Source organism: uncultured Xanthomonas sp. (genome assembly GCF_964278005.1).
Taxonomy (GTDB): Bacteria; Pseudomonadota; Gammaproteobacteria; order Xanthomonadales; family Xanthomonadaceae; genus Xanthomonas_A; species Xanthomonas_A sontii.
Genome location: NZ_CAXYKF010000023.1, coordinates 799342 through 914684 on the forward strand (window position 1 = coordinate 799342; position 115343 = coordinate 914684).

The following is a 115343-nucleotide window of genomic DNA, read 5'->3' on the forward strand; positions in this document are numbered from 1 at the left end:
CGCATACGCTGCCGCTGTCCGGCATCCAGACCCGCTTCGCCGACTATCGCGATCCCGGTGCCTTCGCCGGACTGATCGACGAGCGCACCAAGGCCATCTTCGTCGAGTCGATCGGCAATCCGCGTGGCAACGTCACCGACCTGGAAGCGGTGGCCGCCATCGCCCACGCCCACGGCGTACCGCTGATCGTCGACAACACCGTGCCCACGCCGTACCTGCTGCGGCCGTTCGAGTTCGGCGCCGACATCGTGGTGCATTCGCTGACCAAGTACCTGGGCGGCCACGGCACCAGCCTGGGCGGGGCGATCGTCGATTCCGGGCGCTTCCCGTGGGCGGCGCACGCGCAGCGCTTCCGCCGCCTCAACGAGCCGGACGTGAGCTACCACGGCGTGGTCTACACCCAGGCGCTGGGCGAGGCGGCCTACATCGGCCGCGCGCGGGTGGTGCCGCTGCGCAACACCGGCGCGGCGCTGTCGCCGTTCAACGCCTTCCAGATCCTGCAGGGCATCGAGACGCTGCCGTTGCGCATGGACCGGATCAACCAGAACGCGCTGGCGCTGGCGCGGCACCTGCAGGGCGAGGCCAAGGTGGAGTGGGTCAACTACGCCGTCCTACCGGACCATCCCGAGCACGCGCTGGCGCAAAAGTACCTGCGCGGCCACGGCTCGGGCGTGCTGACCTTCGGCCTGCGCGGCGGCCGCGCCGCCGGCGCGCGCTTCCTCGATGCGCTGCAACTGTTCACCCGCCTGGTCAACATCGGCGACGCCAAGTCGCTGGCCACGCATCCGGCGTCCACCACGCATCGCCAGCTCTCGCCCGAGGAATTGCAGCGCAGCGGGGTCAGCGAGGATACGGTGCGGCTGTCGGTGGGCATCGAGCACATCGACGACCTGCTCGCCGACCTGCGGCAGGCGCTGGCGCAGGCCTGAGCCACGTCGCGGGCTGCACGCGTGCTCAGCGGAAGAACTGGCTCGGCGGCTGCCCGAACTGGCGCTTGAACATGGCGGTGAACGCGCTGGGGCTGTCGTAGCCCAGTTCCACCGCCACGTCGATGATGCGGTCGCCGGCGGCCAGCCGTTCGAGCCCGCGCAGCAGGCGCAGTTGCTGGCGCCACTGGCCGAAGCGCATCTGCAGTTCGCGTTGGCACAGGCGCTGGATGGTCTTGACGTCCACACCCAGCGCCGCGGCCCAGGCGTGCAGGGTGGTGGCATCGGCCGGGTCGGCGTCGAGCGCGGCGGCGATGCGCAGCAGGCGCGGATCGCGCGGCTGCGGCAGGTACAGCGGCAGCGCCGGCAGGGCATGCAGTTCGTCCAGGATCAGCCGCATCAGCCGCCCGTCGCGCGAGTCGGCGGCGTGGTCCCAGGGGATCTCCGCGGCGCTGCGGATCAGTGCTTCCAGCAGCGGCTCCACCGCCATCACCGTCGGCGTGTCTGGCATGCCGGCGATGGCGGCGGGGCGGATGTACAGGCTGCGCATGCGCAGGACGCCGATCCAGCGCACGCTGTGCTCGGTGCCGGCGGGGATCCACAGCGCGCGCGTGCTCGGCACCACCCAGTGGCCCTGGCCTGACCGCACCACCATCAGGCCGGACACCGCGTAGATCAACTGATGACGCGCATGCCGGTGCGGGGCGATGGCGCTGTCGGGCGGGTAGTCGACGGCCTTGCACACCACGTCGGCGGGCGCGTCGTCCGCATTGCGGCCGGCGCGCGGCACCAGCATGTCCTTTTTGCGATGGTTACTGGGCATGTCGCGCAAGAAGGTCGGGGCAGGGCAGCCTACCATGCACGCACTCCCGGCAATTCCCGTCCCGCCATGTCCACGCTGCGCCCTGCCGCGCCCGTCGCTGCCGCTCCCGCCGCTCCCGTCGCCCCGCGCAAGGTCGCGTCCGGCGTTCTGGCTGCGATCACCTCCTCGCACCTGATCAACGACATGATGCAGTCGCTGATCCTGGCGCTGTATCCGGTGCTGAAGGGCCAGTTCCAGCTCAGCTTCGCCCAGGTCGGCCTGATCACCCTCACGTACCAGATCACCGCCTCGCTGTTCCAGCCGCTGATCGGGCTGCGCACCGATCGCCGGCCGGCGCCGTATTCGCTGCCGATAGGCATGAGTTCCACGCTGTGCGGGCTGTTGCTGCTGGCCTATGCGCCCAGCTTCGGCATGGTGTTGCTGGCGGCGGCCTTGGTCGGGATCGGCTCGGCGATCTTCCATCCCGAATCCTCGCGCATCGCGCGGCTGGCCTCGGGCGGCCGCCATGGTCTGGCCCAGTCGGTGTTCCAGGTCGGCGGCAATACCGGCACCGCGCTGGGGCCGCTGATCGCCGCGGCGGTGATCGTGCCCAACGGCCGCCACAGCGTGGCCTGGTTCGGCGCCGCGGCGTTGCTCGGCATCGCCCTGTTGTCCTACGTCGGGCGCTGGTACGCGCTGCACCTGCAGGCCGCGCGCGCGACGCCGCGGCCGGTCGCCGCGGTGCCGGCGCTGCCGCGCGCCACGGTGGTGCGCATCGTCGGCATCCTGCTGCTGCTGATCTTCTCCAAGTATTTCTACATCGCCGGCCTGAGCAGCTACTACACGTTCTACCTGATCCAGCGCTTCGGCATCTCGGTGCAGAGTGCGCAGCTGCACCTGTTCGCGTTCCTGTTGGCCTCGGCGCTGGGCACGCTGATCGGCGGCCCGGTCGGCGACCGCATCGGCCGCAAGCCGGTGATCTGGGTGTCGATCCTGGGCGTGGCGCCGTTCGCGCTGGCGCTGCCGCATGTGGGCCTGCATGCGGCCACCGCGTTGACCGTGCTGATCGGCTTCGTGTTGTCCTCGGCGTTCTCGGCGATCCTGGTGTATGCGCAGGAAATGATGCCCGGACGCATCGGCACCATCTCCGGGCTGTTCTTCGGCTTCGCCTTCGGCATGGGCGGGCTGGGCGCGGCGGTGCTGGGGCTGCTCGCCGACCACCGCGGCATCGTCTTCGTGTACCAGGTGATGTCGTTCCTGCCGCTGCTGGGCATCGTCGCCGCGCTGCTGCCGAGCCGGCGACCCGACGCCGTCGCGACGCACTAGCGCGACCGCGCGTGGCCGGCATCGGCCGGCGTGGACAGCTTGGCGAAAGCAAGCGGCCGCATGCTGTCGCGCCGGCCGTCGCGCCCCCATCGCCGTCTTCGCATGCCTGTCATCGCCCTGGTCTCGTCCGTTGCCCACGCCTGGTCCACGCTGGTCGACCTGGTCGCCAGCCACGCGGTAGCACCGCTGCTGGCGGCGCTGCATCTGACCGGACTCAGCGACGATCCGCACGACATCGCCGCCTCGTTGCTGGTGGCGGCATTGCAACTGTCCATCATCGGCGTGCTGTTCCGGCCGCTGGAGAGCCTGTGGCCGGCCGAGCGCTGGGAACATCGGCGGCTGGCGCGGATCGACTTCCACTACACCTGGCTGATGTTGATCGGGGTGTTCCCGCTGTTCTCGTTCCTGATCCTGACCCCGGTGGTCAACGCGCTGGGCGGCGCCGACCCCAACGCCGCGGCGGCGCCGGAGACCGGCCTGCGCCATCTGTGGCCGTGGCTGGACCGGCATCCGCTGGTGCTGTTCGCGCTGTACTACCTGGCCTACGACTTCACCTACTACTGGATGCACCGGGTGCAGCACTGGATGCCGTGGTGGTGGGCGATGCACAGCATGCACCACAGCCAGCGCCAGCTCAGCTGCTGGGCCAACGACCGCAGCAACTACCTGGACGGCATGCTGCAGTCGTTCGTGCTGGCCGCGGTGGGCATCGCATTCGGCATCGAGGCCGACGAGTTCGCCTGGCTGATGCTGCTCGGCGAGCTGGTGCAGAACCTGTCGCATGCCAACACCCGGTTCGGCTTCGGTCCGGTGCTCGACAAGATCCTGGTCGATCCGCCGTTCCACCGCCTGCACCACATGCGCGTGGACCCGGAGCGGCCGGGGCTGCACAACTGCAACTTCGGCCAGGTGTTCGCGTTCTGGGACGTGCTGTTCGGCACCGCGCTGTATGGCGAGCCGGTGCGGCCGACCGGGGTGGGCGATCCGATGGTGGACCGCGACAACGAGCTGGGCCTGGTGGCGCTGCAGGTGGAAGGGCTCAAGCGCTTCTGGGGCGCGGTGCGGCGCCGCTCAGGATGGACGCCGGGCGAGGTCGCGTTCGGCGAGGACTATGCGCCGATCCCGGTGGATCATGCGGGCTTGCCGTTGAGTGGCGGGGATTCGGGAGTGGGGAGTCGGGATTCGTAGGAGCCGTGGCGGTTGGCAATGCGGTTGTTGCCGGTCTCGCTGGCTGTCGTACCCTCACCCCAACCCCTCTCCCGGGGGGAGAGGGGCTAGTCGGCTCACTGCTTCTTCAGACAACCGCTCATGAAGGTCTTGCGGGCGTCGCCCTGTAGCTTCTGCGTCGCGGCTTGGGCGTTGCAGTCCTTCATCCGTTGCTGCGAGGCGTTGCCCGCCGCCGGGGCGGTGCCGCCGCTGAGGCAGGCCTTTTGCGCGCTCTTGTACTCATCGCCTTTCTTGCCCTTGTTCTGGGCCGAGCACTTGGCCATCAGGGTCTGTTGTGCGGTCTGCGGCTTGGTCGCGGCGGTGGCCAGCAGTGGGGCGGCGGTGAAGCTCAGCAGCAGACAGGTGGCGGCGAAGCGGGCGGAACGGGTCATGGCGGCAGCTCCGGTTGGATGTGCCGGCAGGGTGCGCCGGCACGGGTGACCGGATCATGACGCCGCGGTGGCCGGGTCGGCAATGCGGCGCTGCGGCAAGGCGTCGGCGGCCTGCGCCGGGCCGTCGAGGAACAGCATCTGCGGCGGTGGATGCATCAGGAACTGCTGGTGCGAGATGTTCCAGGCGTAGGCGCCGGCCAGCGGGAACGCCAGGCAGTCGCCAGGTGCCAGTGCGGCCACCGGCTGGTCGCGGGCCAGCACGTCCTTGGGCGTGCACAGTTGCCCGACCAGGGTCACCCGCGCATCGCGCAGCACCGGCGGCTGCGTGCCGCGCAGCACCAGGAACGGATGGTCGTGGCCCTGCGCGGCAGGCGTGCGGAAATGATGGGTGCCGCCGCGGCCGATCGCGAACTGCGCGCCATGGCTGCGCTTGATGTCCAGCACTTCCATCAGGTACCAGCCGCAGGCGGCGCTGACGTAGCGACCCGGCTCCAGGCGAAGGCGCAGGCCTTGGCCGTGCGTGCGCAGCAGCGCCGGCAACCCGGCGCAGAACGCGGCCCAGTCGAACGAGTCCGCAGGATCGGCGTAGTCCACGCCGAAGCCGCCACCGGCATTCACCGTCAGCGGGCCCAGCGCGTAGGCCTGGCGCCAGCCCTGCACGGTCTGCAGATAGTGCGCGATCAGCAGCAACTGCAACTGCGCATCGCGCTGGTGCGACAGCAGGTGGAAGTGGAAGCCGTCCAGGCGCAGCCCGCTCGCGCCGCGCAGCACCTGCATCGCGGCATCCAGGTCGTCCACGTCCAGGCCGAACGGCGAGGGCCGCCCGCCCATCACCAGGCGCGTGTCCTGCATGCCCGGCACCACGATGTTCAGGCGCAGGAACACCGACAGCGGCCGCTGCCGCGACGCGGCGATGCGCGCCAGTCGCTGCAATTCGCCCAGGCTTTCCACATGCACGCTGCAGTCGGGCAGGCTGGCGGCCAACTGCAGTTCGGTATCGAGCTTGCCGGGGCCGCCGAACAGCAGCCGGCGGCCCGGCTGGTGCGTGTGCAGCCATTGCAGTTCGCCGCCGGAGGCCGCCTCGAAACCGTCCACCCACGGTGCCAGCGTGCGCAGCACCGGCTGCTCGGCATTGGCCTTGGCCGCATAGAACAGCTCGCACTCGGCCGGCAGGTGTGCGCGCAGCATCGCCGCGTGCGTCTGCAGCGCGGCCAGGTCGTAGACGTAGGCGCAGACCGGGCCGTCGGCCTGCGTGCGCAACTGCGCCAGCGCCGCGTGCAGTGGGGCAGGATCGATGCGCAGGCTCATGCCGCCGCCTGCCGCAGCGCGGCGCTGCCGATCGGGTTGGGCAGGAAGCTGTAGTCGGCATGGCGGTCGGCGCGCTGCAACAGGCGCAGGCGCAGGTTGTTCTTGGCCGGCAGCGGCGCGCCGTCGAGCAGGGCCTGCAGTGCCGGTTGCGTGCCGTGGCGCTGCTGCCAGCTGCGCGCGATGTCGCGGACGATCTGCCACAGCTGGCGTTCGCGGCGGTCGTGGCCGTCGGCGAGGTGGAAGATCGCTTCGGCCAGGTTGTTGACCAGCGCGCAGTAGGCGATGCGGTTCCAGCCGCGTTCGGCGCTGTAATACAGCGACTGTCGCGCGGTCTCGGACATGCCGGGCAGGCGTGCGGCCGGCCAGCGCGACGGCAGCAGCTTGGTGCCCTCCAGGTCGCGGATCCACACCTGTGTCGGCAGGCCGTCCTCGCAGCCGATCACGGTGTTCTGCAGGTGTGGCTCCAGCACGATGCCGTAGCCGAACCAGGCGCTCCACACGCCATCCAGCAGCAGTCGCGCATAGGCGCGGAACCAGGCCGCGGTGGCCGCCTCCAGGTTGCTGCCGCTGCGCTGCGCCAGTGTCTGCAGTGCGGCGGCGCAAGCCGGCTCGCCGCGTGCGTCGTTGGTGAACAGCGCACCGGCCACCTGTGGGCGATAGCGCGCGCGCTGCGCCGCGGGGATCGCCTGCCGGTACAGCACGCCGAAGCTCTCGCCCAGTTCGCGGCAGGCCTGCGCATCGGCGTCCAGCGCGGAGAAGTCCAGATCGGTGGCGGCCGGCTCCAGCAGCACGTGGAAGCCAGGCACGCGCTGCGCCAGCGCCTGCCAGTCCGGCGCCAGCAGGCGGGTCAGCGCCACCGCGCTTTCCAGTTCGTACCAGGCGTTCTTGCGCACGCAGTTGGTCAGGCGCACGTGCACCGACAGCTTGAGGAAATGATCGAGCTCGGCGTGGTAGAGCGTGCGCACCGACGAGGTCGGGCGCAGCGCCAGGCCGCGTTCGCCCAGCGGCTCGATCCAGCCGCGCGCCTGCGCCTGGCGCAGCAGCGGATGCGCCAGCACGCGCTCGGCCTCCCACGGATGGCACGGATACAGGTCGGCGCCGCCGCCGGCCTGCGCCAGCGTGGCGCGTACGTCATCGCCCTGTGCGCGGTACAGGCGAGGGTCGATGCGGAACCAGAACAGCGGGAAGGCGCTGCGCGCTTCCGGCGCGCAGGCCAGCACCTGCGCCAGCGGCACGCCTTCGCGGCTCTTGGGCGTGGGATGGAAGGCGTGGCCCCACAGCATCGACTGCTCGGCATCGATCAGCGCCTCGCCGGTGGGCTGGGCGGCGTCGGCCTGGCGCAGCAACTGCGCGGTGATGGCGATGCTGTTGGCGCTCTGCGCCAGCAGTTCCAGGTTGGGCGCGTGCTCGCCTTCGCTGAGTTCCTGCAGCAGCAGCCGCACCAGCGCCTCTGCGTCCAGGCAGTGCCACGGACGGCCATCGGCCTTCAGGTAGGGCGCCGAGGCGAAGCGGCAGCGGCCCAGGCGGTCGGCATGCGCCAGGCGCACGCACAGCGTGGCGCCGGAGGGCAGGCGCAGGCGCAGCCAGCGCTCGCCGGCGGCGGCGATGCCGGGCCGGTCCAGGCCGCGATAGTCGAAGTCGGCCAGGCCGCGATCGAGCGCGACTTCGCGCAGGTAGCAGTTGAGCCAGCAGGTGATCGCCTGCGCTTGCGCCAGGCTGTCGTACCACGGGTCATGCATCGGCAACGGGGACATGGACGGTTCTCCGAACGGACGTGAGCATCAGGGCCGGCAGCAGCGCCAGCAGGGCGGCCGCGGCGGCGGCGAGGAAGGGAACGGCCAGGCCATGGCCTTGCACCAGGGCACCGGCGAGGGCGCCGCCGGCGACGCCGGCGTACTTGCCGGCGGCATCGAAGCGGCCGAACAACTGGCCCGCGCCGCGCCCGCCGGCAACCTCGGCCAGGCTGCGGTTGAGGCCTCGCAGCGCCATCCACATGCCCAGGCCGAACAGCAGCCGCGCGGCGATCAACCAGCCGGGCGCCGGCGGCGCCATCTGCAGCAGGCAGGCCAGTGCGAACAGCGCCAGCCCCGCCGGCAGCGGCGACATGCGGTGGTCGCGACCGCGCCAGCACGGCATCAGCACCAGGTAGACCAGGTGCGGCAGGCTGTACAGCAGGCCGGCGACCGCGCTGCTGCCGATGCCGTGCGCCTGCGCATACGGCAGGAAGTAGGGAAAGGTCACCACCATCGCGAAACAGAACAGGAATTGCGTGGTCCACAGCGCCCAGCGCTGGCGGCGCTGCGCCGCATCCGCCTGCGGCATCGCGGGTGTGGATGCGACTGCCGCCGGCACGCGCGGCGGATCGGCCGGCAACCGCCAGCTCAGCGCGAAGGCCAGCAGCGGCAGCAGCGCCAGGTAGCGGTACAGCGACTGCGCCGGCCCCAGCGCGGTGGCCAGGCCGAGCAGCGCCGGTGCGGTGACCATCGCCAGCCGTGCCGAGAACTGGGTCCAGTCCAGCGCCCGCGCCAGCGAGCCACGCTGCGCCTGGCTGCTGAGATAGGCGTTGGTCGCGGCCAGCGAGCCGCCGCAGGCGCCTTGCACGACCAAGCCGGCGACCAGCCAGCCCAGGTTCGGCGCGAAGCCGGCCATGAGGAAGCCAAGCGCCAGGCCGAGTTGCGCGCGCAGCAGCGAGCGCTTGCGTCCATAGCGGTCGGCCAGCCGGCCCCAGGTGCTGGCGGTGAGCGCAGTGCACAGCGTCGGCAGCACGTACAGCACGCCGCTCCAGCCGATCGCCGCACCCGGCGCGAGCTGCTGCAGCACCTGCGGCAGGAACAGCGGCATGCCCAGCGCGGTGAAGGCGGCCAGATAATGCGCGGCCAGCACCGGGCCGAGGAGGCGCTTCATCGCGCCGCCCCGGCCGCGACCGCGCGCGCCGCCAGCGCAGCCTCGCGCAGCAGGTTGGGCGCGCTGTCGCCGTAGAACTTGTTGATGTCCGCCGCGCCGGTGATCTGCTTGCCGAGCAGGCTGCCGGCGCTGAGCAGGTACTTCACCGGCAGCGTGGGCGCGTCCAGCAGCGCCTGCGCCGGGGCGGTGTCGATGCCGTCCTCACGCAGCGCGCGCAGGGTGCCGTGCAGGCGCGCGCGCAGCAGTGCGTACAGCGGGGCGCGCAGTCCCGGCTGCCATTCCGCCAGCCCTTCCAGCACCGCCTGCAGATCCAGTTGCAGGATGATGGTGCAGAACATCCGCGCCAGCGCGGCGTCGTCCTGCACCACGATACGCGCATCGCGCGGGGTGCCCAGCGCGGCCAGCGCCGGCCGTTGCGCGTGCAGCCGCGGCAGCAGCACCCGCGCCGCGTCGTTGTCCTTCATCAGCAGCCGCGGCGCGCGGCCGGCGGCGTAGATCAGCACACTGTTCTGCTGGTTGGCCTCCAGCGCGATGCCGTAGCGCAGCCACAGCCGCAGGTGCACCTGGCACATCAGCGCCAGGTAGCTGTCCCACCAGGCGGTGAGGTCGTCGCCATGGAAGCGGTCGGCCAGGTGCGCGGCCAGCGGCCGGCCATCGGGCAGCGTCGCGCACAGGCCGGCCACCGGCACCAGGGTCGCCTCCGGCAACGCCGGATGGCGGCGCAGCAGATAGGACAGGTGCCGGGTCTCGCCGACATGGCCGGCATGCGCCTCGTCCACGTGCAGGTAGCGTTCGCCCAGCGCCGGATCGTGCGCGGCCAGGTCGCACAGCACGCGTTCGAACCAGTGCCCGTCGTACAGCGTGGACGGTTTGATCAGGCGCAGGTTGAGCGCGCCGAGCGTGCGCATCGGCACCGGCAGCTTCAGATGATGATCGGGAAACGCCAGCGGAATCACCGTGCGCAGCGACAGCGACGGGCGCACCTGCAGCCACGGCTGCGGCGCGGCGATCGCGCCGTCCGGCAGGGCGAAGCCGTCCTCGCCCAGCCGCGCGAAGATCAGCGGGTGCAGCGGCCAGGCGACGTGGTCGGCGTCCAGCGTCGAATCCAGGCCGAGCATGCTCGGGCGCGGCCAGAACGCCGGCGGCGGCGTGGTCTGGGTGACCTGCGCGATTGGCAGCGCCAGCCAGCGCAGCGCGAAGCTGGGGCCGAACTCCGGTGCGTAGCGCGGCAGGTCGGCATCGTCCAGGCCGAGCTTGGCGCGTGCGCTGGGATAGAACGGATGGTCGCGGTGGCTGGCCAGTTGTTCGCAGCGGTAGGCGCGCTCGTGCGCGTCGGCGGCGTCCAGCGCGGTGGCCAGCAGCGGCCGTTGCTGCGCGTAGGCCTGCCGCGCCAGCGCGCGCTGGCGTACCGCGCACTCGGCTTCCTCGACATAGGCGCGGTGCAGCGCCTGGGTCTCCGCATCGAGCCCGGCGCCCAGTCGCGCCAGCCACTGCGCCGCGCCGGATTCGCAGACACTGTGCTGCCCGGTGTGCAGGACCCAGCTGTCGCTGCAGGCGCTCACGGTCTGCAGGTAGCCGGCGCGACGCAGCGGCAGCCACAGTTCGCCGTCGGGCAGGTGCGCGATGCGCCACCAGATGGCGTCTGTGGGCAGCGGCGCCTGCGCCCAGGCGGCGAGCACCGCCGGCGGCGGCGTGGCCGCGGCGCCGCGGCTGACGATGCCGCGCAGGTCTTCGCGCAGGCAGGCGTCGATCACGCGCAGGTCGATGTAGCGGCGGTCGGCGTCCTGGCTCATGCCGCCACTCCGGTGGTGGTGTCGATGCGCCAGTTCAGCGACGCCTCGGTGCTGGCCAGCGCCTGCTGCAGGTCCGACGCGGTGTCGGCGAGCACGTCCAGCACGCCCAGGTAATCCTTGTTGGAGTGGCTCAGCCGGATCGCGTCGCCGGGTTGCCGCAGGCGCCGGTAGCGCGCTTCCCAGTGCGCGTCGCTGCTGGCGTGGTCGGCACTGGCCACCGCCAGCCTGCCGTCGTGCTCGGCCACGTAGTAGCGCACCAGCGCCTGCGCGCGGCGCGCCTGCAGCGCAGGCAGCGGCCGGCCCAGGTGCAGGCCGAGCACACTGTCGAACCAGTGTCCGCCGAACAGGCGATCGAGCAGGAATTCGCGGCCGTCGCCGATGCTGCGGTAGTTGATCTCCACCAGCACCGGGCCGTCGGCGGTGAGGATGAACTCGCTGTGGCATACGCCGAAGCCGATGCCGAACGCCTGCAGTTGCGCCAGTGCCTGCTGCAGCACCGGGGTGTCGATGGCGCTGCGCCAGCGCGCCTCGCATTCGACGAAATGCGGTGGCGCCGACAGTTGCACGTCGAAGCCGCCGATCGGCTGCAGGGTGCGCCCGTCGCCGAGCGTTTCCAGGGTGAACAGCGGACCCTCCAGCACGCTCTCCAGCAGCACGCTGCGCTGCGGGTGGCGCTGCCAGAAATCATCGAGGTAGGCCTGCAGCGCCGCCGCGCCGGCGCAGTGGCGCACGTCCAGGCTGGCCACGCCTTCGCGCGGCTTGGCGATCAGCGGCCAGGGTGCCTGCGCCGGCGGCATCGCGCCCGGCGCCAGGCTGCAGAACCACGGCGCCGGCAGGCCGAGCGCGCGCAGCCGCTGGCGCATCGCCGCCTTGTTCTTGGCCGCGTAGCAGACCTGCCAATCCTTGCCCGGCACGCCGAGCGCGGCGGCGACCACGGCGGCGCTGGTCTGCAGGTGATCGCTGTTGCTGAATACCGCGCGCGGCGGCTGCGGCAGGCTGCCGAGCAGGTCGAGCACGCCCAGCGGATTGAACACGTCGCACTCCAGCACCTGCACCGGTGCGGCCGGCGGATGGCGGCGGAAGTGGTCGAGGTGCGCGTGGCGGTGGTCGGTCAGCAGCAGCACCGGCACGCCCAGGCGCTGCGCGGCGGGGAGGAAGCCATCGGTCACCGCCGGGTGGCAGACGTGGCTGAGGAGCAGCAGGGGAGCGTCGTGCGAGGTCATGTGCGGGTCTCGTCGGGCGCAGGCGCACGCACGCCGCCGGCGCGGCCGCGCGGAGGCGGACACGGGAGGCATGCGCCGCGGCTGCGGCAGGGTCGCGTGGTTGCCTGGCGCATCGCATCGGGCGCGCGCTGGGTAGGGGAAGGACGCGGCTGCGTCCGCTGCAGGTGCCCGCGTCTCCCGCGGGCGGCGGCGCGCCGTGCTGGCGCGCGGTGGTGCGACTGCCGGCGTCGTCGTCCGACGCCGGCGTGGATCAGAACGTGTACTCGAGGCCGACGGTGACGCTGCGGCCCGGCGCCGGCTGCCGGCCCCAGGGACTGGTGTCGATGCCGCGGTACCAGTACTTGCGATCGAACAGGTTGTTGACCGCCAGCGACGCGCTGAGCTTGCCGCTGGCGCCTTCGCTGAGCACCTGGCTCAGCTGCGCGTTCCACACCCAGTAGGCCGGCAGCTCGCCGACCGAGCCGATCGCGTTTTCCTGCACGGTGTTGGCCGCATCGCTGAAGGCGCGGCTGAAGTAATAGCTGGAAACGGCGACGGTGGTATGACCGGAGTCGGGCCGGTACGACGCGCCGAGGGTGAGCTGGTTGCGCGAGGTGTAGGGCACGCGCAGGCCGTCGTACACGCCCGATTTCTGCCGTGCGTCCAGATAGGCGTAGCCGGCATTGAGGGTCAGCGCGCGCAGTTGCGCCGGGCTCCACTGCAGTTCCACTTCGCCGCCCTGGTGGCGGGTCTTGCCGAGGTTGCGGTAGGTGCGCGTGGTGTTGTCGAGCTGGATCTGCTGGTCGAAGTCGATCAGGTAGCCGCCGAACTGCACGCGGGTGCGCTCATTGGGCTGGTAGCGTGCGCCCGCTTCGTAGTTCCAGGCCAGTTCGGCGTCGAGGTTGTCGCCGAAGATGATCTGGGTGACCTGCGGCGCGCGCAGCGAGCGCTGTCCGTCGGCGTACAGGTACCACTGCGGGCTGGCCTGGAATCCCAGGGTCAGGCCGGGCAGCACGTCGTCGGTCTTGTTGCGCGTGCGCGCGCCGCTGGCCAGGTTGTAGTAGCGCGAATCGACCTGCTCGTAGCGCAGGCCGGGGGTGACGGTGACGCGGCCGTCGGCGAAGGCGATCGCGTCGCTGACGTAGGCGGCGGCGCCGCGGTCCTTGAAGCGCCAGTCGCGCACCAGGGTGTACAGGCCGTCCCTGAGGCGGGTGTTGCCGACCAGGAAGTCGATGTCCTCGTTGATCGCGCGCGCGCCCAGCGTCCACTGCTGGCGCACCGCGCCGTCGCCCATCGTCCAGCTCAGCCGCGGCTCGCTGCCGTAGACGCGGAAATCGCGCGGGGCACTCTGCCGCAGTTGCGGCGGCAGGTCGGGGCGCCAGGTCTCGCTGGCCGCCGAGCGCATGCCGACGATGAAGTTGCGGCTGCTGCGCGCGCTGAAATTGCTCCAGTCCAGGCGCAGGTCCTGGAACGGCCCCACATCGCCGAAGTCCTGCTGGTAGACCAGCGAGGCGCGCGTGGTGCGGCCGTTGAATGCGTCCAGCGGCCGCGTCGACTGGCGTGGATCGCGCAGGTAGTCGGCGGTGGACAAGGCGCCGGCCATGTCCATGTCGGCGACGTAGCGCTGCACGCTGGCCTTGAGCAGCGTGTCCGGTGCCAGCCACCATTCCGCGCGCAGGCGCAGGTTCTTGATGTCGGTGGCGCTGTGCTCGCGCCAGTAGTCGCCCTTGGTCCAGTTGGCGTCCAGTTGCAGGCCGAAGGTATCGCCGGCGTAGCCGCCGGTGCTGATCGCGGTGTCGCCCAGGTAATGCCCGGCGCCACCGGCGGTGACCTTCTGGCCCAGCGTGGTGGTCCAGGTGGTGGGAATGTCCGGGCTGATCAGGTTGATCACGCCGCCGACGTTGTTGGGGCCGTACTGCACCGCCGCGCCGCCGCGCACGATGTCGATGCGGTCGACCTGGTTCAGGCCGACCGGGAACAACGACAGGCTGGTCTGCCCGTACGGCGCCAGCGCCAGCGGAATGCCGTCCTCGAGCACCTGCACGCGGCCGCTACGGCTCTCGTACAGGCCGCGCAGCATGATCTGCGGCAGCGCGCCGGTGCCGGTCTCGTCGAACACCTTGATGCCCGGCACCTTCTGCAGCGCGTCGTCCAGCGAGCGGTTGGCGCCGGTGCGCAGTTGCGTGTTGTCGATCACCTGGCGGCTGCCGGCGTAGTGCTGCACGTCCTCGACGGTGGAGCGGCCGAGCAGGCTGCCCTGCACCTGCACCGCGTCGAGCTGGCGGATCCGCGCCTGCGCGTCGGCGTCGGGCGGAGTGTCCTCGGCGCGCGCGCTGGAGGGGGCGAGCATGACGGCGGCGAGGGCGACGGCCAGCAGCGAAGGGGAAAGCGAAGCGATCAAGACGACGACTCCAGAGGCACGAAAACGGTCAGGGGCTGCGCAGGTCGGCCGCGCGCTGGCGCAACGCGGCCTGCAGCAACGCGCGGTCTTCGCCGGCGAACAGCCACTGCAGATCCGCCTGCGCCAGCCAGTGCGCGCGTTGCGCGGCGTCGCGGGGATTGGGGCAGAAGGGAACGCCGGCGGCGCGGCAGGCCGCGTCGATCGCCAGCAGCTGTTCCCAGACCTGCGGATGGGTGGGCTGCGGGCCAACGCCCAGGTCCAGCGCCAGGTCCAGCGCGCCTTCCATCACCAGCGACACGCCGGGCACCTGCAGGATCTGCGGCAGGGCGCGCACGCCGGCGGCGCTCTCGATCATCGGGATCACGCGCAGGCGCGCGCGGCTGCCGGCGATGTAGTCGGCCAGGGCCACGCTGCCGAAGCCGGTGACGCGGCCGCCGGTGATGCCGCGGCGGCCGTGCGGCGGGAAGTGCGCGGCGGCGACCGCGCGCTCGGCTTGCTCGGCGCTGTCCAGCCCGGCCAGGACCACGCCGCGGGCGCCGGCATCGAGCACCCGGCCGATCAGCTTGGCATCGACCTCGGGCACGCGCACCCACGGTTCGCAGCCGCCCAGCTCGCAGGCGCGGATGGCATGTTCCAGCTCGGCGGGCGAGCGCAGCACGTGTTCCAGATCGAGTACCGCGAAGTCGTAGCCGACATGCCCGAACATCTCGCACAGCAGGGCACTGGGCACGGAGTTGAGTAACCCGATCTTGCAGGCCATGGGGGAGGGCGCGCGGAACTGGGGAAGGGAGCGCAATCCTGCCGTAAACGAGAATGCTTATCAAGAAGATTCGCTGCAGGTCCTCACGGCCGCCGTAGACGCTTTCTGTGCGCTACCGCGCTTTTCGTTCTGCGACTCACCGTCCGAAGAGGAGCCGCTTTTGCGAATCCCCAATCCCGAATCCCCAATCCCTCATTCCTGCGGTCAAGGCCTCAGCGCGCCGCGGCGCGCATCCCCCGATACGGCGGCGTCGCCATCACCATTTCCGCCAGCGAATAGGCCAGCTCGCGCTCGGCCATCACCGTGCCGTCGGCGCCGTGGTCGAGCAGGTGCTTGACCTCGGCATCGCTGTGCGCCCGCGCCAGCAGGGTCAGCGCCGGGTTCAGCGCGCGCAGCTTGGCCAGGGCCTCGCCGGCCTCCAGCGGCTGCGGGATCGCCAGGATCGCGATCTTGGCCTTCTCCGGATGCGCCTCGGCCAGCACGCGGTCGGCGGCGGCACTGCCGCGGATGCCGGGGATGCCGTCGGCGTGGGCGCGTTCGACGTGGTCGCGATTGTCGTCGATCACCAGCACCGGTACGCCGCGCTCGCGCAGCACCGCCGCCAGCGCGCTGCCGACCCGGCCGTAGCCGATCACGATGGCGTGGTCGACCAGGTCCAGCGACGGGCCCGGCGGCAACTCCGGCTCCACCGTCACCGGCGCCTCCACCGCCTGCCGCGCCTGCCAGCGGTCCAGCCAGGTGAACAGCAGCGGGTTGGCGATGATCGACAGCAGCGCGCCGGCCAGGATCAGGTCGCGGCCGGTCTCGGGCAGGATCGCCAGGCTCACGCCCAGGCCGGCCAGGATGAAGGAGAACTCGCCGATCTGCGCCAGGCTGGTGGAGATGGTCAGGGCGATGCCGGTGGGATGGCCGAACGCCCGCACGATCACGAAGGCGGCCAGCGACTTGCCGACGGTGATGGTCAGGAACGTGGCCAGCACCTGCCAGGGATGCTCGACCAGGATGTGCGGATCGAACAGCATGCCCACCGAGACGAAGAACAGCACCGCGAAGGCGTCGCGCAGCGGCAGCGAGTCGTTGGCGGCCTTGTGGCTGAGCTCGGATTCCTTCAGCAGCATGCCGGCGAAGAAGGCGCCCAGCGCGAACGACACGCCGAACAGGGTGGCCGAGCCGAACGCCACGCCCAGCGCGATCGCCAGCACCGAGAGGGTGAACAGTTCGCGCGAGCCGGTCGCGGCGACCTTCTCCAGCGCCCACGGGATGGCGCGGCGGCCGACCACCAGCATCACCGCCACGAACGCGGCCATCTTCAGCAGGGTGACGCCGAGCGCGCCGAGGATCGCCCCGGTGTCGGCGCCCTTGCCGCCGAGCGCGTCGGCCAGTGCCGGCAGCAGCACCAGCGCCAGCACCATCACCAGGTCCTCCACGATCAGCCAGCCGACCGCGATGCGCCCGCGCAGGGTTTCCAGCAGGCGCCGTTCCTCCATCGCCCGCAGCAGCACCACGGTACTGGCCACCGACAGTGCCAGGCCGAACACCAGGCCGTGCAGGGTCGGCCAGCCCATGCTCCAGGCCAGTCCCCAGCCAAGCAGGGTGGCGACCGTGATCTGCGCCAGCGCGCCGGGGATCGCGATCCACTTCACTTCCATCAGGTCTTCGAGGGAGAAGTGCAGCCCCACGCCGAACATCAGCAGCATCACCCCCAGTTCCGACAACTGGGTGGCCAGGGCCTGGTCGGCGACGAAGCCCGGCGTGAACGGGCCCACGCAGATGCCCGCCACCAGATAGCCGACCAGCGGCGAGAGTTTGAGGCGGTGGGCGAGCGTGCCGAGGATGAAGGCGAGCGCGAGCCCGACCGCGATGATGTCGATGAGACTGGTGTCGTGATGCATTCAGGATCGCAGAACAAGTAGGCCCCGAGTGTCGCCGATCGGGGCTTTTGTCGGCAAATCGATGGGGGGCGCCAAATGGCTGGCGCACCCCGGGCATCGTGATTGGGCCACAGGCCCATTACGTGGCGGGCTGCGCGTGTGGCGACAGGACGGGACGATCTCGGGCGGCGGCTGGGCGGCCGGCATCGGGAGCAGGCGGCCGCGAGACGCATGCCCTCGGCAATCGCGCAGGTGGGGCACGGATGCGCTTGCCAGGGCCGCGAGCCGCGCAACCGGCGCCCCGTGCGGTGCCGCATCCCGGCCCCGGCTCCCGCTCCCCGACACCCTGAGTGGGATGGAAGTCGCAGCGATCGGGTCCCCCACGCAACTCCCTGTCAGGAAAGGCATTACACCGGATGATGGACGTTATCTGTCTACTGTTTAGGCCCATGCCGTGGTGTATGTTTGCGCCAATTAGGTGTCCTGCCAGGACCAGGGTGGCATGGCTAGACTGAAGACATTCGCGAAGGGACTGCTCCTGAGCTCCGTGTACTGCGCCGGATACCTGATGGCGTGGCAGTTGTCTCTGGACCAATGGTTCCTGCCCGCCGGCCTGCGCGCGGCCGTGTTGCTGTTCATGCCCTTGCGGCTGTGGCCGTACTTGCTGATTGGCGATGCCGCTGCGCTGCTGGTGCTGCGTGTGCCGCTGATCGACGAGGGGCAGAGCGCGGCCTGGGCCTATCTCAGCCCGTTGCTGCTGATGCCGCTGTCGGCGCTGGTGCCGTTGTGGTTCCGCCGCCGCGTCCCCGACATGATGGTCTGGCAGCAGCGGTTGCTGCCGGTGGTGCTGGGCATGGCGCTGTGGGGCGTGTTGATCAACAAGGCGCTGAATTGGGTGCTGGATGGGCCGACCACCGACATCAACGTCGAGAACGCGCTGAAGTTCTGGATCGGTAACTATCTCGGCATCCTGGTGTTCGTGCTGCCGGCCTTGCTGTGGGTGCGCCGCGAAGGCACCGCGCTGATGTCGCGTGGGCTGATGCACGACAGCCTGCGCGCGGCGCTGATGGTGGCGGTCCTGTTCGTGGCGGCGATGAACGTGCCGGACGGAGTCGCACGCCAGTTCCTGCTGGTGATGATGATCGTGCCGGGTTTCTGGCTGACCCTGGGCCACGAGTGGCGCGGTGCTGCGGTCGGCATCGTCATGGCCGACATCGCGGTGGCGATGGCGCTGGCCAAGTCGCATCACGCCGGTGCGTTCGACCTGGAAACCTTCTACGTGCAGATGCTGGTGTCGTTCGCCGCCACCACGCTGTTCGTGCTCGGTACTCGCATCGCCGGGGTGATGGACCAGGCCCGGCGCCTGGGCTTCGCCGAACAGGAGGCGCTGCAGGTGGCCCAGGCCAGCTACATGTCGGCCGAGCGCACCCTGCGTAACCGCGTGATCGAGTACACCGACATCCACGTGCACATCAACAAGCTGCGCCGCGACATCGCCAGCACGCTGAAAGAGCACGGCCACTACGCCGCGGCGATGGAAATGAACCGTACCGGGGTGATCCAGGCGCAGTTGCTGGACGATTACGTCGCGGCGCTGTATCCGCTGGATATCGAAACCCATGGCTTGTACGGCGCGCTGAACTCCATCGCCTTCGCCAACGCCTGCGATACCGAGGTCGAGGCGCGCCTGCACGGGGATTCGCGGCGGCTGTCGATCGGGTTGCAGCTGGCGGCGTATCGCTGCGTGCTCAACGCCATGGAAATCCTGCCCGATGCGGGCCGGCACACGATCACCGCACGGGTCTGGTCGGCACGCGGCAAACGCGGCGTGGTGGTGACCGTGGAAGCCGATGCGGCGATGCCGGGCGGCGGCCGCAAGCATCACAGCGCCAACGAGATGGACTGGGAACTGGCCAGCCGCTTGAAGGCTCATGACGGCACCTGCCGGCGCCGTCATGAGCAAAAGATCAGCTTCCTGATCTCCGAGCCGCTGGAAAAGACCGTTACTTCTTGATGGTCACGGTCCAGACGTCGCCATTGGCGCTGCTGGCCAGCTGCACGGTGAAGTAGCGCGCATCGTAGACCACGGTGCCGCGGCTGCTGTCGAAGGTGTCGACGGTGCTCACCCGATCCACGTCCTTGCCCATCGGCGTCACCCAGGCGGTGTCGCCGACGCGGCCGATCGCGCCACGCACCTGGCCGGTGGAGTCGTTGATCTGCAGGTAGGTCACGCCGTTGCGCTCGAACTGGTAGATGCGCGCCGACGCGTTGGTGGACAGATTGGTCGCCGCCGGCGCGCTTTCACCCAGGCCACGAATGGAGATCGGGCTGCCGTTGCCGCCGCTCGGGCAACAGCTTTGCGCATAGGCGCTGGACGCCAGCGCCGAGCACGCGACGATGCCTGATAGCACCGCTATTTTTGAAGTTTTCCACATGACACGGTCCTTCCCCGGATGGGGCTTTTTTGCCTGCCGTTCAGGCGATTCCACATTACGCGAATCGCAACAGGCCACTGTTGACAAATAATCAATCGATTCATACTTGTGATGTGGCTCACGCTTATTTTTGCGGAGGAATTCCCGCAAAGACGCCGCATCGGCTTGCTCAGGTATGGCCCCAGATCACGCGCGATTCGCGTCGACCATCCGGCATCGCCGGGGTGTCGGGCGTGGACCTTATTGCAGTTTCCATGCCACACATTGCGGGTATGTCCTCGCGGTGCCGCAGGGCATTTTATTGCTGGCGCTTCCGCGTTCGGCACAGCCAAGTGATGCCGAATGCCGCTGTCGATGGCGAGCGCGTTGCATCGTGGGGAAATCCATCGCGCCGTTGCCCGGCGTGTGTCGAATGCGATCACGAGTCGTGCCGTGTCTGAGATGGCCATCACCGACGTGACCGGATCGGTGCAGTTGCTCGGCGCGATGCGCCCGGATCGCGCGGCGAATGTTTGACGCCTCTGCGTCGCTATCGGCCGCGATCAGGCGGCGCGTCGTTGCAAACGCATGGTTCGAACGAGTGAACGGCGCGAGTGCGATGCGTTGCCGAACGGGACGAGGCTTATGGGCGCGCGCTTTGCCGACGCTTCGTCACCGCCGCGTTGATGCCCATCAGATTCCTGCGTCAGCGGTGTAGCGCCGCACGCCATCCAGACCGACCTGGCGGACATGCGGTCGCGGCGTTGTCTGCGATGAACGCGGCGGCGGCGGTGCCGGGACACCGCCGCTGCAATGCATCACCAGCTGTAGTTGACGTTGGCGTAGGCGAAGGCGCCGTTGAAGCCGAACGGCGAGGACGTGCTGTACGGCAGATAGGTGCGAGTGCCTGCGCCGGCGCGCGAGCGGTCGGGATACTCGTTGAGCACGTTGTCGCCGCCGACGGTCACGCGCCAGCGGCCCAGCGTGTACGCGGCCGACAGGTCCAGGGTCCATTTGGCCGCATAGGTCTGGTCGGCGGCCGGCGTGGTGCCGAAGTCGGTGAATTCGCCCCAGCGCGTGGCCGTGGCGGTGAAGGCCCAGGCGCCGGGCGACCATACGCTGCTCAGGAAGAACTTGTCGCGCGGCGAACCGCGGGTGATGCGCCCGATCTCGGCACGACCGATGCGTACCGCGGTCGGGTCGATCGCTTCCAGCACCGCCGGGTTGCCGGCGATCTTCTCGATGTCGGTCTTGTTGTAGTTGTAGCCGGCGGTGAGATCGAGGCTGCTCGCGGGCAGCGTGAGCTTGTAGGTGCCGATCGCATCCACGCCCTGGGTCTTGGTGTCGATGGCGTTGGTGAAGTAGCGGCCGCCGCCGATGCCGGCGTAGCCGTTGCCCTGCAGGTAGTTGCGTACTGCCGTGGAGGTGAGATTCTCCGAGAGCACGATGCGGTCGTCGATGTCGATGCGGTAGGCATCGAGGGTGATGTACAGCGCGTCCACCGGCTGCAGCACCAGGCCCAGGCCGTAGTTCTTGGACTTCTCGGCCTTAAGCGGCTCGGCGCCGAGCGCGATCGCCGCCGGGTTGTCGGTGCGGAAGGTGCCGATCTCGAACGGCGTGGCGGCGATGCTGCCGTCGGGCTGGGCGACGTTGATGAAGTTGGTGGCGACCGACTGGAAATACTGCTGCTGCAGCGACGGTGCGCGGAAGCCGGTGGAGACGGTGGCGCGCAGCGCGACCTTCGGGCTGAAGGCGTAGCGCAGCGACAGCTTGCCGGTGGCGGTGTCGCCGAAGTCGCTGTAGTTCTCGTAGCGCCCGGCCAGGCCGGCGGAGAACTTGTCGGTGATGTCGCCTTCCAGGTCCAGATAGGCCGAGTAGCTGTTGCGGTAGTAATGGCCGGAATCGCTGGGCTTGAAGCCGGCGAACACTTGCGCGCCCGGCAACAGCGTGCCGTTGGCCGAGGGAATGCCGCCGTTGACGTAGGACGCCGGCGCGCCTGGCGATTCGTTGAACTTCTCGCCGCGCCACTCGGCGCCGAAGGCCAGGGTCACCGGGTAGGCCAGGCCGACCTCCAGCGATTTGCTGAAGTCGGCGTTGAGCACGTTCTGGGTGACCTGCAGCGCGCCCGCATAGAACTCGGTGGGACTGGCCAGGCCGAGGCTGTTGTTGAGGCTATGGCGCACGTCGAAGCTCAGATCGTTGCGGCCGTAGTTGTAGCTGAGGTCGATGGCCAGGCCGCCGGCGGTGCTGGACTTGACCCCGCCGACCCAGGACACGTCCTTGCTGACGTTGTAGATCTGCGGCAGGAAGCCGTCGGGGTAGATCTCCGGGCGGTTGCGGTTGTCGCCGGACCAGCGGAAGTAACCGTTGGACAGCACCTCGCGGCGGCTGAGCATCGCGTAGGAATAGAAGGTGATGTAGTCGGCCGGGCTGTACTGACCGTTGTAGGAGACTGCGCCCTGGTCCACGTCGGGGTCGCCGTAGCGCTGCTGCACCTGGCCCTGGTACGGCGTGGCGCGGTCGGTCTGGTCCTGGTGTCCGGCCTGCGCGGCGAAGTGCACTGTGCCGGTCTCGGCGAAGGTGAGCCCGGCATCGCCGGAGAGCTGGTACTGCTCGCCGTCGCCGGCGCTGTACTTGCCGTAGCGCCCGGCCAGGCTGCCGCCCGTGCCGCTGCCCTTGAGCACGATGTTGATGACGCCGGCGATGGCGTCGGAACCGTATTGCGCGGAGGCACCGTCGCGGAGCACTTCGATGCGTTCGACCGCGGCGATGGGAATGGTGTTGAGATCGGCCGGCGAGGAGCCGCGGCCCTGCGCGCCGTTGAGGTTGACCAGCGCGGTGGTGTGGTAGCGCTTGCCGTTGACCAGCACCAGCACCTGGTCCGGCGAGAGCCCGCGCAACTGCGCCGGGCGCACCGCATCGGAGCCATCGGTGATCGCCGGGCGCGGGAAGTTCAGCGACGGCACCGCGCGCGACAGCGCGGTGGCCAGTTCGGTGGTGCCGGTGGACTGCAGCGTCTCCGGCGAGATGATGTCGATCGGCGAGGCCGATTCGGCGACGGTGCGATCGGCCACACGCGTACCGGTGACGATGACGGTGTCCAGCGTTTGCGCGTTGCCGGTGTTCTGCGCGTGGACCGAAACGGCGGACGTCGCCAGACACAGGGCGACGGCGTGGGCGAGCGGAGTGAGCGTGCGCGTCATGGGGGAGGCGGCTCCAGAAGTGGGGGGAGGCGCCGCTGCATGCGCACTCCCCTGTCCCCTGGCGGATGCGACGACGCGACCTAGGGATTACCGGTTGATGTCAGTGGAGTCAATATTCCGTTAAGCCTGATGCCGAGGTTGCAATTGCAACCACCGCTGCAGGCGTTGCGGCAGCGCCAATCCCGGGATTTTCCGAGCGTGTAGACAAAATGCCGGCCATGCGCACGGACGTGGTGCACGCGGCGGTGCCTGCGCGCAGGTGCTGCGGCGTTTTTCGCAGTGCGATGTGAGGGATGCTGGCTGCGCGGCACGAGGCGGAGCACGGTGTTGGGCGCGTCGCGGTTGCACGCGGGCAGCATCTCGCGAGCAATGCGTATGGCGCTTGTGGGAGCGGCTTCAGCCGCGACGAGTGAAGCCCAACGCCAGCTGGCACCTTCATGCGTCGGGACTGAAGTCCCTCCCACAAGGACGCCCGATCCATGCGCCGGAGGAGCGGCTTCAGCCGTGCCCCATGGACAGCATCGTGCCGCGGCCGGAGCCGCTCCTGCAAGAAAGTTCAGGCCGGCGAAAACGTCGCAGGCTGGCGAATCTCCAATTCCCAATCCCCGCCCCAACAACAACGGCCCGGAAACCCGGGCCGTCGTCATGCCGTTCAACGCAGGCGCAATCGATGCCCGCGCGTGCGATCACCAGCGGTAATTGATCCGCCCGTACACGTAGGCGCCGTTGAAACCGTACGGCGAGTAGTTGCTGTACGGGAGCATGCCGTAGGTGGAGTTGATCAGGTTGGCGGTCTTGTCCGGGTACTGGTCGAACACGTTGTCCGCGCCCAGCGTCAGCGTCCAGTTGGTGCTCGGCTTGAAGCTGGCCGAGGCGTCGACCACCCAGTCCGCGCCGTAGGTCTGGTCGCGGGCGGCGGTGGCCGAGTTGCGCACGGTGAACTCGCCGTAGCGGGTGGCGGCCAGGCTCAGATCCCACTTCGGCAGCTTCCAGGTGCCGCTGAGGATCAGCTTGTCCTTCGGGTAGCTGTCCTCCAGGCGGCCGATCTCGTCGCGGCCCAGCGTGGTCTGGGTCGAGCCGATCGCGGCCAGCGCCTGCGGCTGGGTCACCGCATGGGTGATGTCGGTCTTGCTGTAGCCGTAGCTGGCGGTGAGGTCCAGCGTGCTTGCCGCGAACGGGATGCTGTAGGTGCCGACCACGTCGACGCCGCGCGTGCGGGTGTCGGCGGCGTTGCTGAAGTAGCGCACGCTGGTGACGTTGCTGTAGCCGAGCTGGCGCAGTTTGCCCAGCACCGCCGCATCGTTGAGGTTGGACGAGAGCAGGATGCGGTCGTCGATCTCGATCTGGTACGCGTCCACGGTCAGGTACAGGCGCTCGACCGGCTGCAGCACCAGGCCCAGGCTGTAGGACAGCGAGGTCTCGGCCTTCAGCGGCGCGGCGCCCAGCGCCTGGGCCACGGCGCTGTTCACCGGGAAGGTGCCGGATTCGAAGAAGCTGCCGTTGATGTAGCTGCTGGTCACCGCCTGGTACTGCTGCTGCGCCAGCGACGGCGCGCGGAAGCCGCTGGCGACGGTGCCGCGCAGCGCCACCTTGTCGGTGAACGCGTAGCGCGCCGACAGCTTGCCGGAGGTCTTGCTGCCGAAATCCGAGTAGTCCTCGTAGCGGCCGGTGAGGCCGGCGGAGAACTTGTCGGTGAGGTCGGCTTCCAGCCCCGCGTACACCGCGTAGTTGTGGCGGTCCGAATGCACGGCGTTGAGCGGCGCGAAGCCGGCGAAGCCCTGCGCGCCGCCGGTGGTGCCGGTGTACGAGGCCGGCTCGCCGGGCGACTGGTTCCACTTCTCCTGGCGGTACTCGGCGCCGAAGGACAGCGTCACCGGATAGGCCAGGCCCCATTCCAGCGGCTGGGTGAAGTCGGCATTGACCGCGTTCTGGGTGTACTCCAGCGCGCCGTCGTAGAAGCGACTCGGGCTGTCGACGCCGAGGCTGTAGTTGATGCTGTTGGCGGTGTGGAAGTCGACCTTGTTGTAGCCGTAGTTGTAGCTGACGTCCCAGGCGAAGCCGCCGGCGGTGCTGCCCTTCAGGCCGGCGACCAGCGAGCGGTCCTTGGAGTACTGCTCGATCTGCGGCACGTAGCCGTCGGGATAGACCTGCGCCAGCAGCGCGGTCTGGCCGTTGTGGTTGCGCGAGCGGTAGAACGCGAACGAGGTGATGTCGCGGTTGCTGGCGATCGCGGTGGCGTAGCCGGTGAGGTTGTCGCTGAAGCGGAACTCGCCGTTGGCCGAGACCGCGGTGGCGTCGACCTTGGGGTCGCCGTAGACGAAGGTGGTCTGGCCGATGCCGGGATAGTTGCCGGTGTTCGGCGCGGTGCCCTGGTAGGGGCCGGCGCGGTTGGTGGCGTCCTGCTGGCTGATCTGCCCGGCCACATGCAGGCTGCCGCGGCCGTCGCCGAAGCCGACCCCGGTATCGCCGGAGAGCTGCGACTTGGCGCCGTCGCCGGCCGAGTACTTGCCGTGCTCCACGGCCAGGCTGCCGCCTTCGCCGGCGCCCTTGAGCACGATGTTGACCACGCCGGCGATGGCGTCGGAGCCGTACTGCGCCGAGGCGCCGTCGCGCAGCACTTCCACCCGCTCGATCGCGGCGATCGGGATCGCGTTGAGATCCACCGCCGAGGCGCCGCGGCCGATGGTGCCGTTGACGTTGATCATCGCCGAGGTGTGGCGACGCTTGCCGTTGACCAGCACCAGCACCTGGTCGGGCGAGAGCCCGCGCAACTGCGCCGGGCGGATGCCGCTGGTGCCGTCGGTCAGCGCCGGGCGCGGGAAGTTCAGCGAGGGTAGGGCGCGCGACAGCGCGGTGGCCAGTTCCGAGGTGCCGGTGGCCTGCAGTGCCTCGGGGGTGATGATGTCGATCGGCGATTGCGACTCGGCGACGGTGCGGTCGCTGACGCGGGTGCCGGTGACGATCACCGTGTCCAGCGTGCTGGGCGTGCTCGGTGCGTCGGACGCGGTCTGGGCGAAGGAGGGGGCGGCGAGCACGGCGCTCGCCAGCAGCGACAACGGACGGTTCATGAAAACTCCAGCAGGTGCCGAAACGGCAGGCGGGGCATGCGGCGACCGGCAGGGCCGGCAGGCCGCGTCCTCAGGGATGTCTAATTATTTTTTAACATGCGTGCTGCGTCGCAGGATGCAAGCGCATGTTCTTATTCCATTGCGTTCTAAGGGGCGGCAGAACGCCGCGCGCCGCCGTCCGCAATGGGGAGGCACGCACAACGTCCTGGTAGCGTCCGCGCCCACCGGGACAGCGGCGGCATAGGCTGTCGGCCGCGCGAATCGCGCGTGGCGGACGTCGTCGCCCATTGCGGCGACGCCCGCCAGGGTCGCTCAGAAGCGGTAGCTCACCCGCCCGTACCAGTAGCGCCCGTTGAAGCCGAACGGCGACAGCGGCGAGTACTGCAGGCCGTTGGGGCGGTCGTCGTAGATGTTGTTCAGCGCGGTCCGGGTCGGGTACTGGTTGGTGACGTTGTCGGCGCCGACGGTGAAGGTCAGGTCGTGCCAGGCGTAGCTGGTGGACAGGTTGAGCAGCCAGCGCGCGGCGAAGCCTTGGTCCTGGCTGCCGTCGGCCTCGTCGCCGCGGCGGGTGATCGCGCCATAGCGGGTGGCGTCGCCATGCAGGGTCCAACCGGCCAGGCTCCAGTCGCCGCTGAGCACGTACTTGGTGCGCGGCGTGGCATCGGTCAGCAGGCCCTGGCTGGCGCGGCCGAAGTTCGGATCGGAGATCTCCAGGATCTCGATCTTGTTGTAGTTGGCGCTGAAACTGAGGTTGAGCGTGCCGGCGCGGTCGAGGTCGAGCAGGTAGTTGCTCACCCAGTCCACGCCGCGGGTGCGGGTGGTGGCGCCGTTGACGAAGAACTGCGCGGCGCTGACCTGGCCGATCGGCACGGCCAGCGAGATCTGGTCCGAGTACAGGATCTGGTCCCAGATGCGGATCTGGTACAGGTCCAGGGTGGAATTGAAGCCGCCGCCGGGCTGCCAGACCGCGCCGACGCTGTAGTTGGTGGATTTCTCCGGCGACAGCGGCTTGGCGCCGAGCGCGATCGCCACCGGATCGGAGGTGCGGTAGGTGCCGATCTGGCTAAGGACGCCGTCCACCGGCAGGGTCACCACCGAGGCGTAGTTCTGTTGCGCCAGCGAGGGCGCGCGGAAGCCGTTGGAGATCGTGCCGCGGACGGCGAAGGCGTCGTTGAGCTGGTAGCGCGCCGACAGCTTGCCCGAGCGGGTGGTGCCGGCATCGCTGTAGTCCTCGTAGCGTGCGGCCACGCCGCCGGACAGGCGCTCGCTCAGGTCCGCTTCCAGGTCGGCGTACACCGCCTTGCTGTGGCGCTGGAACTGCCCGGCCACGGTCGGCGACAGGCCGGGGAACACTTGCGAACCGCCCGGATACGGTGCGCCGGTGTCCGGGTTGATGGCGTTCGGGTCGAAGTAGATCGAGGTGGGCGAGCCGGCCACCACGGCGTACTTGTCCTGCCGGTACTCGGCGCCGAAAGCGAGGTTGACCGGATAGGCCAGGCCCCAGTCCAGGGACTTGCTGAAATCGGCGTTGAGCGCGTTCTGCTCGTTGCGGAAGCCGCCGGCGTTGAAGCGCGTCGGCGAGGCGCCGGTGCTCCAGTACAGGTTGGTGTTGATGGTGTTGCGCAGGTCGAAGGTGACGTCGTTCTTGCCGTAGTCGGCGGAGACGTCCCAGGTCCAGCCGCTGTCGGTGCTGCCCTTGACGCCGAGCACCGCGGCGCGGTCGTTGGACGGGTTGTAGATCTGCGGCAGGAAGCCGTTGGGGTAGACCGCCGGCACGTTGCGGTCGCTGTTGTCCCAGGCGCGGTAGTAGCCGTTGGACAGCACCTCGCGGCGGCTGACGTTGGCGTAGCCGTACAGGTCGACGTGCGGGGTGAGCGCGTAGCCGAAATTGACCAGTCCCTGATAGGTCTTCAGCGCCGGGTCGCCGTAGCGCTCGTAGGGCACCCCGCTGGGGTTGGATGCACCGGCGAGGGTAGTGGCCTTGTCGGTGTTCTCGGCGCGGTTGGTGTTCATCGCGTTGAGGTAGTTCCACGACACCCGCACCCAGCCCGGTGCCTCGCCGCCCGGCGCACCGCCGAAGGCCAGGCCGTAGGAGCCGTCGATGCCGTTCTGCGCGCCGTCGCCCTTGTCCATGATGCCGCCGCTGACCGCGACGCTGTTGCTGCCGGCCTTGGCACCGTGCTTGAGCACGATGTTGATGACGCCAGCGATGGCGTCGGAACCGTATTGCGCGGAGGCGCCGTCGCGCAGCACCTCGATGCGCGCGATCGCCGACATCGGGATCGAATTGAGGTCGGCCGGGGCCGAGCCGCGCCCGACCGACGGGTTGTAGTTGACCAGCGAGGTGGTGTGGTAGCGCTTGCCGTCCAGCAGCACCAGCACCGCATCCGGCGACAGGCCGCGCAGGGTCGCCGGGCGCAACGCGTCGTTGCCGTCGTTGATCGCCGGGCGCGGGAAGTTCAGCGACGGCAGCAGCTTGCCGAGCGCGCTGGCGAGGTCGCTGGCGCCGGTGGCCTGCAGCGCCTCGGGCGCGATGATGTCGATCGGCGATTGCGATTCGGCCACCGTGCGGTCGGCGATGCGGGTGCCGGTGACGATGATGTTGTCCAGCGTCGTCGGCGCCTGCTGGGACTGGGCGAGGCTGTTGCCGGAGGCGAGCACGAGCAGGACGGCACGGACGAGGGGGAGGCGGCGTTGCGTCATCGGGCGGAGACTCCTGGCTGGGGGATTGGCGCGGGTCTGGCGATTTCCGGTGGGGCGGGGTGGATGCTGCGGTGCAGCGTGTGCCATCGGATTGAAATCCGTTTTTCACATTGGCGCGTATACAAAAACGGACCTGGGTCGGGTTTTCGCGGCGGCCCGCGCGCCGCCCCGGACCGTGCCGCATTGCCGTCCCGGGTGGGCCGGGGCGGGCGAAGCGGCTACACTTCCGCCTCGCTAGCCGAGTGCCCTGCCTTGATTTCCCTACGTAATTTCGCCTTGCGCCGCGGCGAGCGGCTGTTGCTGTCCAATGTCGACCTCACCCTGCATGCCGGTTACCGGGTGGGCGTGGTCGGCCGCAACGGGGCCGGCAAGTCCAGCCTGTTCGCGGCGGTGAAGGGCGAACTGGAGGCCGACAAGGGCGACGTCGACCTGCCCGGCAAGGTGCGCATCGCCAGCGTCGCCCAGGAAACCCCGTCGCTGCCGGACCCCGCGCTGAGCTTCGTGCTCGGCGGCGATACCGCGGTGGCCGCGGTGCTGGCCGAAGAGGCCGAGGCGACCGCGCGCGAGGACTGGGAGGCGGTGGCCGCCGCGCACACCAAGATGGCCGAGATGGGCGCCTACGACGCCGATGCGCGTGCCGGCAAGCTGCTGCACGGCCTCGGCTTCCCCGCCGAGACCCATCACCGCGCGGTGTCCTCGTTCTCCGGCGGCTGGCGCGTGCGCCTGAACCTGGCGCGCGCGCTGATGATGCCCAGCGACCTGCTGCTGCTCGACGAACCGACCAACCACCTCGACCTGGACGCGGTGTACTGGCTGGAGCAGTGGCTGCTGAAGTACCCAGGCACGCTGCTGCTGATCTCGCACGACCGCGAGTTCCTCGACAACGTCGCCACCCACACCCTGCACCTGCACAACGGCGGCGCCAAGCTGTACACCGGCGGCTACACCGATTTCGAGCGCCAGCGCGCCGAGCAGTTGCGCCAGCAGCAGATCGCGCACGAGAAGGAACAGGCCGAGCGCGCCCACCTGCAGAGCTTCATCGACCGCTTCAAGGCCAAGGCCTCCAAGGCGGCGCAGGCGCAGAGCCGGATGAAGCGCCTGGAGAAGCTGGCCGGCACCGAGGCGGTGCGCGCCGAGCGCGAGTTCCGCATCGAACTGGCGCCGCCAGCCAAGCTGCCGTTCTCGCTGATCCGGCTCAATCACGCCGAGGCCGGTTACGGCGCCGACGCGGTGATCCTGCACAACGTCGGCTTCGGCCTGGAGGCCGGTCAGCGCATCGGCCTGCTCGGCCCCAACGGCGCCGGCAAGACCACCCTGGTCAAGACCCTGGTCGGCGAACTGCCGCCGATCGCCGGCGAGCGCATGGCGCATCCGGACCTGCGTATCGGCTACTTCGCCCAGCACACGGTGGAGTCGCTGCACGAAGGCCAGTCGCCGATGGACCACATGCGCGAGATCGACAAGGACGCCAGCAACCAGGCGTTCCGCGATTTCCTCGGCAAGTGGAATTTCCCCGGCGACCGTGCGTTCGAGCCGGTCGACGGGTTCTCCGGTGGCGAGCGCGCGCGCCTGGCGCTGGCGCTGATCGCCTGGCAACAGCCCAATGTGCTGCTGCTCGACGAACCGACCAACCACCTCGACCTGGAGATGCGCGAGGCGCTGGCCGAGGCCTTGAGCGATTTCGAGGGCGCGATCGTGATGGTCTCGCACGACCGCCACCTGATCGGCCTGGTCTGCGACACCTTCTGGCGCGTGGCCGACGGCGTGGTCGAGCCGTTCGACGGCGACCTCGACGCCTACGCCGCGTGGCTGCGCACGCGGCCGGCTGCGCAGGGCACCAAGCAGAAGCTGGCCGAGGCCGCGCCGACCCCGCCGCCGCCGGTCAAGCCGCTGCCGGCGAAGAAGCCGCCGAACCCGCACAAGCTGGCCGCCGCCGAGAAGCGCGTGGGCGAACTGGAAGCAACCCTGGCCGAGCTCGACCGCCAGCTCGCCGATCCCAAGCACTACGCCGATGCGGAGAAGATGGCGGTGCTGGGCCGCGAGCGCGAGGCCGCCGCGCGCGACCTGGCCCAGGCCGAGCAGGCGTGGATGGAGTTGATCGACGGCGCCTGAGGCGTTGCGCTGCGGCGGCCAGGCGCGCCCCACGTCCGGCTGTCCGTCGCGTATTCCCGGCCCGCGTTGGTCACGCCCTCAGGGAGAGACGACGATGATCAGCGGCAACATCCGCCTGGACGATTACCGCGCCGCGCAGCGCCTGCATTATCGATATCGCTTGCGCCGCGCGCTGATCGTGGCGGGTGTTGCGTTCGTGCTCGGCGTGGGGCTGCTGTTGTTTACCGCGCCCGGGTCCTTGGCGAGCATGCTGGGCACGCTGCTGCTCGGGGTTGGCTGCGGTGGTCCGATCTGGCTGGGGCTGTGGTACGGCTGGGTGTTGCCGAGCAGGCTGTTGTTCCTCTATGCGCAGCAGGAGCAGCTGCAGCATCGCTACACCTATGCATGGGACGAGGCGGGCATGCGCATGACCTGGCCGAACGGCGAGGTGCGCCGCCGCTGGCGCGATTACGTCCGGTATCGCGAGAGTCCGCAGGTGCTGCTGCTGTACCACGATGCGTCCGCGTTCGACGTGGTGCCGACCTCCTGGTTCGCCGATGCTGCCCAGCGTGATGCGTTCCGGCAGTTGGTGGCGGCGCAGGTGTGCACCGAGGGCGGCAAGCGCACCGTGTAGCAGGTGCCGCGGCCAAGGCGTGCGCTGGAGATACCTGAGATGTGGATGTCCGGGCCGGGTCTGTTCCCGCGGATGCGGCTCGGCGATGGTGTCGCCGGCGAGCACGGATGAATCACGTCGAGCCAGCGTTTCCTTCTCCCTGCGGGACCATGGCCCCCTTTTCGGGGGAAGGTGCCCCGAAGGGGCGGATGAGGGTGCGGGTGCCTGGGGAGTCGGAGCAGCCGGCCGTGCGTGCCGGCCTACCCTCACCCAACCCCTCTCCCGGTGGGAGAGGGGCTTCAATCACTTCTCGACGCCGCTCCAAACGAGGCCGGAGCGCGAGCCGGCGCACCTGTGTGGGAGGGGCTTTAGCCCCGACGCCGCATCGCCTCAGCCAACGGCAATCCGCCTGCGTTGCATGCGCCAGCGCCCCAAGGCTGAGCGCGCGCTTGGCCCGCGAGACGTTACTGGCGGCAGCGGCACGCCGTGTCCGGCGCAATCGCTCGCGCCGGACGTGCCGTGCAGAAGGAAGACGATCGCAGCGGCCGGCGCGCGCGGCGCCGGCCCGTGCCGCTCAGGCGGCAGCGCTGGCCACGACCAGCAGGCCGCCGGCGATCGCCGCCCAGTCCAGCGGCGTGCGCGAGCGCAGGCTCTGCAGCGAGGGGCGGGCGGTCGGCGTCGGCCGCAGGCTGGCCTTGAGCGCCATCAGCGCCAGGCCAGCGGCGCTGAGCGCCCAATGCCATTCGCTGGCGCCGCCGCGCAGGAAGTAGGCCAGATGCAGCACACACAGGCAGCCCAGGACGGCTGCCAGCACGACGTCACGCGAGACCAGGCCCGGACGGGCGGTCAGGACAGCACGGTTCATCAGCATGTTTCCCCCGAAACGGTCAGCGCCATCCCCGGCGCACAGTGCGACTGCGACCAGGATCATATTTCGGGCCTGCCCGGCCGCCAAGCGGCAGTGCACAAATTCTTCACATTACTGTCAGGCCTTGCTGGTAGGCGAAGCAAGGTGCGTGCCGGCGTGTGCCCAAGCCCTCCCGGCGCCCAATGCGGCGGCAGCGGTGTCGCTCAGTCGGCCAGTGCGGCCTGCTCGGCCAGCAACCACTCGCGCAAGCGCCGGGCGGCGTCGCTTTCCGCACGCGAGCGCAGCCGGGTCAGCCAGTAGCGGCCCAGGTCGATGCGGGTGCTGAACGGACAGACCAGCCGCCCGGCATCCAGGTCCTGGGCGAACAGCCGCAGCGGCAGCAAGGCCACGCCGTGGCCGGCCGCTGCGATGCTGGCCAGGGTCAGCGAGGCATCGCAGATCGGGCCGCCCGCCTGCACCTCGGGCGCGCCGGCGGCCTGCAGCCAGCGCGGCCATTCGTCCAGCCGATAGGAACGCAGCAGGGTAGTCCTGGCGAGGTCGGCGGGCCTGCGCAACAGAGGCGCCAGCGCCGGCGCACACACCGGCGCGAACGGCGCGTCCAGGATCGGCGTGGCATGCTGCCCCTGCCAGTCGCCATCGCCGAAGCGGATCGCCAGGTCCAGGCCTTCGCCGGCCAGGTCGACGCGGTTGTTGTGGGTGTACACGCGCAGTTCGATGTCCGGGTGTGCGGCGTGGAAGGCGTCCAGCCGCGGCAGCAGCCAGCCCACCGCGAAGGTGCCGACCACGCCCACGCTCAGCGTCTCGCGATAGCGACCGCCGGCGAAGCGCTGCAGCGTCCCGGCGATGCGGTCGAAGGCCTCGGTCAGCACCGGATGCAGGCGCAGGCCTTCGTCGGTCAGGGCCACGCCGCGCGGCAGGCGCTGGAACAGCACCACGCCCAGGCGCGCCTCCAACTGTTTGATCTGATGGCTGAGCGCGGCCTGGGTCACGCACAGCTCGGCGGCGGCACGGGTCAAATTCTGGTGCCGCGCCGCGGCCTCGAAGGCACGCAGGGCGTTCAGCGGCAGATGCGGACGAATCATCGCCAGGTATCAATTCGGCTCATGGGTACGATTGAATAACCTCGCTGGTGGGGGTGGGTCAATGCGGCCATCATCCTGGCTCCCGACGGAGGTGGACGATGCTGACGAGACGACGGTTCCTGCAGGGCGTGGGCATGGGCGCGAGCCTGCTGGTCGTGGCTGGTGCACAGGCAAAAAATGCGAAAAACCCGTCGCCGACGCTACCGCAGCGGCTGGCCGAGATCGAGCGTCGCAGCGGCGGCCGACTCGGCGTGAGCCTGCTCGACGGCGGCGGCGCAACGCTCGGCGGACAGCGCCAGGACGAGCGCTTCCCGCTTTGCAGTACCTTCAAATTTCTATTGGCGGGGGCGGTGCTGCAGCGGGTCGACCGCGGCGAACTGGCCCTGGAGCGGCGCGTGCCGGTGCGCAAGGCGGATCTGCTGGCGAATGCGCCGGTGTCCGAGCGTCATGTCGGCGGCACGCTCAGCGTGGCCGAGCTGTGCCGCGCGGCGATGATCTACAGCGACAACACCGCGGCCAACCTGCTGCTGCCGCTGGTCGGCGACCCGCCCGGGGTGACCCGCTTCCTGCGTGCGCTGGGCGATGCGTCCACCCAACTGGACCGCAACGAACCGGGCATGAACGAGTTCGTCGCCGGCGATCCGCGCGACACCACCACGCCGGCCGCGATGGCGGCGACGATGCGCGCCTTGTTGCTCGGCGAGGTGCTGCAGCCGGTGTCGCGGCAGCGCCTGATTGCTTGGATGCGCGACAACCGTACCGGCAACGACTGCCTGCGCGCCGGCCTGCCGGCGGGCTGGCAGATCGGCGACAAGACCGGCAGCAACGGCACCGATACCCGCAACGACATCGCCATCGTCTGGGCGCCGGGGCGGGCCACGCCGCTGCTGCTCACCGCCTATCTCAACGGCGCCACGGTCGACAGCGCCGCGCGCGATGCGACGCTGAAAGCGGTGGCGCAGGCGGTCGTGGCTTCGCTGCCTGCGCAGACGCGGCGTACCGGTTAGGCGGCGTTGCGCGCGTTGCATCGACTGCGTTCGCCGCAATCGCGCCGGATGCAGGTCGATCTCCCGTAGGCGCGGCTTCGGCCGCGACAGGTTTTATCGCGAAGGTCCGTCGCGGCTGATCCCACGAGCGGGAGCCGCAGCCATGCGTACGAGACGCTGCTCGCGATCATCGGCGACGCCACGTGTCGATGCCGCGCGCGATCGCCCGCGTTGTACCAACGGCCACGGCCACCGCGGCCGTGCTCACTGATCGTGCGGTCCCTTTCATTCCCCACCCTGTTCGGAGCGTCCCATGCGTCGATTCGTGTGCTGTTCGTTGGCCATCGCCCTCGGTCTGTCTGCCCACGCCGCGCAGGCGCGGGTCTGGGAACCCGCACCGGGCCACGTGCAGGTGCCGATCTGGCCTGGCGCGGTGCCGGATGCCTTGCCGCATCCGAAGCCGGAAACGGCTGGGCCCGGGGCCAGGATCGACAACGTCAGCCGGCCGACCATGACGGTGTACCCGGCGCAGGGCCACAACACCGGCGCCGCGGTGGTGGTGTTTCCCGGCGGCGGCTACCAGATGCTGGCGATGGACCTGGAGGGCACGGAGATCTGCGACTGGCTGGTCTCGCGCGGCATCACCTGCGTGCTGTTGAAGTACCGCGTGCCGAACTCCGGGCCGACCTGGGTCAACGACCGGCGCTACTACCCCAAGGTGCAGACCGCGCTGCAGGACGCGCAGCGCACGCTGGGCCTGGTGCGCCAGCAGGCCGCCACCTGGGGCGTGGACCCGCACAAGATCGGGGTGATGGGCTTTTCCGCCGGCGGCCACCTGGTCGCCGCGACCAGTACGCATTTCGCCAAGCGCACCTATCCGCTGGTGGATGCCGCCGACCGCGTGAGCTGCCGCCCGGACTTCGCCATCGCCGTGTATCCCGGCCATCTGTGGGTGCACGAGGACGAGGATGACGACACCCGCAATCCCACCGATCTGGCCTTGCGTCCGGACATCCGCGTCGTCGCCGACACCCCGCCGACCTTCCTGCTGCAGGCGCAGGACGACTATGTCGACGGCATCTCGCAGGTGCTGGCGTACTACGTCGCACTCAACCATGCCGACGTGCCGACGGAAATGCACATCTATGCCCAGGGCGGCCACGCCTTCGGCCTGCGCGCCAAGCACCTGCCGATCGCACAGTGGCCGCAGCTCGTGGAGACCTGGTTGCGGACGATCGGGGTGCTTGAGAGCCGGGATTAGGGATTCGGGATTCGGGATTGGCAAGAGCGTGTCAGCGCACGGATTGCGCTTTCACGAATCCCCAATCCCCAATCCCCAATCCCAAATCCCGGACGTTGTCACGAATCCCCAATCCCAAATCCCGCCCACCTCAGACAGGTCCGGGGCCTTGATAGTTGGGTGGGCTCTCCTGATACAGCCGCGCCGGTCCGCCCATGGCCGGGTCGCTGATGCCGGGCTTGCCGGTTTCCAGGCGGCCGGCCAGGCGCTGACGCGCGTTGTCCTGGACCAGCCACAGGTCGTACCAGCCGCCGCTCGGCTTGGCATTCCAGCGCATGCGCTGCTCGGCGCCGGGCGCCAGCGTCACCCGCTGGCGCGGTTGTGCCTGGGCGTAGGCCGCCGGTTCCAGGGACACGCTAAGCGGCGCGGTCCCCGGATTGCGCAGGACCAGGCAGAGCGCCTGCGTGTCGGTCGGCTCCTGGACGATCTCGGCCTGCAGCAGCGGGGCGCTGAGGTCGCCACGGTAGTGGCGGTGGAAGCCGTTGGGGCCGAGCAGCCACAGGTCGTAGCTGCCGTCGTAGGTGGTCCAGGTGCCGTCCAGGGTCGCGCCGGTATCCACCGTGTAGCGGCGTGGGATCGCGTCGAGGAGGTAGCGGTCGTAGACGTGCAGCACCGCCGCTGCGCCTGTGTTGGCCATGCGCAACTGCACCTCGCCGCGCTCCGGCACGTGCTGCAATTGCACCGTTGGCCGATACGGCAAGGCACGTGCGCGGCGCACGCCGAACGCCTGGCGCGGTGCCTGCAACTGCGCCGGCAGCGGTGGCACTGCGTGGTCGTGCAACGCCGCGGCGCGCGCGGCCGCCTCGCGCACGTCCGGCAGGTCGGCGACGAACGGGCGGGTGTCGGCCTGGCGGAAATCGAAGGCGTTCAGCAGGTCGCCGCAGACCGCGCGGCGCCACGGGGTCAGGCCGGCGGCGGCGACACCAAAGCGGCGCTCCAGCAGGCGCAGCACCGAGGTGTGGTCGTAGACCTGCGAATCGACCCAGCCGCCGCGGCTCCACGGCGAGATCACGTACAGCGGTACGCGCGGGCCGAGGCCGTAGGGGCGGCCGCGCAGTTCGGGTGGGTCGGCCTTGGCATCGCCCGGCGCCGGGTGCAGGTGGTATTCGCCATCGGTGGCGACGCTGGAGGCGCCGGCCCAGCCGCCGGTCGCGGACGGGTCGGGCGAGGGTGGGGCCGGTGGCGGCACGTGATCGAAGAAGCCGTCGTTCTCATCGAACATCAGCAGCAGCGCGGTGCGTGCCCACACCTTGGGATCGGCGGTCAGCGCATCGAGCACGCGCGCGGTGTAGGCCGCGCCCTGCGCCGGGCTGGACGGATCGGGATGCTCGCTGCCGGCGGCGTCGGCGATGATGAAGCTCACCGACGGCAGCCGCGCGGCCAGCACGTCCTCGCGCAACTGGGCGAGGCTGCGGCTGCTGACGCCGCGTGCGCGCAGTTGCGGATCGTGCCCGGGTGCACCACGCCAGGCCGCACGGAACGGTGCGAATCCGGCCAGCGGGTTGTCGGTGAAGTTGTCGGCCATGTCCTGGTAGATCTGCCAGGACACGCCGGCCTGCTGCAGCGCCTCGACGTAGCTGGGCCAGCGATAGTCGTCCGGGTCGCCGCCCAGTTCCGGGAAGTTGTCGTGCGAGTTGGCGATGGCCGGACCGCCGGCGCGCGCATGCGGATCGTTCTGCCCGGTCCACAGGAAGATGCGGTTGGGATTGGTGCCGGCCTGGATCGCGCAGTGGTAGGCGTCGCAGACGGTGAAGGCGTCGGCCAGGGCGAACTGGAACGGCAGGTCGTCGCGTTCGTAGTGGGCCAGCGCGTGGTCGCGCTTGGCCGCCGGCCACTGGCCCATGCGGCCGTGGTCCCAGGCCTGCTGCGCGTTCGGCCAGGTATGCGGGGTGCCCTGCACGCGCATGGTGGCGAAGTCGCGTGCGGTGCGCAGCGGGAACGGCGCGAGCTGGCGGCTGCCGTCGGCGCTGGGTTGCAGCCAGACCGTGCGCGGGGCGGTGTCGGGCAGCGGCGGGGCGGGGATCGGGAAACGGTCGCCGAAGCCGCGCACGCCGGGCAGGCTGCCGAAGTAATGGTCGAAGGCGCGGTTCTCCTGCATCAGGATCACCACGTGCTGCAGGTCGTCCAGGGTGCCGCTGCGCACGTCCGGGGCGATCGCCGCGGCGCGGGCGATGCTCGGCGGCAGCAGGGCGGCGGCGCTGGCGGTGAGGCCGGCGCGGAGCAGCCGGCGGCGGGTCTGGTCGGTCATGGGGGTCAGGGGAAACGCAATGCGGCGGCGGCCGGGATCGGCCGCCGCCGCGAGACTGCCACGGCGCCGGTTACAGGTCGACCATGAAGGTCAGGCCGACGGTGCGCGGCGGCGCGATGAAGGCGCTGTCGCTGCCGTCCACGCCGTTGAGGTAGCGCTTGTCGGTGAGGTTGCTGATCACCAGGTCCAGCCTGGCCTGCTGCAACTGCGGGCTCAGCCCGCCCAGGGCGATGCCGAGGTTGGCGTCGAAGGTGGTCACCGCATCCAGCGCCGCGCTGTTGGCCGCGTCCAGGTAGCGCCGGCCCAGGTAGCGGCCGGACAGGCCGCCGTGCCAGCGCTGGCCCTGCCAGTCGGCGGACAGCACCAGGGTCTGCCGCGGCTGGCCGATCACCTGCGAGCCCGGGGCGATCTCCAGCGCCTGGTCGCGCGCGGCGTTGCCGCTGCCCAGGTAGGTGGCCTTGTTGTAGCTGTAGGCGCCGTTGAGCCGCCAGCCGTTGTCCCAGGCGTAGCCCAGTGCCAGCTCCACGCCGCGCGCGTGCACGCCGCCGAAGTTCTCGTAGACGCCGTCGGTCTCGCCCAGGTAGTCGATGCCGGTGACGAAGTTGGCCGGCACGTAGACGATGCGGTTGTCGAAGCGGATGTCGTACAGGGTGATGCTGCCGGTCAGCGGCCAGCGGCTCATGCGCAGGCCGACTTCGATGTTGTCGGCGGTTTCCGGCTTGACCTTGCTCAGCACGAGCGGATCGGTCTCGCCGAGCACGCCGGAGGGGATCGCGGCGAAGTTCTGCGAGAAGCCGGCGAAGGCTTCCACGCCCTTGATCGGCGTGGTCCAGGTCAGGCCGGCGGAGAACAGCGGATCGGAGTGCGAATCCGATTCGATGTGCGCGGCGTCGCCGATGCGGCGGTCGCGGGTCTGATCGACGAAGAACTGCTTGACGCCCACGCGCCAGGCGAAGTCGCCGTAGCGCATCACGTCCTCGGCGTAGTACATCTGCTCGTCGGTGCGGTAGTCGTCCTTGAACTGCACCCAGTACGGCACGTGGTCGAAGGCGATGTTGGTGCCGACGTTGAGCAGGCGGTGCCAGTCGCGGGTGACGCTGCGGTCGTAGCGTTCCAGCCACAGGCCGCCGCGCACGGTGTTGTGCAGCCCACCAAAGTCCTGCGCCCATTCCACGTCGGCGGTGACGCCGCCGCGCTGGTTGTCGTAGTGGCTGTGGCGGTAGGACTGCACCGGCAGCGAGCCGGCCGGGTAGCAGGCCGGGTTGGACTCGGCCGGCAGCGTCGCGGTGTCGGCGCAGCCGGGCAGCATGCTCGCCGCCGCGCCGCTCGGGGTGACGAAGTAGAGCTTGCCCAGGGCGCTGCCGCCGTACACGGTGTGGCCGCCGGTGTATTCGGATTCGGGCTGGCCGGCGCCATCTTTGCTGACGTCGACCAGGTAGGGCGGGATCCAGTCGCCGCGGCCCTTCATTCGATGCGCGTAGCCGGTCAGCGTGGCCTTGAAGCCGTTGCCGCCGTCGAACAGGCCGCGCAGGTAGCCGAAGGTATTCTTGCGCAGCGCGCGCGAGCCGGAGCGGTAGTTCTGGTCGTAGTAGGGGATGCCGGTGAGCGTGCCGGTGAGCAGGTCGTGGTCCGGGTCGGTGGCGAACTGCGCCGGGGTGACGCTGCTGTACTCGGATTCGTTGGCGTCGTCGTAGGACAGGTAGCCGCTGAGCGTCCACGCGCCGAGGTCGCTGACGAACTTGCCTGCAAGATGATCGCGGGTGGTGTGGCCGCTGCCGTCGATCCAGTCGTCGTTGCTGGCGTGCGAGCCGCTGACCCAGGCGCGGGTGCCGCCGAGGTCGCCGCTGTCGTAGCGCGCATAGTACTTGCGCGCCTGGTTGTCGCCGATGCCGAAGGCCAGGCGCACGCGCTGCTGGTCCAGCGGCTCGCTGGTGAGGAAGTTGAGGGTGCCGCCCAGCGCTTCGTTGGAGCGCGAGGCGATGTCGGCGGTGCCCTGGCTGACCTCCACCGTCTCCAGGTCCAGCGTGTCGATGAAGCGGTTGGCCTTGGAGCCGCCGCCGTAGGCCGAACCGCCGTTGGGCACGCCGTCGATGGTGGTGCCGATCTGCTGGTCGTCGCGGTTGGTGACGAAGCCGCGCATGCTGATCTGCGTGCCCCAGTCGGAGGAGCCGAACGCATCGGCCTCGGTGGCGATCACGCCGGGCAGTTCGTTGAGCGCGTCGTTGACGCTGCTCATCGCGAACTGCCGGTCCAGCGCTTCCTTGCTGACGTTGATCTTGGCGTAGGTGGTGGCCTGGCCGAGCACCTGCATCTGGTCCAGGGTCGAGACGCGGTCGCTGCCATCGGCCGGGGCGGTGCCGTCGGCGCCGTCGCTGGCCTCGGCGGCATGGGCGCTGGCGATGCTGGCGGCCAGCGCCAGGGCCAGCAAGGTGCGGTTGGGGGTGCGGAAATACGCCGAAACGGTCATCGGGTGCGCGGTTTTCGTGAGGGATCCTCATGCTCCTATCGAGCGGTTTCGTGCGTGTGACCGCGATCTTGCGAATCCATGCATCGTGCGCAAATCGGCATGAAAGCTGCCTTGCGCGATGCTGCGGCATGCGCAGCGGCCGCGCTGGCCTCAGTCGCTTTCCGGGTGGGGCGTTGACGTGCACCATCCGGAGATTGGACGGGTGGCCGCCGGAATTGCCCTTCAGCGAGATCGCCGCGTGCGCAGCGCGGTCGGGATCCGATTCGTGTCCGGCACGTCTGCCGGCATGGGCGAGGGTTCCGTCGCAGCGATGCGATGTCCTTACGTGGTCGCGCCACCTCGCGCCAGCGCCGCACAGGGCGCGCGACCGCAGGCGGCTCGTGATGGCGTACCACACGGCCGACCCGGCATCATCGCCGCTGCCGCTGCCGCCGCCAGCGGGTCCCACCGGAATCTCCTGCCCGATGAGCCACGAACTGATCTACCTGCTGCTGATCTTCGCCCTGCTGGTGATCCCGCGCGCGCTGCAACGCTTCAAGATGCCGGCGCCGCTGACCTGCCTGCTGTTCGGCATCATCGCGATGCTGGCGATGGGGCCGCGCGCGCACGACCCGGTGGTGACCCTGCTGGCGACGCTCGGCATCTCCTCGCTGTTCCTGTTCGCCGGCCTGGAAGTGGACCCGAAGGCGCTGCGTCGCGGCTTGTGGCCGCTGCTGCTGCACCTAGTGGTGCGTGGCGGCACCCTGTTCGGCGTCGGCTGGCTGGCCTGGCGCTACGCCGGTCTGTCGTGGCAGGCGGCCGGATTGCTGGCGCTGGCCCTGCTGACCCCCTCCACCGGTTTCATCATCGAGTCGCTGGGGCGGCTGGGGCTGGACGAAGAAGAGCGCTTCTGGGTCACCAGCAAGGCCATCGCCGGCGAACTGCTGGCGCTGGCGGCGCTGTTCGTGATCCTGCAGGCCGGCGATCCCTGGCAGATGGGCCTGTCCAGTCTGGCGCTGCTGGCGATGCTGGTCGGCCTGCCGCTGCTGTTCGTGGCCCTGGGGCGCTGGGTGGCACCGCAGGCGCCGGGGTCGGAGTTTTCGCTGCTGGTGATGGTCGGCCTGATCGCCGCCTACATCACCTATTCGCTGGGCGTGTACTACCTGGTCGGTGCGTTCATCGCCGGGCTGGTGGCGCGGCTGCTGCGCCAGCGCATGCCGCTGCTGGCCTCCGACGAGAACCTGCAGGCGGTGCGCCTGTTCGCCTCGTTCTTCGTGCCGTTCTACTTCTTCAATGCCGGCACCAAGGTGCCGAGCGGGGCACTGAGCCTGCAGGCGCTGGGCCTGGGCCTGGCCATGACCGCCTGCGTGCTGCCGCTGCGCATCGGCATCCTGTGGCTGCAGCGGCGGGTGCTGTTCGGCGAAGGCGCGCGCAGCAGCCTGCGGGTGTCGCTGGCGCTGTCGCCGACGCTGATCTTCACCCTGGTGCTGGCCGGCATCCTGCGCGACCGCTTCGCCATCGCCGACGCGCTGTTCGGCGCCCTGCTGCTGTACGCGGCCCTGACCACGCTGCTGCCGGCGCTGCTGCTGCGCATGCCGTTCGATGTCAGCCCGCTGGAGGCGGCGCCGGCTGCATCGGCAGATCCCGCGTCGGCGCAGGCACCGACGGCGCCGGACGAGCCGGTGGCCGAGGCGCCGTTGGCGGACGCAACGACGCCGCCTGCCGGCGCGCCGGAAACGGCGCCTCGGCCCCAGCCCGGGCCGGCGTGATGAGCGGGAACGCTTGAAAGCCAGCGTGCGGCCCCCATACTGGCCGCCTCCGTTGCTCTCGCGTTTTTGCCGCCATGCCGATCTACGCTTTCCAATGTGCCGCATGCGGTCACAGCTTCGACCGCCTGCAGAAACTGTCCGATCCGGATCCCGAGACCTGTCCGTCCTGCGCCGCCCCGGCGGTCAAGCGCCAGCTCACCGCACCGGCGTTCCGCCTGTCGGGCAGCGGCTGGTACGAGACCGACTTCAAGAAGGATGGCGACAAGAAGCGCAACCTGGCCGAGTCGGGGAGTACGGCCAGCAGCGGAGACAGCAAGCCCGCGGCCGCCGCGACGACGTCCGACGCGCCGGTCAAGCCCGCTGCGGCGGCCACGCCTGCCGCGGCCAAGCCTGCGGCGACCTGAGTCCCGCCAGGCCGCTCCAAGCCCGCGGCCTCTCGTAGGAGTGGCTTCAGCCGCGACCGAGCCTTGCCCGGTCGCGGTCGATCCAAAAGAGCAAGAGCTACTCCTGAAGTCGACCTGTCACGCCGTGCATCCGGCCGCGCAGCACGCCGCGCGGCCCGTTGCCTTGGCTCAGCGCGCCCCGAAGCGTGCCCGGCAGCCGCCGTTGACCCACACCGTATTGCCTTCGTAGCCCCAGGTGCGGCCTTCCGCGCAGGTGGTGCCGGACAGCTGTTCGATCAGTTCCGGGCGGCCCTGACGGCGGTCCCAGGCGCAGGTGCGCAGGCGCTTGTCGTCGCTGCTGCAGGTCACCGTGTAGCCGCTGTCCAGCGGCGGCCGGCCCGGCCCCCAGCCACCGCCGCCGCGGCCCTGGGCGAACTCGCCGCGACAACCGTCGTCGACCCACACCGCGCCATCGCGCGAGCCCCAGGTGCGGCCCTCGATGCAGCGGGTGTCCGACAGCTGCCGCACCAGCATGGCGTTGCGCCAGCCGGTCGGGCAGATGCGCTGGCGCTGGTCCTGGCTCTCGCAGCGGACGGTGCCGGCCACGCCGCCACTGCCGCCGCCGTCGCCCCAGTTGCCGCCCCAATTGCCGCGACCTTCGACGAAGCGACCACGGCAGCCCTGGTCCACCCACACCACGCCGGGCGCCGAGCCCCAGGTGCGGCCTTCGATGCAGGGCGAATCGGACAGGGTGCCGACCAGTCGCGCAGGCCCGCGAAACGGCGTGGCGCATTGCTGGCGGCGGCGGTCGTTGCTGGAGCAGGCGACGGTGCGGCCGTCGAAGCCCGGTTCCTGTCGCCAGCCGCCGCCGCTGCCGCGCAGCGAGGTGGCGATGTCCTGCTGGATGTTGCCGAAGCCCCAGCCGCGGTCGATCTGATCCAGATAGAACTCGAGCTGGTCGTCGGGGATCTGCCGGCCGCGCGACTGGTCGGCGTACTCGCGCTCGATCACCCGGACCCGGCCGGGGACCGACAGTTGCCGCAGGTCCTGCGGCGCGTAGGCGCGGGCGCTCTGGGCCGCGGCCGGGGCGTTGGCCAGGGCCAGCGCGGCGATCACCAGCCAGCCACCAAGGTGCTTCAACATGGGTTCTCTCCTCCCCGTGAATGGTGCGCGGACTATAGCCGCAGGCCAACTTAAGCCAGGATGAGTCATGCGCGATTTGCCCGGGCCGACGCGCCGCCGCAGAATACCGGGCTTGCCGGCGCCTTCTGCGCCGGGCGCCCCCTGTTTGGAGCTAGCGATGCGTACCCACTTCTGCGGCCTGGTCGACGAGACCCTGATCGGCCAAACCGTCACCCTGGCCGGCTGGACCGACGTGGCCCGCAACCTCGGCGGCGTGTGCTTCATCGACCTGCGCGACCACGAAGGCATCGTGCAGGTGATGGTGGAGCCGGAGAACGCAGAGGTGTTCAAGGTCGCCGCCAGCCTCGGCTACGAGGACGTGCTGCAGGTCGAGGGCGTGGTGCGCGCGCGGCATGCGGTCAACGACAAGCTGCGCAGCGGCAAGGTCGAGGTGATCGCCACCGCCATCACCGTGCTCAACAAGGCCGCGCCGCTGCCGTTCCACGCGCACGAGAACCCGGGCGAGGAAACCCGCCTGAAGTACCGGTATCTGGATCTGCGCCGCCCGGAGATGCAGCGCATGCAGCGCACCCGCATCAAGTTGGTACAGGCGCTGCGCCGCTACCTGGACGAGCGTGGCTTCCAGGACATCGAGACGCCGATTCTGACCAAGGCCACCCCGGAAGGCGCGCGCGACTTCCTGGTGCCGGCGCGCATGCATCCGGGCGAGTTCTACGCGCTGCCGCAGTCGCCGCAGCTGTTCAAGCAGATCCTGATGGTGGCCGGCTTCGACCGCTACTACCAGATCGCGCGCTGCTTTCGCGACGAGGCGCTGCGTGCCGACCGCCAGCTCGAGTTCACCCAGCTCGACATGGAGTTCGCCTTCGTCCGCGAGCGCGACGTGCAGGACTTCGTCGAAGCCATGGTCCGCGCCATCTTCAAGGAGGTGGTCGACGTCGAGTTGGCCGCCGAATTCCCGCGCATGACCTGGGCCGAGGCCATGCGCCGCTATGGCTCTGACAAGCCGGACCTGCGCATCGCCCTGGAACTGACCGATGTCGCCGAGCTGGTCAAGGACAGCGACTTCGCGGTGTTCACTGCGGCGGCCGCCGACCCCGACGGCCGCGTCGCCGCGTTGCGCATTCCCGGTGGCGCCAGCCTCTCGCGCAAGCAGATCGACGAGTACGCCGCGCACGCCGCCAAGTACGGCGCCAAGGGCCTGGCCTACGTCAAGATCGCCGACAGCGGCGAGATCAGCTCGCCGATCCAGAAGTTCTTCGGCGAGGCCGCCTTCGCCGCGCTGCTCGCCCATGTCGGTGCCGGCAACGGCGACATCGTGTTCTTCGGCGCCGGCGCCTACGGCAAGGTCTCCGACTTCATGGGCGCGCTGCGCCTGAAGGCCGGCAAGGACTTCGACCTCATCGCCGATGGCTGGCGGCCGCTGTGGGTCACCGATTTCCCGATGTTCGAATGGGACGAGGAGGCGCAGCGCTACGTCGCCCTGCATCACCCGTTCACCGCGCCGGCCGTGGACGACATCGCCGAACTGCGCGCCCACGCCAAGACCGCGGTGTCGCGTGGCTACGACATGGTGCTCAACGGCAACGAGATCGGCGGCGGTTCCATCCGTATCCACCGCCCGGACATGCAGAGCGCGGTGTTCGAGCTGCTCGGCATCGGTGCCGAGGAAGCGCGCGCCAAGTTCGGCTTCCTGCTGGATGCGCTGAACTACGGCGCGCCGCCGCACGGCGGCATTGCCTTCGGCATCGACCGCATCGCCGCGCTGATGGCCGGCACCGAGTCGATCCGCGACGTGATCCCGTTCCCCAAGACCACCGGCGCGCAGGACCTGATGACCGACGCGCCGTCGCCGATCGCCGACGCGCAGCTGGCCGAAGTGCACGTGCAGGTGCGCCCGCAGGCGCAGTGACCCCTTTCTTCCAACCGTAGCGCAGGCCGACACATGAGCGAGACCGCATTCAATCTGGAGTGGGAAACCCTCGGCAACGAGGGCGCAGTGGAGGCCATCGTCACCCAGCGCGCGCGCGTGTTCGGCGGCTGGCTGGTGCGCGCCGGCAGCGGCGCCAATGCGCCGCTGGCGTTCGTGCCGGATCCGGAGGGCCGTTGGGACGGCGAGGACTTCGGCGAGGACGACTACGAGTACGAGGAAGACGACGAGGAAGAAGAGGACGAGGAAGAAGGCGACGACGAGGACGAAGACGAGGACGACGGCGAAGAGGCCGACGCCGACGCCGCGCACCCGGCGCGCTGAGCCGTGCTGATTCGTCGCGCCACGCCGGACGATGCCGCGGCGGTGACCCGCATCGCCACGGCCACCTTCTGCGAAACCTTCGGCCATCTGTATCCTGCGCAGGACCTGCAGGCCTTCCTCGACGAAGCCTATTCGATCGAGCGCGCGCAGGTGGTGCTGGCGCATCCGGACTACGCGATCTGGCTGGTCGAGCATGACGGCGAGGTGGTGGGACACGCTGCCGCCGGCCCTTGCGGCCTGCCGCATCCCGACGTGACGCCTGGCGATGGCGAACTGAAGCGGCTGTACCTGCTGCGCGCGCACCAGAACGGCGGCTGGGGTGCCCGGCTGTTCGATACCGCCCTGGCCTGGCTGGAGCGCGACGGCCCGCGCACGCTGTGGCTCGGCGTGTGGTCGGAGAACCTGGGCGCGCAGCGGTTCTACGCGCGCTACGGCTTCGAGAAGGTCGGCACCTACGAATTCCCGGTAGGGCAGGTGCGCGATCTCGAATTCATCCTGCGCCGGCCGCCGCGCGCGGCCTGACGCCTGCCGCCGGACGTCGTCCGGGCATGCCGCGTCGACACAGCGGCAACGAGTGCGCGCTACAGTGCTGGCCTGTCCAGCTTGAGGAGAGCACGCCATGTTCCGACCGTGGATGGGAATCGCCGCCGTCGTGCCGCTGCTGGCCGCGTGCGCGCCACCGGCGTCGCTGCAGCCGGCCAGTGCCGGGCCGACGGTGCAGGGCGATGGCCGCTGCAACGTCGAGGCCGTGGCCTGGGCGGTGGGCCAGGAGGCCACCCAGGCGACCATGAGCCGGGTCTGGAAGGAGAGCGGAGCCGGCGTGGTGCGGCCGATCGCGCCGGGCCAGGCGGTGACCCGCGACCTGCGCCTGGATCGGCTCAACGTGTTCCTGGATGGCAGCAATCACATCGTTCGCACCACCTGCGGCTGAGTCGCCGATGGCCGCCGCGCCCCAGGTGCTGTTGCTGCATGGCATCTGGAACGCGCGGCCGTGGCTGCTGCCGCTGGCGCTGCGCCTGCGCCGCGAGGGCTGGCGCGTCGCCAGCTTCGGCTATTCGACCGCGTTCGGCGGCGCCGAGGCCGCGCTCCCACGGCTGCACGCCCGCATCGAACGTATGGCAGCCACCGGTCCGGTGGCGCTGGTCGGGCATAGCCTCGGCGGCCTGATCGCCTTGCAGGCCTTGCGGGAGCTGCCCTCGCTGCCGGTGACCCGGGTGGTGTGCCTGGGCAGCCCGCTGGCCGGCAGTGCCGCCGCGCGCGCCCTGGCGCAACGGCGGCTCGGACTGGCGCTGGGCCGCAGCGCGGCGCTTTTGCAGCAGGGTGTGGCGCGCTGGGACGGGCCGGCCGAGGTCGGCATGGTCGCCGGCACCGTGGCGCGCGGGCTGGGCGCACGCTTTGTCGCGCTGGGGCCGGAGTCCGACGGCAGCGTAGCCCTGGCCGAGACCCGCGTGCCCGGCCTGGGCGATCACTGCCAGGTCCGCGCCAGCCACAGCGGCCTGCTGTTCTCGGCGCAGGCCGCGCGGCAGACCGCCGCCTTCCTGCGCGACGGCCGCTTCGCCGCCTGAGCCGGTCGCAAGACATCGAGCGTCCGGCGGCGGCGGTGGCCGGCGCCGCGTCGCGGTATCCGCCCGACCGCCTTGGCGCCGGCACAGGCGATGCCGCCGCTTACGGCGTCACGAAGGTCTTCAGCCAGTCCAGCGTGGGGTTGAGCGCCCAGGCGGCGGTGCCGCTGCGGTAGTTGCCGTCGACCAGCACGCCCGTGCACTGGGTGCCTGGATAGCCGCCGAAGCCCATGAAGCAGTGGTCGGCGTAGAGGTCCTGCACCTCCCGGTCCTTGACGACGTACCAGCCGCTGCCGTTGCTGCGGAAGCACGACTGCTGCCCGTCGCAGCGCAGGCCGGTGACCAGTTGCGCCTGGGTGCGGGCGACGTTCTCGGTGCCGCCGACGAACATGTCGCGCTCGCCGTTGATGATGCGCAGGCGATCGGACGGCAGGCTGTGGTTGCCGTCGGCGATGCAGGAGGCCAGGTTGTAGTAGGCGGTGTAGGTCGCGCCGGTGCCCTGGCCGAACGAGGCGGCGACCCGGGGATCGTAGTCGTGCGCCAGCACCGAGATGATCGAGCCCTGGCTGAGCCCGCCGGTCACCACGCCCTTGGAGCAATCGGCCTTGTCGCGGGCGCAGAGCTGGGCGATGGCGCTGTTGATGTTCTGCGCGTCGAAGATGGACTTGGCGCGGTTGCCGATGACGCCGCAGCTGCCGAAGCTGGCGTTGTCGTACTCCACCGAGGCCGCCACGAAGCCCTTGGCCGCGGCGGCATTCACCGCGGCCATCGCCCAGTTGCTCTGGTAGTTCTCGCCGGTCCCGCCGATATGCACGTAGACCGGGTACTTGCCCGTCGCGCGGGGTTCCTGGCCGCTGATCGCATAGGTGGTGACGCCGGCGTTGTAGCGGCCCCGGAAGGCATCGGTCTGGGCGCTGGCCAGGCCCGGGGCGGCAAGGGCGAGCAGGCCCAGGCAGCGCAGGGCCAGCGACAGGAACGGGGCGGGGGTGGTGCGGGACATGAGGGATCTCCTTTCGGTGCGATGGAAAGCGGGCGCGACTTACGCGTTCAGCCTCCAGGTGGGGCATGACAGTTCTGGCAGCGATGTGGCGCGCTTGGGTAGACAGTCCGCCAAGGTTCGACCGGCAGCACGGGCCGACGCGCGCTGGAGTGGGCGCCGGCCGTGGAACGGGCGGCATGCGCCGGTCGCACGCGCGGTCGGTCGTCGGCGCGGCCGGGCCGCGGGATGTGCGCGGCATCAGGTAAAATCCGCGTCTTGTCCTTACAACTGTCCGGAACGCCCCATGGGTAGAGGCCCCTCGATCGAAGCCCGCAAGAACGCATCCGATGCGAAGCGCGGCAAGATTTTCACCAAGATCATCCGCGAGATCGGCGTCGCCGCGCGCGCCGGCGGCGGCGATCCGTCCAACAACCCGCGGCTGCGCGTGGCGATGGACAAGGGGCTGGCCTCGAACATGTCCAAGGACGTGATCGAGCGGGCGATCAAGAAGGCCACCGGCGAACTGGAAGGCGTGGAGTACGAGGAAGTGCGCTACGAGGGCTACGCCCCGGGCGGGGTGGCGGTGATCGTGGACTGCCTGACCGACAACCGCGTGCGTACCGTGGCCGACGTGCGCCACGCCTTCAGCAAATGCGGCGGCAACATGGGCACCGACGGCTCGGTGGCCTTCATGTTCAAGCGCCTGGGCGTGCTCAGCTTCGCCGCCGGCGCCGACGAGGAGAAGATCACCGAGGCGGCGATCGAGGCCGGCGCCGACGACATCGTGGTCTACCCCGAGGACGGCGCGATCGACGTGCTGACCGCGCCGGAGGCGTTCCAGGCAGTCAAGGACGCCATGGACGCGGCCGGCCTGGCCGCCGACCACGCCGAAATCACCTTCCGCGCCGACAACGACATCGCCGTGGACGGCGACACCGCGGTGCAGGTGCGCAAGCTGCTGGACATGCTGGAAGACCTGGACGACGTGCAGAACGTCTATTCCAACGTCGACCAGGCCGCGCTGAGTGACGGGGGCTGACACCATGAAACCCGGGGCCCGGGGCCCAAGACCCGGAACCCGGGGCGGCGCCGTGCCGGTGCCGGAGGCATCGCCGACGTCGATGGCTGCCACGGGCATCTCTGCCCGCACGGGCGCTGCTTTCACGATTCCCGATTCCCGATTCCCCAATCCCGGCTCTACCCGCATCCTCGGCATCGACCCCGGCTCGCAGCGCACCGGCGTGGGCATCATCGACGTGGACGCGGCCGGCCGTACCCGGCACGTGCACCACGCGCCGCTGGTACTGCTGGGCGAGGGCGACTTCGCCCTGCGGCTCAAGCGCCTGCTGCACGGGCTGGATGCGCTGATCGAGGAGTACCAGCCGCAGGAAGTGGCGATCGAACGCGTGTTCATGGGCAAGAGCGCCGACGCGGCACTGAAGCTCGGCCATGCCCGCGGCGCGGCGATCTGCGCGGCGGTGCTGCGCGAGTTGCCGGTGCACGAGTACGCCGCCAAGGAGATCAAGCTCGCCGTGGTCGGCAAGGGCGCGGCGGAGAAGCAGCAGGTGCAACACATGGTCGGTCTCATGCTGAGCCTGACCGGCAAACTTCAGGCCGACGCCGCCGACGCACTGGCCGTCGCCATCACCCATGCCCACGTGCGCGCCACCGCGCAGCGCCTGGGCGTCAGCACGCAGCAGGCGTGGAGTAGAAAATGACAAAGGCTGGGAATCGGGAGTCGGGAATCGGGAATCGGAACGGCAGAAGCGGTGAAGCGGTCACCCGCTTTGCCCATTCCCCATTCCCCATTCCCCAATCCCGGCGCCTCGCACGAGGCGCCCAATGATCGGCCGTCTGCGCGGGATCCTGGCCTACAAGCAGCCGCCGTGGCTGGTGATCGACGTGGGTGGGGTGGGGTATGAGCTGGAGGCGCCGATGAGCACCTTCTACGACCTGCCCGACGTCGGTCGCGACGTCATCCTGTTCACCCACTATGCGCAGAAGGAGGACAGCGTGTCGCTGTACGGCTTCCTGCGCGAGGGCGAGCGGCGGCTGTTCCGCGACGTGCAGCGGGTCAGCGGGATCGGCGCGAAGATCGCGCTGGCGGTGCTGTCCGGGGTCAGCGTCGACGAGTTCGCGCGGCTGATCACCGCCGCCGACGTCACCGCGCTGACCCGCATCCCCGGTATCGGCAAGAAGACCGCCGAGCGCATGGTGGTGGAACTGCGCGACCGCGCGGCCGACTTCAGCGGCGGTGCGCCGGTGACCGGACAACTGGGTACCGACGCGGTCTCCGAGGCCACGGTGGCCCTGCAGCAGCTCGGCTACAAGCCGGCCGAGGCGGCGAAGATGGCGCGCGACGCCGCCGCCGACGGCGACGAGGTCGCCACGGTGATCCGCAAGGCCCTGCAGGCGGCGCTGCGCTGACCTCGGGTCGGCTCGGCTCCCCGCTCTTTCTTCACGTTCTGGCGCTACTCTTCCCACCATGTCCAGCTCCTCCAGTTCCGCCGCCCGCCCGGGCAGCCACGATCCGCACGCCAAGACGGGCTTTGGGGTGATGCTGACCGCCATCGGCGTGGTCTTCGGCGACATCGGCACCAGTCCGCTGTACACGCTCAAGGAAGCGTTCTCGCCGCACTACGGGCTGACCCCGGACCACGACACCGTGCTGGGCATCCTGTCGCTGGTGTTCTGGGCGCTGATGCTGGTGGTCACGGTCAAGTACGTCACCGTGATCATGCGCGCCGACAACGACGGCGAGGGCGGCATCATGGCGCTGACCGCGCTGGCGCAGCGGACCCTGCCGGGCGGCTCGCGCTCGATGTACGTGGTCGGCATCCTCGGCATCTTCGGCGCCTCGCTATTCTTCGGCGACGGCGTCATCACCCCGGCCATCTCGGTGTTGTCGGCGGTGGAAGGCCTGGAGGTGGCCGCGCCCAAGCTGGAGCCGTTCGTGGTGCCGATCACCCTGGTGGTGCTGGGCATGCTGTTCATGGCCCAGCGCTACGGCACCGAGCGGGTGGGCAAGGCGTTCGGGCCGATCACCCTGGTCTGGTTCGTGGCCCTGGGCGCGATCGGCGTCTACAACATGACGCGCGCGCCGGAAGTGCTGCACGCGCTGAACCCGTGGTGGGGCGTGCGCTTCTTCGCCGAACACAACTGGCACGCGGTGTTCGTGCTCGGTGCGGTGGTGCTGGCGGTGACCGGCGGCGAGGCGCTGTACGCGGACATGGGCCATTTCGGCGCCAAGGCGATCCGCCGCTCGTGGCAGTGCGTGGTGCTGCCGATGCTGACCCTGACCTACCTGGGGCAGGGCGCGCTGGTGCTGCGCGATCCTGCGGCAGTCAGCAACCCGTTCTACGAGGCGGTGCCGGAGTGGGCGCTGTACCCGATGATCGTGCTGGCCACCGCGGCCACGGTGATCGCCTCGCAGGCGCTGATCACCGGCGCCTACTCGGTGGCCAGCCAGGCCATGCAGCTGGGCTACATCCCGCGCATGCACATCCGCCACACCTCGCACTCCACGATCGGCCAGATCTACGTGCCGGCGGTGAACTGGTGCCTGCTGGCGTTGGTGGTGGTGGCGGTGATCGGCTTCGGCGACTCCACCTCGCTGGCCACCGCCTACGGCGTCTCGGTCACCGGCACCATGCTGATCACCACCGTGCTGATGGTCATCTACGCGCGCGCCAATCCGCGCGTGCCGGCGCCGCTGCTGTGGCTGTTCGCCCTGGTCTTCCTGGCCGTGGACTGCGCGTTCTTCTACGCCAACATCATCAAGTTCCTGGACGGTGCCTGGTTCCCGCTGCTGCTGGGCCTGATCCTGTTCACCCTGATGCGAACCTGGCGCCGCGGCCGCAAGCTGCTGCACGACGAGATCCGCAAGGACGGCATCAAACTCGACACCTTCCTGCCCGGGCTGATGCTGGCGCCGCCGGTGCGCGTGCCCGGCACCGCGGTGTTCCTGACCGCCGACCCGATGGTGGTGCCGCACGCGCTGATGCACAACCTCAAGCACAACAAGGTGCTGCACGAGCGCAACGTGTTCCTGACCGTCGAAACCCTGCAGGTGCCGTACGCGGCGGCCGGGCAGCGGCTGAAGATCGACGCGATCGGCGACGAGTTCTACCGGGTCTACGTGCGCTTCGGCTTCATGGAGACCCCGGACGTGCCGCTGGCGCTGATGCGCTCCTGCGACCAGGGCGGGATCTACTTCGACCCCATGGACACCACCTATTTCGCCAGCCGCGAGACCATCGTGGCCAGCGCCAACCGCGGCATGCCGATCTGGCGCGACAAGCTGTTCGCGGTCATGCACCGCAACGCCGCCCCCGCCACCGGCTTCTTCCGCATCCCCGGCAACCGCCTGGTGGAACTGGGCGCGCAGGTGGAGATCTGAGGCCGCGACGGTGTCGCGGCCTTGGGAATGGGGAGGCGGGAATGGGGAACAGGGAAAGGCAACTGCCGCGGCGTCTGGCCTGAAACCAGGCGGCGACCATCAAAGTAAGCGCCAGCCGTGCCGCCAACCGCTACTATTGTCCGCTCGATTCCCCATTCCCGATTCCCCAATCCCGGCTTTCCATGGACCGCATCATCGCCAGCAGCGCCACCCGCGAGGATGACGCGGCCGAGGCCAGCATCCGCCCCAAGCGGCTGGACGACTATCTCGGCCAGCAGCCGGTGCGCGAGCAGTTGTCGATCTACATCGAGGCGGCCAAGGCGCGCGGGGAGGCGATGGACCATGTGCTGATCTTCGGGCCGCCGGGCCTGGGCAAGACCACGCTGAGCCACGTCATCGCCAACGAGCTGGGGGTCAACCTGCGGGTCACCTCCGGCCCGGTGATCGAGAAGGCCGGCGACCTGGCCGCGCTGCTGACCAACCTGCAGCCGCACGACGTGTTGTTCATTGACGAGATCCACCGCCTGTCGCCGGTGGTGGAAGAAGTGCTGTACCCGGCGATGGAAGACTTCCAGATCGACATCATGATCGGCGAGGGCCCGGCCGCGCGCTCGATCAAGATCGATCTGCCGCCGTTCACCCTGATCGGCGCCACCACCCGCGCCGGCCTGCTGACCGCGCCCTTGCGCGACCGCTTCGGCATCGTCCAGCGCCTGGCCTTCTACACCCCGGACGAGTTGGCGCAGATCGTGCGCCGCTCCGCCAGCATCCTCGGCATCGCCTGCAACGCCGACGGCTGCGCCGAGATCGCGCGCCGCGCGCGCGGCACCCCGCGCATCGCCAACCGCCTGCTGCGGCGGGTTCGCGACTTCGCCCAGGTCCGCGCCGGCGGGCAGATCGACCTGGCCGTGGCGCAGGCCGCCACGCAGATGCTCAAGGTCGACGCCGAGGGCTTCGACGAGCTGGACCGGCGCATGCTGCGCACCATCATCGAGTACTTCGACGGCGGTCCGGTCGGCGTCGAGTCGCTGGCCGCCTCGCTGTCGGAGGAGCGCGGCACCCTGGAGGACGTGATCGAGCCCTACCTGATCCAGCAGGGCTACCTGATCCGCACCGCCCGCGGCCGCATGGCCACCAATAAGGCCTATCTGCACCTGGGCTTGCAGCCCAAGAACCGTGAATTGGGAATCGGGAATGGGGAATCGGGGGCGCTGTTCTAGGATGTTCTGGTTACCTAGCTATCGACAGGAGCGCCGCTCTTGACTGCCGATTCCCCATTCCCCGTTCCCGATTCCCGGCTATTCAGTTGGCCGACACGCGTCTACTGGGAAGATACCGACGCCGGTGGCGTGGTCTACCACGCGCGCTACGTGGCCTTCCTGGAGCGGGCGCGCACGGAGTGGTTGCGGGCGCTGGGGTATGGTCAGGAGCGTCTGCGCCTGCAACACGATCTGGTGTTCGCGGTGCGCGCGATGCAACTCGACTTCCTGCGCCCGGCACGCCTGGACGATTCCCTGCAGGTCGGCGTCGCGCTGTCGCAATGCAAGCGCGCCAGCCTGGTGTTCGCGCAGTCGATCCGCCGCGACGACGGGGAGCTGCTGTTGCGCGCGCAGGTGCGGGTGGCCGCGCTCAGCGCCGGCAGCTTCCGCCCGCGCGGCATGGACGACGCGCTGCACGATGCATTGAAAGTTCTTGAAATCACTGAAGCCGAATTACTGAGGAACGACGGATGATCGCATTGCTCCTGGCCCTGCAGGACACGGTGGTGGAGGCGCTGCCGCAGGACGTGACCCAGACCGCCACCCAGGCCGTCGCCAGCACCGCCGCCCATGGCGGCATCAACTACCTGGACCTGATGGTCAAGGCCAGCCTGCCGGTCAAGGTGATCGTGCTGCTGCTGCTGCTCGGCTCGCTGATCAGCTGGGTCATCATCTTCCGCAAGGGCAAGGTGTTCAAGGACGCCAACCGCGAGGCCGACGACTTCGAGAACCGCTTCTGGTCCGGCACCGACCTGAGCAAGCTCTACGCCGGCGCCACCGACCGCAACCGCGTGGTCGGCGGGCTGGAGGCGATCTTCGAGGCCGGGTTCCGCGAATTCACCCGCCTGCGCGACAAGCGCCGGCTCGATGCACGCATCCAGTTGGAAGGCGCGCAGCGGGCGATGCGCGCGACCTACGCGCGCGAGGTCGACCGCCTGGAGCGCAACCTGGAACTGCTCGCCAACATCGGCTCCACCGCCCCGTACGTGGGCCTGGTCGGCACCGTGTTCGGCATCATGGTGACCATGCACGACATGATCAACAGCGGCCAGCAGGCGGGCATCGCCGCGGTCGCGCCGGGCATCTCCGAGGCGCTGTTCGCCACCGCCATCGGCCTGTTCGTGGCGATCCCGGCGGTGTGGGCCTACAACCGCTTCACCACCCGGGTCGAGCGCCTGGCCGTGCGCTTCGAGACCTTCTCCGAAGAGTTCAGCTCCATCCTGCAGCGCCAGGCCAGCGGCGACTGAGCGTCGCCCGCCTGTCCACGACTCCCAGGATTCCCGCATGACTGCCGCCATTTCCCGCCGCAAGCGCCGCAAGCTCAAGTCCGAGATCAACGTCGTGCCGTACATCGACGTGATGCTGGTGCTGCTGATCATCTTCATGGTCACCGCGCCCTTGCTCAGCCTGAGCGTGGACGTGGACCTGCCCGATTCCACCGCGCGCTCGGTGGAGAGCAAGAAGGATCCGGTGATCGTCACCGTCGATGCCGAGGGCCGTTACACGCTGACCCTGCAGGACGGCAAGCCGCAGAAGATCGCAGCGCCGGAGCTGAAGGCCAAGATCCAGGCCTTCGTCGGCCAGAACAAGGACGTGCCGGTGTTCGTTGCCGCGCCCGGCACCTCGAACTACCAACTGGTCATGGACACCATGGTCATGCTGCAGCAGGCCGGGGTGCCCAAGGTCGGCTTGATGAGTCAGCCCGGAAACAATGCACGCTGAAGCCGATTCCCGCCCGCCGCAGCAGCGCGGCGACGACAAGGGGCTGATCTTCGGGGTCGCCCTGGCGTTGCTGGTGCACGTGCTGATCGCACTGCTGTTCTTCCTGGCCTGGTGGTGGTCGCCGGTGCGCCAGGTCGAACCCGCCGCCGGTTCGCCGATGGTCGAGGCCTCGCTGGTGGTCTCGGCCGCCGACGTGCGCTCGGCGCAGAAGGCGGTGAAGGACGCGCCCAAGCCCTTGCCCGAACCGCTGCCCGAGCCGGTCAAGGACATCGCCGAGGAAGACACGGTGCCGCCGCCGCAGCCGCTGCCCACGCCCAAGCCGCAGCAGGCGCCGACCCCGCAGCAGCAGAAGGCGCAGGACTTCGTCCCGGTGCCCGACAAGGTCGACCAGGACCGCGCCACCCGCACCGCGATCTCCCAGGAAAAGGAGAAGCAGGAGCAGGAGGCCAAGCGCCGCCAGGAACAGATCGACCTGACCGAGCAGAAGCGCCAGCAGGAGGCCGAGCAGAAGCAGCGCCTGGCCGCGCAGCAGGAAGAGGAGCGGCAGAAGAAGATCGCCGACATCCGCAAGCAGCGCGAGAAGCTGGAGCGCGAGGCCCAGCTGGCGCAGCAGAAGCTGCAGCAGATCGCCGACCTGAACGCCAAGAAGGCGTCGGCGGCCGCGGCCACCACGCCGCAGCAGGCGCCGGGCCAGAACGGCACCAACACCGACCTGCAGGCCAAGTACGCCGCGGCGATCCAGCAGGCGGTGCTGAGTCAGTGGGTGCGCCCGGACTCGGTGCCGCTGGGGCAGAAGTGCAAGATCTCGATCACCCAGATCCCAGGTGGCCAGGTCATGCAGGCCAAGGTCAGCCCCGACTGTCCCTACGACGAGGCCGGCCGCCGCTCGATCGAGGCCGCGGTGCTGCGTGCCCAGCCCTTGCCCTACCGTGGCTTCGAGACCGTGTTCGCGCGCAACCTGACCTTCAACTTCACCGCCCAGGACCAATGACCCCGGCGGCTGACGCCGCGTTGCGCGCGCCCCAGCCATCCACCCGACATGCGATGGGCGATAATGTGCTGCGTCCTGCCATCGGCTTCACATGGCGATGGTTCATGATTGCGAATACGTTCACCCGCGCATTGCTATCTCTTGCGCCTTTCCGATCCTGCTGAGCGACCCATGAAGAAACTGCCGCGCTGGCTTGCCGTTCTCACCGCCCTGTTGCTGCCTCTCGCCGCGTCCGCGCAGGACAAGGGCCTGGAAATCGACATCGTCGGCGGCAATGCCTCGGCGACCCCGATCACCGTCGTGCCGATGCCGTACCAGGGATCGGCGACCCCGCCGAGCACCGACGTCGCCGCGGTGGTTCGCGCCGACCTGGATCGCTCCGGCCAGTTCCGCAACCTGCCCGAATCGCAGATCGTGGAGCGCCCGACCCGCGGCAGCGAGGTGCAGTTCGCCACCTGGCGTGCGCTGAAGCAGAGCTATCTGGTGGTCGGCCGGGTGATGGATGCCGGCGAAGGCGCCTACCGGGTCGAGTACGAACTGTTCGACGTGGGCAAGGGCGAGCGCATGCTCGGCCTGGCGATGACCGCTCGCGCCAACGCCATGCGCGACGTCGCCCACCAGATGGCCGACGCCATCTACGAGAAGATCACCGGCGTGCGCGGCGCGTTCTGGACCCGCATCGCCTACGTCACCGCCAGCGGCAAGGGCGGGGCGATGCGTTATGCGCTGATGGTGGCCGACTCCGACGGCTACAACCCGCAGACCATCGTCCGCTCGGCCGAGCCGCTGCTGTCGCCGAACTGGAGCCCGGACGGCAAGAAGCTGGCCTACGTGAGCTTCGAGCGCGGCAACTCGTCGATCTACATCCAGGACATCGCTACCGGTGCGCGCCAGCTGGTGTCCAGCTTCCGCGGCATCAACGGCGCGCCGTCGTTCTCGCCGGACGGCAAGAAGCTGGCCCTGGCGCTGTCGCGCAGCGGCAACCCGGAGATCTACGTGATGGATCTGGGCAGCAAGCAGCTGACCCAGCTGACCAACCACTTCGGCATCGACACCGAGCCGACCTGGGCGCCGGACGGCAACAGCATCTACTTCACCTCCGACCGCGGCGGCCGCCCGCAGATCTACCAGGTGCCGGCCACCGGTGGCAGCGCCACCCGCATCACCTTCCAGGGCAACTACAACGCGACCCCGAGCGTGTCCTTCGACGGCAACAAGCTGGTCGTGGCCCAGGGCAGCGGCAACACCTACAAGATCGCGATGATGGACCGCAGCCTGGGGTCGCCGCGCTGGAGCACGCTGTCGACCGGTTCGCTGGACGAGTCGCCGAGCTTCGCCCCCAACGCCAGCATGGTGCTGTATGCGGCGCGTGAAGGCGGCCGTGGCGTGCTGTACGCGGTCTCGGCCGATGCCCGCGTGCGGCAGCGCCTGGTGCTCGCCGATGGCGACGTGCGCGAACCGTCCTGGTCGCCGTATCGCACCGCACGTTGACATGTAAGTTTGGTGTTAATATTTCGCTGTTGAACCCCTCATCGGCCCAGGAGCCACAAGGTATCCCCATGAACAAGACCACCCGCGTTCTGCTTGTTTCGCTGTTGTCCGTTGCAGCTCTGGCCGGCTGCGCCAAGAAGGTCAAGGAACAGCCCCAGACCGACACCACCGGCACCACCGGTACCACCGCCCCGACCGGCCCGTCGACCTCCGGTCTGTACGGCCCGGGCGACCTGGACACCGATTCCTGCCTGCGTCAGCGCGTGGTCTACTTCGACCTGGACAAGGACGCCGTGAAGCCGGAATTCCAGGCGATCATGGCGTGCCACGCCAAGTACCTGCGTGACCGTCCGTCCTCGCGTATCACCTTGCAGGGCAACACCGACGAGCGTGGTTCGCGCGAGTACAACATGGGCCTGGGCGAGCGTCGTGCCAACGCCGTGTCCTCGGCGCTGCAGGCCAACGGTGGCTCGGCTGCGCAGCTGACCGTGGTCAGCTACGGCGAAGAGCGTCCGGTCTGCACCGAGTCGAACGAGTCCTGCTGGTCGCAGAACCGTCGCGTCGAGATCGTCTACACGGCGCAGTAAGAAAAGATGCGTATCGGTGTCCTTACATCGATGATCGTCGCGGCGGCCCTCGTGGCCGCCGCGCCGGCTCATGCGCAGCGCGCAAGCCTGGCCGATCGCGTTTCCGCGCTCGAGCAGCAGGCCATGAATACCCAGGCCAACACCGATATGCTGAACCAGCTCAACCAGCTGCGGACGCAGATGCAGTCGATGGAGGCCACGATCGAACAACTGCAGCACAGCAACGACCAGCTCAAGCAGCAAATCAAGGACCAGTACCTGGACCTGGATGGCCGCGTGGGCCGGCTCGAGAATGGTGCAGGGGCAGGGGCGACGCCGTCGTTGCCGCCGGCCAATGGCGCCGCACCGGCTGTCGCGCCGGCCGCGCCCGCAGGCAAGCCATCCGCCGTCGCCGAGCCGCCGCCGTCGGTGCACGGCGACGCCGGCACCCTGGCTGCCGCCGGCGACGAGCGTGCCGCCTACAACGTCGCCTTCGACGCCCTGAAGGCGGGCAAGTACGCCGACTCGGCGAACCTGTTCCAGAACTTCCTGCAGGCCTACCCGAACGGCGTGTATGCGCCGAACGCGCTGTACTGGCTCGGCGAGAGCTACTACGCCACCAAGAACTTCCAGTTGGCCGAGGCCCAGTTCCAGGACCTGATCGGCCGCTACCCAACCCACGACAAGGCGCCCGGTGCGCTGCTCAAGCTCGGCCTGTCCCAGTACGGCGAAGGCCGCGTCCAGGACGCCGAGCAGACCCTGCAACAGGTCGGCGCGAAGTATCCTGGGTCCGATGCCGCGCGGACCGCGCAGGACCGCCTGCAGTCGATCCGTCTCGGCCAGCAGCTGCGCTGAGCCCCTAACGCTGCCGCCGTCGTCGCGGGAGCACTCTTCTCCCGCCATGGCCGCCGTTCCCAGCGATATCGTCCAAAGCCCGCTGCCCCGCCTGAAGCTGACGGAGATCTTCCTGTCGCTGCAGGGCGAGGCCGAGAGCGCCGGCTGGCCGACCGTGTTCGTGCGTCTCACCGGCTGCCCGCTGCGCTGCAGCTACTGCGACACCGCCTACGCCTTCCACGGCGGGCAATGGTGGGACATCGACGCGATCCTCGACGAGGTGGCGCGCCACGGCGTGCGGCATGTCTGCGTCACCGGCGGCGAACCGCTGGCGCAGAAGCGCTGCCTGCAGCTGCTGCAGCGCCTGTGCGACGCCGGCTACGACGTGTCGCTGGAGACCTCCGGCGCGCTGGACATCGCCGAAGTCGACCCGCGCGTGTCGCGGGTGCTCGACATCAAGACCCCGGCGTCGCAGGAGGCGCACCGCAACCGCTGGGAGAACCTGCCGCTGCTGACCGCGCGCGACCAGATCAAGTTCGTCCTGTGCGGCCGCGCCGACTACGAATGGGCGCGCGCCGTGGTCGCCGAACACCGACTGGACACGCGCTGCACCGTCTGGTTCTCGCCGAGCAAGAGCGAACTGACCGCACGCGACCTGGCCGACTGGATCGTCGCCGATCGCCTGCCGGTGCGGTTCCAGATGCAGTTGCACAAGCTGCTGTGGAACGACGAGCCGGGGCGGTAGCTGCACGCTGGCGCGCAGCTGGGAATCGGGAATGGGGAAACGGGAATCGGAGAGCGCCGCGCGGTAGGCGTGGCTCTACCTGATCCGCTTTCGCTTCTCGAAGACCTTCGATCTTCCCGGTCCAGCCTGACTGCTACGCTCTTCCCATTCCCGTTTCCCCATTCCCCACTCCCGGCATCCAGATGAAAAACGCCGTCGTCCTTCTCTCCGGTGGCATGGACTCCGCCGTCGTCGTCGCCATCGCCCGTGCGCAGGGTTTCGCGGTGCATGCCTTGAGCGTGCGCTACGGCCAGCGCCATACCTCAGAACTGGATGCGGCCGCGCGCGTCGCCTCGGCGCTGGGCGCGGTGGCACACAAGACCGTCAACGTCGACCTGCGCAGCATCGGCGGCTCGGCGCTGACCGACGACATCGAGGTGCCGGACGCCGGTGGCGACGGCATCCCGGTCACCTATGTGCCGGCGCGCAACACCATCATGCTGTCGGTGGCGCTGGGCTGGGCCGAGGTGCTGGGCGCGGCCGACATCTTCTGCGGGGTCAACGCAGTGGACTATTCCGGCTATCCCGATTGCCGCCCCGAGTTCATCGACGCGTTCCAGACCCTGGCCAACCTGGCGACCAAGGCCGGGGTGGAGGGTGCGGGGCTGCGCGTGCATGCGCCGTTGCAGCACATGAGCAAGGCGGACATCGTGCGCGAAGGCGTGCGCCTGGGCGTGGACTTCGGCCTGACCGTGTCCTGCTATCGCGCCGACGACGCCGGCCGCGCCTGCGGCCACTGCGATGCCTGCCGCCTGCGCGCGGCCGGCTTCGCCGACGCCGGCGTTGCCGACCCGACCCGCTATGCCTGATTTCGCGAAACGCCCCGTGCTGGGGTAGACTACGCGCCCCGGTGCAACGCCGGGGTCTTGTTTTGGGCCGTTAGCTCAGTCGGTAGAGCAGAAGACTTTTAATCTTTTGGTCGATGGTTCGAATCCATCACGGCCCACCACTCCGCTCAGCGGGTCACGCGTCGCATTTGGCGTTTTTTTCGCCAGCTTCGGACATCACTCCTGAATTCAACGCGAGGTGCGCTGCTTCCTTGTCGGGATTGCGTGGTCGTCGGCTTGCTGCATTCACTTCCACCATTGCGCGAAAGCTGCAAGCGTGGCCAGTCGCACTGGTTGGCAGCCACCGCATCCCGATCGCTCACCCCAAAGGCTGCAGGAGCAACGCGAGGCACAAGCCCAGCATGAACAGCGCGACCGCCGCATCCAGCAACCGCCACGCAGCGGGCTTGCGGAACACGGGCTGCAGCAGCCGCGCGCCGTAGCCCAGGCTGCCGAACCAGGTCGCGCTGGCCAGGCAGGCGCCGAGTGCGAAGGCCCAGCGCAGTGGTCCCGGGTAGTGCGTGGAGAGGCTGCCCAGCAGCGCCATGGTGTCCAGGTAGACATGCGGATTGAGGAAGGTGAAGGCCAGGCAGGTCAGCAGGACGCGTTGCCAGCTCCGCTGATCCTCGCCGTGCGCCAGCAGGCCGCCACTGCCGCGCCAGGCGCGTCGTGCCGCAAGTAGCGCGTATGCGCCGAGGAAGGCCGCACCGCCGAAGCGCAAGGCCTGCAGCACGCCCGGCCAGGCGTCCACCACGGCACCGATGCCGGACACGCCGAGGACGATCAGCGCGATGTCGCTGGCGGCGCACACGGCCACGACCAGGCCGACATGCCGACGCTGCAGTCCCTGGCGCAGCACAAAGGCGTTCTGCGCGCCGATGGCGACGATCAGGCCGGCGCCGGCGACGAGGCCGGCCAACAGTGCGTGCAGCCACATAGCGTTGAGGTCCTGGGACATGGGGCGAGCATGCTGCACGCGTCGGTGTGATTAGCCAAACTCATTCTCCTGTACGCTCTGAAGAATCTCTAATCCGCATAACCGCCATGGATCTGCTCCACCCCCAGCTGTCCGCCTTCGCCGCCGTGTTGGAAGAAGGCAGCTTCGAGGCCGCCGCGCGCCGCCTGGCGCTGACGCCGTCGGCGGTCTCGCAGCGGATCAAGGCGCTGGAAGACCGGCTTGGCCAGGTGCTGATCGTGCGCCAGGCTCCATGTCGGCCGACCCCCGCCGGGGAGCGCCTGCTGCGCAGCGTGCGGCCGATGCAGGTGCTGGAGGCCGAGGCGGTGGCCGACCTGTTGCCCGCGCCTGCGAGCAGTGCAGCGGCACGCAGCATCGCCATCGCCGTCAACGACGATTCGCTGCAGACCTGGTTCCTGGACGCGCTGGCGGCGCTGCACGACGCGCATGGCTACCTGTTCGATATCCAGGTGGACGACCAGGACCACACGCTGGAGCTGTTGCGCAGCGGCGCGGTGCTCGGTGCCGTCACCTCCGTCGGCAAGGCGTTGCAGGGCTGCAATGTGCTGGCGCTGGGCGCGATGCGCTACCGCGCGATCGCCTCGCCGGCGTTTTTCGCCCGCTACTTTGCCGACGGCCTGGATGCGGTGGCGCTGGCCCGCGCTCCGATGATCGTCTACAACCGCAAGGACGCGCTGCAGGCGCGCTTCGTGCGGCGCGTCGCCCGCGCGCGGCTGAGCCCGCCGATCCACTACCTGCCGACCTCCATCGGCTTCGTCGAGGCGGCCGCGCGTGGACTGGGCTGGTGCCTGGCGCCGGAGCCGATGCTGGTGGCCGCGCTGCGGCAGCGGCAGATCGTGGTCGTCGACCCGCAGCGCTGGCTCGACGTGCCGCTGTACTGGCAGCATGTCGCGGTCCGTTCCAGGACGCTGCAGCACATCGCTCAGGCGCTGCGTGCCGCAGCGGAGGGCATGCACGCGCCAGCGCCGCTTGCCTGAGCGTCGCTCGCGGTGGGTCGCTTGCTCCGGCGCCGATCATCGTCCAGGGCGACCTCCTGCTTGTGACGGCAGCAGTGCATCGACGCCGAGTGCTGCTGGGATCAGGTCAGGGTCGTTTCGCGGATGACGCCGCTCGGCCTCATGCCGCCTCGTGCAGGAGCGCAGCGCCGGCGTCTGTGTCCGCAGGGCGCATCAGGATCCCGGTCACTTCGGTGATGGGGTGGACGAGCGTCAGGGCGGAGGGCGCGGCGGACGACGGCGTCAGGCCTGCGCCGTGCTGAAGATCCCGGCCAGGCTCTCGCTCAGGATCAACTGCAGATGCATGCGGTTGAGCTCCACGCCGGTGGTCATCATCATGTGCAGGCCGCCGCACATCGCTGCGACCGCGTAGACGCGGGCCTGGAATTCGGCTTCGCTGCCGCTCCAGCCGTGGTCGCGCAGCATGCGCCGCAGCAGGTCGCCGAGGTTCTGCACCAGGGACACGTTGAGCCGGCGCGCGTACTGCGCCAGTTCGGGGTCGCGTGCGGCGGCCAGGTCCATCTCCAGATCCAGGCGCCGCCGCCGCTGGTTGGCATCGGCCACCAGCCAGTCTTCCAATGCCCCGGCGATGAAGGTGGTCGCGTCCTGGTGCGGCGGCGGTTGCAGCAGCCACATGGTGCGGATCGCACGCTCGTAGCCGCGTTCCATCAGCGCCTGGACCAGGCTGCGCTTGTCGTCGAACTGCCGACGTACCGCGCTGCAGGAGACCTCGGCAGTCCCGGCGATCAGTTCGAAGGTGGTGGCGCCGAGGCCGTTCTTGACGATGCAGCGCTCGGCCGCATCGAGGACGTCATCGTGCAGGCGCTGCTCGCGTTCGCGGGCGCTGTGCAGCCGGACTACGTTGGACATGGCGTGAGCTCGGGGGGAAGCGATGCCACATGAAGGGGAGGTATGCCAGGCGACCGGCCGCGACGCGCACGCGATACGTGACGCCGCCGCGGACGGCATGCCGATAAAGGCAGCGCGATTGTAGACGCGATGCGTCGCGGTCGCGCGTGCGGCGGCAAGTCAGTCGATCCCATAGCCACCACCGTGACGGGCGGCACTCTCGAGTGGGGGTGTCGATGCGCACTTCGCGCGCAATGGACGCAGCGGGCACGGCTGCATGACTGGGTGCTGGAGCGCGCGCGTGGGAGCGGGCGGTTTCAGTGGTGCCGGCACGACACGGCGCACCGCGGGATGCTGCGATTGCGGATGTGAACAGGGGGACACGCGCTGTCGGAAAGTTCCAAGCCGCGTGCTGACCAGCCTGGGAGTCCGGCGGGTACTGCTGTCAACTTCGGGAAGTGTGCCGTAGATACCGTCTTCCCCCTAGCAGGCAAGGCCCCTTTTCGGATCGAACGCCGTGCCCGATTTGAGAACGCCGTAGGCCAGGTGCAGGAGCTTGCGCATGGCGGCGCACACGATCTGCTTGCCGGTTTTGCCACGTTCGCTCAGCCGCTGTTTCAGCGCCCGGATGATCGGGTTGTGGGTCATGGCCACCAGGGCCGGCATGAACAGGCCTGCGCGCAAGCGGGGCGAGCCGGTGCGCGAGATGCAGACGTGGCCTTTGCGCTCGCCCGACTCCTGCAGGCACGGATTCAGGCCCGCGAAGGCGGTCACCGCCGAGGCATCGGCGAAGCGCCTCACATCGCCAAGCTCGGCCGGCATCAAGGCCGCGCTGGTGTCGGCAATCCCCTGGATGCTCACCAGCAGCTCGCACTGCCCACGCAAGGTCGGATCCTGGTCGATATGGTCATCGATGGCCTGCTCGATCTGGGCGATGTGGTGTTGCAGATCGGCCAGATGGACCTGGATCGAGTCCTTCACCTGGGCCGGAGCGACGTCCAGCCGGTTGCGCTCCATCTGCAGCATCTGTTGCAGATCCTGGCGCCGGCGCACCAGCGCTTTGAGCTGCTTGAGTGCCGGTGGATCAGGGTGCCAACGGCGCAACTGCTCGCGGTGACGCAGGGCATAACTGGCGATCAGCTTGGCATCGCTGCGATCGGTCTTGACCCGGCTGAGGTGGCTGCGTGCGTACGCGGCCGTCTGCGCCGGGTTGAGCACGCACACCCGATAGCCGCGTGCGTGGAGGAACTCGGCCAGCGCCTGGTGGTAGGTGCCGGTGGCCTCCATGGCGATCCAGCTATCGGGCTGGGCATGCGTCTGCAGCCATGCCTGCAGGGCCTGGAAGCCCTTGGCATCGTTGGACAACTTGGCCTTGGTACGGTGCTTGCCATTGGTCAGCTCGATGGCCACATCGAAACTGCGTTTGGCGACGTCGATGCCGATGACGGCAGACATAGGCGATTCCTCCATCGTGTCAGGGTCATGATCGGCGCTGGGCCCGGTCCTGCCTTGTCGATGCGAGTTCACGCCCGGGGGCGGACTCTGGATACCGTTCGGACACACAAGGGCCAGCATGTGGAGGGCGGAGCCGATCTACGATGCAAGCTCGAAGCTTTAGGAGCGACTGGACCTCCCGCACCTCCTCCGATGATCAGTCGGAAGACATGACGCCTATTTAGGGGCGACATGTCCAGATACAAGGAGCGGCTTCAGCCGCGACGGGCGTTACCGGGAACGCCCCGTGGGGAGATGACGCAACGTGCATCGATTCGAGCGTGGCGGGAGCGGATTAGGCGCTGCCCTCGTGTCGCCGTGCTTACCAGCCGAACGGCGGCGGGCCGTAGGCGCCGGGATAGTAGCCGCGACCGAACACCGGGCCGTCGCCGCGGCCGACGCTGATGCTGATGCCCATTTGCCGCGGCTTGCCGTCATCGGTATAGGAGGTCTTGCACAGGTTCAGATTGGCGGCCTGGTAGTTGCTGTTGCCGCCATGCGTGGAATAGCCGATGCCGGTGGCGACGCTGCCGTGCACGTCGCCGTTGCAGCGGTCGGCCTGCGCCTGCAGGGCCTCGGCGCGCGCCTGCGCTGCCGCCGCCTTCTGCGCCGAGGCCGAGGTGCCGCTGGTATCGCCGTAGTACGTGCCCGGCGGATCGGCCTTGGTGCCGGGATCGGCGTAGGTGATCGGTTGTTGCGGCACGCTCAGGTCGAGCTTGCGCTTGGCCGCCTCGCTGTCGCTGGTGGCATCGGCGGTCTGGGCCAGGGCCGGGCCGGCAAGCAGGGCGCAGGCGAAGAAAAGGAGGCTGCGGTTCATCGGGCATCCGCCAGAAGAGAGGGGCCCGGCGGAGCCTGTCAGACGCTCCGCCGTGACGCTGACGCTATCAATACCACGTTGAACCCGGCCTGTCGGCGCCGCGGGCCGCGCCGCGACGTGCCGATGCTGCAGGCGCCGGTGCCGCGCTTCAACCCTGTCCGTGCACCACGTCGAGCAGTTGCTGGCCGTAGCGGGCCAGCTTGCTGCCGCCGATGCCGCCGACCCGCGCCAGTTCGTCCAGGCTGCTCGGGCGCTGCTCGGCGATGTTGCGCAGGGTGCTGTCGTGGAAGATCACGAAGGCCGGCACGTTCTGCTCCTTGGCCAGCCCGGCGCGGAGGTCGCGCAGCGCATTGAACAGGGGCAGGTCCTGCGCCTGCACCGGCACGCCGGTGCGCGGGCTGCCGCCGCGCTCGCGGCCGCGGCTGGGCAGTTCGCGGCGCATCATGATCTTGCGTTCGCCCTTGAGCACCTGGCGGCTGGCGTCGGTGAGGCGCAGGCCGCCGTAGGCGTCGCTGTCCACTTCCAGCAGGCCGGTGGCGACCAGCTGCCGGAACACGCCGCGCCAGGCGCGCGCGTCCAGGTCCTTGCCGATGCCGTAGGTGCTGAGCTGGTCGTGGCCGAACTGCTTGATCTTCTCGCCTTCGTTGCCGCGCAGGATGTCGATCAGGTGGCCGACGCCGAAGCGCTGGCCGCTGCGGTACACGCAGCTCAGCGCCTTCTGCACGGCCACCGTGGCATCCCAGGCGTCGGCCGGCTGCAGGCAGTTGTCGCAGTTGCCGCAGGGCTGCGGATAGGTCTCGCCGAAGCCGGCCAGCAGCACCTGGCGGCGGCACTGCATCGACTCGCAGTAGCCCAGCAACTGGTCGAGCTTGCGCCGTTCCACGCGCTTGCGTTCTTCGCCGGCCTCGCCCTGCTCGATCATCTGCTTGAGCAGCACCACGTCGCCCAGGCCGTAGCACAGCCAGGCTTCGGCGGCCTCGCCGTCGCGGCCGGCGCGGCCGGTCTCCTGGTAGTAGCCCTCCAGCGACTTGGGCAGGTCGGTGTGGGCGACGAAGCGCACGTCGGGCTTGTCGATGCCCATGCCGAAGGCGATGGTGGCGCACATCACGATGCCGTCCTCGCGCAGGAAGCGGCGCTGGTTGTCGGCGCGCACCTCGGCCGGCAAGCCGGCATGGTAGGGCAGGGCGTTCAGGCCCTCGCGGGCGAGGAAGTCGGCGGTCTCCTCGACCTTGCGCCGCGACATGCAGTAGACGATGCCGGCGCTGCCGCGGTGCGCGCGCAGGAAGTCCAGCAGCTGGCGCCGCGCATTGTCCTTCTGCACCACCGTGTAGCGGATGTTGGGGCGGTCGAAGGAGCTGACGAAATGGCACGCCTGGGCCAGGTCCAGGCGCTCGGCGATCTCGCGCTGGGTCGGCGGGTCGGCGGTGGCGGTGAGGGCAATGCGCGGGGTCTGCGGCCAGCGCTCGTGCAGCACGGTGAGCTGGCGGTATTCGGGGCGGAAGTCGTGGCCCCATTGCGATACGCAGTGCGCCTCGTCGATGGCGAACAGGGCGATGCGGCTGCGCTCGATCAGCGACAGGAAACGCGGGGTCAGCAGCCGTTCGGGAGCGACGTACAGCAGGTCCAGTTCGCCGGCCAGCAGGTCGCGCTCGACCCGCTGCGCGGTCTCGCCGTCCAGGGTGGAATTGAGGTATTCGGCACGCACGCCGAGCTGGCGCAGCGCCTCGACCTGGTCCTGCATCAGCGCGATCAGCGGCGAGATGACGATGCCGGTGCCGTCGCGCAGCAGCGAGGGAATCTGGTAGCACAGCGACTTGCCGCCGCCGGTGGGCATCAGCACCAGCGCGTCGTGGCCGGCGGCGACGTGTTCGACGATGTCCTGTTGCAGGCCGCGGAACTGGTCGTAGCCGAAGACGCGGCTGAGCAAGGCGTGGGCGGGGGAAGACATCGGTGTAGGATACCGCGCCGCGCAAGGGCGGTTGGCTTCCTGGTGTGCGCAAGCGCGTGTCAGGCGAACGCGCGCTGGTCTGTAGGTGGCGACGGTCTTGCGGTCGCGGCAGACGAAGCCTGCCGGGGGCCGAGATGGAAAGGCGTCGGGACTGACGTCCCTTCCACAGTGCACCCAGCCAGCGTCCCGCGCCGCGCCGCGCGGCGGGGCGCGCGGGCGGCTGGCCCTGCCTGCCTGCCAGGCAGGCAGGGCGGCAGCGCTTACTGCAGCAGCGAGCGCAGCATCCAGGCGTACTTCTCGTGGGTCTGCAGGCGCTGGGTCAGCAGGTCCACCGACGGGTCGTCGCCGGCGTCGTCGGCGGTCTTGAGCACCTTGCGTGCGGTGCGGCACACCGCTTCGTTGCCGACCACCAGCTGGCGCACCATTTCGCGCCAGTCGGCGCTGTCGCTGAGGCCTTCCTCTTCCGGGATCGAGGTCAGCGCGGCGTATTCCTTGTAGGAGCCCGGGGCGTTGAAGCCCAGGGCGCGGATGCGCTCGGCGACGTCGTCCAGCGCCGACCATTGCTCGGTGTACTGGGTCTCGAACATCAGGTGCAGCGAGTTGAACATCGACCCGGTCACGTTCCAGTGGAAGTTGTGGGTCTTCAGGTAAAGGGTGAAGGCGTCGGCCATGTAGTGCGACAGGCCGTCGGCGATCTTCTTGCGATCGCCGCCGCCGATCCCGATATCGATGTTGGGCGCGGACGGCGCCAGGCCGGCCAGCGGCTGGCCGGCGACGGCCTTGCTGGCGGCGTTCTTGGTCTTGCCGGGGGTCTTGTTCTTGGCCATGGGAGTTCCTCTTTGGGGGTTACAGACGAGATGGCGTCACAATAGACAGACTAAAGCATGTGCTGTGATTCAACGTTCAATGGCATCCGATTGATGAACGCTATCGAAAAACCTACCGTGCCGGCACGCCTGCGCGAACGCCGCGCCGCGATCGACGGCGCGCTGACCCGCGACCGTGGCCGCCTGCTGGGCCTATGGTCGCGCTGGCAGGCCGCGCCCGGCAATGCCGCGCTGGAGACGGCGTTCGAGCAGGCGCTGCAGGCGTCGCAGGCGCGTTGCGCCGCGCGTGCGGCGCAGCAGCCGGCGATCACCCTGGATCCGCAGCTGCCGATCGCGCGCGAGGCCGAGCGCATCGTCGCGCTGATCCGCGAGCACCAGGTGGTGGTGATCGCCGGCGAGACCGGTTCGGGCAAGACCACGCAGTTGCCGAAGCTGTGCCTGGCCGCCGGGCGCGGCGCCGCCGGCATGATCGGCTGCACCCAGCCGCGGCGCATCGCCGCGCGCGCGGTGGCCAGCCGCGTGGCCGAGGAGCTGCGCACGCCGGTGGGCGAGACGGTGGGCTTCCAGGTGCGCTTCAACGACCGCGTCGGCGAGCAGACCCGGATCAAGTTCATGACCGACGGCATCCTGCTGGCCGAGATCGCCAGCGACCGCTGGCTGTCCGGCTACGACACGATCATCGTCGACGAGGCGCACGAGCGCAGCCTCAACATCGATTTCCTGCTCGGCTACCTGAAGCAGTTGCTGCGCAAGCGACCGGACCTGAAGGTCATCGTGACCTCGGCGACGATCGACACCGCGCGCTTCGCCGCGCATTTCGACGATGCGCCGGTGATCAGCGTGGAAGGCCGCACTTATCCGGTGGAGGTGCGCTACAGGCCGCTGGAGGAGGCGGGCGGCGAGGAGGCCGACGCCGAGAGTGGCGACAACGCCGGCGACCGCACGGTCAACCAGGCGATCGTGGCGGCGATCGACGAAATCACCCGGCTGGATCCGCGCGGCGACGTGCTGGTGTTCCTGCCAGGCGAACGCGAGATCCGCGATGCGCACCATGCGCTGGAACGGCGCAAGTACCGCGAGACCGAGGTGCTGCCGCTGTACGCGCGGCTCTCCAACGCCGACCAGGATCGGGTGTTCAATCCCGGCCCAAAGCGGCGCCTGGTGCTGGCCACCAACGTCGCCGAAACCTCGCTGACGGTGCCGCGGATCCGCTACGTGGTCGATCCCGGCTATGCGCGGGTCAAGCGCTACAGCCCGCGGCAGAAGCTCGATCGCCTGCACATCGAACCGATCTCGCAGGCCAGCGCCAACCAGCGCAAGGGCCGCTGCGGCCGCATCGCCGAGGGCATCTGCTACCGGCTGTACGCCGAGGCGGATTTTACGGCGCGCCCGGAGTTCACCGATCCGGAGATCCGCCGCTCCAGCCTGGCCGGGGTGATCCTGCGCATGTTGCAGCTGGGGCTGGGACGGATCGAGGATTTCCCGTTCCTGGAGCCGCCGGACGAGCGTGCGGTGGCCGACGGCTGGCAGCAACTGGTGGAACTGTGCGCGGTCGGCGAGCCGGACCGCCATGGCCTGCGCAAGCTCACCGAGATCGGCCGCAAGATGGCGCGGCTGCCGGTGGACGTGAAGCTGGCGCGGATGCTGGTGGCAGCGCAGCAGCACGGCTGCCTGCGGCCGATGCTGGTGATCGCCGCGTTCCTGGGCATCCAGGATCCGCGCGAGCGCCCGCCGGAGGCACGCGAGGCCGCCGACAACGCGCATGCCAGGTTCGCCGATGCGCGCTCGGAATTCGTCGGCATCCTGCGCCTGTGGGACGGTTACCGGCAGGCGCACGAGGACCTGACCCAGTCCAAGCTGCGCGATTGGTGCGGACGGCATTTCCTCGGCTTCCTGCGCATGCGCGAGTGGCGCGAACTGCACCGCCAGCTGCATCTGCTGTGCGCGGAGCTGGGCTGGACCGAGGAGCCGGCGGAAGCCTCCCTGCGGCCCCTGCTGGCCGGCGCTTCCGCGCCCGCGCCGGCGCGCGATGCCGAGACCGCGGCGCGCGCGACCCGCGGGCAGCTGCACCGCGCCGCGCGCCTGGCCCGCGAAGGCCGCGGCACCGGCACGCCGGCCACTCCCGCACCGGCGGCTCCGCCACCGGCGCCCGCCGAGTCGGGCGAGGCGCCGCGCGCCAGCGAACGCGAGCGCGCCGCCGCCTACCAGGCGCTGCACCGCGCCTTGCTGGCCGGGCTGCCGACCCAGGTCGGCCACCGCACCGAGAAGGGCGATTTCCTGGCGCCGCGGCAGCGCCGCTTCCTGCTGTTCCCCGGCTCGACGCTGGCGCGCAAGCCGCCGCCGTGGGTACTGCCGGCGACGTTGCTGGACACGCAGAAGGTGTGGGGCCTGACCAACGCCGCGATCGAGCCGGATTGGGTGATCGCCGAGTTGCCGCACCTGCTGGCGCGCAAGCATTTCGATCCGCACTGGTCGCGCGCGCAGGGGCAGGTGCTGGCCTCCGAGCAGATCAGCCTGTTCGGGCTGGTGCTGGCGCCGAAGAAGCCGGTGCACTACGGCCGCATCGATCCGCCCGGCGCGCACGAGCTGTTTGTGCGCCAGGGCCTGGTGCCGGGCGAGATCAACACCCGCGCCAGCTTCGTCGCCGACAACCAGAAGGTGCTGGCGCAGGCGCACGAGGAGGAGGCCAAGCTGCGTCGCGCCGGCATCGTCGCCGACGAGGACTGGCAGGCGCGCTGGTATCTGGACCGGATTCCCGGCGAGATCCATTCCGCCTCCGGCCTGGACGCCTGGTGGAAGGCGCTGGCGCCGGAGCAGCGGCGCGCGCTGCACTGGTCGCTGGCCGACCTGTTGCCGGGCGAGGGCAGCGCCGCCGAGCGCTATCCCACGTACTTCCCGCTGGGCGATGCGCGGCTGCCGCTGCACTACCGGTTCGAACCGGGCGCGGCCGACGACGGCGTGACCCTGGAGGTGCCGGTGCACCTGCTCAACGCGCTGGACCCGGCGCGGCTGTCGTGGCTGGCGCCTGGCTTCGTCGCCGACAAGGCGGCGGCGCTGATCCGCAGCCTGCCCAAGGCGCTGCGCCGCAACTACGTGCCGGCGCCGGACTTCGCGCTTGCGTTCTACGAGGCGTTCCCGCAGCCCAGCGCCGACGACATCCGTGGCGAGCTGGCGCGGTTCCTGCAGCGCGCCACCGGCGTGCCGCTGAGTGCGCTGGAGTTCGACGAGAGCACGCTGGAGCCGCATCTGCGCATGAACCTGCGCCTGCGCGACGAGGCGGGCAAGGTGCTGGCCGAATCGCGCGACCTGGACGCGCTGCGCGCGCGCTTCGGCGAACGTGCCGGGCAGGCCTTCGCCGCGCGCGCCGGCCGCGCCATGGCCGCGACCGGGCTGCGCGAGTTCCCGGCCACGCCGATTCCGCTGCAGGTGCCGGGCGAAGCCGGCGTGCCGGCGTATCCGGCACTGGTGGACGAGGGCGACAGCGCCGCCCTGCGCATCTTCGCCGACCGTGCGCAGGCCGAGGCGGCGCATCCGCGCGGCGTGCGTCGGCTGCTGGAGATCGCCCTGGCCGACAAGGTCAAGCAGGCGCGCAAGCAGTTGCCGGTCTCGCCCAAGACCGGGCTGTTGTACGCGGCGATCGAATCGCAGGAACGCCTGCGCGGCGACCTGGTGGAAGCGGCGTTGAATGCGCTGCTGGAACAGGGGCTGGAGGCGATCCGCGATGCGGACGGTTTCGCTCAGCGCCGCGACGCCGCCGCCAAGCAGCTGTTCGGCGAGGCGATGGAGCGGCTGAAACTGGCCGAGGCGATCATGGGCGCGGCCGCGGAACTGAAGCCGCAACTGGAATCGCCGCTGATGGGCTGGGCCAGCGGCAACCTCGACGACCTGCGCGCGCAACTGGCAGCCTTGCTGCATCCGGGCTTCCTGCGCGAGACCCCGGCCACGGCGCTGGCGCAGTTCCCGCGCTATTTGCGCGCGATGATCCTGCGCGCCGAGCGCGCCAAACGCGATCCGGCGCGCGACCAGGCGCGGATGCTGGAACTGAAGCCGTTCGTCGACGCACTGGCCGACGCGGCTGCGGCCGGACGTGGCGACACGCCGGAGTGGCAAGCGCTGCGCTGGGACCTGGAAGAACTGCGGGTGTCGCTGTTCGCCCAGGAACTGGGCGCCCGCGCCGGCATCTCGGCCAAGAAGCTGGCGCAGCGGGTGGCTCTGCTGCGGTGATTGGGGAGTGGGGATTCGGTGTGAGATTCCACCGCTGTTCCCGTACCACCCGCGTGAGCAGCATTCTTGTGGGAGGGACTTCAGTCCCGACGCGTTCAGTGGCAGGCGTCGGGGCTGAAGCCCCTCCCACAACGGGGATGCGCCGCTTGGACGGTCAAGCGATCTGCTCTGCAACGACGCGTGGTGTTGGTGCCACGCACCAACGCAGTCGCGTCTTGTTGTGTCGCAGGAGCGGCTTCAGCCGCGCCCATCGTGGCGCCATGCGTCGCGGCTGAAGCCGCTCCTGCGCGTACGCTCCAGGGCGATTGGAGGTGCCCTGCATTCCCGCTGCTCTGGCGTTCATGCGTCGGGGCTGAAGCCCCTCCCACAGCAGCCGCTCCTGCGACATGCGATCACGGCCCTCAACCTCTCAGGGGGGGCAGCAATCCTGCGAATCCCGAATCCCCCCGAATCTCGAATCCCGAATCCCGAATCCCCAATCCCCAATCCCCGCCCCTCAATCATCCACCCGCTCGCCCATCAGCTCGCGCTGGCGCTTGTCCAGTTCCTCGGCGTAGCGCTTGCGCACGAAGCTTTCGCTGAGCACGCCCAGGACCTTGCCCTGGTCGTCGACCACCGCCAGCTCGTCGCTCTGGGTCAGGTCGAACTGACGCATGGCGGTGACCACGTCGGTGTCGGCGGGCAGGGCCACGTCGCGGTTGCCGGCGTAGTCGACGATGGCTGCGTCGGCGTTGACGCCGTCGGCGTAGGCGGCGGCCAGGGTGACCAGACCGGCGTAGTGACCGTTCTCGTCTTCCAGCACCACGCGGGTGCCCGAGCCGAGTGGGAAGCGGCGGCGGAACTCGGCCACGCTGGTGGTGGCGGCCAGCGGATGCACGTCCTTCTGCATCATCCGCCCGGCGCTGAGGTGCTTGACCCAGCCGACGTCGCGCGCGCTCTTGATGGTCTCGCCGCGCAGGTGCAGGCGCCAGGTCGAGAACGAGTAGCCGAAGATCTGGCGGACGATGGTGTTGGCGACCAGCACCGCCACCATCACCGCGCTGGCCAGCACGAAATCGTGGGTGCCTTCCAGTACCAGCATCGCCATCGTCATCGGCGCGCCGATCACCGCGGCGGCCATCGCCGCCATGCCGGCCAGCGACGCGGCGGTGCCGTCGACCAGGGCCATGCCGCTGCCGAGATTCAGCACGCCGGCGAACAGCCCGCCGACCAGCGAACCCATGAACAGCGAGGCGAAGAACAGGCCGCCGCGGAAGCCGAAGCCCAGCGAGATCGCCGAGCCCAGGCACTTGAGCAGCAGCAGGATGCCCAGCCAGCGCAGCGAGGTCGGGCTGGTCAGGTCCAGGTGCAGCGCGCCGTGTCCGGAGGACAGCACCTGCGGGGTGATCAACGCCAGCGGGATCAGCAGCAGGCCGCCGGCAACCGGGCGTGCCCAGCGCGGCAGCGGGCTGCGGTTGATCGCCTGTTCGATCGCGCCGATCAGGCGCATCACCGCCACCGCCAGCAGTGCGCAGAGCACGCCGAGCAGCGCGTACAGCACGTAGTCGCGCGCCTCCAGTGCCGAGGCCGCCGAGGCCGGCAGCAGGTACGGCTGCACCCCGGCCAGCTGCGACACGAACACCGCGCCCAGCGAGGCCACCGCCACCGGTGCCAGCGCCGACGGCGAGTACGCGCCGATCACGATCTCGAACGCATAGAACGCGCCGGCCAGCGGCGCGCCGAAGGCCGCGGCGATGGCCGCGCCGGCACCGGCGCCGACCAGGGTGCGGATGTCGGCGCGGCGCAGGCGCAGCACCCGGCCCAGGTGCGAGCCGCTGCCGGCGCCCATCTGCGTGTACGCCGCCTCCAGGCCGACCGAGGCACCGACGCCGTTGGAGAACAGGGTCTGCACGGAGACGATCAGGTTGTCGCGCATCGACATGCGCCCGCCGTACAGCGCGTTGGCTTCGACGGCGTCGACCAGTTGCCGCTTGCGCGCGCGCGCGGCCATGCCCAGCAGGCCGACCAGCAGCCCGCCCAGCGGCAGCACCAGCAACTGGTGCACGCTCAGTTCGGACATGGCGCTGAGCCGCTCGTCGGCCTCCAGGCCGTACAGCAGAGCCTGCGCGCCGTGTGCCAGGCTGCTCTGCAACAGGGTCAGCAGGCCGGCGATCACGCCGACCAGCAGGGCCAGGGCGATGAACCAGACATCGCTTGCGCGCAGGCGCCGGCGCAGCGCGTCGGCGAGGCTGTGCGAGGCGTCGGCCAGTCCCGGCCGCGGACGCAGGTTCACGGCGCGTGATCCTATTTGATGCGACGGACCTTGGCGCGGGTGTTGTAGTTGTCGATCTGCAAGTACCACACGCCCATGATGCCGGGGGTGATCTTCACCTTGGGCGCGGTGCGGTGCACGCTGGGCAGGCTCGCCGCCTCGGTCTGCTCCCATTCCTGACCGTTGGCCAGCACGTACTTGCGGCCTTTGGCGAAGCCGGAGAACTCGCCCACCAGGGTGCTCTCGATCGGCTCGGCGCTGCCGAAGTCGAAGAAGCCGCGGTTCTTGGTGATCACCTCGCGGCGGCCCTCTTCCTTGGCCTTCTCCAGCGCCACCGCGGTTTCCTTGGCGACCTTGCCCTGCAGCCAGTCGTTCAGCGCAGCCAGCTCCTGCGGCGACAGCTTGTCCAGCCCGGCCGCCTTGAACTCCTGCGGCGACATCTGCGTCTGCAGATCGCCGGAGACGGTGCGCTGGGCGAGCGCCGGGGCGGCGGACACGGCGAGCGCCGCGCACAGGACCAGGGGAGCGAGACGCGCAAGGGACATGGCGGGGATCCGGGCAGTGGGATGCGCCGTAGTGTAGTCGCATGCACGCGGCGCCGGCACTGCGCCTGGCGCCGGTGGCGGCCGCTCGGTCCACGCCGGGTTCGGCCGCGGCTGCGACGCGCCGATGTGGCGCGACGGCGCTTGCCCCCGCGATCGACCCTTTCGTCCCTCGCCGGTCCCGCTCGTCCCACAGGCCACGCCCGGGTGCATGGCCATGGGTACACTTGCCCACGATGAACGCGCCATCTCCCCCCCCGGCGGCCAGTGCCCACGCCGCCAACGGCACGGCATTCACCCGGAACGTCCTGATCGTGGTGTGGACGGCGTTCTGGCTGCTCATGATCGGCGTGTCCGTGCAGGAGGGCCTGCGCAATCCGCTCACTCACTGGTGGGAACAGGTGCTGTGGGAGGGAAGTTCCGCGCTGGTCGCGACCGGCTGGATGTGGCTCGCCTTCCGGGTACGCGGCCGTTATGCGGTTCACCTGGACAAGCCGCTGCTCTGGTTCGGCAGCTACCTGCGCTGGTTGCCGGTGGTTGCCGTCACCTTCGTCGCCGCGGTGTATGCGATCCGGCACGGGGTCTACACCGCACTGGACCTGACCTATGGGCACCCGAGCTGGCGCTACCTTTTCGTGTATGAGACGACCAAGCTGAGCGTCTTCGTGGGCCTGTGGTTGGGGATTCTGTTCGGGCTCGAGTCCTACGACCAGTGGCAGCTGCAGCGCAATCGCCTGCTGCATACGCAGAAGGCGCTGGCCGAGGCGCAGCTGGCGCGCCTCCAGGGGCAGCTGCGGCCGCATTTCCTGTTCAACGCGCTCAATACCGTCTCGTCGGTGATGCATATCGACGTGGCACGGGCCGATCGGCTGCTGGCGGCACTGGGCGATTTGCTGCGCACCAGCCTCGGGACCATCGAGAGCGAGATGACACCGCTGTCCGCGGAACTGCGTACGCTGGAGCTGTATGCGGAGCTCATGCGTGAGCGGTTCCGGGATCGGGTGACGTTGACCTGGCAGGTGGATCCCGCGCTGCTGCACGCCAGCATTCCGGCACTCCTGCTGCAGCCCTTGCTCGAGAATGCCTTCAAGCATGCCGTCGAGCCGACCTTGGCACGCATCGACATCGCGGTCAGTGCGCGGGCGGAAGGCGGTTCGCTGTACATCGAGGTGCACAACTCCGGCTCCCTGCTGCCGATGCAGGAGGGGCATGGCGGAGTGGGATTGCGCAACTGCCGGGAGCGTCTGCGCATCCTCTACGGCCATGCGGCATCCTTGATCGTCCGCAACGAGGGCGATGGCGTGGCCGCACGCGTCTCGATCCCGCTGGCGGAGATCGCGCGATGATCCGCGTCCTGATCGCCGACGACGAAGCACCGGCCCGCGAAAAGCTCGAGCGCTGGTTAGCGGAGCAACCCGGCATCGCCGTGGTCGGATCGGCCGAGGACGGCTTGTCAGCGGCGCTGTGCATCAAGCAGCTGCGCCCGCACGTGGCCTTTCTCGACATCCAGATGCCCACGCTCTCGGGACTGCAGGTGGCGGCGCAGCTCGAGCCGTCGAGCGCGCCGCTGATCGTGTTCGTGACCGCCTTCGACGTGCATGCCGTGAAGGCATTCGACCTCAATGCGATCGACTACCTGCTCAAGCCGTACGACCGTGACCGGCTCGCGCATACCGTGCAGCGCGTGCGCGAGCGGCTGAACGCGCACGCGTCCGGGGCCGCCGCGGTGGCGATGGGACGCGCGCGCAGTCCGAGATGCGAGCGCCTGCTGGTGCCCGACGGCGAGCGGCTGCAGCTGATCGATGCGGCATCGATAGAATGGCTGGAAGCGGACGGCAACTACGTGCATGTGCATACCGCCGCGCGCAGCTACCTGATGCGCCGGACGCTGCAGGATCTGCTGGCGCAGCTGGGCGAACAGTACTTCGTCCGCATCCATCGGTCGGCCGCGGCGAACCTCGCCTGCATCGTGTCGCTCACGCCGCTGTTCAAGGGCGACTACGAACTCCATCTCCGCAACGGCCGCACCCTGCGGCTCAGCCGGCGCTATCGCGACGCCCTGTTCGCCCGCATGGGCTGGTAGCGTCCGTCTCGCCCCGGCGGGCCTCCGTCCGCCCCAAAGCCGCTGCTGTCCAGCTGCCGTTGGCTCAGGCTCCCGGGTATCGCCGAGACAGGGGACTCCATCCATGCTTGCCACCACCCACCCGCAGGAACGCTACGAGTTCCTGGACTGGTTGCGCGTCATCGCCATTTTCGTGCTCTTCTTCTTCCATACCGGGATGATCTTCGTCGGCTGGGGCTGGCATGTCGTCAACAGCCAGACCATCCCGTCGCTGCAGTGGCCGATGGATATCGCCCACCGTTTGCGCATGCCGTTGTTGTTCGTCATCGCCGGGGCCGGCATGTGGTTCGCGCTGCAGCGGCGCAGTGCAGCGGCGTTCCTGCAAGAACGGACGAAGAAACTGCTCCTGCCGCTGATCGTCGGCATGTTCGTGGTCGTCCCGCCGCAGATCTACTGCGAACGGCTGCTGCATGGGCAATGGCATGGAGGCTATCTGGATTTCTACCTGACCCGCGTTCTGCAGTTGCATTTCTACCCGGCTGGGGACTTTAGCTGGCACCACCTGTGGTTCATCCTGTACCTCTACGCCTACGTCCTGCTGCTGCTCCCCGTCATGCTGTGGTGGAAGCGATCGGCAAAACCCATCGCGCCAGGGACCTGGCTCTTTTTGCTCGGGATTCCTCTCGGCATCAACGAAGCCCTGCTGAAACTGCGCTTCCCGGAGGCGCACAATCTCGTCAGCGACTGGTACATCTTCAACCACTACCTGCTGCTGACGGCCTACGGATACGTCATGGCATCCATGCCCTGTGTCTGGCAGTGGCTCGCCGATGTCCGCAGGTGGTCGCTCGCCGTGGGTCTGGCGACATTCTTCCTGCTGATCTGGGCGCTCACCACGGGCGTCATCCAGCACGGCTCGCTGATCGACAGCATCGGCGCAAATCTCTTCACCTGGCTATGGCAGATGGTGTTTCTCGGCTACGGGTACCGCTATCTGTCCCGTACAAACAGCGTGCTTGCCTGGGCGAAGGACGCAAGCTATCCCTTCTACATCCTGCACCAGACGATCATTGTCATGATCGGCTACTACGTCGTCCAATGCGCGTGGGCGCCATGGATCAAATACATCGTCATCCTGCTGCTTAGCATGGCTGCATGCCTTGTGCTTTACGAAGGATGCCTGCGCAGGGTTGCAGGACTGCGACTTGCTTTCGGGATGAGGGAGGCGCTTGCGCGCGCATGACCACGCACGGCGTGGCGGGCGCCGCTGGCGGTGGGGCCGCGGCAGCTCAGTCGTCGGCGGCCGCGGCGGTGGCCGGCGTGCGCGGCGGTCGCCGGTACACGAAGTCCGGCGCCGGCGCGGCGGCTTCGCGCTGCGCCAGCGCCTGCAGCGCCGCGTGCGCCGGGGCGCGTTCGCACACCGGGTCCAGGGTCGCGGCGTCGCCGCTCAGCGCCAGCGCCTGGCAGCGGCAGCCGCCCCAGTCGATCTCGCGCTTGGGACAGCCCTGGCACACCTCGGGCATCCAGGCGCTGCCGCGGAAGCGCACGAAGGCCTCGCCGTCTTCCCAGATCGCCGCCAGCGGGCGCGTGCGCAGGTTCTCGAAGCGCATGTCCGGCAGGGTTTCGGCGGCGTGGCAGGGCAACACGTCGCCGCGCGGGGAGATGTTGACGAAGCGCTGCCCCCAGCCGCCCATGCAGGCCTTGGGCCGGTGCGCGTAGTAGTCGGGGGTGACGAAGTCGATGTGCAGGCGGTCCTGCAGGCGCAGCCGGGCGGCATCCACCGCGGCCACGGTCGCATCGATCTGCGCGCGGCTGGGCATCAGCGCGGCGCGATTGCGCAGGCCCCAGCCGTAGTATTGGGTGTGCGCCACTTCCAGGCGTTCGGCACCGAGCTCCAGCGCCAGGTCGATCATCGCCGGCACGCGTTCGGCGTTGTGGCGGTGGATCACCGCGTTGATCGTCAGCGGCAGGTCGAGCGCGCGCACCGCCGCGGCGAAGGCGCGCTTCTTGGCCAGGCTGTCGCGGTAGCCGGCGATGCGGTCGGCGCCGGCGGCGTCGGCGTCCTGGATGCTCAACTGCACGTGTTCCAACCCGGCCGCGGCCAGGTCCGCCAGCATCGGCGCGCCACCGGCCACGCCGGAGGTGATCAGGTTGCTGTACAGGCCCAGTGCGCGTGCATGCGCGACCAGCTCGGGCAGGTCCTTGCGCAGCATCGGCTCGCCGCCGGAGAAATGCGCCTGCAGTACGCCCATCGCCGCGGCCTGGTCCAGCGCCGAGCGCCAGCCGGCGGTGTCCAGTTCCTCGCGCAGGCCGGCCAGTTCGATCGGGTTGGAGCAATACGGGCAGGCCAGCGGGCAGCGGTGGGTCAGCTCCAGCAGGATCGACAGCGGCGGCGGCACCGGCGTGTTCATGCGCGCAGCAGCCGCTTGGCGTGCAACTGCTGCGCCAGCTCGCGCACGTCGCGTTCGACCTCGGCCGGGTCGGCCTCGAATTCGGCGGCCAGTTCCGTGGCGATCGTCGCCAGGCTGCGGACGCCGTCGCAGCGCGAGACGATGGCGTGGGCGATGGCGTCCAGTTCGATCACCCGCTCCGGCGCCAGCAGCACCCATTGGTCGCGCGCGCGGTCGTGCTGCAGGCGGACGCCGGCGGCGAGCCGCGGCTGGCTGCTGGCGTCCAGCGCGCTCATGCCGCAGCCTGCGCAGTGTCCGGGACGAACGCGTCCGGCCAGGCCACGCCCGGTTGCACGTAGGCGAAGTGCAGCGCATCCAGTTGCGACCACAGCACCCCGCACTTGAAGCGCAGCGCGTCCTGCACCAACTGCTGCTTCTCCACGGTGTCGGCGTGGCGTTTGACGTAGTCGAGGGCGAAGTCCGAATCGCGCGGCGCTTCGTGCAGGCGATGCTCGAAATACGCCAGCGCCTCGCGCGAGACGAAGTCGTAGTGCTGCAGCATGCCGGCCACGCGGTGGCCGATGATGCCGGGCGCGAACAATTCGGTCAGCGACGAGGCGATGGCCTCCAGCAGGCTCTTCTCGCGCACGAAGTGCAGGTAGGCCTGCACCGCGAAGCGGGTGCCGGGCAGCAGGCCGCGCCCGGACTGCACCAGGTCACGATCCAGTCCCAGCGCGTCGGTCAGGTGCAGCCAACGGGCGATGCCCCCTTCGCCATCGGCGCTGCCGTCGTGGTCGACGATGCGCTGGCGCCAAATCCGGCGCAGCGCCGGGTCGTCCATCCGCGCCAGGATCGCCGCGTCCTTGAGCGGGATGCAGCGTTGGTACTCGTAGCGGTTCAGTGCCCAGGCCTGGACCTGGCCGCGGTTCAGGCGGCCGCTGTGCAGCAGGGCGTGGAAGGGATGCTGGTCGTGGTACAGCCGCGCACCGATCCCGCGCAGCGCGGTTTCCAGTTGTTCCGGGCTCAGCAGTGCGCTCACGGGGTCGGTCTCGCAGGCGATGGGGCGGCAGGGGTCAAAGTGCGATCTCCATGCCGTCGTGGGCCACGTCCCAGCCGTGCGCGGCGACGGTGGCGCGCTCGGCGGAGCCGGTATCGAGGATGGGGTTGGTGGTGTTGATGTGGATGAAGACCTTGCGTGCCACGCCCAGGTCGGCGAAGGCGCGCAGGGTGCCGGCCTCGCCGTCGATGCTCATGTGGCCCATGCGCTGGCCGGTCTTGGCGCTGATGCCCAACTGCACCAGTTCGTCGTCGCGCCACAGGGTGCCGTCGAAGAACACCAGTTCGGCGCCGCGCAGGCGCTCGCGCAGGGCGTCGGTCAGCGCCGCGCAGCCGGGAATGTAGTGCAGGCGGTGCGTCCCGTCGTCGATGGTCAGGCCCAGCGTCTCCTCGGCCGAGCCGGCCAGGTCGCCGCTGTGGCGGGATTCCATGAACAGCGGCACCTTGCCCGGCACCGCGAATGGTGTGACTTGCAGGCCGAGCAGCGACAGCGGTGTGTCCAGGGCGAACGGATGGCGGTGCACGTAAGCCGGGTGCAGCGCGTCGAATACCGGGTTCTGCGCCAGCAGGTCGAGCACGCGGCTGCTCGCGTACAGGTCGAAGCGCTGGCTCTCGCGCATCGACAGCAGCCCGGCGATATGGTCGATCTCGCCGCTGGTCAGCAGCACCGCCTCGATCGGCGAATGGCGCTGGTCGCGCTGCGGCCATAGTGCGGGGGTGGCCAGCACCTGCTGGCGGAAATCGGGTGAGGCGTTGATCAGCAGCCAGCGCTGGCCATCGACGCTGACCGCGATGCTGGCCTGGGTACGGCGTTGGGCACCCGGGTGTTGCTGCCACGCGCGTTGGCTCGCAGGCGTGTGGCAGTTCCACTGCGGATGCCCTCCGCCTGCCGCCGATCCCAAAACGATGAGGTGCATCCGGTCTCCATTTTTAGCGCCTGGCCGGTCGCGCTTCGGTCGCGGGAAGGGAGGAGTGCGCGGGTCAGAGCTCGCCGGAGGCGTAGCAGTTGATTTCCGCGCCGACGCAGATTTCGCGGATCACAGGCTTTTTCCACTTCTTCATGTGCGTTCCTCTTCGAATCGGTCTAGGGACGACGGCAGCGGCGCATGCAGACAGCAGCGGGTCGCCGTCGCGTTCGAGCATAGGCGCGGGGATTGGGGCGGTTGTAAAATTCCGGTAAAACCGCTGCAAGTCGCAACCGGATCACAGTGACGCGGCGGTGCGTATCCGCGGGGCGCCCCCCGCGCGCGGCCGGCGCAATTGTGAGAACGCGCACAAGCGCGTTAGTGTAGGCGGCACCGTTTCGTCGACTGCGTCCGTCCTTGAACCACTCCGTCCACTCCGGCCTGGAGGCGTTGCTGCAGCGCCCGTCGGCCGCGACCCTGGCGCCCGCCCTGCGCGCGGCGCTGCTGCAGGCCTGGCAGGCACAGGCCGAGCCGCTGCCGCGGCTGCCGTGGCCGGTGCTGGCCGACACCCTGGACGCGCTGGCGCTGCTGTCCGCCGACGAGGCCTCGCTGCTGGCGGCGTTGCTGTTCGACCTGCCGGCCTTGCGCGCGCAGTTGCCGCAGCTGCCGGTGGCGCCACCGGCGCGGGCGCAGGCGGTGGTCGGGTTGTTGGAGGCGCAGGACGCCGCCGACCCGGTGTGGGCGCTGCATGCCGGGCGCGAGGCCGGGCGCAACAGCGAAGGCCTGCGCCGGCTGCTGCTGTCGATCGTGCAGGACCTGCGGGTGGTGCCGATCCTGCTGGCGCGGCAACTGGCGCAGATGCGCGTGGCCGACAAGGCGCCGGAGGCGCAGCGCCGCGCGCTGGCGCAGCTGACCCGCGACATCCACGCGCCGCTGGCCAACCGCCTGGGCATCTGGCAGCTGAAATGGGAGCTGGAGGACCTGGCGTTCCGGCACCTGGAGCCGGACACCTACCGGCGCATCGCCCGCGAGGTCGACGAGAGCCGGGTGGCGCGCGAGCGCTACATCGAGGCGGTCAAGAAGATCCTGTCCAAGGCGCTGGCCGAGCAGGGCCTGCGCGCGGAGATCAGCGGGCGGCCCAAGCACATCTACAGCATCTGGCGGAAGATGCAGAAGAAGCGCCTGGCCTTCGACCAGCTGTACGACCTGCGCGCGGTGCGGGTGATGGTCGACGACGTCGCCGCCTGCTATGCGGCGCTGGGCGTGGTGCACGCGCTGTGGGCGCCGGTGCCCAGCGAGTTCGACGACTACATCGCCCGGCCCAAGGCCAACGACTACCGCTCGCTGCACACCGCCGTGGTCGGCCCGGAAGGGCGCACGATCGAGGTGCAGATCCGCACCCACGACATGCATGCGCAGGCCGAGCTGGGCGTTGCCGCGCACTGGAAGTACAAGGAAGGCGGCAAGGGTGCGGAAAAGGCCTTCGACCGCAAGATCACCTGGATGCGCCAGCTGCTGGAACAGTCGCAGGACGGCGAGCAAGGCGGCTTGGCCGGGGCTCTGGACGCCGAGCTGGTCGAGGACCGGGTCTATGCCTTGACCCCGATGGGCGAGGTGATCGACCTGCCGCAGGGCGCCACCCCGCTGGATTTCGCCTACCACGTGCACACGATGGTCGGGCACCGCTGCCGCGGCGCCAAGGTCAACAACCGCATCGTGCCGCTGACCCACAAGCTGCGCAGCGGTGACCGTGTCGAGATCCTCACCGGCAAGGAGGCCGAGCCGCGCCGCGACTGGCTGCTGCCGGCCAATGGCTACCTGGCCAGCGGGCGTTCGCGCGACAAGGTGCGCGCCTGGTTCCACAAGCTGGACCGCGCGCGCAACGTGCAGGCCGGCAAGGAGCTGCTGGAGCGTGAGCTCAAGCGCCTGGGGCTGCAGCACGCCGACCTGTTGCCGGCGGCGAAGAAGTTCCATGCCGACGGCGTGGAGGAACTGTACATCCAGGTGGCGCTGGGCGACGTCGGCCCCAGCCAGGTCGGGCGCGCCCTGCACGAGGCCGAGCGCGCCGCGGCGCAGCCGCCCGCGCCGGCCATGCCACGGCCCACCGCCCGCCGCACCGGCCTGGGCAAGTCCAAGTTCACCGTGCAGGGCGTCGGCAATCTGCTGGTGCAACTGGCGCGCTGCTGCCAGCCGGTGGCCGGCGAGCCGATCGCCGGCTACCTGACCCGCACCCGCGGCGTCACCGTGCACCGCAGCGACTGCGCCGCGTTCGCGCGGCTGGCCGCCAGCCATCCGCAGCGGGTGCTGCCGGTGGAGTGGGGCCAGGCCGGCGGTGGCTACGAGGTCGACGTGCTGGTGCGCGCGGTGGACCGGCGCTGGCTGCTCAAGGACATCACCAACCTGATCGCCCAGGAAGAGGCGCACGTGCTGGAGATCAACAGCGAGAACGTGCGCGACAGCGGCCTGGCGCAACTGCGGCTGCGGCTGAAGGTCGGCGATTACGGGCAGCTGTCCACCTTGCTCGGCAAGCTCGACGCGCTGCCGGGCGTGCACGAGGCGCGGCGGCTGGGCTGAGGGGCGGCGGCATGCCGGCCGGGAGGCCTGCCAGCGGGTGGGCCACCTACCGTGCGCGCGGCCGGCGCGACGCACAGCTGTTCGTCATCGGGGCAACGCTAAGCTTGTGCGGTGAGCATGCCGCCGGATCAGGTCAGGGACGAACCCACGCGCAGACAGCGGCCGGTGCCGCTGTGGCGCGATCGGCGCGTCTGGCGCTGGGCGCTGGCCGTGCTGCTGGTGCTGGGAATGACCGTGGTGGTGTTCCGCCGCCCGCTGGCCGACCTGATCTGGCCGGAGACGCGCATCCAGCAATTGCTCGACCAGGGCCATGCGGCGCTGCGTGCGGGCCGGCTCAGCGCCGCCGACGGCAGCGGCGCGCGCGAGCGCTTCGAGGCCGCGCTGGCGCTGGATAGCGACCGCATGCAGGCGCGCGTCGGACTGGCCGCGACCGGGCGCGCGGCCCTGGGGCAGGCGCGCGCGGCGTTGGCCGCCGGCCGCTTTCCGCAGGCGCGCGAGGCGCTGGCGCTGGCGCGCGCGCTGCAGGTGCCGCGCGCCGATGCCGATCGCATCGAGACGGCATTGCGCGCGCGCGAGGCCGCGCACGCCGGCATCGATCAACTGCTGCAACGGGCGGCGCAGGCGCGCCACGACGGGCATCTGGACGACGGCCCGGACGCGGCCCTGCCGCTGTACCAGCGCGTCCTGGAGTACGCGCCGGAACGCACCGCGGCGCTGGAAGGCCGCGAGGATGCGCTGTCGGAACTGCTGCAGCACGCACGCAGCGACCTGGCGCGCGGCGACCTGGCCGCCGCCGCGGCGCTGGTGGAGCGCGCGCGCGGCTACGACCCCGGCCATGTCGACCTGCCCGAGACCCAGGCGGAACTGAACCGGGCGCTGGAGCGCCTGCAGCGCGAGGCCGAGCAGGCCCTGCGCCGGCAGCGCCTGGACGCGGCGGCACACGCGTTTGCGCAGTGGCACGCGGCGGTGCCGGACGCAGCCGGCGCCAGCGACGGCCTGGAGCGGGTGGCGGCAGCCTATGCGCTGCAGGCGAGCCGTGCCGCCGCCGATTTCCGGTTCGGCGAGGCCGAGCGCGCCTTGCGCAAGGGCCAGGCCCTGGCGCCGGATAGCCGCGCGCTGGCCGACGCGAAGCAGGCGCTGCAGCGCGCCCGGCAGAGCCAGGCCACGCCGCCCTCGCGGGTGTCGCCGGCCGAGCGCGAGCGCCGCCTGCAGCGTCTGCTGGCCGATCTGCAGTCCGCCGAGGCGCGTGGCGCCTGGCTGACCCCGCCTGGCGCCAGCGCCTACGACACCTTGCTGGCGGCGCAGACCCTGGCGCCGCGCGATGCGCGGGTGCGCGCGGCCGAGCAGCGTGTGCTGGCGGCGCTGCGACGCTGTTTCGACGACGCCATGCGCGGCAATCGGGTGCTGGCGGCGAGCGCCTGCTACGACGCCTGGCGCGCGCTGGCGCCGGGCGGCAATGGCCTGGCCACCGCGCGGCGACGCCTGGCGCAGCGCTGGCTGGCGGTCGGCGACGAGCGCCTGAGCGGCGGCGATGCCGCGTTCGCGCGGCAGGCGTTGCAGCGCGCCCGCGCGATCGATCCGGCGACCCCGGAGCTGGCCGCCTTCGAGCGCCGCTTGCGCAGCCTCAGTCCGGGGCGTTAGTGGGCGCAGTGAAGTGGGAGCTTCCCCAGGCTGATGGTGCGGCGCGTCGGGACTGAAGTCCCTCCCACAGGGGGTGTTGAGAGGTTCCGGCGATCGGTTGTATATCCGGGGCTGCGAGCGTCTTGGTTTGCAGTGCGCACGTGGGTGCGCGACAGCGCCTGCCGGGTGCCGGCCATAGCGGCGATGCTCGCAACACCATTGTGGGAGGGACTTCAGTCCCGACGCGATCGACGACGGTGCGCCATTACCGCTCAGGCCAGGAACGCCTCGCGCACCGTAGCGCGCGCGGCGTCCAGCGAGAAGTGGGTCTCGATGTTGCGCAGGCCGTTGTCGGCCAGCCGCTGCCACAGCGCCGGATCGGCGTAGAGCTGCGCGATGGCGTCGGCGAACGCGGCGGGGTCGTCGGCGATCAGCACGTCCTCGCCGTCGCGCAGATGCATGCCTTCCACCGCGCAGGCGGTGGCCACCACCGGTTGGCCATGGGCCATGCTGAGGTTGACCTTGCCCTTGACCCCCGCGCCGAAGCGCAGCGGCGCCACGGCGATGCGCATGCCGTCCATGTAGGCGGCGATGTCGGGCACGTGGCCGAGCAACTCGACGCCCGCGGTGGCCTCGCCGAGGCGGCGGATGTCCTCCGGCATGTCCGCGCCGATGCAGTGGAAGCGCACCTCCGGCAGGCGCAGGCGCACCGCCGGGAACACCTCCTGCAGGAACCAGCGCACCGCGTCCACGTTGGGCGCATGGCGGAAGCCGCCGACGAACACCAGGTCGCGGCGCTGCGCCCACGGCAGGCCGGGGCCGGCGACCTCGTGCAGGTTCGAGATCAGCGCCGTGCGCACCTGTGGCGCCTCGCGCTGCAACTGTTCGCGTTCGACTGCGCTGACCAGCACGGTCACGTCGACCTGCGCCATCACCTCCAGTTCGCGCGCGCGGGTGCGCTCGGCCTCGCGCAGCTGGCGCGCATCGCCGGCCAGTTCGGCGCCGCGGCGCTCGCGCAGGTAGTGCAGGTCCACGGTGTCGAACAGCCGCCGCGCCTGCGGCGCGAACCGGCGCAGCAGCGGCAGGCAGGCGTGGGCGACGTGGTGGCGCACCAGCAGCACGCTGTGGAAGCGCGCACCGTGCTGCTGCAGGAACCAGGTCAGGTTCTTCAGGTACGGCGCGTACCACACCTCCACGCCGAGCCGCTGCAGGGTCTCGCTGTGGCGGCTGGCATAGCTGCGCTCGCTGGGCACGAACACCACGTGTGCGCCTTCCTCCAGCAGCAGGCGGATCAGGTTGAGCTGGCGCAGCGAGGCGGAATCGCGGTCCGGCTGCGGCAGCGCTTCGTCCAGGATCAGCACCTGGCGCTGCCGGCGATGCAGCAGCGCCGGCACCGGCACCTCGCCTGGAGCGAGGTGTTGCGGCAATACCTCGGCCCACTTGGCGGCGAAGACCGCGCGGTTACGCACTTGGTAGGCCTTGATCCCGCTGCCGGTGTCGGTGCCGTTGCTGGTGCCCTCGTCGTGCACGACGCGGCTGGCCGGCTGCACCAGCGTGCGCAAGCCGGCGGCGCGCACCGCGAAGGCCAGGTCGGTGTCCTCGTAGTAGGCCGGCATGTAGCGCGTGTCGAAACCGCCCAGCGCCAGGAAGCGCGCGCGCTCGATCGTCAGCGCCGCGCCGCTGCCGTAATCGACGTCGCGCAGGTAGGCATAGCGCGGATCGTCGGGCGACTCGAAGCGGCCGTAGCTCCAGGCGCTGCCATCGGCGAAGACCACGCCGCCGGCATCCTGCAGGCGGCCGTCGGGATACAGCAGTTGCGCGCTGACCAGGCCGGCCTGCGGGTGCTGCGCGAACGTGTCCAGCAACGCGTCCAGCCAGCCCGGCTGCGGCACCGTGTCGTTGTTGAGGAACACCAGGTAGCGGCCCTGCGCGCGCGCGGCGCCGTCGTTGCAGGTGGCGATGAAGCCGCCGTTGCGCTCGCGCACGTGGTAGTGCAGGCCGACGATCTGCGGCAGCCACTGCGCCGTGTCGTCGCCGCTGCCGTCGTCGATCACCAGGATCTCGCAGGGCGCGGCCGGCGGATGCGCGGCGAGCGCGCGCAGGCAGGCGAGGGTATGCGCGACGTGGTTGTAGACCGGGATCACGATGCTGACCAGCGGCGCGGGACTGTTCGGCACCGCGAACGGCGCGAACGGCGCCGCGTCCACCGCGAACAGCGCGCGCTGCGGCGGCGGCAGCGGTTGCGCATGCACGCGCAGGCGCTCCCAGGTGCTGCGCCAGCCGCGCGTGCGCAGGCTGGTCAGGCCGCGCCGGACCAGGCCGGCCAGGCGGTTCAGGGCGTAGCGCGCATTCGCCCACGACGTCGACATCCGGTACCACTCCAACTTAAACGAAGAGGCCGTCGCGCCGCGCTGCCCGCTGGGCTGCGCTAGACTCGGCGGAATTTACATTCTCGCATTCCCGTGCCCCGACGCTACGACGATCACGACACCGACGATCAGGACGACGCCCTGGACAGCCCCGCCGCGGTATGGCGCAGGCGCCTGCTCACCTGGGGCCTGGCCGCCGCCGCACTCGGCCTGGGCTTCCTGATTCCGTACACGGTCTATCTGAACAAACAGGTCACCCAGCGTTTCGGCGAACTGCGCTGGCAGATCCCCACTCGTGTCTACGCGCGCCCGCTGGTGCTGGCGCCGGACACGGCGATGGACCCGCAGACGCTGAAGACCGAACTCGATGCCGCCAGCTACCGCGCCGATGCCGGCGCCGAGCGCCCCGGCAGCTACCAGCAGGACGGCAGCCGCTTCACCATCGCCAGCCGCGGCTACGTCGATGTCGACGGGCGGGTCGCGCCGCGCCGCATCGAGGTGGGCCTGGCCGGCGGGCGCGTGGTGGCGCTGCGCGATGCGCAGACGCGCAAGGCGCTCAAGGCCGCGCGGCTGGATCCGGCGCGCATCGCCACGCTGTACGGGCAGAAGCAGGAAGAGCGGCGCCTGGTGCGCGTGGACGAGGTGCCGGAACTGCTGGTCACCGGCTTGCAGGCGGTCGAGGACCGCGACTTCAATTCGCACCACGGCATCGACCTCAGCGGCATGGTCCGCGCGGCCTGGGTGATGGTGCGCTCCGGCGGCAAGAGCCGGCAGGGCGCCAGCACCCTGACCCAGCAACTGGCGCGCAGCGGCCTGCTCGGCATCGGCAAGGAACAGACCGTCACTCGCAAGTTCAACGAGATCCTGTACGCGCTGATCATGGAGGCGCGCTACGACAAGCGCACCATCCTGGAGGCGTATCTCAACCAGGTGTACCTGGGCCAGCGCGGCAGCCAGGCGGTGCATGGCGTGGCCTCGGGCGCGGAGTTCTGGTTCGGCCGCGAACTCGATGCGCTGGCGCCGGAGCAGGTGGCGCTGCTGATCGGCCTGGTCAAGGGGCCGTCCTACTACGACCCGCGGCGCTATCCCGAGCGCGCGCTGGACCGGCGCAACTTCGTGCTCGGCAAGCTGCGCGAGAGCGAGCTGATCGACGAGCCGACCTATCGCAAGGCACTGGCCGCACCGCTGGGCGTGCCGGCCGAACCCGGCCTGGTCGCGGCCAACCGGTTCCCCGCCTATGTCGACCTGGTGCGGCGCCAGCTGGCGCGCGATTACCCCGAAAGCGCGCTGCAGGGCGCCGGCCTGAGCGTGCTCACCGGCATGTCGCCGTCGGCGCAGGCCTATGCCGAGGGCGCGGTGACGCGCACCATCACCGCGCTGGAAACCAACAAGAAGCGCCCGCCGCTGCAGGCCGGCCTGGTGCTCACCGACACCCACAACGGCGAGGTGCTGGCGGTGGTCGGCAGCCGCGACGTGGCCCAACCCGGTTTCAATCGCGCGATCGAGGCGCAGCGCCAGGTCGGCTCGCTGCTCAAGCCGTTCGTGTACCTGTTGGCGCTGGCGCAGCCGGACCGCTACTCGCTGGCCAGCTGGGTCGACGACACCCCGGTCACCGTGCAGCTGGGCCGCGGCCGCACCTGGAGCCCGGGCAATTCCGATGGCCGCAGCCACGGCACGGTGCGCGTGGTCGATGCGCTGGCGCATTCCTACAACCAGGCCACGGTGCGCATCGGCATGCAGGTCGGGCCGGAGCGCGTGGCGCAACTGGTGAAGGTGCTGGCCGGCATCGAGGCCGAGGTCAATCCCTCGCTGATCCTCGGCGCGACTGACCAGAGCCCGTACGCGATGGCGCAGCTGTACCAGTTCCTGGCCTCCGGTGGCGAAATCCAGCCGCTGCATGCGGTGCGCGGCGTGCTCGATCCGCAGGGCAAGCTGCTCAAGCGCTACGACAAGACCCCGGCGCCGGCGCAGGAGGGCGACTCCATCGCCGCCAACCTGGTGGGCATGGCGCTGCAGCAGGTGGTCAGCAACGGCACCGCGCGGCAACTGCTCAGCGATGGGTTGGGCAAGCTGTCGCCGGCCGGCAAGACCGGTACCAGCAACGATGGCGTGGACAGCTGGTATGCCGGCTACACCGGCGACCACCTGGCGGTGATCTGGATCGGCAACGACCAGAACAAGCAGACCGGCCTGTACGGCGCCACCGGTGCGATGCGGGTGTGGTCGGGCATCTTCTCGCGGCTGCCGAGCGCGCCGCTGCAGGTGCAGGGCAAGGGCATCGACTGGCAGTGGATGGACCCGGTGGGGTACAACAGCACCGACCCGAGCTGCCCCGGCGCGCGCCAGTTCCCGTTCGTGGTCGGCTTCGTGCCGGCGTATGCCGCGTGCACGCCGCCGCAGGCGCTGCCGGAAGACGCCGCGCCCGCCGAGGGCGAACATCAGGGCGGCGGCTGGCGCAGCTGGTTCGGCCTGGACAAGAAGAAAGACCCGCCTGCCGACGCGGCCGCGCCGCCGCCGGCGCATTGATTCCCGGATCCCGGATACCGCTCATGACCCCACGTCTTCCCGCCATCGCCGCCCTCAGCCTGCTGCTCGCCTCCTGCGTCAGCGCACCGCCGCCGCCGCCGCCGGCCGCACCGGTGGACACCACCACGCCGGCGCAGCGCATCGCCGCGATCGACGCCAGCGGCGGTGCCGACGACACCGAACTGAGCGTGCAGCCGCTGCGCGATCCGGAAGTGGAGGATCTGCGCGAGAGCGCCAAGCGCAAGCGCAGCGCCGGCGACCTGGCCGGTGCCGCCGCAGCCCTGGACCAGGCGCTGAAGCTGGTGCCGGACGACCCGGCGCTGCTGCAGGACCGCGCCGAAGTGGCGCTGCTGCAGAAGGACGACGCCCAGGCCGAAGCCTTCGCCAAGCGCGCCATCGACCTGGGCTCGCAGACCGGCCCGCTGTGCCGCCGCCACTGGGCGACCATCGAACAGGCGCGCCTGGCCCGCGGGCAGAAGGAAAACGCAGCCTCGGCGCACGCGCAGATCGCCGGGTGCACGGTGCCGGGGATCAAGAGGTACTGAGGGCCGGGAATGGGGAGTCGGGAATGGGGAATGGGTAAAAGCTGCGTTTCTGGCGGCTCGTCACGCTGGCGGCGCTCGGTCTTCCCGCTCTGCCGGCGGCAGTCACAGTGAGCGGGTAGCGCTGCTGCTCTAACCATTCCCCATTCCCGACCCCCCGTTCCCATGTCGTTAGCTCACGCAAGCACCGAAGCCCTCAGCGAAGGCGGGGCGCTTGCGCGTCAGCTCGATGCGTTCGTGCCGCGGCCGGCGCAGTTGCGGTTGACCGCGGCGATCGCCGAGGCGTTCGAGCAGCGCGACGTGCTGCTGGCCGAGGCCGGCACCGGCACCGGCAAGACCTATGCGTATCTGGTGCCGGCGCTGCTGTCGGGGCTGAAGACCATCGTCTCCACCGGGACGCGCGCGCTGCAGGATCAGCTCTACCACCGCGATCTGCCGCGGGTGCGGGCGGCGCTGGGCGTGGGCCTGAGCAGTGCGCTGCTGAAGGGACGCGCCAACTATCTGTGCAAATACCGCCTGCAGCAGGCGCGCGGCGAGCCGCGCTTCACCGCGCGCGAGCAGGTCGCGCAGTTCCAGCGCATCGTCGCCTGGAGCGGACGCACCCGCTTCGGCGACATCGCCGAGCTGGACGCGCTGGCCGACGATTCGCCGCTGCTGCCGCTGGTCACCTCCACCGTCGACAACTGCCTGGGCACCGAATGCCCGTTCTGGGGCGAGTGCTTCGTGGTGCAGGCGCGGCAGCGCGCGCAGGCCGCCGACCTGGTGGTGGTCAACCACCACCTGCTGCTGGCCGATCTGGCGCTGAAGCAGGAAGGCTTCGGCGAGATCCTGCCCGGCGCGCAGGCCTTCGTGATCGACGAGGCGCACCAGTTGCCGGAGCTGGCGGCGAACTTCTTCGGCGAAGGTTTCGGCATGCGCCCGCTGCAGGAACTGGCGCGCGACTGCGTGGCCGAGAGTCGCAATGTCGCCGGCGCGCTGGCCAGCCTGCAGGCGCCGGCGCAGGCGCTGGAACAGACCCTGCGCGAATTGCGCGCGGCGATGGAGGGGCTGCCGGCGCGCGGCACGCAATGGCGGCTGTTGGCCAAGCCGCAGGTGCGCGACGGTTTCGACGCGCTGCTGGCCGATCTGGCGCGGCTGCAGGAACCGCTGGCGGTGCTGCGCGAGGCCTCGCCGGGCTTCGACGCCTGCGCGGCGCGCGCGCGCGAGCTGCGCACGCGGTTGGGCCGCTGGCTCGGCGAGGATGCGCCGATCCCGGACTTCGAGGCCGAGCCGGAAGCGGACGCGCCGTCCAACGACGTGCTGTGGTACGAACTGACCCCGCGCGGCTTCCGCTGCCAGCGCACGCCGCTGGACGTGTCCGGGCCGCTGCGCGCGCACCGCGAGGCCTCGCGCGCGGCCTGGGTGTTCACCTCGGCGACGCTGGCGGTGAAGGGCGAGTTCGAGCACATCGCCACCCGCCTGGGCCTGCGCGACCCGATGACCTTGCTGCAGCCGAGCCCGTTCGACTGGGCGCGGCAGGCGCTGTGCTACCTGCCGGCGCTGCCCGACCCCGCCGCGCGTGGCTTCGGCACCGCATTGATCGCCGCGTTGCAGCCGGTGCTGGAGGCCTCGCAGGGCCGCGCCTTCCTGCTGTTCGCCTCGCACCGCGCGCTGCGCGAGGCGGCCGAGGCGCTGCGCGACGGGCCCTGGCCGCTGTTCGTGCAGGGCGAGGCGCCGCGCGCGACCTTGCTCGAGCGCTTCCGCGCCTCCGGCAACGGCGTGCTGCTCGGCTCGGCCAGTTTCCGCGAGGGCGTGGACGTGGTCGGCGATGCGCTGAGCGTGGTGGTGATCGACAAGCTGCCGTTCGCCGCGCCCGACGATCCGGTGTTCGAAGCACGCCTGGAGGCGATCCGCCGCGACGGCGGCAACCCGTTCCGCGAGGAGCAGTTGCCGCAGGCGGTGATCGCGCTGAAGCAGGGCGTGGGCCGGCTGATCCGCAGCGAGCGCGACCGCGGCGTGCTGGTGCTGTGCGACCCGCGCCTGCTCTCCAAGTCCTATGGCCGCACCTTCCTGGACTCGCTGCCACCGTTCGCCCGCACCCGCGACGTGGAGGACGTGCGCCAGTTCTTCGCCGCCGAGACCCCATCGCTGGGCGATAATCCCGAGGCCGCGACGCCACCGGCCACGTCAAACTAGCCGACGCGCCGCCTTTGCTTTTCCGATTCCCCAATCCCCATTCCCGATTCCCAGCCTCCAATGAATCTGCTCGCCTTCGAAACCTCCACCGAAGCCTGCTCCGTCGCCGTCATGGTCGGCGACCGCGTGCTGGAGCGCTTCGACCTGGCGCCGCGGCGGCACACCGAACTGGCGCTGCCGTGGGCCGAGCAGTTGCTGGCCGAGGCCGGCATCGACCGCCGTCAGCTCGATGCGGTGGCCTTCGGCCGCGGCCCCGGCGCGTTCACCGGCGTGCGCCTGGCGATCGCCATCGCGCAGGGCATCGCCCTGGCCCTGGACCTGCCGGTGCTGCCGGTGTCCACGCTGCAGGTGCTGGCGTTGCGCGCGCCGGCCGATGCGCCGCGGGTGCTGGCGGCGATCGATGCGCGCATGGGCGAGGTCTACACCGCGGCGTACGCGCGGCAGGCCGACGGCGGCCTGCAGGCGCTGACTCCGGAGCAGGTGCTGAGTCCGGAAGCCTTCGTGTTGCCGGAGCCGGATGCGGCCTGGGCCGCGGTCGGCACCGGGCTGGCGGCGGTCGATGGCACCTTGCAGCGCCGCTTCGGCGCGCACTGGCGCAGCGCCGATGCGCAGGCGCTGCCGCATGCCGCCGACGTGCTGACCCTGGCCGCGGCCGCATACGCGCGCGGCGAAGGGATCGCGCCGGAACGCGCCGAACCGGCCTACCTGCGCGACAACGTCGCCCTGACCCTGGCCGAGCAGCAGGCGCAGCGGGCCGCACGGTGAGTGCGTGCGGCGTGCCGTCGGCGCGTCAGCGGTCGAGTACCAGCGGCGTGGCGCTTTCGTGCGCAGGCCTGGCGACGCACAGCAGCGCACAGCCTGGTTCGATCTGGGTGTCGGGCGGACGCAGGTAATGCACTGCGCCGGACAGCACGCGCGTCGCGCAGGTGCCGCAGGAACCGTAGCGGCAATCGGAGGGCGCAGCGATCCGCTGCGCTTCTGCCAGCTCCAGTAACGTGCCGGCGTCCGGGGTCCAGACCGCCTCGCGTCCCGAGCGCTGGAACCGCACGCGCACCCGTGGCGCATCTGCGGGCGCTGCGGGGTTCGTATCGCGGACGAGGCTCGATGGGCCGAATGCCTCGAAGCGGATGCGCGCGTCCGCCACGTTCAGCGCGCGCAATCCACGGTACATATCGCGCATGAAGTCTGGCGGTCCGCACAGGTAGAAGTCGTAATCGTCGAATGCCAGGATCCGCTGCAACCGCGCGATGCCGATGCGGCCGGCGCCGTGGCCGGCCGCTCGGCTGTCCAGGCAATGCAGCGACAGCCGCGCGTCGGCCGCGGCGAGCCGTGCCAGTGTGGCGGCGAACGGACGATCGGCGGCCTCGCGGGCGCCGTGCACGAAGATCAACCGCCGCCGCGAGGCGGTGTCGGCCAGCGCCTGGCGCAGCATCGCCAGCATCGGCGCGATGCCGATCCCGGCCGAGACGAACACCACCGGCCGCGGGCTGGCGGCATCGAAGACGAAATCGCCGCGCGGCATCTGCGCGTCCAGCGTCGTGCCGACCTGCGCATGGTCGTGCAGCCAGGCCGATGCCCGGCCCTGCCGTTTCACGGTGATCCGGTAGAGCGCGCCACCCGGCGCGTCGGACAGCGTGTAGTTGCGCACCGTCGGCGCGGCATTGCCGCAGATCGGGAAACGCAGCGTAAGGTGTTGGCCGGCTGCGTACGACGGCAGCGCGCCGCCGTCCTCGGCGGCGAAATGGAACGAGCGGATGGCACGCGCTTCGTCGACGATCCGCACGATCCGCAGCGGCCGCCAGGCGCGTTCGGCGGCAGGCGTCGACGCCGCGGCGAACTGCGCTGGGCGCTGCACCGCCGACCAGCGCCACGGCAACACGGCGCGCGTGTGGCGCACTTCGCGGAGATGGAAGCGCACCACGCGCTGCGCGCCCGCGAACGTCGCCAGTAGCGGCCCGTCCCAGACGATCTCCGCGCGGGCGGCCAGGTACAGCAGGTCGCCGCGTTCGAAGTCGATGAACAGCAGCCCCGCGCGCGGATCGTGCAACAGATTGCCGAGCGTATTGAAGTAGCGGTTGCCGCTGAAATCCGGCGTGGTCAGGGTGCGCGCATCGTCGACGCGCACGAAGCCGGGCAGGCCGCCGCGGTGCGACACGTCCGCGCCGCGCGCGGCGCCGGCATCCTCCGAGGTGTTCGCGCTGGCGATGAAGAAGGTATCGCAGTGCGCGAGCAGCGCGCATTGCGCATCGCTCAGACGCGCCGACACGGCAGTCGCGGTATGCGCGTGGACCTCGCCTGCGGCGAACGTCGGGCTGCGGCTGTTGATGTACTGCGGGCAGTTACCGAAGCTCTGCTCCACCGCGACCGTCAGCGTGTCGCCATCGACTGCGCTGACGCTGCCGTTGACGCGATTGCGTCGTCGCGTTTCGAGCGCGATGCCCAGGCCGCCGAACGGCGCGCCCGGCCGCCAGGTGCCGGCCAGCGGGTCGCCGGGCAGGGGCGGCGCGGCGATGCGCAGCGTGCGCGGGTCCGGTGTGCTCAGGAAGCCGGGCTGGCCCACGCGCAGCGTCGCCCACGGCTGCCCGTGCGCGTCGCTGCCGGCGAGTACGAACAGCGGCAGTTGCGCAAAGAAGTCCCGATGCTGTTCGGGCATGCAGCGGCGGATGCTGCGCCGCCCGGCCGCCGCCGCGACCGCGCTGGCCCCGGCCCGCTGCTGGACGGCAAGTTCGCCGGGGTGGAACGGCGAGGTCTCCAGATCCCAGCCGGCGACGCCAGCGGTCGGCGCGTTCATCGCGGTCTGCGTGCCGTCGGCCGGCAGCGCTCAGCCGGCCGACGCGCCGGGCGGCAGCGCCGGCAAGGCGACGAATCCCGGCAAGGCTTCGATCCGGGCAAGCCACGCCCGCACTTGCGGGTAAGGTTCGAGCGCGATTCCGCCTTCTGGCGCATGCGCGATGTAGGTGTAGCCGGCGATGTCGGCGATGGTCGGTTGCGCGCCGGCGGCGAACGGCGTGTCGGCCAATTCCTGGTCGATCGCATCGAGCAACCGGGTCGCCGTACGCCTGGCCGCCGCCAGGTCGAGCGGCATCCCGAATGCGGTCGCCAGCCGCGCCGCGGCGGGCCCGTAGGCGATCGGCCCGGCCGCGTACGACAACCAGCGCTGCACGGTCGCTGCGCCGAGCGGCTCGTCCGGCAGCCACTGCGGATGGCCGTAGCGTTTGGCCAGATAGACCAGGATCGCGTTGGAATCGGCGAGCACCCTGCCGCTGTCGTCGATCACCGGTATCTGTCCGAGCGGATTCAGCGCCAGGAACGCCGGTTGCCGTTGCGCGCCGGCGGCGAGATCCACATCGATGGTCTCGAACGGCAGTCCGAGCAGCGACAGGAACAGGCGCACCCGGTGCGCGTGTCCGGACAGGGGCGCGGAATAGACCCGGATCGGAGCGGCGGGACGATCGGTGCCGCGAGGACTGAGGGTGGACATGGAACGGCTCCGCAATCGTGCATCGCCGGGGATCGGCGACGATCGGCTGCAGCCTAGCGCTGGCTGCGGCCGGCAAGAAGACGGACAATGCGAGAAACATTATCCTTTCCGGAAGGACAATCGGGCATGGCCGACCTGCGCGACGTCAACCTGAATCGTCTGGCGATCTTCGTCGCAGTGGTCGAGGCCGGCTCGCTGACTGCCGCGGCCGAGCGGCTCGGCTTGGCCAAGACGGTGGTCAGCACGCACATGCAGCGCCTGGAATCGGAGGTCGGCGCGAACCTGCTGGTGCGCACGACGCGACGGCTGAGCGTGACCGACGCCGGACGCGGGTTCTACGAGGCGTGCCGCGACATCGTGCGCGCGGCCGAGCATGCGCTGCAGACGGTGTCTCCCGACGCCGGCCCGTTGCGTGGCGCGCTGCGGGTCAGCGTGCCGGTCGACTACGGCGCGCAGGTGGTGGCCCCGGCGGTGGTCGCTTTGCGCGACAGGCACCCCCGCCTCGATGTCGAACTGGTCGCGAACGATCGCATCGTCGATCTGGTCGCCGACAATCTCGATGTGGCGATCCGCATCGGCCGTCTCGCCGATTCGACCTACCGCGCGGTACGGCTCGGCAGCTATGCGGTGTGGCCGGTCGCCAGCCCGCAGTTCGTCGCGCGCCACGGGCTGCCGCGCGACCCGGCGGCGCTGGCTGCGCTCCCCTTCGTGCTGCTGTCCAGCATTGCCCGTCCGCGCACCCTGGAGCTGGTCAATGCGCGCGGCGACAGCGTCGCGGTGCGCTGCGTGCCGCACTTCGTCGCCAATACCGCGACCGGCTGCCGCGCGATCGTGCTGGCCGGTGGCGCGTTCGGCCTGCTGACGGATTTCTCCACCGCCGCCGACGTCGCCGCCGGCCGGCTGGTGCGTCTGTTGCCGGCGTGGCGTTCGGCATCGTTCGGCATCCATGCGGTATACCCGCCGACGCGGCTGCCATCGCCGAAGGTGCGCGCCTTCATCGATGCGATGAAGGCGCGGATCGCATCGATGCGCACCGAGGCGGAGGGCGGCACGGCGGCCGTTGCCGGTGCGGCGCCTGCACGTGCGCGGCGACGGCCAGCGCGCTGATCGCGCGCCGGTCGCCGTGCCGCCGATCAATAGTCGTAGCTGACGCTCAACCGCAGCGACCGCGGCGCCTGGCGCAGCAGGGCCGCGCCATACACCGGGTCCGCCTTACCTGGGTCCGACTCCGAGTACGGATACTTCCACAGCGTGGCCTGGCCGTTGAAGACGTTGAACACGTCCAGGGTGAAGGCCAGTTTGCGGTCGGCGTAGGCCGGCCGCCACGACACGCCGAGATCCAGTTGCTGCAGCCACGGCAGGCGGCCCTGGCTGCCCGGAGGCGCCGGTTGGCCCTGGTAGTAGTGATAGGCGATGCCGTAGCCGGAAGGGTCGCTGTGGTCGGGGCCGTAGGAGCCCAGCGCACTGAGCGGCGAACCGGAGATCAGCTTGAGGTTGGCCGACACCAGCCATGCGGGATTGAGCTGGTAGTAGCCGTAGAACTTGAACTGATGGGTGTGGTCGTTGCTCTGCGGGCCGTTGGTGTGCTCCATCAACTGCGCGAAGTCCCAGGCCTGGGTGGTGGACACCGCGGTCTGGCCGATGCCCGACAGCAACTGGCCCTCGGTGGTGCCGTAGCTGCGCGACCAGGTGTAGTCGAGGCGGCCGTACCAGCGCTGGTCGAACGGATGCTCCAGCGACAGGTTGAGTCCGTAGTAGTTGCGCTTGAACGCCGGGAAGCCGAACTGCGCGTTGCTCAGCGGCACCTTGACGTAGTTGCCCGAGGTGTCGACCAGGGTGAAGGTGTTGGCCCGGCCCGGGTTGATCAGCCAGCAGCTGACCGGATTGCTGGCCAGGGTCACCGTGTGCCCTTGCGCCGCGGCGGCGGCGAACACGGTATCGCTGTCGCAGTAGTCGTCCACGCCGCTGCGCAGGACGCGGTAGGTGCCCTTGGCGCCGTAGACCCAGCTGTCGCCCCAGGCCTTGGTGAAGCCGAGGATGAACTCGTCCTGGAACGAGGGCTTGATGCCTTGCGTGGCGACGGTCTTGGGGTCGGGCAGGATGCCGTAGTTGTTGTTGGACGAGACCGCACCGGAGATCTGGGTCAGGCCGGTCGGGTAGCCGTTGGCGTCGATGCCGCCATAGGTGTAGTAGGTCGAAGTGGCCAGGGTGGCGCCGGCGGCGTTGAACGCCGGGTTCAGCGGTAGCGCCAGGTAGTAGCGGCCGGCGTTGCCGTACACCTTGAAGCGCGCATCGCCGTCGACGTCCCAGCTGAAGCCCAGCCGCGGCGCCCATTGCCCGCTGGTCTGCTTGATGTACGGCGCGCCGTCGCGGTTGTAGTTGGTGAACTGGTCCAGGCGCAGGCCGAGGTTGAGCAACAGCCGGTCGTTGACCTGCCAGTTGTCCTCCACGTACTGCGCGCGCTGCGCCGAGCGCACCGAGGCCAGCGCGCTGTAGATGTACTTGCGCACGTAGTAGCCGTCCTGGCCGTTGGGGTAGCCGCCGGTGGCGGGTACGCCGAGGCCGGTGTTGATCGGCACGTTGGGGTTGGCCTGGCCGTAGATCCAGTAGTAGCCGTCGCCCGAAGCCACCGAGCCGCGGTTGAGCGCGCGTGCGTTCTGGTTGTCGATGCCGATGGTGATGCTGTGCGCGCCGATGGCGTAGTTCAGGTCCAGGCGCAGGTTGTCGGTGCGGTTGCCGCGCGCCGGATCGACCAGCAACGCGGTGGTCTGCGCATTGGTGATCGGGGTGCCGCCGGTGTAGGCCGGGTTCTGGAAGCCGGGGCTGGAGAGATAGGTCAGCGTGCCGTTGTAGTTGGGGTTGCGGCTGTAGTCGTCGGTACGCTGCTGGCCGTAGAGGGCGCTGAAGGTCAGGCGGTCGGTGAGGTAGCCGGTGTACTTGGCGCTCCACAGGTCGCCGCCGGTCTTGGTGGTGTCGGCATTGCCGCGCAGGGCGCCGATGTCGCGGCCGCTGTACTGGTAGTACTTGCCGCGGGTGACATAGCGGCTGGAGGCGCCGGTGATTTCCAGCAGCTGGCTGTCGCTGATGTTCCAGTCGAGCTTGGCGTACCAGCTCGGCCGGCGGTACTGGTAGTCGTAGTAGTACGGCCCCGGGGTGGTCTCGCGTGCGCCGTAGAAGCGATCGCCGTCCTGGCGTTGCAGTTCGTAGGCGCCGAAGAAGAACAGCCGGTCCTGGATCAGCGGGCCGCCGGCGTAGACGCTCTGGGTGCTGAGGGTGGAGCCGCTCTTGCTGTCCGGGCGGTACAGCGCGCCGTTGCCGGGCGCGTACACGTCCTTCTTTGCGGAGCGCAGGCCGTCCGGTTCCCAGGTCGCCTGGCCGCCGAAATGCCATTCGTTGCTGCCGCGCTTGCCGACGGCGTTGATCACGCCGCCGTCGGAACGGCCGTACTTGGCGCTGTAGCCGCCGGTGTAGACCTCCAACTGGTCGACGCTGCCGTAGGGCAGGGTCAGTCCGCCCAGTCCGCGCAGCGGGTCGGTGGTGTTGAAGCCATTGATGTAATAGGCGTTCTCCGCGGCAGAAGAGCCGCCGAAGCTGAGCAGCTGCGCGCCAGTCGGGCCGATGTAGGTACCGCTGCCGCTGTTGCCGGCCACGCCGGGCGCCAGTTGCGCGATCGCCTCGGCCGAGCGGCCCAGCGGCAGGCGCTGCAGCTGTTCGGCATTGATCACGGTACGCGAATCCACGCTGCTCACGTCGATCGCGGCCGCGGCGCGGTCGGCGCTGACCTGGACGCCGGCCAGGCTGGTGGTGGCGGGGCTGAAGGAGACGTCGGTGACGGCACCGACGGTGAGGCTGATGCCGTCGCGGCTGCCCAGCACGCTGCCGTCGGCGCCCTTGGCGATGATGGTGTAGGTGCCCAGCGGCAACTGGGCGATGCTGTAGCGGCCGCGCGCATCCACGGCGACCTCGCGGCTGAGGCCGCTGTCGCTGCGGACCAGAATGCGCTGGGCATCGGAGGGCGCCTGACCGGCGACGGCACCGGTGGTGGACTGGGCCTGGGCCGGCGGGAGGGCGAGGGCGGCACTCAGTGCCAGGGCGAGCAGGGCGGGCCCGCGGAGGGAGCGATGGTTGTGCATGCGGAAGGCGACTCGGGTGGTTGGGGGCGGGGGGCCGCCGCGCCGACTCGAATCCGCCCGTCCTGGATGATGCGGTATGCGCGGTAACGTTCCCCCGCTCCATTAACCTTAATGGGACGCCATCACAGAAATGCCGCGTCGTTATGTCGGCGGCACCAATGGTTATGTCCTTCGCTGTCGGGCTTCATGGCGGCCGTACCCTCACCCCAACCCCTCTCCCGAGGGGAGAGGGGCTAGTGCGCTTCCTTCTCCCCTCGGGAGAAGGTGCCCCGAAGGGGCGGATGAGGGTCCGGGCGAAGCCTCGTGCACCCAACCACCACGAGTCGCTGCGCGCCGGACCCTCACCCCAACCCCTCTCCCGTAGGGAGAGGGACTACTGCTTGTCCTCGCCGCTCAACGGTCGTCGACCAGGCTGCCGCCGGGCAGGAACACCCAGGTGCGGGTCACCTGCAGGATGTCGACGTTGTCGTCGGTGCGCGGCAGCGGCGGGAACGGCTGCGCCAGTTGCACGATCCGCAGTGCGGCGGCGTCGAGCATCGGCACGCCGCTGGAGCGCAGGATGCGGCTGCTCTCCAGGCTGCCGTCGCGGCGCACGCCGACGCTGATCACCACCTGGCCGCCGAGCCGGCGCCGCCGCGCTTCGTCGGGATAGTTGAGGTTGCCGACGCGCTCGGCGCGGTCGACCCAGGCGCGCAGATAGTTGGCGTAGGCGTATTCGCGGGTGCTGGCGGAGACGAACTTGCGGTTGGGGCGCTTGGCGTACTGCTCCGAGCGCAGGTGCACTTCGGCGGCCAGTCGCGCCATCTCGGCATCGCGCTGTTCGCGCTGCGCGTCCACCGGCCGCTGCGGGTCGTCGGTGCGCGGCTGGGTCTGCGCCACCGGCAGCGGCTGCTCGCCGCGCGCGCTGCTGACCACGCGCGGGGTCGGTTCCGGTGCGGCGGCCGCGGTCTGCGCACGCAACGCCTGCGGCGCCAGCCCGTCCTGGCGCTGTGGCACCACGCCCGGCTGGCTATCGCGCGGACGTTGCGGCGTGTCGTGATCGCCGCCGCCCTGCTGGTTGGCCTGGGCCAGGAAGTCGGCCTGTTTCGGTGTCAGCGGTGTGCTGGTCTGGCTGAAGATCACGTCCAGCGTCGGCACCAGCGGTGCATCGTCGTCGATCGCGAAGCCCACGCCCAGGATCAGCAGCCCGTGCACGATCAGCGACAGCACCAGGGTGGCGCTGAGCCGTTCGCGCTCGCCGATGCGCGGCGCGGGCGTCGCGGCGGCCGCGCTCATCGCGCCGGATAGGCCTCGATGGCGTCGAACAGCAGCCCGGCGATGTTGAGCCCGAACTGCGCGTCCAGCTCGCGCACGCAGGTGGGGCTGGTCACGTTGACCTCGGTGAGGTAGTCGCCGATCACGTCCAGGCCGACGAAGCGCATGCCGCGCCGTTTCATCTCCGGGCCGACCTGGGCGGCGATCCAGCGGTCGCGCTCGCTCAGCGGGCGGCCTTCGCCGCGGCCGCCGGCGGCCAGGTTGCCGCGGAACTCGTCGCCCTGCGGGATCCGCGCCAGGCAGTAGTCCACGGCCACACCATCGACCAGCAGGATGCGCTTGTCGCCGGCGCTGATGTCCGGGATGAAGCGCTGCGCCAGAGCCAGCTTGCGGCCGCCGTCGGTCAGCGTCTCCAGGATCACGTTGAGGTTTGGGTCGCCGGTGCCGCTGCGGAAGATCGACCGCCCGCCCATGCCGTCCAGCGGCTTCAGCACGGCCTGGCCGTGCTCCAGCACGAAGGCCTTGAGCGTGGCGGCGTCGCGGCTGACCAGCGTCGGCGGACAGCATTGCGGGAACAGCAGGGCGGCCAGCTTCTCGTTGAAGTCGCGCAGGCCCTGCGGGTCGTTGACCACCTGCGCGCCGGCGCGCTGGGCCACGCTGAGCACGTGGGTGTCGTACAGGAACTCCGCATCGAACGGCGGATCCTTGCGCATCAGCACGACCTGGCCGGGACCGAAGGTCAGTTCGGCGAACGCGTCCAGCTCGAACCAGCCGGCCTTGTCGTCGCGCACCCGCAGCGGCGCGGCCTGGGCGGTTGCGCAGCCATCGCGCAGGGTCAGCCCGCCGGGGCGCACATAGTGCAGCCGGTGCCCGCGGCGCTGCGCTTCCAGCAGCATCGCGAAGGTCGTGTCTTTGGCGATCTTGATGCTGGCGATGGGGTCCATCACCACGATGACATCGAACGGCATGGGGGCACCTGAGAGACTGAGCGGAAGATGGTAGCGGGTCGGCGGGGGCGCCGCGCATCGGGTGTCGGGCGCGGCTGCGCGGTGTCGCACGTTATCCGCCAAACTGTGACATAGTTTGTGCTGTTACGTGGTTCAACGCAGACCGGCAGCGGCGGCCTTGACAGTCGCAGCGGGTCTTGGGATACATGGCGTTTCGCAGCGAAGCCGGATCCGATGAAGCGTCGCGCGCTTGGGGGCAAGTGATGAGTGAAAACACGACTGCGGGTGGGGAACTCGCAGGCTTGCGGGTCATGGTGATCGACGATTCGAAAACGATCCGTCGTACTGCCGAAACGTTGCTGAAGCGCGAAGGGTGCGAAGTGGTGACGGCGACCGACGGCTTCGAGGCGCTGGCCAAGATCGCCGACCAGCAGCCGCAGATCATCTTCGTGGACATCATGATGCCGCGGCTGGACGGCTATCAGACCTGCGCGCTGATCAAGGGCAACCAGCTGTTCAAGGCCACGCCGGTGATCATGCTGTCCTCCAAGGACGGCCTGTTCGACAAGGCGCGCGGGCGCATCGTCGGGTCCGAGCAGTACCTCACCAAACCCTTTACACGCGAAGAGCTGCTGGGCGCGATCCGTACATACGTCAACGCCTGACCAGGGGGAAAGGCAGCATGGCCCGTATCTTGTTGATCGAGGACTCACCGACCGACCGGGCGGTGTTCACGCAATGGCTGGAAAAAGCCGGGCACCAGGTCCTGTCCACCGACAACGCGGAGGACGGGATCAAGCTGGTACGCGAGCAGGCGCCGAACCTGGTGCTGATGGACGTGGTGCTGCCGGGCATGAGCGGCTTCCAGGCCACCCGCGCGCTGTCGCGCGACGAGGCCACCCGGCACATCCCGGTGCTGATCATCAGCACCAAGAGTATGGAGACCGACAAGGTCTGGGGCATGCGCCAGGGCGCCACCGACTACATCGTCAAGCCGCCGCGGGAAGACGAGCTGATCGCCCGCATCAATCAACTGGTGGGCTGACATGCGCTCGCCCTTCGACATCCTCGAGGCCTACGAGCGGCGCAGCCTGGCGCACGCCGTGCAGATGCCCGAACGCGCCTTCGACGACGACGTCTGGCGCGGGGTCGGCTACCGCGTCGGCAAGCGTCACCTGGTCTCGGATTTCCGCGAAGTGGTGGAGATCGTGCGCATGCCGCCGGTCACCCCGGTGCCCGGCGCGCAGCCGTGGCTGCTGGGCGTGGGCAACCTGCGCGGCAACCTGTTCCCGGTGGTCGACCTGAAGCAGTTCCTGGAAGGCGAGCGCACTGCGCTGCAGGAAGGCCAGCGCGTGCTGATCATGCGCCAGAGCGGCGGCGACGTGGCCCTGACCATCGACGAGCTGTTCGGCCAGCGCAGTTTCACCGAGACGCAGGCGGTGGAGCCGGGCGATCTGGCCCAGGGCCGCTACGCGCACTTCATCGACCGCGCCTTCCGCGGCGACGCCCAGGACTGGGGCGTGTTCTCGCTGTCGCTGCTGTCGCGCACTCCCGAATTCCGGCAAGCCGCCGCCTGAGCGCGCGCGCTGCCTCCGCATCGAAGACCGAGGTCGCATCATGAGTACTGCTCCGGACGCCCGCAAGGCCAGCAAGCTCGGCAGCGTGGGCACGAGTTTCTGGCTGGGCCTGCTGGCGTTGTCGCTGGTCGTGTTCGGCGCCAACACCGGCGTGGCCACCTGGCAGGGCAACCGCCTGGCCGGCGCCAGCACCGGCGCGGCCGACCTGCAGGTGCTGTCGCAACAGCTGGCCAACCAGGCCCGCGACGCAGTGTCCGGCAACGCCGAGACCTTCAAGCAATTCAAGCAGACCAAGGCGAAGGTGGAGAGCACCGTCGCCGAGCTCAACGCACGCTACGCCAACGAAGCCGGCGTGTCCGCGCCGCTGCAGACCCTCAACGGCACCTGGGCGCCGCTGGCCAAGAACGCGCAGCAGGTGGTGGACAGCGAACCGGCGGTGCTGGCGCTGGCCGGCAACGCCGACCGCTTCGTCGGCGGCGTACCGCAGCTGCAGGCGCAGTTGAACGAGGTGGTGCGCGCGATGACGGTCGGCGGCGCGCCCGCCGCGCAGATCTACAACACCCTGCAGCAGGTGGTGGTGGCCGGCACCATGGCCCGCCGCGTCACCGAAATGCGCGCCGGCGGCCGCGGCGCGGCCAGTGCAGGCGACGCGCTGGCGCGCGACGCGGTGGTGTTCGGGCAGATGCTCGAGGGCCTGCGCAACGGCAACGAGGAACTGGGCATCGCCCCGGTGCGCAACGCCGCCGCATTGGCCGCGCTGGAACAGTCGCAGGCGCAGTGGGCGGAAATGAAGAAGGACCTGGACGCGCTGCAGGCCAGCTCGCGCAGCCTGTTCGCCGCGCAGTCCGCCGCCGCGGCGCTGACCGCCGGTTCGGGCAAGATGCTGGAGGACAGCAAGAAGCTGTTCGACGCGTTCTCCGCGTTCGGCTCCACCCGCGACACCCGCCTGTTCCCGAACTTCTGGCTGGGCGTGATCTCCGGCCTGCTGGCGCTGCTGTCGATCGTCGGCTTCGTCTGGACCACGGTGCGCAGCCGCAGCCGCGAGCAGGAAATCCGCCTGCAGACCCAGGTGGAATACAACAGCCGCAACCAGCAGGCGATCATGCGCCTGCTCGACGAAATCAGCTCGCTCGGCGAAGGCGACCTGACCGTCAAGGCCTCGGTCACCGAGGACATGACCGGCGCCATCGCCGACGCGATCAACTACGCCGTCGACGAGCTGCGCCACCTGGTGACCACCATCAACGACACCTCGGCCAAGGTCGCCGTGTCCACCGAGGAAACCCAGGCCACCGCGCGGCAACTGGCCGAGGCGGCGGGGCACCAGGCCGAGCAGATCGGCTCGGCCTCGGTGCGCATCAACGAAATCGCCGCCAGCATCGAGCAGGTCTCGCGCAACTCCACCGAATCGGCGGAAGTGGCGCAGCGCTCGGTGGTGATCGCGGCCGAAGGCGCCGGCGTGGTCCGCGAGACCATCCAGGGCATGGACCAGATCCGCGACCAGATCCAGGAGACCTCCAAGCGCATCAAGCGCCTGGGCGAGTCGACCCAGGAGATCGGCTCAATCGTGGAACTGATCAACGACATTTCCGAGCAGACCAACATCCTGGCGCTCAACGCCGCGGTGCAGGCCGCCTCGGCCGGCGAGGCCGGCCGCGGTTTCGCGCTGGTCGCCGACGAAGTGCAGCGCCTGGCCGAACGTACCTCCGGCGCCACCCGCCGCATCGAAGGCCTGGTGCAGACCATTCAGGCCGATACCAACGAAGCGGTCAGCTCGATGGAGCAGACCACCTCCGAAGTGGTGTCCGGCGCGCGTCTGGCCGAGGACGCCGGCACCGCGCTGACCGAGATCGAACGCGTGTCCAACGCGCTCAACACCCTCATCAAGAACATCTCCATCGCCGCGCACCAGCAGTCGGCGGCGGCGATCGACATCACCCAGACGATGGACGTGATCCGGCAGATCACCGGACAGACCTCGCAAGGCGCGGGACAGACCGCCGAATCGATCGGCCGCCTGGCGCAACTGGCGGCGGACCTGCGGCGCTCGGTCGCCGACTTCAAGCTGCCGGCGTAAGCGGGCCGGAACCGGGTGGAAGGAAGCGCACATGACGTACCGTGAACAACTCCCGCATCCCGTCGCCGCGCTCGCGCGGCACGGCGCGTGCCCGGCCGCGGAGACGCGGCGATGAGCGCGCTGCGCGATGCGATGAGCCATGCCGCGCTGGGCTGGGTCAAGCCGGAACTGGACGAGACCCTGCGCCAGGTCCGCGGCGAGATCGAGGCCTTCGTCGAGGAACCGGCCGACACCGGCCGCATGCGTTTCTGCGCCGGCTACCTGCACCAGGTGCAGGGCACCTTGCGCATGGTCGAGCTGTACGCGCCGGCGATGGTCGCCGAGGAACTGGAACTGCTGGCCACGGCGGTGCAGAACGGCCAGGCGGCCGACCGCGACGAGGCCTGCGCCACGCTGATGCGCGGCACCGTGCTGCTGCCGGACTACCTGGAACGCCTGCAGGACGGCCATCGCGACATTCCGATCGTGCTGCTGCCCTTGCTCAACGAGATCCGCGCCGCGCGCGGCGAAGCCGGCCTCAGCGAGGGCGCGCTGTTCGCGCTGGCGCCTGACGCGGCCGCCGCCACCGAGGCCGAACTGGACCATGCGCGCGGCAGCCTCGCCGGGCGCAACCGCGAACTGCTCGACACCGTCGGCACCGCGATCAAGGAAGAACTGCTGCGGGTCAAGGACGCGCTGGACCTGCATCTGCGCACCGGCGGCGACGTCGCCGCGCTGCAGACCCAGGTCGACGAGCTGGGCAGCGTCGCCGATACCCTGGGCGTGATGGGCCTGGGCGTGGCGCGCAGCGTGGTGGTGCAGCAGCGCGACGCGCTGCGCAGCATCGTCGATGGCGCCCGCGCGGCCGACGAAGGCCTGCTGCTGGATATCGCCGGTGCGCTGTTGTACGTGGACGCCTCGCTCGACGACCAGGTCGCCTATCTCGGCGCCGGCGGCGACGTACACGACGACGCCAGTGCCGCCGAGGCGCGGCGCACGGTGGAAGTGCTGGCGCACGAGGCCATCGCCAATTTCGGCAGCGCCCGCGAGCATTTCGTCGCCTTCATCGAGACCAACTGGGACCATGCGCGCCTGGACGAGGTGCCGCGCCTGCTCGCTGAGGTCGCCGGTGCCCTGCGCATGCTGGAACTGCCGCAGCCGGCCGATTACCTGGAAGGCGTGCGCCGTTACGTCGCCACCGAGCTGATCGGCAAGCGTCGCGTGCCCAGCGGCCGCCAACTCGACACCCTGGCCGACGCGATGGCCAGCCTCGAGTACTACCTGGAAGCGCTGCGCGAGCGCCGCCCCGGGCGCGAGGAGATCCTCGACATCACCCGCAGCAGCCTGGAAGCGCTGCGCTACTGGCCGCTGCCCGACACCGTGCCGGCCGCGCCGGGCGTGTTGCCGAGCGCAAGCGAGGCGGCCGAATCGGTTGCGCCGCTGCCGCCGGTGGCCGCTGATCGCATCGACGCGTCGGCGCCCCCGTCCATCGCCGCGCCGGCCGTGCCGGCCTGGGATCTGGCGCCGGCCGAGGACACGCTCGAGACGACGCCGCGCACGCAGGACACGCCGTCCGCACCGCAGGCGCCGCAGTGGAGCCTGGCGACGGACGACGCCGACACCGCGGCCGAACACGCCTCCGCGCCCGCCGACGACGGCGCTGCGCGCGACGAGCACGAGCCCATAACAACGTCGCAGGCGCTCAGTTTCGATCCGGTCGCGGCCGAACAGGACAGCTGGGCCGGCACCGCCGAGCCGCTGCACATCAGCCTCGATTCCCTGGTGCTGGAACAGGACGCGTTGCGGCCGGAGACGCCTTCGGCGTTCACGCGGGAAAACGACGCGGCAGTCGCTTCCGCGCCGTCCGTCTCCGATGTCGCCGGTTTCGATCCGGTGGCCGCCGAGTACAACGACGAGGCGCAGGCCGATGGGCCGGCTGCGTTCGCCGAGCTTGGCCAGCACGACGATCCCAACCTGATCATCGTCGACACGCCCGCCGCGGCAGAACACACCGACACCTCCACGCCGCCGCTGGTCATCGAACTGGAAGACGCGCCGGCGTTCGCCGACGCGCCTGGCGGGTCCGCCGACGAGGTGCACACGCTCGACTGGCACGCCGTCCCAGCCGCGCAGGACGAGGAGGCCGCGTCCGCGCTGCCGTCGGATGCGGCCGCGCTGGCCGACGCTGGCGCCCATATCGCCCACGGCGAACGCCTAGACGCGGCAGGGGAGGGCGAGCCAGCAGACGCCGGTGCCGACGCCGAAGACGCCGCGCACGCGATCCCGACGGAGGCCGTGGAGGCCACCGACGCCACACGCGAGACCGAGTCGCACGCGCCCATGGATGGCCCGGCGCAGACCGATGCCGGCCTTGCCGCCATCGACGAGGCCGCGCACACCGATGCCGTGGCCGATGCGCCATCGGCGCCGGAGCATGCCGCGCTGGAATCCGAGGAGCATGCAACGTCCGAGCCGGTACAGGCACACGCTGCAGCGGTGTCGGACGCCGAAGCCGCGTTCCTGGCCGACCTGGAAGCTGCTGCCGCGCAGTTCGACGTGACCGCGGCCGCCCACAGCGGCGAGCCTGCGATCGCAGCACCCGCCAGTGCGGAGGCGAGCGCCGCGCCTGGCGCCGCTCCGCCCGCCGCCGAGACCGGCTTCATCGACGGCGATGGCGAGATCGACGAAGAGATCCGCGCGGTGTTCCTCGAGGAATTCGACGAGGAACTGGTCAATCTCGGTGCGCTGCTGCCGGCCTGGCGCGCCGCGCCTGCCCACACCGAAAGCCTGCGGCCGATCCGCCGCGTGTTCCACACCCTGAAGGGCAGCGGCCGCCTGGTCGGCGCGCGCGTGCTCGGCGAGTTCAGTTGGAAGATCGAGAGCATGCTCAACCGCGTGCTCGACGGCTCGCGCCCGGCCAGTCCGGCGGTGGTGGCCATGGTCGAGCAGGCCTACGCGGTGCTGCCGCAGCTCAATGCCGCGCTGCGCGGCAACGGCACGGTGCAGGCCGATCTGGACGCGATCCAGACGGTGGCCGAACGCATTGCCGCCGGCGAGGAGGCGTTCTATTTCGCCACCCCGCAGGCAGCCGTCGCGCCGCGCGCGGGGACGCCGGCCTCGGTGGACAGCGTGCTGCGCGAGATCCTCGAAGCCGAGGTCGCCACCCATCTGGAGACCGTGCACGCCTGGCTGCAGGACGCACCGCAGCCCGCGACCGAAGCGCTGCTGCGCGCGGTGCACACCATGAGCGGCGCGTTCGCGATGACCGACGTGCCGGAGATCACCGCGGTCACCGGCCCGGCCGAGAGCTACGTCAAGCGCGCCTTGGCGTCCGGCAGCGTTCCGAGCGCCGAAGGCGTGCGCGCGCTCGAGGAGTCGGCGCGTGCCGTTGCCGACACCATCGCGGAACTGCAGGCGCCGTCGCCGGTGATTCCGCCGTTCACCGAGCTGTCGCAGCGCCTGCGCGCGCTGGTGGAGACCCTGCCGGAAGTGCAGTGGCCGCCGATCGCGCACGACGAGGACGACGAAGACCTGTCCGCGTCGGCACCGGCCGAGGCTGGCCTGGATGAGCAGGCCGTGCAGGCGGTGGAACTCACCGCGGCCGACGACCTGTCGGCGTTCCTTGGCGATGCCGCGCATCTGCACGAAGCGCTGCCGGTGGATGACGTTGCCGGGCAGTCCGACGCGGTCGACGCCGACCAGCATCGCATCGATGTTCACGCGGACGCCGCGTCCGCGCAGTCCTCGGACGGGGCGGCGGCGTCCACGCCGGCAGACAGCGACGCCACCACCGACACGGATGTGGGCACGCTGGCGTCGGCGAGCGAGGACGAGCCGCTTGCTGTTGAGCCGGCGGCCGCACAGGACCATGCGCAGTCCCATGACGCAGCGGCGGGCGACGAGGCGGCCGCACCGCATGACGAACGCGATGCCGACGAACAGGCGGCCCTTGCGCAGGACGGCCAGCTCGACGAGTTGACGGTCGAGGCGCCGCTGAGCGCCGAGCAGGTGTCGGACCCGGTTCCAGAAGCGTTGGATCCGGCGGCGCAGGACGCGACGGTCGATGCGGTCATCGCCGATGCTGCGACCGATACCCCGATGGAAGCGCAGGAACTGCAGGCGCCGGAGCATGCTGGCGAGGCGCAGGGCTCCGAGGCTCACGCAATCGAAGCGCAGGACGGGGAAGCCCGGGATGCGTCCGTGCATGCGCCGGAGTCGCAGGTGTCGGATCATTCGGCGGCCGACCGCGACGCCGACGCCGACGCGACCGAAGCGCAGGCAACGGATCATTCGGCAGCGGACCACGCTGTCGAAGACCATGCGACCGACGCGCAGGCGAGCGACAGCCAGGACGCGTCCGCACACGGACAGGATGCGCAGGCATCGGAGCACGATGCGACGCACGTCGACGCCGATGCGCCCATTGACGACACCGCTGAAGCGCACGAGCAGCAGCTCAACGAGGACGCCCCTGCGATCGGCCTGCGCCAGCACCCGTTGGCGCCGTCGAGCGGCTGGCGCCACGACGGCGTGGCCTCGGCCAACGACGATACCGGGTCCGCCGCCGAGCACGGCGACGTGACCCTGGACGCCGCTTCGCCTCTGCACGCGGGGACGGGCGAGGGCGGTGCGAATTCCCCCACCACCGACACGGTCGGCGAGCACGCCGACGCAGAACACGTCGAGCCGACCAGCGATGCAGGCGAGAGCTTGCTGCAGGATGTCGCCGCCGAAGCGGACGATGCCGCGCACGCGTCGTCGTCCGATGCCGACGAGACGACGGACGCGCATCATGCGGCGCCCGACGCAGCGCCCGACGCGCCGCAGGGCGACGCCGCTCAGGACGACACGACCGCGGCGACCGAGATGGACGCGACCGCATCGGTCGACGATACGCACGAAGAAGCCGATCAACACGCGTCGGCGGCAGCCGTGCCCGTGCAGCCCGACGTCGACGCAGCCCATGCCGCGGCCGATGCCGCGCGGACCGATCTGTCGGCCGTCGATCTGGGGCCGCTGGACTTCGCCGACCTCGATCGCGAGCTGGTCGATATCTTCGTCGACGAAGGCAAGGACCTGCTCGACCACTGCGATCGCCTGATCGCCGAGCTGCGCGCCGCGCCGCAGGACCGCGATGTGCTCGGCGGCCTGCAGCGCGACCTGCATACGCTGAAGGGCGGCGCGCGCATGGCCGGCATCAACGCCATCGGCGACCTCGGCCATGGCATCGAGTCCTTGCTGGAGGCGGTTGCCGCCCATCGCACCGAGCTCGACCGCCAGGACGTGCAGTTGCTGGAGCGCGGCTTCGATCGCCTGCACCAGTTGTTGACCCTGACCGGCAACCACCGCGCGGTGGCGATGCCGCAGGACCTGATCGGCGCGTTCGACGCGCGTACGCACGGGCAACGGTTCGTCGCCGCTGGCGATGCCGCGACTGCCGTCGCGGCGCCGGTCGTGGCGGCCGACGACGCGCTGGCTGCCGCGGCATTGGCCGCCGTGGCGGCACCGTTGTCGGCACCGCTGCCGGTGGAGGGCACGCCCGACGAAGAGGCGACGATCGCGCGGCCCATGCAGGAACAGGTACGCGTGCGTGCCGACCTGCTCGATCGCCTGGTCAACCACGCCGGCGAAGTGGCGATCTACCGCTCGCGTCTGGAGCAGCAGTTGGGCGCGTTCCGCGGCGCGATGGCCGAACTGGACCGCACCAACGCGCGTCTGCGCGACCAGCTGCGGCGCCTGGATCTGGAAACCGAGGCGCAGATCGTCGCCCGCTACCAGCGCGAACAGGACCAGACCGAGCAGAGCTTCGATCCGCTGGAACTGGACCGCTTCTCCACGCTGCAACAGCTCAGCCGCGCGCTCAACGAGTCCGCGGCCGACCTGGGCGGCCTGCAGGGTGTGCTCGACGACCTGGCGCGGCAGTACGACGGTCTGCTGCAGCAGCAGTCGCGCGTCAGTTCGGAATTGCAGGACGGGCTGATGCGTGCGCGCATGGTACCGTTCGACGGCCTGGTGCCGCGGCTGCGGCGCGTGGTGCGCCAGGCCGCCAGCGAAACCGGCAAGCAGGTGCACCTGAGCCTGGAAGGCACCCACGGCGAACTCGACCGCAACGTGCTCGACCGCATGGTCGCGCCGCTGGAACACATGCTGCGCAACTCGGTCGCGCATGGCCTGGAGGCGCCGGAGCAACGGCGTGCCGCGGGCAAGGCGGAGGAGGGCAACATCGCCATCCGCCTGCGCCGCGAGGGATCGGAAATCGTGCTGGAAGTGGCCGACGACGGCGCCGGACTCGACCGCGAGGCGATCCGCCGCCGCGCCGAGCAGCGCGGGCTGATCGCCGCCGACGCGGTGCTGTCCGACGACGAACTGGATGCGCTGATCTTCGCGCCCGGGTTCAGCACCTACGACCAGGTCAGCCAGCTGGCCGGCCGCGGCGTCGGCATGGACGTGGTGCGCAACGAAGTGCGCCAGCTCGGCGGCTCGGTGGACATCCACTCGGTGCGCGGCCAGGGCGTCACCTTCACCCTGCGCCTGCCGCAGACCCTGGCGGTCACCCAGGCGGTGTTCGTGCAGATCGGCGAGACCACCTTCGCGGTGCCGGTGGCGTCGGTCAGCGGCATCGGCCGCATCGGCCGCGAGCGCTTCGAGGCCGGCACCGGCGGCTACCGTTACAGCGGCGAGGAATACGCGCTGCACGACCTCGGCTCGCTGGTCGGGCAGGCGCCGGCACGGGCCGAAGGCCAGGCGCAGGTGCCGCTGCTGCTGGTGCGCGCGGGCGACCTGCGTGCGGCGGTGGCGATCGACCAAGTGCTCGGCAACCGCGAAATCGTGGTCAAGCCGGTCGGCCTGCAGATCGCCTCGGTGCCCGGCATCTACGGCGCCACCATCACCGGCGACGGCCGCGTGGTGGTGATCCTCGACATCGCCCCGTTGGTGCGCCGCTTCCTGGCGCAGCCGTTGCGGCCGGTGGTGGAGGCCGCGCCGACCGAACAACGCCGCGTGCCGCTGGTGATGGTGGTCGACGACTCGCTGACCATGCGCAAGGTCACCGGCCGCGTGCTGGAGCGGCACAACTTCGACGTGGTGTCCGCGCGCGACGGCGTCGAGGCGCTGGAGCGCCTGGAAGAGCGCGTGCCAGACCTGATGCTGCTGGACATCGAGATGCCGCGCATGGACGGCTACGAACTGGCGACGGCGATGCGCGCCGATCCGCGCTACGCCGCCGTGCCGATCGTGATGATTACCTCGCGCAGCGGCGAGAAGCACCGCCAGCGCGCCTTCGAACTGGGCGTGCAGCGCTATCTCGGCAAGCCTTACCAAGAGTTGGATCTGATGCGCAACGTCTACGACCTGCTGGGGATCGCCCGTGTTCGCGAATGACGGCGACGCCACCTCCACGCCGGTCGCATTGCTGGCCCGTCCCGGTAAGGCGCGCGAGCGCCTGCGCGAAGCGCTGCACCTCGTCGGCGCGGCGATCGTGCTGGAGGACGACCCGGGCGCGATCGACGCGCAGACCCTGGCCGATGCCGCCCCCAGCGCGGTGCTGATCGCGCTCGAACCGGCGATCGAGGACGCACTGGAGCGGCTGGATGCGGCGCTGGCGCTGCCTGGCGTCACCGTGATCTTCGACGAGGCCGAGCTAGCCGCGCGCCGCGAGGGTTGGGAAGCGCAGCGCTGGGCGCGGCATCTGGCGGCCAAGCTGCAAGGCCATCAGGACGTGCTGCCGCCCGGCCGCGAGACCGAGACCGGCCTGCAGCCGGAGCCGGGCCTGCCGGCGACGCCGGCGCAGCTGCACGAGGACGCGCCGATCGGCCTGCATGTCGACGAAGCTGCCGGCTTCGCCGAGGCCGCGCCGGAAGACGGCATGTATGCCTGGCAGC

87 protein-coding genes and 1 tRNA gene (2 of these 88 only partly in view) are annotated in these 115343 nt (G+C 70.0%); 49 read left to right on the forward strand and 39 right to left on the reverse strand.

Annotation, left to right across the window (positions count from 1 at the left end):
* Window positions 1-929, forward strand: the 3' portion of a protein-coding gene (locus tag ACHWVH_RS17710) for an O-acetylhomoserine aminocarboxypropyltransferase/cysteine synthase family protein (protein WP_394687648.1). 358 nt of this gene lie to the left of the window's left edge; only the last 929 of its 1287 coding nucleotides appear in the window; its start codon lies beyond the left edge, outside the window; its stop codon occupies window positions 927-929.
* A gap of 25 nt (window positions 930-954) precedes the next feature.
* On the opposite strand, the gene ACHWVH_RS17715 is transcribed toward ACHWVH_RS17710, so the two are convergent.
* The gene (locus ACHWVH_RS17715; protein WP_394687649.1) at window positions 955-1722 is read right to left on the reverse strand and encodes an AraC family transcriptional regulator; all 768 of its coding nucleotides are present in this window, start codon (window positions 1720-1722) and stop codon (window positions 955-957) included.
* A 93-nt stretch (window positions 1723-1815) separates the two neighbouring features.
* On the opposite strand from ACHWVH_RS17715, the gene ACHWVH_RS17720 reads away from it, so the two are divergent.
* Both ACHWVH_RS17720 and ACHWVH_RS17725 read left to right on the forward strand, forming a co-directional pair.
* The gene (locus tag ACHWVH_RS17720; RefSeq protein WP_394687650.1) at window positions 1816-3054 is read left to right on the forward strand and encodes an MFS transporter; all 1239 of its coding nucleotides are present in this window, start codon (window positions 1816-1818) and stop codon (window positions 3052-3054) included.
* A gap of 102 nt (window positions 3055-3156) precedes the next feature.
* Complete coding sequence (locus ACHWVH_RS17725; protein WP_394687651.1) at window positions 3157-4242, forward strand: sterol desaturase family protein; 1086 nt, start codon at window positions 3157-3159, stop codon at window positions 4240-4242.
* A 95-nt stretch (window positions 4243-4337) separates the two neighbouring features.
* Here ACHWVH_RS17725 and ACHWVH_RS17730 read toward each other — a convergent pair whose 3' ends face one another.
* The 9 genes from ACHWVH_RS17730 to ybaL form a co-directional block, all read right to left on the reverse strand.
* On the reverse strand, window positions 4338-4652 hold the full coding sequence (locus ACHWVH_RS17730) for a PsiF family protein (protein ID WP_017910801.1): 315 nt from the start codon (window positions 4650-4652) through the stop codon (window positions 4338-4340).
* Between the two features lie 54 nt (window positions 4653-4706).
* Entirely contained in the window at window positions 4707-5960 is a 1254-nt protein-coding gene (locus ACHWVH_RS17735; protein WP_295923767.1) for a type III PLP-dependent enzyme, read from the reverse strand.
* Window positions 5957-7714 carry an IucA/IucC family protein gene (locus ACHWVH_RS17740; RefSeq protein ID WP_394687652.1) on the reverse strand — a complete coding sequence of 586 codons (1758 nt, stop codon included), beginning with the start codon at window positions 7712-7714 and terminating at the stop codon, window positions 5957-5959. The genes ACHWVH_RS17735 and ACHWVH_RS17740 overlap by 4 nt, the downstream gene beginning before the upstream one ends.
* Window positions 7692-8864: an MFS transporter gene (locus ACHWVH_RS17745; protein WP_267105647.1), complete on the reverse strand. Its 1173-nt coding sequence runs from the start codon at window positions 8862-8864 to the stop codon at window positions 7692-7694. Before ACHWVH_RS17745 ends, ACHWVH_RS17740 begins: the two co-directional genes overlap by 23 nt.
* Window positions 8861-10657: an IucA/IucC family protein gene (locus tag ACHWVH_RS17750; protein ID WP_394687653.1), complete on the reverse strand. Its 1797-nt coding sequence runs from the start codon at window positions 10655-10657 to the stop codon at window positions 8861-8863. Before ACHWVH_RS17750 ends, ACHWVH_RS17745 begins: the two co-directional genes overlap by 4 nt.
* A complete protein-coding gene (locus ACHWVH_RS17755; RefSeq protein ID WP_394687654.1) occupies window positions 10654-11880 on the reverse strand; it encodes an acetyl-CoA carboxylase biotin carboxylase subunit family protein in 1227 nt (408 codons plus the stop codon). Before ACHWVH_RS17755 ends, ACHWVH_RS17750 begins: the two co-directional genes overlap by 4 nt.
* Before the next feature lie 250 nt (window positions 11881-12130).
* On the reverse strand, window positions 12131-14209 hold the full coding sequence (locus ACHWVH_RS17760) for a TonB-dependent siderophore receptor (RefSeq protein WP_295923876.1): 2079 nt from the start codon (window positions 14207-14209) through the stop codon (window positions 12131-12133).
* Between the two features lie 79 nt (window positions 14210-14288).
* The gene (locus tag ACHWVH_RS17765) at window positions 14289-15020 is read right to left on the reverse strand and encodes an HpcH/HpaI aldolase/citrate lyase family protein (protein WP_150409772.1); all 732 of its coding nucleotides are present in this window, start codon (window positions 15018-15020) and stop codon (window positions 14289-14291) included.
* A gap of 212 nt (window positions 15021-15232) precedes the next feature.
* A complete protein-coding gene (gene ybaL / locus ACHWVH_RS17770; protein ID WP_267114294.1) occupies window positions 15233-16912 on the reverse strand; it encodes a YbaL family putative K(+) efflux transporter in 1680 nt (559 codons plus the stop codon).
* 481 nt (window positions 16913-17393) lie between these two features.
* Here ybaL and ACHWVH_RS17775 point away from each other — a divergent pair, with 481 nt between their 5' ends.
* Window positions 17394-18905, forward strand: a complete 1512-nt coding sequence (locus ACHWVH_RS17775; RefSeq protein ID WP_394687655.1) for an MASE1 domain-containing protein — start codon at window positions 17394-17396, stop codon at window positions 18903-18905.
* On the opposite strand, the gene ACHWVH_RS17780 is transcribed toward ACHWVH_RS17775, so the two are convergent.
* Window positions 18895-19326, reverse strand: a complete 432-nt coding sequence (locus ACHWVH_RS17780; RefSeq protein ID WP_026144368.1) for a hypothetical protein — start codon at window positions 19324-19326, stop codon at window positions 18895-18897. The genes ACHWVH_RS17775 and ACHWVH_RS17780 overlap by 11 nt on opposite strands.
* A gap of 342 nt (window positions 19327-19668) precedes the next feature.
* On the opposite strand from ACHWVH_RS17780, the gene ACHWVH_RS17785 reads away from it, so the two are divergent.
* Window positions 19669-19842, forward strand: a complete 174-nt coding sequence (locus ACHWVH_RS17785; RefSeq protein WP_394687656.1) for a hypothetical protein — start codon at window positions 19669-19671, stop codon at window positions 19840-19842.
* A 281-nt stretch (window positions 19843-20123) separates the two neighbouring features.
* Here ACHWVH_RS17785 and ACHWVH_RS17790 read toward each other — a convergent pair whose 3' ends face one another.
* From ACHWVH_RS17790 to ACHWVH_RS17800, 3 genes are all read right to left on the reverse strand, one after another.
* Window positions 20124-22508 carry a TonB-dependent receptor plug domain-containing protein gene (locus ACHWVH_RS17790; protein WP_394687657.1) on the reverse strand — a complete coding sequence of 795 codons (2385 nt, stop codon included), beginning with the start codon at window positions 22506-22508 and terminating at the stop codon, window positions 20124-20126.
* Window positions 22509-23194: 686 nt separating this feature from the next.
* Window positions 23195-25576 carry a TonB-dependent receptor plug domain-containing protein gene (locus tag ACHWVH_RS17795; protein ID WP_394687658.1) on the reverse strand — a complete coding sequence of 794 codons (2382 nt, stop codon included), beginning with the start codon at window positions 25574-25576 and terminating at the stop codon, window positions 23195-23197.
* Window positions 25577-25888: 312 nt separating this feature from the next.
* The gene (locus ACHWVH_RS17800; RefSeq protein ID WP_295936829.1) at window positions 25889-28279 is read right to left on the reverse strand and encodes a TonB-dependent siderophore receptor; all 2391 of its coding nucleotides are present in this window, start codon (window positions 28277-28279) and stop codon (window positions 25889-25891) included.
* Between the two features lie 252 nt (window positions 28280-28531).
* On the opposite strand from ACHWVH_RS17800, the gene ACHWVH_RS17805 reads away from it, so the two are divergent.
* Window positions 28532-30391 (forward strand): ABC-F family ATP-binding cassette domain-containing protein, encoded by a 1860-nt coding sequence (locus ACHWVH_RS17805; protein ID WP_295936827.1) that lies wholly within the window; start codon window positions 28532-28534, stop codon window positions 30389-30391.
* 94 nt (window positions 30392-30485) lie between these two features.
* Window positions 30486-31004: a YcxB family protein gene (locus ACHWVH_RS17810; protein WP_394687659.1), complete on the forward strand. Its 519-nt coding sequence runs from the start codon at window positions 30486-30488 to the stop codon at window positions 31002-31004.
* A 553-nt stretch (window positions 31005-31557) separates the two neighbouring features.
* Here ACHWVH_RS17810 and ACHWVH_RS17815 read toward each other — a convergent pair.
* Entirely contained in the window at window positions 31558-31848 is a 291-nt protein-coding gene (locus ACHWVH_RS17815; RefSeq protein WP_039727065.1) for a hypothetical protein, read from the reverse strand.
* Window positions 31849-32054: 206 nt separating this feature from the next.
* On the reverse strand, window positions 32055-32933 hold the full coding sequence (locus tag ACHWVH_RS17820) for a LysR substrate-binding domain-containing protein (RefSeq protein WP_394687660.1): 879 nt from the start codon (window positions 32931-32933) through the stop codon (window positions 32055-32057).
* A gap of 98 nt (window positions 32934-33031) precedes the next feature.
* On the opposite strand from ACHWVH_RS17820, the gene bla reads away from it, so the two are divergent.
* Both bla and ACHWVH_RS17830 read left to right on the forward strand, forming a co-directional pair.
* Window positions 33032-33940, forward strand: coding sequence for a class A beta-lactamase (gene bla, locus ACHWVH_RS17825; RefSeq protein WP_394687661.1), 909 nt, complete (start codon window positions 33032-33034; stop codon window positions 33938-33940).
* A gap of 316 nt (window positions 33941-34256) precedes the next feature.
* Window positions 34257-35180, forward strand: coding sequence for an alpha/beta hydrolase (locus tag ACHWVH_RS17830; RefSeq protein WP_394687703.1), 924 nt, complete (start codon window positions 34257-34259; stop codon window positions 35178-35180).
* A 130-nt stretch (window positions 35181-35310) separates the two neighbouring features.
* Here the strand turns inward: ACHWVH_RS17830 and ACHWVH_RS17835 are convergent, their stop codons facing one another.
* Complete coding sequence (locus ACHWVH_RS17835; protein WP_394687662.1) at window positions 35311-37467, reverse strand: phosphocholine-specific phospholipase C; 2157 nt, start codon at window positions 37465-37467, stop codon at window positions 35311-35313.
* 70 nt (window positions 37468-37537) lie between these two features.
* Window positions 37538-39934, reverse strand: coding sequence for a TonB-dependent receptor (locus ACHWVH_RS17840; RefSeq protein WP_394687663.1), 2397 nt, complete (start codon window positions 39932-39934; stop codon window positions 37538-37540).
* Window positions 39935-40398: 464 nt separating this feature from the next.
* Between ACHWVH_RS17840 and ACHWVH_RS17845 the strand changes: the two genes are divergently transcribed.
* Window positions 40399-41682, forward strand: a complete 1284-nt coding sequence (locus ACHWVH_RS17845; RefSeq protein WP_295936819.1) for a cation:proton antiporter — start codon at window positions 40399-40401, stop codon at window positions 41680-41682.
* 74 nt (window positions 41683-41756) lie between these two features.
* The gene (locus ACHWVH_RS17850; RefSeq protein ID WP_394687664.1) at window positions 41757-42086 is read left to right on the forward strand and encodes an FmdB family zinc ribbon protein; all 330 of its coding nucleotides are present in this window, start codon (window positions 41757-41759) and stop codon (window positions 42084-42086) included.
* Window positions 42087-42254: 168 nt separating this feature from the next.
* On the opposite strand, the gene ACHWVH_RS17855 is transcribed toward ACHWVH_RS17850, so the two are convergent.
* Window positions 42255-43208 (reverse strand): DUF3011 domain-containing protein, encoded by a 954-nt coding sequence (locus tag ACHWVH_RS17855; RefSeq protein ID WP_017908985.1) that lies wholly within the window; start codon window positions 43206-43208, stop codon window positions 42255-42257.
* Between the two features lie 157 nt (window positions 43209-43365).
* Here ACHWVH_RS17855 and aspS point away from each other — a divergent pair, with 157 nt between their 5' ends.
* From aspS to ACHWVH_RS17880, 5 genes are all read left to right on the forward strand, one after another.
* The gene (gene aspS / locus ACHWVH_RS17860; protein ID WP_394687665.1) at window positions 43366-45117 is read left to right on the forward strand and encodes an aspartate--tRNA ligase; all 1752 of its coding nucleotides are present in this window, start codon (window positions 43366-43368) and stop codon (window positions 45115-45117) included.
* A 33-nt stretch (window positions 45118-45150) separates the two neighbouring features.
* On the forward strand, window positions 45151-45459 hold the full coding sequence (locus ACHWVH_RS17865) for a DNA primase (RefSeq protein WP_267094548.1): 309 nt from the start codon (window positions 45151-45153) through the stop codon (window positions 45457-45459).
* A 3-nt stretch (window positions 45460-45462) separates the two neighbouring features.
* The gene (locus ACHWVH_RS17870; RefSeq protein WP_043091795.1) at window positions 45463-45981 is read left to right on the forward strand and encodes a GNAT family N-acetyltransferase; all 519 of its coding nucleotides are present in this window, start codon (window positions 45463-45465) and stop codon (window positions 45979-45981) included.
* Window positions 45982-46078: 97 nt separating this feature from the next.
* On the forward strand, window positions 46079-46390 hold the full coding sequence (locus ACHWVH_RS17875; protein WP_223875595.1) for an I78 family peptidase inhibitor: 312 nt from the start codon (window positions 46079-46081) through the stop codon (window positions 46388-46390).
* Between the two features lie 7 nt (window positions 46391-46397).
* Window positions 46398-47024 carry an esterase/lipase family protein gene (locus tag ACHWVH_RS17880; RefSeq protein WP_394687666.1) on the forward strand — a complete coding sequence of 209 codons (627 nt, stop codon included), beginning with the start codon at window positions 46398-46400 and terminating at the stop codon, window positions 47022-47024.
* A gap of 100 nt (window positions 47025-47124) precedes the next feature.
* On the opposite strand, the gene ACHWVH_RS17885 is transcribed toward ACHWVH_RS17880, so the two are convergent.
* Entirely contained in the window at window positions 47125-48021 is an 897-nt protein-coding gene (locus ACHWVH_RS17885) for a hypothetical protein (RefSeq protein ID WP_394687667.1), read from the reverse strand.
* Between the two features lie 283 nt (window positions 48022-48304).
* Between ACHWVH_RS17885 and ACHWVH_RS17890 the strand changes: the two genes are divergently transcribed.
* The 15 genes from ACHWVH_RS17890 to ACHWVH_RS17960 all read left to right on the forward strand — a co-directional run bounded on the left by ACHWVH_RS17890 (window position 48305) and on the right by ACHWVH_RS17960 (window position 60995).
* Window positions 48305-49039 (forward strand): YebC/PmpR family DNA-binding transcriptional regulator, encoded by a 735-nt coding sequence (locus tag ACHWVH_RS17890; protein WP_010344319.1) that lies wholly within the window; start codon window positions 48305-48307, stop codon window positions 49037-49039.
* A gap of 82 nt (window positions 49040-49121) precedes the next feature.
* Window positions 49122-49718 carry a crossover junction endodeoxyribonuclease RuvC gene (ruvC, locus tag ACHWVH_RS17895; protein ID WP_394687668.1) on the forward strand — a complete coding sequence of 199 codons (597 nt, stop codon included), beginning with the start codon at window positions 49122-49124 and terminating at the stop codon, window positions 49716-49718.
* A gap of 124 nt (window positions 49719-49842) precedes the next feature.
* A complete protein-coding gene (gene ruvA / locus ACHWVH_RS17900) occupies window positions 49843-50427 on the forward strand; it encodes a Holliday junction branch migration protein RuvA (protein WP_010344317.1) in 585 nt (194 codons plus the stop codon).
* A 58-nt stretch (window positions 50428-50485) separates the two neighbouring features.
* Complete coding sequence (locus ACHWVH_RS17905; protein ID WP_017907445.1) at window positions 50486-52399, forward strand: potassium transporter Kup; 1914 nt, start codon at window positions 50486-50488, stop codon at window positions 52397-52399.
* A gap of 182 nt (window positions 52400-52581) precedes the next feature.
* Window positions 52582-53619, forward strand: a complete 1038-nt coding sequence (gene ruvB, locus ACHWVH_RS17910; protein WP_267086433.1) for a Holliday junction branch migration DNA helicase RuvB — start codon at window positions 52582-52584, stop codon at window positions 53617-53619.
* 39 nt (window positions 53620-53658) lie between these two features.
* Entirely contained in the window at window positions 53659-54132 is a 474-nt protein-coding gene (gene ybgC, locus ACHWVH_RS17915) for a tol-pal system-associated acyl-CoA thioesterase (protein ID WP_039725849.1), read from the forward strand.
* Window positions 54129-54905 (forward strand): protein TolQ, encoded by a 777-nt coding sequence (gene tolQ / locus ACHWVH_RS17920; RefSeq protein ID WP_017907448.1) that lies wholly within the window; start codon window positions 54129-54131, stop codon window positions 54903-54905. The genes ybgC and tolQ overlap by 4 nt, the downstream gene beginning before the upstream one ends.
* Window positions 54906-54942: 37 nt before the next feature.
* Window positions 54943-55380, forward strand: coding sequence for a protein TolR (gene tolR / locus ACHWVH_RS17925; protein ID WP_394687669.1), 438 nt, complete (start codon window positions 54943-54945; stop codon window positions 55378-55380).
* Window positions 55370-56371, forward strand: coding sequence for a cell envelope integrity protein TolA (gene tolA, locus ACHWVH_RS17930; protein ID WP_394687670.1), 1002 nt, complete (start codon window positions 55370-55372; stop codon window positions 56369-56371). The genes tolR and tolA overlap by 11 nt, the downstream gene beginning before the upstream one ends.
* A 171-nt stretch (window positions 56372-56542) precedes the next feature.
* Window positions 56543-57862 (forward strand): Tol-Pal system beta propeller repeat protein TolB, encoded by a 1320-nt coding sequence (tolB, locus tag ACHWVH_RS17935; protein ID WP_148828954.1) that lies wholly within the window; start codon window positions 56543-56545, stop codon window positions 57860-57862.
* 68 nt (window positions 57863-57930) lie between these two features.
* Window positions 57931-58449 carry a peptidoglycan-associated lipoprotein Pal gene (gene pal, locus ACHWVH_RS17940; protein ID WP_295923728.1) on the forward strand — a complete coding sequence of 173 codons (519 nt, stop codon included), beginning with the start codon at window positions 57931-57933 and terminating at the stop codon, window positions 58447-58449.
* 6 nt (window positions 58450-58455) lie between these two features.
* Window positions 58456-59283 (forward strand): tol-pal system protein YbgF, encoded by an 828-nt coding sequence (gene ybgF, locus ACHWVH_RS17945; protein ID WP_209245944.1) that lies wholly within the window; start codon window positions 58456-58458, stop codon window positions 59281-59283.
* A 46-nt stretch (window positions 59284-59329) separates the two neighbouring features.
* Window positions 59330-60007 carry a 7-carboxy-7-deazaguanine synthase QueE gene (gene queE / locus ACHWVH_RS17950; protein ID WP_152180781.1) on the forward strand — a complete coding sequence of 226 codons (678 nt, stop codon included), beginning with the start codon at window positions 59330-59332 and terminating at the stop codon, window positions 60005-60007.
* Between the two features lie 182 nt (window positions 60008-60189).
* Window positions 60190-60855, forward strand: a complete 666-nt coding sequence (gene queC / locus ACHWVH_RS17955; protein ID WP_026143259.1) for a 7-cyano-7-deazaguanine synthase QueC — start codon at window positions 60190-60192, stop codon at window positions 60853-60855.
* 64 nt (window positions 60856-60919) lie between these two features.
* Window positions 60920-60995, forward strand: a tRNA-Lys gene (locus tag ACHWVH_RS17960).
* Between the two features lie 197 nt (window positions 60996-61192).
* On the opposite strand, the gene ACHWVH_RS17965 is transcribed toward ACHWVH_RS17960, so the two are convergent.
* Entirely contained in the window at window positions 61193-61810 is a 618-nt protein-coding gene (locus ACHWVH_RS17965) for a LysE/ArgO family amino acid transporter (protein ID WP_295923871.1), read from the reverse strand.
* A gap of 107 nt (window positions 61811-61917) precedes the next feature.
* Here ACHWVH_RS17965 and ACHWVH_RS17970 point away from each other — a divergent pair, with 107 nt between their 5' ends.
* Window positions 61918-62826, forward strand: a complete 909-nt coding sequence (locus ACHWVH_RS17970; RefSeq protein ID WP_295923726.1) for a LysR family transcriptional regulator ArgP — start codon at window positions 61918-61920, stop codon at window positions 62824-62826.
* 261 nt (window positions 62827-63087) lie between these two features.
* On the opposite strand, the gene ACHWVH_RS17975 is transcribed toward ACHWVH_RS17970, so the two are convergent.
* The 5 genes from ACHWVH_RS17975 to ACHWVH_RS17995 all read right to left on the reverse strand — a co-directional run bounded on the left by ACHWVH_RS17975 (window position 63088) and on the right by ACHWVH_RS17995 (window position 68779).
* Window positions 63088-63714 carry a TetR/AcrR family transcriptional regulator gene (locus tag ACHWVH_RS17975; RefSeq protein ID WP_394687671.1) on the reverse strand — a complete coding sequence of 209 codons (627 nt, stop codon included), beginning with the start codon at window positions 63712-63714 and terminating at the stop codon, window positions 63088-63090.
* A gap of 462 nt (window positions 63715-64176) precedes the next feature.
* Window positions 64177-65148, reverse strand: a complete 972-nt coding sequence (locus ACHWVH_RS17980; RefSeq protein WP_295923719.1) for an IS110 family transposase — start codon at window positions 65146-65148, stop codon at window positions 64177-64179.
* A gap of 361 nt (window positions 65149-65509) precedes the next feature.
* Window positions 65510-66004, reverse strand: a complete 495-nt coding sequence (locus ACHWVH_RS17985; RefSeq protein ID WP_267110405.1) for a hypothetical protein — start codon at window positions 66002-66004, stop codon at window positions 65510-65512.
* 148 nt (window positions 66005-66152) lie between these two features.
* Complete coding sequence (gene recQ, locus ACHWVH_RS17990) at window positions 66153-67952, reverse strand: DNA helicase RecQ (RefSeq protein WP_394687672.1); 1800 nt, start codon at window positions 67950-67952, stop codon at window positions 66153-66155.
* 260 nt (window positions 67953-68212) lie between these two features.
* Window positions 68213-68779, reverse strand: a complete 567-nt coding sequence (locus tag ACHWVH_RS17995; protein ID WP_394687673.1) for a Dps family protein — start codon at window positions 68777-68779, stop codon at window positions 68213-68215.
* 93 nt (window positions 68780-68872) lie between these two features.
* On the opposite strand from ACHWVH_RS17995, the gene hrpA reads away from it, so the two are divergent.
* Window positions 68873-73003, forward strand: coding sequence for an ATP-dependent RNA helicase HrpA (hrpA, locus tag ACHWVH_RS18000; protein ID WP_394687674.1), 4131 nt, complete (start codon window positions 68873-68875; stop codon window positions 73001-73003).
* A gap of 496 nt (window positions 73004-73499) precedes the next feature.
* Here hrpA and ACHWVH_RS18005 read toward each other — a convergent pair whose 3' ends face one another.
* Complete coding sequence (locus ACHWVH_RS18005) at window positions 73500-75275, reverse strand: chloride channel protein (protein WP_150409796.1); 1776 nt, start codon at window positions 75273-75275, stop codon at window positions 73500-73502.
* A gap of 11 nt (window positions 75276-75286) precedes the next feature.
* Window positions 75287-75799 (reverse strand): hypothetical protein, encoded by a 513-nt coding sequence (locus ACHWVH_RS18010; RefSeq protein WP_394687675.1) that lies wholly within the window; start codon window positions 75797-75799, stop codon window positions 75287-75289.
* Between the two features lie 233 nt (window positions 75800-76032).
* Here ACHWVH_RS18010 and ACHWVH_RS18015 point away from each other — a divergent pair, with 233 nt between their 5' ends.
* The 3 genes from ACHWVH_RS18015 (at window position 76033) to ACHWVH_RS18025 (ending at window position 79101) form a co-directional block, all read left to right on the forward strand.
* Entirely contained in the window at window positions 76033-77142 is a 1110-nt protein-coding gene (locus tag ACHWVH_RS18015; RefSeq protein WP_394687676.1) for a sensor histidine kinase, read from the forward strand.
* Window positions 77139-77879: a LytR/AlgR family response regulator transcription factor gene (locus tag ACHWVH_RS18020; RefSeq protein WP_394687677.1), complete on the forward strand. Its 741-nt coding sequence runs from the start codon at window positions 77139-77141 to the stop codon at window positions 77877-77879. The genes ACHWVH_RS18015 and ACHWVH_RS18020 overlap by 4 nt, the downstream gene beginning before the upstream one ends.
* 103 nt (window positions 77880-77982) lie before the next feature.
* Complete coding sequence (locus tag ACHWVH_RS18025) at window positions 77983-79101, forward strand: acyltransferase family protein (protein WP_394687678.1); 1119 nt, start codon at window positions 77983-77985, stop codon at window positions 79099-79101.
* 46 nt (window positions 79102-79147) lie between these two features.
* Here ACHWVH_RS18025 and pqqE read toward each other — a convergent pair whose 3' ends face one another.
* From pqqE to pqqA, 5 genes are all read right to left on the reverse strand, one after another.
* Window positions 79148-80269 carry a pyrroloquinoline quinone biosynthesis protein PqqE gene (gene pqqE / locus ACHWVH_RS18030; RefSeq protein ID WP_394687679.1) on the reverse strand — a complete coding sequence of 374 codons (1122 nt, stop codon included), beginning with the start codon at window positions 80267-80269 and terminating at the stop codon, window positions 79148-79150.
* A complete protein-coding gene (pqqD, locus tag ACHWVH_RS18035; RefSeq protein ID WP_043091811.1) occupies window positions 80266-80544 on the reverse strand; it encodes a pyrroloquinoline quinone biosynthesis peptide chaperone PqqD in 279 nt (92 codons plus the stop codon). Before pqqD ends, pqqE begins: the two co-directional genes overlap by 4 nt.
* Window positions 80541-81287, reverse strand: a complete 747-nt coding sequence (gene pqqC, locus ACHWVH_RS18040) for a pyrroloquinoline-quinone synthase PqqC (protein WP_267127131.1) — start codon at window positions 81285-81287, stop codon at window positions 80541-80543. The genes pqqD and pqqC overlap by 4 nt, the downstream gene beginning before the upstream one ends.
* 34 nt (window positions 81288-81321) lie before the next feature.
* Window positions 81322-82221 carry a pyrroloquinoline quinone biosynthesis protein PqqB gene (gene pqqB / locus ACHWVH_RS18045; protein ID WP_394687680.1) on the reverse strand — a complete coding sequence of 300 codons (900 nt, stop codon included), beginning with the start codon at window positions 82219-82221 and terminating at the stop codon, window positions 81322-81324.
* 64 nt (window positions 82222-82285) lie between these two features.
* Window positions 82286-82447, reverse strand: coding sequence for a pyrroloquinoline quinone precursor peptide PqqA (gene pqqA, locus ACHWVH_RS18050; RefSeq protein ID WP_394687681.1), 162 nt, complete (start codon window positions 82445-82447; stop codon window positions 82286-82288).
* Window positions 82448-82626: 179 nt separating this feature from the next.
* On the opposite strand from pqqA, the gene ACHWVH_RS18055 reads away from it, so the two are divergent.
* Window positions 82627-84783 (forward strand): RelA/SpoT family protein, encoded by a 2157-nt coding sequence (locus ACHWVH_RS18055; RefSeq protein WP_394687682.1) that lies wholly within the window; start codon window positions 82627-82629, stop codon window positions 84781-84783.
* Window positions 84784-84900: 117 nt separating this feature from the next.
* Window positions 84901-86424 (forward strand): hypothetical protein, encoded by a 1524-nt coding sequence (locus ACHWVH_RS18060; protein ID WP_394687704.1) that lies wholly within the window; start codon window positions 84901-84903, stop codon window positions 86422-86424.
* A gap of 251 nt (window positions 86425-86675) precedes the next feature.
* On the opposite strand, the gene ACHWVH_RS18065 is transcribed toward ACHWVH_RS18060, so the two are convergent.
* Window positions 86676-88772, reverse strand: a complete 2097-nt coding sequence (locus ACHWVH_RS18065; protein WP_394687683.1) for a glycosyltransferase — start codon at window positions 88770-88772, stop codon at window positions 86676-86678.
* A gap of 93 nt (window positions 88773-88865) precedes the next feature.
* On the opposite strand from ACHWVH_RS18065, the gene mrcB reads away from it, so the two are divergent.
* From mrcB to tsaB, 4 genes are all read left to right on the forward strand, one after another.
* Window positions 88866-91298 carry a penicillin-binding protein 1B gene (gene mrcB / locus ACHWVH_RS18070; RefSeq protein ID WP_320740609.1) on the forward strand — a complete coding sequence of 811 codons (2433 nt, stop codon included), beginning with the start codon at window positions 88866-88868 and terminating at the stop codon, window positions 91296-91298.
* A gap of 23 nt (window positions 91299-91321) precedes the next feature.
* Window positions 91322-91843, forward strand: coding sequence for a tetratricopeptide repeat protein (locus ACHWVH_RS18075; RefSeq protein ID WP_010343249.1), 522 nt, complete (start codon window positions 91322-91324; stop codon window positions 91841-91843).
* Between the two features lie 162 nt (window positions 91844-92005).
* Complete coding sequence (locus ACHWVH_RS18080) at window positions 92006-94015, forward strand: ATP-dependent DNA helicase (protein ID WP_394687684.1); 2010 nt, start codon at window positions 92006-92008, stop codon at window positions 94013-94015.
* A gap of 60 nt (window positions 94016-94075) precedes the next feature.
* Window positions 94076-94780 (forward strand): tRNA (adenosine(37)-N6)-threonylcarbamoyltransferase complex dimerization subunit type 1 TsaB, encoded by a 705-nt coding sequence (gene tsaB / locus ACHWVH_RS18085; RefSeq protein WP_394687685.1) that lies wholly within the window; start codon window positions 94076-94078, stop codon window positions 94778-94780.
* 25 nt (window positions 94781-94805) lie between these two features.
* On the opposite strand, the gene ACHWVH_RS18090 is transcribed toward tsaB, so the two are convergent.
* Window positions 94806-96806 carry a pyridoxamine 5'-phosphate oxidase family protein gene (locus ACHWVH_RS18090; protein WP_295923693.1) on the reverse strand — a complete coding sequence of 667 codons (2001 nt, stop codon included), beginning with the start codon at window positions 96804-96806 and terminating at the stop codon, window positions 94806-94808.
* Window positions 96807-96836: 30 nt separating this feature from the next.
* Window positions 96837-97496: a glutathione S-transferase family protein gene (locus tag ACHWVH_RS18095; protein ID WP_152236005.1), complete on the reverse strand. Its 660-nt coding sequence runs from the start codon at window positions 97494-97496 to the stop codon at window positions 96837-96839.
* A gap of 126 nt (window positions 97497-97622) precedes the next feature.
* On the opposite strand from ACHWVH_RS18095, the gene ACHWVH_RS18100 reads away from it, so the two are divergent.
* Window positions 97623-98603: a LysR family transcriptional regulator gene (locus ACHWVH_RS18100; protein WP_017914511.1), complete on the forward strand. Its 981-nt coding sequence runs from the start codon at window positions 97623-97625 to the stop codon at window positions 98601-98603.
* A gap of 26 nt (window positions 98604-98629) precedes the next feature.
* Here ACHWVH_RS18100 and ACHWVH_RS18105 read toward each other — a convergent pair whose 3' ends face one another.
* The 3 genes from ACHWVH_RS18105 to gshB all read right to left on the reverse strand — a co-directional run bounded on the left by ACHWVH_RS18105 (window position 98630) and on the right by gshB (window position 103851).
* Window positions 98630-101629 (reverse strand): TonB-dependent receptor plug domain-containing protein, encoded by a 3000-nt coding sequence (locus ACHWVH_RS18105; protein WP_394687686.1) that lies wholly within the window; start codon window positions 101627-101629, stop codon window positions 98630-98632.
* Between the two features lie 393 nt (window positions 101630-102022).
* The gene (locus tag ACHWVH_RS18110) at window positions 102023-102904 is read right to left on the reverse strand and encodes an energy transducer TonB (RefSeq protein ID WP_017910261.1); all 882 of its coding nucleotides are present in this window, start codon (window positions 102902-102904) and stop codon (window positions 102023-102025) included.
* Entirely contained in the window at window positions 102901-103851 is a 951-nt protein-coding gene (gshB, locus tag ACHWVH_RS18115; protein ID WP_017910262.1) for a glutathione synthase, read from the reverse strand. The genes ACHWVH_RS18110 and gshB overlap by 4 nt, the downstream gene beginning before the upstream one ends.
* Window positions 103852-104093: 242 nt before the next feature.
* On the opposite strand from gshB, the gene pilG reads away from it, so the two are divergent.
* The 6 genes from pilG to ACHWVH_RS18145 form a co-directional block, all read left to right on the forward strand.
* A complete protein-coding gene (gene pilG, locus ACHWVH_RS18120) occupies window positions 104094-104495 on the forward strand; it encodes a twitching motility response regulator PilG (RefSeq protein ID WP_003472648.1) in 402 nt (133 codons plus the stop codon).
* A gap of 17 nt (window positions 104496-104512) precedes the next feature.
* Window positions 104513-104875 (forward strand): PleD family two-component system response regulator, encoded by a 363-nt coding sequence (locus ACHWVH_RS18125; protein WP_026143267.1) that lies wholly within the window; start codon window positions 104513-104515, stop codon window positions 104873-104875.
* Between the two features lies 1 nt (window position 104876).
* A complete protein-coding gene (locus ACHWVH_RS18130; protein WP_017914762.1) occupies window positions 104877-105407 on the forward strand; it encodes a chemotaxis protein CheW in 531 nt (176 codons plus the stop codon).
* 40 nt (window positions 105408-105447) lie between these two features.
* Window positions 105448-107484, forward strand: a complete 2037-nt coding sequence (locus ACHWVH_RS18135) for a methyl-accepting chemotaxis protein (protein WP_017910265.1) — start codon at window positions 105448-105450, stop codon at window positions 107482-107484.
* Between the two features lie 111 nt (window positions 107485-107595).
* Window positions 107596-114843 (forward strand): Hpt domain-containing protein, encoded by a 7248-nt coding sequence (locus ACHWVH_RS18140; protein WP_394687687.1) that lies wholly within the window; start codon window positions 107596-107598, stop codon window positions 114841-114843.
* Window positions 114830-115343, forward strand: partial view of a chemotaxis protein CheB gene (locus tag ACHWVH_RS18145; RefSeq protein WP_394687688.1) — the 5' end (the start) only. The gene runs 824 nt beyond the window's last position; 514 of the gene's 1338 nt are visible here — the first part of the coding sequence; its start codon is at window positions 114830-114832; the stop codon falls past the right edge of the window. Before ACHWVH_RS18140 ends, ACHWVH_RS18145 begins: the two co-directional genes overlap by 14 nt.

What these genes read in the sequence shown, in the direction of transcription:
- ACHWVH_RS17715 (WP_394687649.1), bottom strand. Translation starts at nt 1,722, where the DNA reads ATGCTGGTGCCGCGCGCCGGCCGCAATGCGGACGACGCGCCCGCCGAC.
- ACHWVH_RS17720 (WP_394687650.1), top strand. Translation starts at nt 1,816, where the DNA reads ATGTCCACGCTGCGCCCTGCCGCGCCCGTCGCTGCCGCTCCCGCCGCT.
- ACHWVH_RS17725 (WP_394687651.1), top strand. Translation starts at nt 3,157, where the DNA reads ATGCCTGTCATCGCCCTGGTCTCGTCCGTTGCCCACGCCTGGTCCACG.
- ACHWVH_RS17730 (WP_017910801.1), bottom strand. Translation starts at nt 4,652, where the DNA reads ATGACCCGTTCCGCCCGCTTCGCCGCCACCTGTCTGCTGCTGAGCTTC.
- ACHWVH_RS17735 (WP_295923767.1), bottom strand. Translation starts at nt 5,960, where the DNA reads ATGAGCCTGCGCATCGATCCTGCCCCACTGCACGCGGCGCTGGCGCAG.
- ACHWVH_RS17740 (WP_394687652.1), bottom strand. Translation starts at nt 7,714, where the DNA reads ATGTCCCCGTTGCCGATGCATGACCCGTGGTACGACAGCCTGGCGCAA.
- ACHWVH_RS17745 (WP_267105647.1), bottom strand. Translation starts at nt 8,864, where the DNA reads ATGAAGCGCCTCCTCGGCCCGGTGCTGGCCGCGCATTATCTGGCCGCC.
- ACHWVH_RS17750 (WP_394687653.1), bottom strand. Translation starts at nt 10,657, where the DNA reads ATGAGCCAGGACGCCGACCGCCGCTACATCGACCTGCGCGTGATCGAC.
- ACHWVH_RS17755 (WP_394687654.1), bottom strand. Translation starts at nt 11,880, where the DNA reads ATGACCTCGCACGACGCTCCCCTGCTGCTCCTCAGCCACGTCTGCCAC.
- ACHWVH_RS17760 (WP_295923876.1), bottom strand. Translation starts at nt 14,209, where the DNA reads ATGCTCGCCCCCTCCAGCGCGCGCGCCGAGGACACTCCGCCCGACGCC.
- ACHWVH_RS17765 (WP_150409772.1), bottom strand. Translation starts at nt 15,020, where the DNA reads ATGGCCTGCAAGATCGGGTTACTCAACTCCGTGCCCAGTGCCCTGCTG.
- ybaL (WP_267114294.1), bottom strand. Translation starts at nt 16,912, where the DNA reads ATGCATCACGACACCAGTCTCATCGACATCATCGCGGTCGGGCTCGCG.
- ACHWVH_RS17775 (WP_394687655.1), top strand. Translation starts at nt 17,394, where the DNA reads ATGGCTAGACTGAAGACATTCGCGAAGGGACTGCTCCTGAGCTCCGTG.
- ACHWVH_RS17780 (WP_026144368.1), bottom strand. Translation starts at nt 19,326, where the DNA reads ATGTGGAAAACTTCAAAAATAGCGGTGCTATCAGGCATCGTCGCGTGC.
- ACHWVH_RS17785 (WP_394687656.1), top strand. Translation starts at nt 19,669, where the DNA reads ATGCCGCTGTCGATGGCGAGCGCGTTGCATCGTGGGGAAATCCATCGC.
- ACHWVH_RS17790 (WP_394687657.1), bottom strand. Translation starts at nt 22,508, where the DNA reads ATGACGCGCACGCTCACTCCGCTCGCCCACGCCGTCGCCCTGTGTCTG.
- ACHWVH_RS17795 (WP_394687658.1), bottom strand. Translation starts at nt 25,576, where the DNA reads ATGAACCGTCCGTTGTCGCTGCTGGCGAGCGCCGTGCTCGCCGCCCCC.
- ACHWVH_RS17800 (WP_295936829.1), bottom strand. Translation starts at nt 28,279, where the DNA reads ATGACGCAACGCCGCCTCCCCCTCGTCCGTGCCGTCCTGCTCGTGCTC.
- ACHWVH_RS17810 (WP_394687659.1), top strand. Translation starts at nt 30,486, where the DNA reads ATGATCAGCGGCAACATCCGCCTGGACGATTACCGCGCCGCGCAGCGC.
- ACHWVH_RS17815 (WP_039727065.1), bottom strand. Translation starts at nt 31,848, where the DNA reads ATGAACCGTGCTGTCCTGACCGCCCGTCCGGGCCTGGTCTCGCGTGAC.
- ACHWVH_RS17820 (WP_394687660.1), bottom strand. Translation starts at nt 32,933, where the DNA reads ATGATTCGTCCGCATCTGCCGCTGAACGCCCTGCGTGCCTTCGAGGCC.
- bla (WP_394687661.1), top strand. Translation starts at nt 33,032, where the DNA reads ATGCTGACGAGACGACGGTTCCTGCAGGGCGTGGGCATGGGCGCGAGC.
- ACHWVH_RS17835 (WP_394687662.1), bottom strand. Translation starts at nt 37,467, where the DNA reads ATGACCGACCAGACCCGCCGCCGGCTGCTCCGCGCCGGCCTCACCGCC.
- ACHWVH_RS17840 (WP_394687663.1), bottom strand. Translation starts at nt 39,934, where the DNA reads ATGACCGTTTCGGCGTATTTCCGCACCCCCAACCGCACCTTGCTGGCC.
- ACHWVH_RS17845 (WP_295936819.1), top strand. Translation starts at nt 40,399, where the DNA reads ATGAGCCACGAACTGATCTACCTGCTGCTGATCTTCGCCCTGCTGGTG.
- ACHWVH_RS17850 (WP_394687664.1), top strand. Translation starts at nt 41,757, where the DNA reads ATGCCGATCTACGCTTTCCAATGTGCCGCATGCGGTCACAGCTTCGAC.
- ACHWVH_RS17855 (WP_017908985.1), bottom strand. Translation starts at nt 43,208, where the DNA reads ATGTTGAAGCACCTTGGTGGCTGGCTGGTGATCGCCGCGCTGGCCCTG.
- aspS (WP_394687665.1), top strand. Translation starts at nt 43,366, where the DNA reads ATGCGTACCCACTTCTGCGGCCTGGTCGACGAGACCCTGATCGGCCAA.
- ACHWVH_RS17865 (WP_267094548.1), top strand. Translation starts at nt 45,151, where the DNA reads ATGAGCGAGACCGCATTCAATCTGGAGTGGGAAACCCTCGGCAACGAG.
- ACHWVH_RS17875 (WP_223875595.1), top strand. Translation starts at nt 46,079, where the DNA reads ATGTTCCGACCGTGGATGGGAATCGCCGCCGTCGTGCCGCTGCTGGCC.
- ACHWVH_RS17880 (WP_394687666.1), top strand. Translation starts at nt 46,398, where the DNA reads ATGGCCGCCGCGCCCCAGGTGCTGTTGCTGCATGGCATCTGGAACGCG.
- ACHWVH_RS17885 (WP_394687667.1), bottom strand. Translation starts at nt 48,021, where the DNA reads ATGTCCCGCACCACCCCCGCCCCGTTCCTGTCGCTGGCCCTGCGCTGC.
- ACHWVH_RS17890 (WP_010344319.1), top strand. Translation starts at nt 48,305, where the DNA reads ATGGGTAGAGGCCCCTCGATCGAAGCCCGCAAGAACGCATCCGATGCG.
- ruvC (WP_394687668.1), top strand. Translation starts at nt 49,122, where the DNA reads ATGGCTGCCACGGGCATCTCTGCCCGCACGGGCGCTGCTTTCACGATT.
- ruvA (WP_010344317.1), top strand. Translation starts at nt 49,843, where the DNA reads ATGATCGGCCGTCTGCGCGGGATCCTGGCCTACAAGCAGCCGCCGTGG.
- ACHWVH_RS17905 (WP_017907445.1), top strand. Translation starts at nt 50,486, where the DNA reads ATGTCCAGCTCCTCCAGTTCCGCCGCCCGCCCGGGCAGCCACGATCCG.
- ruvB (WP_267086433.1), top strand. Translation starts at nt 52,582, where the DNA reads ATGGACCGCATCATCGCCAGCAGCGCCACCCGCGAGGATGACGCGGCC.
- tolQ (WP_017907448.1), top strand. Translation starts at nt 54,129, where the DNA reads ATGATCGCATTGCTCCTGGCCCTGCAGGACACGGTGGTGGAGGCGCTG.
- tolR (WP_394687669.1), top strand. Translation starts at nt 54,943, where the DNA reads ATGACTGCCGCCATTTCCCGCCGCAAGCGCCGCAAGCTCAAGTCCGAG.
- tolA (WP_394687670.1), top strand. Translation starts at nt 55,370, where the DNA reads ATGCACGCTGAAGCCGATTCCCGCCCGCCGCAGCAGCGCGGCGACGAC.
- tolB (WP_148828954.1), top strand. Translation starts at nt 56,543, where the DNA reads ATGAAGAAACTGCCGCGCTGGCTTGCCGTTCTCACCGCCCTGTTGCTG.
- pal (WP_295923728.1), top strand. Translation starts at nt 57,931, where the DNA reads ATGAACAAGACCACCCGCGTTCTGCTTGTTTCGCTGTTGTCCGTTGCA.
- ybgF (WP_209245944.1), top strand. Translation starts at nt 58,456, where the DNA reads ATGCGTATCGGTGTCCTTACATCGATGATCGTCGCGGCGGCCCTCGTG.
- queE (WP_152180781.1), top strand. Translation starts at nt 59,330, where the DNA reads ATGGCCGCCGTTCCCAGCGATATCGTCCAAAGCCCGCTGCCCCGCCTG.
- queC (WP_026143259.1), top strand. Translation starts at nt 60,190, where the DNA reads ATGAAAAACGCCGTCGTCCTTCTCTCCGGTGGCATGGACTCCGCCGTC.
- ACHWVH_RS17965 (WP_295923871.1), bottom strand. Translation starts at nt 61,810, where the DNA reads ATGTGGCTGCACGCACTGTTGGCCGGCCTCGTCGCCGGCGCCGGCCTG.
- ACHWVH_RS17970 (WP_295923726.1), top strand. Translation starts at nt 61,918, where the DNA reads ATGGATCTGCTCCACCCCCAGCTGTCCGCCTTCGCCGCCGTGTTGGAA.
- ACHWVH_RS17975 (WP_394687671.1), bottom strand. Translation starts at nt 63,714, where the DNA reads ATGTCCAACGTAGTCCGGCTGCACAGCGCCCGCGAACGCGAGCAGCGC.
- ACHWVH_RS17980 (WP_295923719.1), bottom strand. Translation starts at nt 65,148, where the DNA reads ATGTCTGCCGTCATCGGCATCGACGTCGCCAAACGCAGTTTCGATGTG.
- ACHWVH_RS17985 (WP_267110405.1), bottom strand. Translation starts at nt 66,004, where the DNA reads ATGAACCGCAGCCTCCTTTTCTTCGCCTGCGCCCTGCTTGCCGGCCCG.
- recQ (WP_394687672.1), bottom strand. Translation starts at nt 67,952, where the DNA reads ATGTCTTCCCCCGCCCACGCCTTGCTCAGCCGCGTCTTCGGCTACGAC.
- ACHWVH_RS17995 (WP_394687673.1), bottom strand. Translation starts at nt 68,779, where the DNA reads ATGGCCAAGAACAAGACCCCCGGCAAGACCAAGAACGCCGCCAGCAAG.
- hrpA (WP_394687674.1), top strand. Translation starts at nt 68,873, where the DNA reads ATGAACGCTATCGAAAAACCTACCGTGCCGGCACGCCTGCGCGAACGC.
- ACHWVH_RS18010 (WP_394687675.1), bottom strand. Translation starts at nt 75,799, where the DNA reads ATGTCCCTTGCGCGTCTCGCTCCCCTGGTCCTGTGCGCGGCGCTCGCC.
- ACHWVH_RS18015 (WP_394687676.1), top strand. Translation starts at nt 76,033, where the DNA reads ATGAACGCGCCATCTCCCCCCCCGGCGGCCAGTGCCCACGCCGCCAAC.
- ACHWVH_RS18020 (WP_394687677.1), top strand. Translation starts at nt 77,139, where the DNA reads ATGATCCGCGTCCTGATCGCCGACGACGAAGCACCGGCCCGCGAAAAG.
- ACHWVH_RS18025 (WP_394687678.1), top strand. Translation starts at nt 77,983, where the DNA reads ATGCTTGCCACCACCCACCCGCAGGAACGCTACGAGTTCCTGGACTGG.
- pqqE (WP_394687679.1), bottom strand. Translation starts at nt 80,269, where the DNA reads ATGAACACGCCGGTGCCGCCGCCGCTGTCGATCCTGCTGGAGCTGACC.
- pqqD (WP_043091811.1), bottom strand. Translation starts at nt 80,544, where the DNA reads ATGAGCGCGCTGGACGCCAGCAGCCAGCCGCGGCTCGCCGCCGGCGTC.
- pqqB (WP_394687680.1), bottom strand. Translation starts at nt 82,221, where the DNA reads ATGCACCTCATCGTTTTGGGATCGGCGGCAGGCGGAGGGCATCCGCAG.
- pqqA (WP_394687681.1), bottom strand. Translation starts at nt 82,447, where the DNA reads ATGCTCGAACGCGACGGCGACCCGCTGCTGTCTGCATGCGCCGCTGCC.
- ACHWVH_RS18060 (WP_394687704.1), top strand. Translation starts at nt 84,901, where the DNA reads ATGCCGCCGGATCAGGTCAGGGACGAACCCACGCGCAGACAGCGGCCG.
- ACHWVH_RS18065 (WP_394687683.1), bottom strand. Translation starts at nt 88,772, where the DNA reads ATGTCGACGTCGTGGGCGAATGCGCGCTACGCCCTGAACCGCCTGGCC.
- ACHWVH_RS18075 (WP_010343249.1), top strand. Translation starts at nt 91,322, where the DNA reads ATGACCCCACGTCTTCCCGCCATCGCCGCCCTCAGCCTGCTGCTCGCC.
- ACHWVH_RS18080 (WP_394687684.1), top strand. Translation starts at nt 92,006, where the DNA reads ATGTCGTTAGCTCACGCAAGCACCGAAGCCCTCAGCGAAGGCGGGGCG.
- tsaB (WP_394687685.1), top strand. Translation starts at nt 94,076, where the DNA reads ATGAATCTGCTCGCCTTCGAAACCTCCACCGAAGCCTGCTCCGTCGCC.
- ACHWVH_RS18090 (WP_295923693.1), bottom strand. Translation starts at nt 96,806, where the DNA reads ATGAACGCGCCGACCGCTGGCGTCGCCGGCTGGGATCTGGAGACCTCG.
- ACHWVH_RS18095 (WP_152236005.1), bottom strand. Translation starts at nt 97,496, where the DNA reads ATGTCCACCCTCAGTCCTCGCGGCACCGATCGTCCCGCCGCTCCGATC.
- ACHWVH_RS18100 (WP_017914511.1), top strand. Translation starts at nt 97,623, where the DNA reads ATGGCCGACCTGCGCGACGTCAACCTGAATCGTCTGGCGATCTTCGTC.
- ACHWVH_RS18105 (WP_394687686.1), bottom strand. Translation starts at nt 101,629, where the DNA reads ATGCACAACCATCGCTCCCTCCGCGGGCCCGCCCTGCTCGCCCTGGCA.
- ACHWVH_RS18110 (WP_017910261.1), bottom strand. Translation starts at nt 102,904, where the DNA reads ATGAGCGCGGCCGCCGCGACGCCCGCGCCGCGCATCGGCGAGCGCGAA.
- gshB (WP_017910262.1), bottom strand. Translation starts at nt 103,851, where the DNA reads ATGCCGTTCGATGTCATCGTGGTGATGGACCCCATCGCCAGCATCAAG.
- pilG (WP_003472648.1), top strand. Translation starts at nt 104,094, where the DNA reads ATGAGTGAAAACACGACTGCGGGTGGGGAACTCGCAGGCTTGCGGGTC.
- ACHWVH_RS18125 (WP_026143267.1), top strand. Translation starts at nt 104,513, where the DNA reads ATGGCCCGTATCTTGTTGATCGAGGACTCACCGACCGACCGGGCGGTG.
- ACHWVH_RS18130 (WP_017914762.1), top strand. Translation starts at nt 104,877, where the DNA reads ATGCGCTCGCCCTTCGACATCCTCGAGGCCTACGAGCGGCGCAGCCTG.
- ACHWVH_RS18135 (WP_017910265.1), top strand. Translation starts at nt 105,448, where the DNA reads ATGAGTACTGCTCCGGACGCCCGCAAGGCCAGCAAGCTCGGCAGCGTG.
- ACHWVH_RS18140 (WP_394687687.1), top strand. Translation starts at nt 107,596, where the DNA reads ATGAGCGCGCTGCGCGATGCGATGAGCCATGCCGCGCTGGGCTGGGTC.